115 protein-coding genes and 1 tRNA gene (2 of these 116 running past the window's edge) are annotated in these 108,851 nt (G+C 58.5%); 42 read left to right on the top strand and 74 right to left on the bottom strand.

Annotation, left to right across the window (positions count from 1 at the left end; genetic code table 11):
• The 5 genes from gcvT to ACYU7Z_RS11990 all read right to left on the bottom strand — a co-directional run.
• Positions 1–1,005, bottom strand: partial view of a glycine cleavage system aminomethyltransferase GcvT gene (gene gcvT, locus ACYU7Z_RS12010; protein ID WP_460570762.1) — the 5' portion only. The gene continues 99 nt to the left of window position 1, outside the view; only the first 1,005 of its 1,104 coding nucleotides appear in the window; its start codon is at positions 1,003–1,005; its stop codon lies off the left edge, out of view.
• A 177-nt stretch (positions 1,006–1,182) separates the two neighbouring features.
• Positions 1,183–2,226: a WD40 repeat domain-containing protein gene (locus ACYU7Z_RS12005; RefSeq protein WP_460570760.1), complete on the bottom strand. Its 1,044-nt coding sequence runs from the start codon at positions 2,224–2,226 to the stop codon at positions 1,183–1,185.
• 290 nt (positions 2,227–2,516) lie between these two features.
• A complete protein-coding gene (locus ACYU7Z_RS12000) occupies positions 2,517–4,679 on the bottom strand; it encodes a PspC domain-containing protein (protein WP_460570758.1) in 2,163 nt (720 codons plus the stop codon).
• A gap of 19 nt (positions 4,680–4,698) precedes the next feature.
• Entirely contained in the window at positions 4,699–5,037 is a 339-nt protein-coding gene (locus ACYU7Z_RS11995) for a PadR family transcriptional regulator (RefSeq protein WP_460570756.1), read from the bottom strand.
• Positions 5,038–5,173: 136 nt separating this feature from the next.
• Positions 5,174–5,341, bottom strand: coding sequence for a hypothetical protein (locus tag ACYU7Z_RS11990; protein WP_460570754.1), 168 nt, complete (start codon positions 5,339–5,341; stop codon positions 5,174–5,176).
• Here ACYU7Z_RS11990 and ACYU7Z_RS11985 point away from each other — a divergent pair.
• Complete coding sequence (locus tag ACYU7Z_RS11985) at positions 5,340–6,038, top strand: hypothetical protein (RefSeq protein WP_460570752.1); 699 nt, start codon at positions 5,340–5,342, stop codon at positions 6,036–6,038. The genes ACYU7Z_RS11990 and ACYU7Z_RS11985 overlap by 2 nt on opposite strands.
• 38 nt (positions 6,039–6,076) lie before the next feature.
• Here the strand turns inward: ACYU7Z_RS11985 and ACYU7Z_RS11980 are convergent, their stop codons facing one another.
• The 5 genes from ACYU7Z_RS11980 to ACYU7Z_RS11960 form a co-directional block, all read right to left on the bottom strand.
• Positions 6,077–7,489 carry a COG3014 family protein gene (locus ACYU7Z_RS11980; protein WP_460570750.1) on the bottom strand — a complete coding sequence of 471 codons (1,413 nt, stop codon included), beginning with the start codon at positions 7,487–7,489 and terminating at the stop codon, positions 6,077–6,079.
• A gap of 115 nt (positions 7,490–7,604) precedes the next feature.
• Complete coding sequence (locus ACYU7Z_RS11975; RefSeq protein WP_460570748.1) at positions 7,605–8,186, bottom strand: penicillin-binding protein activator LpoB; 582 nt, start codon at positions 8,184–8,186, stop codon at positions 7,605–7,607.
• A 108-nt stretch (positions 8,187–8,294) separates the two neighbouring features.
• Positions 8,295–8,645, bottom strand: coding sequence for a hypothetical protein (locus tag ACYU7Z_RS11970; RefSeq protein WP_460570746.1), 351 nt, complete (start codon positions 8,643–8,645; stop codon positions 8,295–8,297).
• A gap of 273 nt (positions 8,646–8,918) precedes the next feature.
• Complete coding sequence (locus ACYU7Z_RS11965) at positions 8,919–9,863, bottom strand: isopenicillin N synthase family dioxygenase (protein WP_460570744.1); 945 nt, start codon at positions 9,861–9,863, stop codon at positions 8,919–8,921.
• Positions 9,864–9,956: 93 nt separating this feature from the next.
• Positions 9,957–10,481, bottom strand: coding sequence for an ExbD/TolR family protein (locus ACYU7Z_RS11960; protein WP_460570742.1), 525 nt, complete (start codon positions 10,479–10,481; stop codon positions 9,957–9,959).
• Between the two features lie 105 nt (positions 10,482–10,586).
• Between ACYU7Z_RS11960 and ACYU7Z_RS11955 the strand changes: the two genes are divergently transcribed.
• Together ACYU7Z_RS11955 and ACYU7Z_RS11950 are read left to right on the top strand one after the other, a co-directional pair.
• Positions 10,587–11,378, top strand: coding sequence for a universal stress protein (locus ACYU7Z_RS11955; protein ID WP_460570741.1), 792 nt, complete (start codon positions 10,587–10,589; stop codon positions 11,376–11,378).
• A 54-nt stretch (positions 11,379–11,432) separates the two neighbouring features.
• The gene (locus tag ACYU7Z_RS11950) at positions 11,433–11,597 is read left to right on the top strand and encodes a hypothetical protein (RefSeq protein ID WP_460570740.1); all 165 of its coding nucleotides are present in this window, start codon (positions 11,433–11,435) and stop codon (positions 11,595–11,597) included.
• A 208-nt stretch (positions 11,598–11,805) separates the two neighbouring features.
• On the opposite strand, the gene asnS is transcribed toward ACYU7Z_RS11950, so the two are convergent.
• From asnS to ACYU7Z_RS11930, 4 genes are all read right to left on the bottom strand, one after another.
• Positions 11,806–13,242, bottom strand: a complete 1,437-nt coding sequence (gene asnS / locus ACYU7Z_RS11945) for an asparagine--tRNA ligase (protein WP_460570738.1) — start codon at positions 13,240–13,242, stop codon at positions 11,806–11,808.
• Between the two features lie 72 nt (positions 13,243–13,314).
• Entirely contained in the window at positions 13,315–13,677 is a 363-nt protein-coding gene (locus ACYU7Z_RS11940; RefSeq protein ID WP_460570736.1) for a four helix bundle protein, read from the bottom strand.
• Positions 13,678–13,790: 113 nt separating this feature from the next.
• Positions 13,791–14,942 carry a pyridoxal phosphate-dependent aspartate aminotransferase family protein gene (locus ACYU7Z_RS11935; protein WP_460570734.1) on the bottom strand — a complete coding sequence of 384 codons (1,152 nt, stop codon included), beginning with the start codon at positions 14,940–14,942 and terminating at the stop codon, positions 13,791–13,793.
• Positions 14,943–15,104: 162 nt separating this feature from the next.
• Positions 15,105–15,491 carry a RidA family protein gene (locus ACYU7Z_RS11930; RefSeq protein WP_460570732.1) on the bottom strand — a complete coding sequence of 129 codons (387 nt, stop codon included), beginning with the start codon at positions 15,489–15,491 and terminating at the stop codon, positions 15,105–15,107.
• A gap of 252 nt (positions 15,492–15,743) precedes the next feature.
• On the opposite strand from ACYU7Z_RS11930, the gene ACYU7Z_RS11925 reads away from it, so the two are divergent.
• Positions 15,744–16,454: a 3'-5' exonuclease gene (locus ACYU7Z_RS11925; protein WP_460570730.1), complete on the top strand. Its 711-nt coding sequence runs from the start codon at positions 15,744–15,746 to the stop codon at positions 16,452–16,454.
• 137 nt (positions 16,455–16,591) lie between these two features.
• Here the strand turns inward: ACYU7Z_RS11925 and ACYU7Z_RS11920 are convergent, their stop codons facing one another.
• Both ACYU7Z_RS11920 and ACYU7Z_RS11915 read right to left on the bottom strand, forming a co-directional pair.
• The gene (locus tag ACYU7Z_RS11920; RefSeq protein WP_460570727.1) at positions 16,592–17,698 is read right to left on the bottom strand and encodes a mannose-1-phosphate guanylyltransferase; all 1,107 of its coding nucleotides are present in this window, start codon (positions 17,696–17,698) and stop codon (positions 16,592–16,594) included.
• Between the two features lie 4 nt (positions 17,699–17,702).
• Positions 17,703–18,668 carry a KpsF/GutQ family sugar-phosphate isomerase gene (locus ACYU7Z_RS11915; RefSeq protein WP_460570725.1) on the bottom strand — a complete coding sequence of 322 codons (966 nt, stop codon included), beginning with the start codon at positions 18,666–18,668 and terminating at the stop codon, positions 17,703–17,705.
• 275 nt (positions 18,669–18,943) lie between these two features.
• On the opposite strand from ACYU7Z_RS11915, the gene recQ reads away from it, so the two are divergent.
• Entirely contained in the window at positions 18,944–21,223 is a 2,280-nt protein-coding gene (gene recQ / locus ACYU7Z_RS11910; protein ID WP_460570723.1) for a RecQ family ATP-dependent DNA helicase, read from the top strand.
• A gap of 289 nt (positions 21,224–21,512) precedes the next feature.
• Here recQ and ACYU7Z_RS11905 read toward each other — a convergent pair whose 3' ends face one another.
• Together ACYU7Z_RS11905 and ACYU7Z_RS11900 are read right to left on the bottom strand one after the other, a co-directional pair.
• Entirely contained in the window at positions 21,513–21,908 is a 396-nt protein-coding gene (locus ACYU7Z_RS11905; RefSeq protein WP_460570721.1) for a GxxExxY protein, read from the bottom strand.
• A 46-nt stretch (positions 21,909–21,954) separates the two neighbouring features.
• Entirely contained in the window at positions 21,955–22,188 is a 234-nt protein-coding gene (locus ACYU7Z_RS11900) for a hypothetical protein (protein ID WP_460570719.1), read from the bottom strand.
• Between the two features lie 46 nt (positions 22,189–22,234).
• Here ACYU7Z_RS11900 and ACYU7Z_RS11895 point away from each other — a divergent pair.
• The 4 genes from ACYU7Z_RS11895 (at position 22,235) to ACYU7Z_RS11880 (ending at position 25,860) form a co-directional block, all read left to right on the top strand.
• Positions 22,235–22,307 (top strand) — tRNA-Phe (locus ACYU7Z_RS11895).
• A 142-nt stretch (positions 22,308–22,449) separates the two neighbouring features.
• A complete protein-coding gene (locus ACYU7Z_RS11890) occupies positions 22,450–22,926 on the top strand; it encodes a hypothetical protein (protein ID WP_460570717.1) in 477 nt (158 codons plus the stop codon).
• Positions 22,927–23,206: 280 nt separating this feature from the next.
• Complete coding sequence (locus tag ACYU7Z_RS11885; protein WP_460570715.1) at positions 23,207–23,698, top strand: hypothetical protein; 492 nt, start codon at positions 23,207–23,209, stop codon at positions 23,696–23,698.
• An 8-nt stretch (positions 23,699–23,706) separates the two neighbouring features.
• On the top strand, positions 23,707–25,860 hold the full coding sequence (locus ACYU7Z_RS11880; RefSeq protein WP_460570713.1) for a TonB-dependent receptor: 2,154 nt from the start codon (positions 23,707–23,709) through the stop codon (positions 25,858–25,860).
• Between the two features lie 13 nt (positions 25,861–25,873).
• Here the strand turns inward: ACYU7Z_RS11880 and ACYU7Z_RS11875 are convergent, their stop codons facing one another.
• Positions 25,874–26,062, bottom strand: coding sequence for a hypothetical protein (locus ACYU7Z_RS11875; protein ID WP_460570711.1), 189 nt, complete (start codon positions 26,060–26,062; stop codon positions 25,874–25,876).
• Between the two features lie 140 nt (positions 26,063–26,202).
• On the opposite strand from ACYU7Z_RS11875, the gene ACYU7Z_RS11870 reads away from it, so the two are divergent.
• The 3 genes from ACYU7Z_RS11870 (at position 26,203) to ACYU7Z_RS11860 (ending at position 27,834) form a co-directional block, all read left to right on the top strand.
• Positions 26,203–26,418: a hypothetical protein gene (locus tag ACYU7Z_RS11870; protein ID WP_460570709.1), complete on the top strand. Its 216-nt coding sequence runs from the start codon at positions 26,203–26,205 to the stop codon at positions 26,416–26,418.
• Positions 26,419–26,530: 112 nt separating this feature from the next.
• On the top strand, positions 26,531–27,067 hold the full coding sequence (locus ACYU7Z_RS11865) for a hypothetical protein (protein ID WP_460570707.1): 537 nt from the start codon (positions 26,531–26,533) through the stop codon (positions 27,065–27,067).
• A gap of 59 nt (positions 27,068–27,126) precedes the next feature.
• Entirely contained in the window at positions 27,127–27,834 is a 708-nt protein-coding gene (locus ACYU7Z_RS11860) for a DNA alkylation repair protein (protein ID WP_460570705.1), read from the top strand.
• Between the two features lie 73 nt (positions 27,835–27,907).
• On the opposite strand, the gene ACYU7Z_RS11855 is transcribed toward ACYU7Z_RS11860, so the two are convergent.
• From ACYU7Z_RS11855 to ACYU7Z_RS11825, 7 genes are all read right to left on the bottom strand, one after another.
• Positions 27,908–28,480 carry a hypothetical protein gene (locus tag ACYU7Z_RS11855; RefSeq protein ID WP_460570703.1) on the bottom strand — a complete coding sequence of 191 codons (573 nt, stop codon included), beginning with the start codon at positions 28,478–28,480 and terminating at the stop codon, positions 27,908–27,910.
• Positions 28,455–29,018 carry an RNA polymerase sigma factor gene (locus ACYU7Z_RS11850; RefSeq protein ID WP_460570701.1) on the bottom strand — a complete coding sequence of 188 codons (564 nt, stop codon included), beginning with the start codon at positions 29,016–29,018 and terminating at the stop codon, positions 28,455–28,457. Before ACYU7Z_RS11850 ends, ACYU7Z_RS11855 begins: the two co-directional genes overlap by 26 nt.
• A gap of 85 nt (positions 29,019–29,103) precedes the next feature.
• Positions 29,104–29,874, bottom strand: coding sequence for a hypothetical protein (locus ACYU7Z_RS11845; protein WP_460570699.1), 771 nt, complete (start codon positions 29,872–29,874; stop codon positions 29,104–29,106).
• Positions 29,875–29,876: 2 nt separating this feature from the next.
• Entirely contained in the window at positions 29,877–30,389 is a 513-nt protein-coding gene (locus ACYU7Z_RS11840) for a hypothetical protein (RefSeq protein WP_460570697.1), read from the bottom strand.
• Positions 30,390–30,832: 443 nt separating this feature from the next.
• On the bottom strand, positions 30,833–31,093 hold the full coding sequence (locus tag ACYU7Z_RS11835; protein ID WP_460570695.1) for a hypothetical protein: 261 nt from the start codon (positions 31,091–31,093) through the stop codon (positions 30,833–30,835).
• A 167-nt stretch (positions 31,094–31,260) separates the two neighbouring features.
• The gene (locus ACYU7Z_RS11830) at positions 31,261–32,277 is read right to left on the bottom strand and encodes a fatty acid desaturase (RefSeq protein WP_460570693.1); all 1,017 of its coding nucleotides are present in this window, start codon (positions 32,275–32,277) and stop codon (positions 31,261–31,263) included.
• Between the two features lie 271 nt (positions 32,278–32,548).
• A complete protein-coding gene (locus tag ACYU7Z_RS11825) occupies positions 32,549–32,971 on the bottom strand; it encodes a GxxExxY protein (RefSeq protein ID WP_460570691.1) in 423 nt (140 codons plus the stop codon).
• Positions 32,972–33,169: 198 nt separating this feature from the next.
• On the opposite strand from ACYU7Z_RS11825, the gene ACYU7Z_RS11820 reads away from it, so the two are divergent.
• The gene (locus ACYU7Z_RS11820; protein ID WP_460570689.1) at positions 33,170–34,276 is read left to right on the top strand and encodes an MBL fold metallo-hydrolase; all 1,107 of its coding nucleotides are present in this window, start codon (positions 33,170–33,172) and stop codon (positions 34,274–34,276) included.
• Between the two features lie 23 nt (positions 34,277–34,299).
• On the opposite strand, the gene ACYU7Z_RS11815 is transcribed toward ACYU7Z_RS11820, so the two are convergent.
• Together ACYU7Z_RS11815 and ACYU7Z_RS11810 are read right to left on the bottom strand one after the other, a co-directional pair.
• The gene (locus ACYU7Z_RS11815; RefSeq protein ID WP_460570687.1) at positions 34,300–34,836 is read right to left on the bottom strand and encodes a CPBP family intramembrane glutamic endopeptidase; all 537 of its coding nucleotides are present in this window, start codon (positions 34,834–34,836) and stop codon (positions 34,300–34,302) included.
• A gap of 219 nt (positions 34,837–35,055) precedes the next feature.
• Entirely contained in the window at positions 35,056–35,955 is a 900-nt protein-coding gene (locus tag ACYU7Z_RS11810; RefSeq protein WP_460570685.1) for a hypothetical protein, read from the bottom strand.
• Between the two features lie 130 nt (positions 35,956–36,085).
• Between ACYU7Z_RS11810 and ACYU7Z_RS11805 the strand changes: the two genes are divergently transcribed.
• From ACYU7Z_RS11805 to ku, 6 genes are all read left to right on the top strand, one after another.
• Positions 36,086–37,237 (top strand): acyltransferase family protein, encoded by a 1,152-nt coding sequence (locus tag ACYU7Z_RS11805; RefSeq protein ID WP_460570683.1) that lies wholly within the window; start codon positions 36,086–36,088, stop codon positions 37,235–37,237.
• Between the two features lie 8 nt (positions 37,238–37,245).
• Positions 37,246–37,800, top strand: coding sequence for an RNA polymerase sigma factor (locus ACYU7Z_RS11800; RefSeq protein ID WP_460570681.1), 555 nt, complete (start codon positions 37,246–37,248; stop codon positions 37,798–37,800).
• Positions 37,778–38,464, top strand: a complete 687-nt coding sequence (locus tag ACYU7Z_RS11795) for a hypothetical protein (RefSeq protein ID WP_460570679.1) — start codon at positions 37,778–37,780, stop codon at positions 38,462–38,464. The genes ACYU7Z_RS11800 and ACYU7Z_RS11795 overlap by 23 nt, the downstream gene beginning before the upstream one ends.
• A gap of 3 nt (positions 38,465–38,467) precedes the next feature.
• Positions 38,468–39,658 carry a hypothetical protein gene (locus ACYU7Z_RS11790; RefSeq protein ID WP_460570677.1) on the top strand — a complete coding sequence of 397 codons (1,191 nt, stop codon included), beginning with the start codon at positions 38,468–38,470 and terminating at the stop codon, positions 39,656–39,658.
• A gap of 14 nt (positions 39,659–39,672) precedes the next feature.
• A complete protein-coding gene (locus ACYU7Z_RS11785) occupies positions 39,673–40,575 on the top strand; it encodes a hypothetical protein (protein WP_460570675.1) in 903 nt (300 codons plus the stop codon).
• 99 nt (positions 40,576–40,674) lie between these two features.
• A complete protein-coding gene (gene ku / locus ACYU7Z_RS11780) occupies positions 40,675–41,448 on the top strand; it encodes a Ku protein (protein ID WP_460570673.1) in 774 nt (257 codons plus the stop codon).
• Positions 41,449–41,537: 89 nt separating this feature from the next.
• Here ku and ACYU7Z_RS11775 read toward each other — a convergent pair whose 3' ends face one another.
• Positions 41,538–41,747 carry a hypothetical protein gene (locus ACYU7Z_RS11775; RefSeq protein ID WP_460570671.1) on the bottom strand — a complete coding sequence of 70 codons (210 nt, stop codon included), beginning with the start codon at positions 41,745–41,747 and terminating at the stop codon, positions 41,538–41,540.
• Positions 41,744–43,774 (bottom strand): DNA ligase-like domain-containing protein, encoded by a 2,031-nt coding sequence (gene ligD / locus ACYU7Z_RS11770; RefSeq protein WP_460570669.1) that lies wholly within the window; start codon positions 43,772–43,774, stop codon positions 41,744–41,746. The genes ACYU7Z_RS11775 and ligD overlap by 4 nt, the downstream gene beginning before the upstream one ends.
• A gap of 279 nt (positions 43,775–44,053) precedes the next feature.
• Between ligD and ACYU7Z_RS11765 the strand changes: the two genes are divergently transcribed.
• Complete coding sequence (locus ACYU7Z_RS11765; protein ID WP_460570667.1) at positions 44,054–44,254, top strand: hypothetical protein; 201 nt, start codon at positions 44,054–44,056, stop codon at positions 44,252–44,254.
• Positions 44,255–44,299: 45 nt separating this feature from the next.
• Here ACYU7Z_RS11765 and ACYU7Z_RS11760 read toward each other — a convergent pair whose 3' ends face one another.
• From ACYU7Z_RS11760 to ACYU7Z_RS11745, 4 genes are all read right to left on the bottom strand, one after another.
• On the bottom strand, positions 44,300–44,791 hold the full coding sequence (locus tag ACYU7Z_RS11760; protein ID WP_460570665.1) for a hypothetical protein: 492 nt from the start codon (positions 44,789–44,791) through the stop codon (positions 44,300–44,302).
• A gap of 115 nt (positions 44,792–44,906) precedes the next feature.
• Positions 44,907–45,464 (bottom strand): hypothetical protein, encoded by a 558-nt coding sequence (locus ACYU7Z_RS11755; protein ID WP_460570663.1) that lies wholly within the window; start codon positions 45,462–45,464, stop codon positions 44,907–44,909.
• An 83-nt stretch (positions 45,465–45,547) separates the two neighbouring features.
• A complete protein-coding gene (locus tag ACYU7Z_RS11750; protein ID WP_460570661.1) occupies positions 45,548–46,600 on the bottom strand; it encodes an LLM class oxidoreductase in 1,053 nt (350 codons plus the stop codon).
• 142 nt (positions 46,601–46,742) lie between these two features.
• Complete coding sequence (locus ACYU7Z_RS11745; protein WP_460570659.1) at positions 46,743–47,711, bottom strand: ATP-grasp domain-containing protein; 969 nt, start codon at positions 47,709–47,711, stop codon at positions 46,743–46,745.
• Positions 47,712–47,845: 134 nt separating this feature from the next.
• Here ACYU7Z_RS11745 and ACYU7Z_RS11740 point away from each other — a divergent pair, with 134 nt between their 5' ends.
• The 4 genes from ACYU7Z_RS11740 (at position 47,846) to ACYU7Z_RS11725 (ending at position 50,275) form a co-directional block, all read left to right on the top strand.
• On the top strand, positions 47,846–48,721 hold the full coding sequence (locus ACYU7Z_RS11740; protein ID WP_460570657.1) for an OmpA/MotB family protein: 876 nt from the start codon (positions 47,846–47,848) through the stop codon (positions 48,719–48,721).
• Positions 48,722–48,893: 172 nt separating this feature from the next.
• On the top strand, positions 48,894–49,109 hold the full coding sequence (locus ACYU7Z_RS11735) for a hypothetical protein (protein ID WP_460570655.1): 216 nt from the start codon (positions 48,894–48,896) through the stop codon (positions 49,107–49,109).
• A gap of 91 nt (positions 49,110–49,200) precedes the next feature.
• Positions 49,201–49,893 carry a phosphoribosylanthranilate isomerase gene (locus ACYU7Z_RS11730; RefSeq protein WP_460570653.1) on the top strand — a complete coding sequence of 231 codons (693 nt, stop codon included), beginning with the start codon at positions 49,201–49,203 and terminating at the stop codon, positions 49,891–49,893.
• Positions 49,894–49,912: 19 nt separating this feature from the next.
• Complete coding sequence (locus ACYU7Z_RS11725) at positions 49,913–50,275, top strand: lipocalin-like domain-containing protein (protein WP_460570651.1); 363 nt, start codon at positions 49,913–49,915, stop codon at positions 50,273–50,275.
• 68 nt (positions 50,276–50,343) lie between these two features.
• On the opposite strand, the gene ACYU7Z_RS11720 is transcribed toward ACYU7Z_RS11725, so the two are convergent.
• Entirely contained in the window at positions 50,344–50,727 is a 384-nt protein-coding gene (locus ACYU7Z_RS11720) for a hypothetical protein (protein ID WP_460570649.1), read from the bottom strand.
• Positions 50,728–50,913: 186 nt separating this feature from the next.
• Between ACYU7Z_RS11720 and ACYU7Z_RS11715 the strand changes: the two genes are divergently transcribed.
• Complete coding sequence (locus tag ACYU7Z_RS11715) at positions 50,914–51,261, top strand: single-stranded DNA-binding protein (RefSeq protein WP_460570647.1); 348 nt, start codon at positions 50,914–50,916, stop codon at positions 51,259–51,261.
• Positions 51,262–51,357: 96 nt separating this feature from the next.
• Positions 51,358–53,565, top strand: coding sequence for a helix-turn-helix domain-containing protein (locus ACYU7Z_RS11710; protein WP_460570645.1), 2,208 nt, complete (start codon positions 51,358–51,360; stop codon positions 53,563–53,565).
• Positions 53,566–53,598: 33 nt separating this feature from the next.
• On the opposite strand, the gene mnmG is transcribed toward ACYU7Z_RS11710, so the two are convergent.
• The gene (gene mnmG / locus ACYU7Z_RS11705; RefSeq protein WP_460570643.1) at positions 53,599–55,461 is read right to left on the bottom strand and encodes a tRNA uridine-5-carboxymethylaminomethyl modification enzyme MnmG/GidA; all 1,863 of its coding nucleotides are present in this window, start codon (positions 55,459–55,461) and stop codon (positions 53,599–53,601) included.
• Between the two features lie 87 nt (positions 55,462–55,548).
• Positions 55,549–55,992, bottom strand: coding sequence for an rRNA maturation RNAse YbeY (ybeY, locus tag ACYU7Z_RS11700; protein WP_460570641.1), 444 nt, complete (start codon positions 55,990–55,992; stop codon positions 55,549–55,551).
• A gap of 43 nt (positions 55,993–56,035) precedes the next feature.
• Between ybeY and ACYU7Z_RS11695 the strand changes: the two genes are divergently transcribed.
• Positions 56,036–56,260 carry a FeoA family protein gene (locus ACYU7Z_RS11695; RefSeq protein WP_460570639.1) on the top strand — a complete coding sequence of 75 codons (225 nt, stop codon included), beginning with the start codon at positions 56,036–56,038 and terminating at the stop codon, positions 56,258–56,260.
• A gap of 3 nt (positions 56,261–56,263) precedes the next feature.
• Entirely contained in the window at positions 56,264–56,836 is a 573-nt protein-coding gene (gene nadD, locus ACYU7Z_RS11690; protein WP_460570637.1) for a nicotinate-nicotinamide nucleotide adenylyltransferase, read from the top strand.
• Here the strand turns inward: nadD and chrA are convergent.
• Positions 56,824–58,068: a chromate efflux transporter gene (chrA, locus tag ACYU7Z_RS11685; protein WP_460570635.1), complete on the bottom strand. Its 1,245-nt coding sequence runs from the start codon at positions 58,066–58,068 to the stop codon at positions 56,824–56,826. The two genes, nadD and chrA, sit on opposite strands and share 13 nt — an antisense overlap.
• A 54-nt stretch (positions 58,069–58,122) precedes the next feature.
• Between chrA and ACYU7Z_RS11680 the strand changes: the two genes are divergently transcribed.
• A complete protein-coding gene (locus tag ACYU7Z_RS11680) occupies positions 58,123–59,430 on the top strand; it encodes an amidohydrolase (protein WP_460570633.1) in 1,308 nt (435 codons plus the stop codon).
• A 47-nt stretch (positions 59,431–59,477) separates the two neighbouring features.
• Here the strand turns inward: ACYU7Z_RS11680 and feoB are convergent, their stop codons facing one another.
• Complete coding sequence (gene feoB / locus ACYU7Z_RS11675; protein ID WP_460570631.1) at positions 59,478–61,595, bottom strand: ferrous iron transporter B; 2,118 nt, start codon at positions 61,593–61,595, stop codon at positions 59,478–59,480.
• A 261-nt stretch (positions 61,596–61,856) separates the two neighbouring features.
• Here feoB and ACYU7Z_RS11670 point away from each other — a divergent pair, with 261 nt between their 5' ends.
• The 4 genes from ACYU7Z_RS11670 (at position 61,857) to ctlX (ending at position 65,186) form a co-directional block, all read left to right on the top strand.
• Positions 61,857–63,509 (top strand): M20/M25/M40 family metallo-hydrolase, encoded by a 1,653-nt coding sequence (locus ACYU7Z_RS11670; protein ID WP_460570629.1) that lies wholly within the window; start codon positions 61,857–61,859, stop codon positions 63,507–63,509.
• 14 nt (positions 63,510–63,523) lie between these two features.
• Positions 63,524–63,967, top strand: a complete 444-nt coding sequence (locus ACYU7Z_RS11665; RefSeq protein WP_460570627.1) for an IPExxxVDY family protein — start codon at positions 63,524–63,526, stop codon at positions 63,965–63,967.
• Between the two features lie 68 nt (positions 63,968–64,035).
• Positions 64,036–64,266 carry a 4a-hydroxytetrahydrobiopterin dehydratase family protein gene (locus ACYU7Z_RS11660; RefSeq protein ID WP_460570625.1) on the top strand — a complete coding sequence of 77 codons (231 nt, stop codon included), beginning with the start codon at positions 64,036–64,038 and terminating at the stop codon, positions 64,264–64,266.
• Positions 64,263–65,186 (top strand): citrulline utilization hydrolase CtlX, encoded by a 924-nt coding sequence (ctlX, locus tag ACYU7Z_RS11655; RefSeq protein WP_460570623.1) that lies wholly within the window; start codon positions 64,263–64,265, stop codon positions 65,184–65,186. Before ACYU7Z_RS11660 ends, ctlX begins: the two co-directional genes overlap by 4 nt.
• Here ctlX and selD read toward each other — a convergent pair.
• From selD to nadA, 6 genes are all read right to left on the bottom strand, one after another.
• Complete coding sequence (selD, locus tag ACYU7Z_RS11650) at positions 65,176–66,225, bottom strand: selenide, water dikinase SelD (RefSeq protein ID WP_460570621.1); 1,050 nt, start codon at positions 66,223–66,225, stop codon at positions 65,176–65,178. The two genes, ctlX and selD, sit on opposite strands and share 11 nt — an antisense overlap.
• On the bottom strand, positions 66,225–67,088 hold the full coding sequence (locus ACYU7Z_RS11645; protein WP_460570619.1) for a hypothetical protein: 864 nt from the start codon (positions 67,086–67,088) through the stop codon (positions 66,225–66,227). The genes selD and ACYU7Z_RS11645 overlap by 1 nt, the downstream gene beginning before the upstream one ends.
• A complete protein-coding gene (gene mnmH / locus ACYU7Z_RS11640; protein ID WP_460570617.1) occupies positions 67,085–68,131 on the bottom strand; it encodes a tRNA 2-selenouridine(34) synthase MnmH in 1,047 nt (348 codons plus the stop codon). The genes ACYU7Z_RS11645 and mnmH overlap by 4 nt, the downstream gene beginning before the upstream one ends.
• Before the next feature lie 183 nt (positions 68,132–68,314).
• Positions 68,315–68,989, bottom strand: a complete 675-nt coding sequence (locus ACYU7Z_RS11635) for a hypothetical protein (RefSeq protein WP_460570615.1) — start codon at positions 68,987–68,989, stop codon at positions 68,315–68,317.
• A 167-nt stretch (positions 68,990–69,156) separates the two neighbouring features.
• Entirely contained in the window at positions 69,157–71,052 is a 1,896-nt protein-coding gene (rho, locus tag ACYU7Z_RS11630; RefSeq protein WP_460570613.1) for a transcription termination factor Rho, read from the bottom strand.
• Positions 71,053–71,466: 414 nt separating this feature from the next.
• Positions 71,467–72,480, bottom strand: a complete 1,014-nt coding sequence (nadA, locus tag ACYU7Z_RS11625) for a quinolinate synthase NadA (RefSeq protein WP_460570611.1) — start codon at positions 72,478–72,480, stop codon at positions 71,467–71,469.
• A 964-nt stretch (positions 72,481–73,444) separates the two neighbouring features.
• On the opposite strand from nadA, the gene ACYU7Z_RS11620 reads away from it, so the two are divergent.
• The 3 genes from ACYU7Z_RS11620 (at position 73,445) to ACYU7Z_RS11610 (ending at position 76,975) form a co-directional block, all read left to right on the top strand.
• Positions 73,445–75,595, top strand: a complete 2,151-nt coding sequence (locus ACYU7Z_RS11620; protein ID WP_460570609.1) for a SurA N-terminal domain-containing protein — start codon at positions 73,445–73,447, stop codon at positions 75,593–75,595.
• Between the two features lie 177 nt (positions 75,596–75,772).
• Positions 75,773–76,291, top strand: a complete 519-nt coding sequence (locus ACYU7Z_RS11615) for a DUF2480 family protein (RefSeq protein ID WP_460570607.1) — start codon at positions 75,773–75,775, stop codon at positions 76,289–76,291.
• A 42-nt stretch (positions 76,292–76,333) separates the two neighbouring features.
• On the top strand, positions 76,334–76,975 hold the full coding sequence (locus ACYU7Z_RS11610) for a hypothetical protein (protein WP_460570605.1): 642 nt from the start codon (positions 76,334–76,336) through the stop codon (positions 76,973–76,975).
• A 112-nt stretch (positions 76,976–77,087) separates the two neighbouring features.
• On the opposite strand, the gene corA is transcribed toward ACYU7Z_RS11610, so the two are convergent.
• The 5 genes from corA to ACYU7Z_RS11585 form a co-directional block, all read right to left on the bottom strand.
• On the bottom strand, positions 77,088–78,185 hold the full coding sequence (gene corA, locus ACYU7Z_RS11605) for a magnesium and cobalt transport protein CorA (RefSeq protein ID WP_460570603.1): 1,098 nt from the start codon (positions 78,183–78,185) through the stop codon (positions 77,088–77,090).
• A 94-nt stretch (positions 78,186–78,279) separates the two neighbouring features.
• Entirely contained in the window at positions 78,280–78,768 is a 489-nt protein-coding gene (locus tag ACYU7Z_RS11600; RefSeq protein WP_460570601.1) for a DUF4440 domain-containing protein, read from the bottom strand.
• 54 nt (positions 78,769–78,822) lie between these two features.
• On the bottom strand, positions 78,823–79,554 hold the full coding sequence (gene kdsB, locus ACYU7Z_RS11595; RefSeq protein ID WP_460570599.1) for a 3-deoxy-manno-octulosonate cytidylyltransferase: 732 nt from the start codon (positions 79,552–79,554) through the stop codon (positions 78,823–78,825).
• Between the two features lie 182 nt (positions 79,555–79,736).
• Positions 79,737–80,561 (bottom strand): sterol desaturase family protein, encoded by an 825-nt coding sequence (locus ACYU7Z_RS11590; RefSeq protein WP_460570597.1) that lies wholly within the window; start codon positions 80,559–80,561, stop codon positions 79,737–79,739.
• 274 nt (positions 80,562–80,835) lie between these two features.
• On the bottom strand, positions 80,836–81,039 hold the full coding sequence (locus ACYU7Z_RS11585; protein WP_460570595.1) for a hypothetical protein: 204 nt from the start codon (positions 81,037–81,039) through the stop codon (positions 80,836–80,838).
• Positions 81,040–81,161: 122 nt separating this feature from the next.
• Between ACYU7Z_RS11585 and ACYU7Z_RS11580 the strand changes: the two genes are divergently transcribed.
• The gene (locus ACYU7Z_RS11580; protein ID WP_460570593.1) at positions 81,162–82,802 is read left to right on the top strand and encodes an ABC-F family ATP-binding cassette domain-containing protein; all 1,641 of its coding nucleotides are present in this window, start codon (positions 81,162–81,164) and stop codon (positions 82,800–82,802) included.
• Positions 82,803–82,849: 47 nt separating this feature from the next.
• Here ACYU7Z_RS11580 and ACYU7Z_RS11575 read toward each other — a convergent pair whose 3' ends face one another.
• Positions 82,850–82,978, bottom strand: a complete 129-nt coding sequence (locus ACYU7Z_RS11575; protein WP_460570591.1) for a hypothetical protein — start codon at positions 82,976–82,978, stop codon at positions 82,850–82,852.
• A 162-nt stretch (positions 82,979–83,140) separates the two neighbouring features.
• Here ACYU7Z_RS11575 and ACYU7Z_RS11570 point away from each other — a divergent pair, with 162 nt between their 5' ends.
• The gene (locus tag ACYU7Z_RS11570) at positions 83,141–83,530 is read left to right on the top strand and encodes a GtrA family protein (RefSeq protein WP_460570589.1); all 390 of its coding nucleotides are present in this window, start codon (positions 83,141–83,143) and stop codon (positions 83,528–83,530) included.
• A gap of 111 nt (positions 83,531–83,641) precedes the next feature.
• Here the strand turns inward: ACYU7Z_RS11570 and ACYU7Z_RS11565 are convergent, their stop codons facing one another.
• From ACYU7Z_RS11565 to ACYU7Z_RS11555, 3 genes are all read right to left on the bottom strand, one after another.
• The gene (locus ACYU7Z_RS11565; RefSeq protein WP_460570587.1) at positions 83,642–85,186 is read right to left on the bottom strand and encodes a glycosyltransferase family 39 protein; all 1,545 of its coding nucleotides are present in this window, start codon (positions 85,184–85,186) and stop codon (positions 83,642–83,644) included.
• Between the two features lie 123 nt (positions 85,187–85,309).
• Positions 85,310–85,690: a hypothetical protein gene (locus ACYU7Z_RS11560; RefSeq protein WP_460570585.1), complete on the bottom strand. Its 381-nt coding sequence runs from the start codon at positions 85,688–85,690 to the stop codon at positions 85,310–85,312.
• Between the two features lie 254 nt (positions 85,691–85,944).
• Positions 85,945–86,424 (bottom strand): DUF4920 domain-containing protein, encoded by a 480-nt coding sequence (locus tag ACYU7Z_RS11555; protein WP_460570583.1) that lies wholly within the window; start codon positions 86,422–86,424, stop codon positions 85,945–85,947.
• 342 nt (positions 86,425–86,766) lie between these two features.
• Between ACYU7Z_RS11555 and recA the strand changes: the two genes are divergently transcribed.
• Positions 86,767–87,768 (top strand): recombinase RecA, encoded by a 1,002-nt coding sequence (recA, locus tag ACYU7Z_RS11550; protein ID WP_460570581.1) that lies wholly within the window; start codon positions 86,767–86,769, stop codon positions 87,766–87,768.
• 243 nt (positions 87,769–88,011) lie between these two features.
• Positions 88,012–90,054 carry an excinuclease ABC subunit UvrB gene (gene uvrB, locus ACYU7Z_RS11545; RefSeq protein ID WP_460570579.1) on the top strand — a complete coding sequence of 681 codons (2,043 nt, stop codon included), beginning with the start codon at positions 88,012–88,014 and terminating at the stop codon, positions 90,052–90,054.
• Between the two features lie 250 nt (positions 90,055–90,304).
• Here uvrB and ACYU7Z_RS11540 read toward each other — a convergent pair whose 3' ends face one another.
• The 20 genes from ACYU7Z_RS11540 to ACYU7Z_RS11445 all read right to left on the bottom strand — a co-directional run bounded on the left by ACYU7Z_RS11540 (position 90,305) and on the right by ACYU7Z_RS11445 (position 105,725).
• On the bottom strand, positions 90,305–90,490 hold the full coding sequence (locus ACYU7Z_RS11540; protein WP_460570577.1) for a Thivi_2564 family membrane protein: 186 nt from the start codon (positions 90,488–90,490) through the stop codon (positions 90,305–90,307).
• A 41-nt stretch (positions 90,491–90,531) separates the two neighbouring features.
• Entirely contained in the window at positions 90,532–91,299 is a 768-nt protein-coding gene (locus ACYU7Z_RS11535; RefSeq protein WP_460570575.1) for a carboxylesterase family protein, read from the bottom strand.
• Between the two features lie 259 nt (positions 91,300–91,558).
• Positions 91,559–92,353 carry a class I SAM-dependent methyltransferase gene (locus tag ACYU7Z_RS11530; RefSeq protein WP_460570573.1) on the bottom strand — a complete coding sequence of 265 codons (795 nt, stop codon included), beginning with the start codon at positions 92,351–92,353 and terminating at the stop codon, positions 91,559–91,561.
• Between the two features lie 250 nt (positions 92,354–92,603).
• Positions 92,604–92,981 carry a hypothetical protein gene (locus ACYU7Z_RS11525; protein ID WP_460570571.1) on the bottom strand — a complete coding sequence of 126 codons (378 nt, stop codon included), beginning with the start codon at positions 92,979–92,981 and terminating at the stop codon, positions 92,604–92,606.
• 80 nt (positions 92,982–93,061) lie between these two features.
• Positions 93,062–93,328: a hypothetical protein gene (locus ACYU7Z_RS11520; RefSeq protein ID WP_460570570.1), complete on the bottom strand. Its 267-nt coding sequence runs from the start codon at positions 93,326–93,328 to the stop codon at positions 93,062–93,064.
• A gap of 41 nt (positions 93,329–93,369) precedes the next feature.
• Positions 93,370–93,933, bottom strand: coding sequence for a type II secretion system protein GspG (locus ACYU7Z_RS11515; RefSeq protein WP_460570568.1), 564 nt, complete (start codon positions 93,931–93,933; stop codon positions 93,370–93,372).
• Positions 93,934–94,032: 99 nt separating this feature from the next.
• Positions 94,033–94,800 carry a hypothetical protein gene (locus tag ACYU7Z_RS11510; RefSeq protein ID WP_460570566.1) on the bottom strand — a complete coding sequence of 256 codons (768 nt, stop codon included), beginning with the start codon at positions 94,798–94,800 and terminating at the stop codon, positions 94,033–94,035.
• Positions 94,801–94,825: 25 nt separating this feature from the next.
• A complete protein-coding gene (locus ACYU7Z_RS11505; protein ID WP_460570564.1) occupies positions 94,826–95,800 on the bottom strand; it encodes a WD40/YVTN/BNR-like repeat-containing protein in 975 nt (324 codons plus the stop codon).
• A 33-nt stretch (positions 95,801–95,833) separates the two neighbouring features.
• Complete coding sequence (locus ACYU7Z_RS11500) at positions 95,834–96,826, bottom strand: WD40/YVTN/BNR-like repeat-containing protein (RefSeq protein WP_460570562.1); 993 nt, start codon at positions 96,824–96,826, stop codon at positions 95,834–95,836.
• Positions 96,827–96,936: 110 nt separating this feature from the next.
• On the bottom strand, positions 96,937–97,728 hold the full coding sequence (locus ACYU7Z_RS11495) for a hypothetical protein (RefSeq protein ID WP_460570560.1): 792 nt from the start codon (positions 97,726–97,728) through the stop codon (positions 96,937–96,939).
• A 30-nt stretch (positions 97,729–97,758) separates the two neighbouring features.
• Positions 97,759–98,118, bottom strand: coding sequence for a hypothetical protein (locus ACYU7Z_RS11490; protein ID WP_460570558.1), 360 nt, complete (start codon positions 98,116–98,118; stop codon positions 97,759–97,761).
• Positions 98,119–99,110: 992 nt separating this feature from the next.
• Entirely contained in the window at positions 99,111–99,575 is a 465-nt protein-coding gene (tnpA, locus tag ACYU7Z_RS11485; RefSeq protein ID WP_460570556.1) for an IS200/IS605 family transposase, read from the bottom strand.
• 380 nt (positions 99,576–99,955) lie between these two features.
• Positions 99,956–100,609 carry an alpha/beta fold hydrolase gene (locus ACYU7Z_RS11480; protein WP_460570554.1) on the bottom strand — a complete coding sequence of 218 codons (654 nt, stop codon included), beginning with the start codon at positions 100,607–100,609 and terminating at the stop codon, positions 99,956–99,958.
• Positions 100,610–100,663: 54 nt separating this feature from the next.
• The gene (locus tag ACYU7Z_RS11475; protein ID WP_460570552.1) at positions 100,664–101,374 is read right to left on the bottom strand and encodes a hypothetical protein; all 711 of its coding nucleotides are present in this window, start codon (positions 101,372–101,374) and stop codon (positions 100,664–100,666) included.
• Positions 101,375–101,458: 84 nt separating this feature from the next.
• The gene (locus ACYU7Z_RS11470) at positions 101,459–102,241 is read right to left on the bottom strand and encodes a fatty acid desaturase (protein WP_460570550.1); all 783 of its coding nucleotides are present in this window, start codon (positions 102,239–102,241) and stop codon (positions 101,459–101,461) included.
• A 251-nt stretch (positions 102,242–102,492) separates the two neighbouring features.
• Positions 102,493–102,732 (bottom strand): hypothetical protein, encoded by a 240-nt coding sequence (locus ACYU7Z_RS11465; protein WP_460570548.1) that lies wholly within the window; start codon positions 102,730–102,732, stop codon positions 102,493–102,495.
• Between the two features lie 23 nt (positions 102,733–102,755).
• On the bottom strand, positions 102,756–103,091 hold the full coding sequence (locus ACYU7Z_RS11460) for a DUF2085 domain-containing protein (RefSeq protein ID WP_460570546.1): 336 nt from the start codon (positions 103,089–103,091) through the stop codon (positions 102,756–102,758).
• 545 nt (positions 103,092–103,636) lie between these two features.
• Positions 103,637–104,233, bottom strand: a complete 597-nt coding sequence (locus ACYU7Z_RS11455; RefSeq protein ID WP_460570544.1) for a CDP-alcohol phosphatidyltransferase family protein — start codon at positions 104,231–104,233, stop codon at positions 103,637–103,639.
• A 44-nt stretch (positions 104,234–104,277) separates the two neighbouring features.
• The gene (locus tag ACYU7Z_RS11450; RefSeq protein ID WP_460570542.1) at positions 104,278–105,237 is read right to left on the bottom strand and encodes a hypothetical protein; all 960 of its coding nucleotides are present in this window, start codon (positions 105,235–105,237) and stop codon (positions 104,278–104,280) included.
• Between the two features lie 128 nt (positions 105,238–105,365).
• Entirely contained in the window at positions 105,366–105,725 is a 360-nt protein-coding gene (locus tag ACYU7Z_RS11445) for a four helix bundle protein (protein WP_460570540.1), read from the bottom strand.
• Between the two features lie 172 nt (positions 105,726–105,897).
• On the opposite strand from ACYU7Z_RS11445, the gene polA reads away from it, so the two are divergent.
• Together polA and ACYU7Z_RS11435 are read left to right on the top strand one after the other, a co-directional pair.
• On the top strand, positions 105,898–108,705 hold the full coding sequence (gene polA, locus ACYU7Z_RS11440) for a DNA polymerase I (protein WP_460570538.1): 2,808 nt from the start codon (positions 105,898–105,900) through the stop codon (positions 108,703–108,705).
• A gap of 79 nt (positions 108,706–108,784) precedes the next feature.
• A protein-coding gene (locus ACYU7Z_RS11435; protein ID WP_460570536.1) for a DsbA family protein crosses the window boundary here: on the top strand, positions 108,785–108,851 show its 5' end (the start). It continues 575 nt past the right edge of the window; 67 of the gene's 642 nt are visible here — the first part of the coding sequence; its start codon is at positions 108,785–108,787; its stop codon lies beyond the right edge, outside the window.

The following is a 108,851-nucleotide window of genomic DNA, read 5'->3' as shown; positions in this document are numbered from 1 at the left end:
GCCCATGCCGATGGCCTTGCCGAGGCTCGGGCTTTGCGTGCCGGAGGTTACGTAGCCGATGGCTTCGCCGCCTTCGTTCACGATCTCGTAGCCGTGGCGCGGAATGCCTTTGTCGATCATCTCGAAGCCAACGAGCTTGCGCGTAATGCCGGCTTCTTTCTGCTTTTGCAGGATCTCCCTGGCGGTGAAGTCTTTGCTGAATTTCGTGATCCAGCCCAGGCCCGCTTCAAGCGGCGACGTGGTATCGTCGATGTCGTTGCCGTACAGCGCAAAGCCCATTTCGAGGCGAAGCGTATCGCGGGCGCCGAGGCCGATCGGCTTCAGGCCCTGCGGCTCGCCGGCTTCGAAGATGGCATTCCAGATCTTTTCACCGGCGCCATCCTTGTCTTCGAAATAGATCTCCACACCACCGGCACCGGTGTAGCCCGTAGCGCTTACCAGTACGTTGTCGACACCGGCGAAGCGGCCCTTTACGAAGGTGTAATATTTCAGGTTGAGAATGTCCATGTCGGTCAGCGGCTGCAGGATCTTCGTGGCATTGGGCCCCTGCACGGCCAGCAGCCCGGTCTCTTCGGAAATGTTGTGCATCTCGACGGCCTGCCCTGAGCCTGCCGAAGCGGTATTGTGCTTCTGGATCCAGTTCCAATCCTTTTCGATGTTGGATGCGTTCACCACCAGCATGTACACTTTGTTCTCTTCGATGCAGTACACCAGCAGGTCGTCCACGATGCCGCCGACGTCGTTGGGCAGGCAGCTGTACTGCGCCTTCCCGGCCGTCAGCTTGGAAGCGTCATTGCTGGTGACGCGCTGGATCAGGTCGAGGGCGCCTTCACCCTTGAGGATGAACTCACCCATATGGCTCACGTCGAACACACCGGCGTTGCGGCGCACGGTTGCGTGCTCATCGTTGATGCCGGTATAGGAGATCGGCATATTATACCCGGCAAACTCGGCCATCTTGGCGCCACGTTCAAGGTGCTTCGCGGTAAAAGGCGTATTCTTCATGCAAGCGTTTTAAGGGAGCAAAGATAGGCGGCCGTATCCTTGAAACGTCATTGCGGGGAGGCGCAGCCGACGAAGCAATCTCCCGAGGCGTTGGCTGCGGCGGGATGATTGCGCGGCCTTATCTCCGCCGGATTGCTTCGCAGGCCATCGTCTTCAGGGCCGCGCTCCTCGCAATGGCTAATCTTTTGCCTTCCACAGGATTACTTTCTTATCCGCGCCGGCGCTCACGAACCACTTTCCGTCGGAGCTGAAATCGACATCGTTCGCATCGTTGGCATGCGCGCTGAACGTTTGGAGGATCTGGCCGCTTTCGATGTCCCAGAGCCGGGCCGACACACCTTTATTACTGGTCTCGTCGCCGAAGAAATTCTGGACCAGCTCGCCCATCATATTCTTATCGCGTCCGCAGGTGAGCAGGCGCCTTCCGTCGGGACTGAAGGACAGCCCCTGCTGGTGCTCGGGTGTGCGCAGCGTTTGCAGCACGCGCCCGCTGCCCGTTTCCTGCACCTGCACCGTCTTGTCGTCGCTGCAGGTGGCGAGCAGCCGTCCGTTGGGGCTGAAGGCCAGCGCAACGACAGCCTCGGAATGCCCGCTGAAGGTGCGCAGCAGCCTGCCGTCGGCTACATTCCAGAGGCACATATGGCTATCGAAAGAGCCGGAAGCAAGGGTGCGGCCATCGGGGCTGAAGGCGATATCCCATACGTTGAGGCGATGCCCGCGGAGGCTTCGTTGCACCGTACCGCTTTGCACCGAGCGAAGGACGATCGTCGCATCCTCGCCGGCCGACGCCACCAGCATGCCGTCGGGACTGAAGCGCAGCGTCCAGGCCGTGCCCGTATGGGTGGGAAAGCGCTGCAGCAGGCGAGCTTCGGGCCAGGACCAGAGGTACACGGCGCCGTCATAAGCCGTCGCTGCGAGCCGCGTGCCGTCGGGGCTCCAGGCAGCGCAGGTAAGACCCGCGAGTGTACGAAGCGTGCCGAGCAAACGACCATCGCGGTGCCACACGCGGAGGCTGCTGTCCACACAGGCGGCGGCGATCAGCGTATCGCCCGGCCCGAAGCGGGCTGTCCATATCTCCGCCCGAGAACCCGTATATATACGGTTGATGTTGTAAAGTCCGGACTCGATCTTTTTCGGTGCGCTGCATCCGTATCGGGCGCCTGCTACAAGGGCAATGAGCGCTGCCAGGAGGCCCAGCAGGCCCCAACGCTTTCTGTTCATAAGGAAGTTTTAGTGTGTTTGAATCCGCCCGCAGGGCAGAAGAATTTGAATATCGGATCGGGGCTGGCTGATTTGAGCATTGCGAAACGCCAACGAAACCTTCCCCCAACATCCGACATCCGACATCAGACATCAGACATCATAAAAAAAGGGCCCGCAAAGAATTGAAGGCCCTGGAGGTATCCTGTGTTGCAGGACAACTTCAACCGAGGTATAGGCGTGCGCGGTGAGCAGGTGAGCGGTGAGTTTTTCCTAATGTTGCTCACCCTTCACCCGCTCACTGCCTCACGTCAGGATGCTACGAGCGATAAGGTTGCCAGCATGGGCGTAGGCGTATAGTTAACACGCGCTTCGGGCTCCGGCTCTGTTCCGGGTGCTGCGGGCGCATTGTTGGCGGGGCTTTGCGGGGCAGCGGGCGTCGTTGAGCGCGGCTGCACGCTGTCGCCGCTGCGGCGGTGGTATTCATAGATGCCCGGCTTGCTGTTTTCAGGCGCTTCGGGCGTGCCCGTGGCATCTGTGTCTTTCGGAGCATTCGGGTCTACCAGCTCACCATCGGGGCTCATAACGTAGTCGATGTTTGACTTCCAGGAGTCTGTGTTGTTGCCGTAGTCATCATCCCAGTCGCTCTCCCAGTTGCGGCGCCAGCGGCGGTCGCCGTGTACATCGATGTGCACCTGGCGGCCATTGAGTCGCTCGCTCACACTTTCCTCGAAGCGGAGCTTCCTGCCCACCGGCACCTGGATGCGTACCACGATGTGCTGGTTGCGCCATTTCTGGGCGCGGCCGATGGCGTAGCCGTTGCCGAGGTTGAGGAAGGAATCCTGTACCTGCGTGAGGTACTCGAGGCGCTGGGCGCGCAGTTGTGCGATGCTGCGGCTGCCGCCGAGGCTGCGCTTCTCCACAACCACATGGTATTGCGAGTCGAGGCTTTTTTCCACCTGGATGCGCACGTTCGAAAGCTTCATGCTGTCGTTGTTGATGTCGAAGCCGTCGCCGTTATCGGGGTTGAGGAAGCTGTAATAGCCACTGTATTCGATCATCGGCTGCGTTACCCGAACGATCATGCGGTTGCGTACGGTTGCCGCTTCAACGTTCTCGGTCACCCGGCCGGCATACTGGAAGCTGCGGGCCATGGAGGCTGCGAAGGCTACCGACATCAGTATGCCGATGAGCCACAGGCCGCCAAACACCCAGCCGAGGTAGCGGTTGCTGCTGCGCACTTTCATCACGCGGCGGATCAGCCAGGTAACGAGTGCTACAAAGGGCACACCGAAGAGGAGAAGCAGTCCGCCCCAGCCAAGTACTTTCTGGGCGCGTCCTTCGAGGATGAAGTTGTTGAGGATATCACCAACGCCGGTGAAGATGAGCGCGGTAAGCGCTACAAAGAACATCAGCGCGAGGAAGCCGGCGAAGAGGAGAACGATCACCTTGAGGATGGTAACCAGCACATTGCCGGCGTGCGAGGCCACGGGCTGCGCATATTCGGAAGCGCGTGCCGCGAAGGCCTTGGTGGAAGCTTTCACTTCTTCGGCCAGCGTATCGGTCTCGGCGCGGAAGTTTTCCATTTCAGTTTTGACGTTCTCGCGGATGCGCTTTACGTCTACGTTCTCACCGCGCATCTCCATCTTTTCAAAAGGAGAGATGGCGAGGGGCAGGATGATCCAGAGCACCACGTAGGTGAGGAAGAAGGTGAAGGTGAAGGAGCCGAACAGGAATTCGGGGATGGTGCGGCCGCTGTGGAACGAGAAGATCGCGTTCAGGATACCCAGCAGCAGGTTGAGGAGGAAGGGCGCGAGGAACACGAGGCGCACGGTCCATACATCCCACTTGAAGTAGGCGGCGATGCCACCGGCTACACCACCGAGGATGCGCTCGTCGGGGTTGCGGAAGAAGCGCTTCGCCGGCGAGGGCATCAGCAGCTTCTTCGGAACGAAGATCCACAGCAGGATGTAGACGAATATGCTGGCGCCGCCGCCAAAGGCGAGTACCAGGAAGATGATGCGAACAATGGTGGGGTCGATGTCGAAATAATTAGCGAGGCCCGAGCAGACACCCGCCAGGAAGCGGTCGCTCGTATTGCGGTAAAGTCGGCCGCGGGGGCGGCGGCCCGTGATCCGGGTAAAGGCGCTTTCGTCGGGGGCGGCGGCAGAAGCACCGGCGCCGGCGTTGGCGGTATCGGCGGCAGCTTCCACTTCCTCGAAGTCCTCGACACGGCCCATCGTGTTGATGATGGTCTCCATGTCTTCTTCGGTAACGGCGGCAGCGCCTTTTTTCACCTTATCGCTCATCAGCTCGGCAATCCGGCTTTCGATGTCGTTGATGATCTCATCACGCCCCTCTTCGGCTGCGAAATAGCGGCGCAGGCTCTCGATGTAACGCTGCAGGCTTTCGTAGGCGGCGTCCTCGATGGGGATCACCCGGCCCGACAGGTTTATGTTGATAATCTTTTTCATGATGATGCGTGGTTGAAGTTTAGAGATTTTTTTGAGCAGCTGTCAGTGTGTTGACGGCGTTGGAGAGTTCCTGCCAGGTTTGCTCGAGCTCCTGGTAAAAGGTTTCCCCTTTGGCAGTGAGCGAGAAATACTTCCGCGGCGGACCGGAGGAGGATTCCACCCAGCGGTAGGTGAGCATTTCGGCGTTTTTGAGGCGGGTCAGTAGCGGGTAGAGCGTGCCTTCCAGGATGTGCAGCTGGGCTGCTTTCATCTCTTCCACAATGTCGCTTGGGTAGGCCTCCCCGCGGCGGATGATGGAAAGAATGCAAAACTCCAGGATCCCCTTGCGCATCTGGCTCTGCGTATTTTCTATGTTCATGGGGCTCTTTTTGAGTCCTCCGTGTTTCGGAGAACGGTGATTCAATTTCGTTGACACTACAAAGCTAAGAGATTATTTGGTACTATGTAACACATACTACTAGTTTTTTTAAGGTAATTGCTGGTGCCGGATAGTGTCACAATGTAAAACGCTGATTATCAGTGTGTGTTTGAAAGAGAGCCTTTTCAGGAGTTGGATGAATGCGCAAAAAGGCCGAATGAGCGGTAAGCATTGGCTGGCTCTTACCGCCTCGGAAAAGCACAAATGGCTTGCGGCGCTCAACAGAAGAGATAACTTGTGGCATGGCCAGCCGTTACCTTCTACCCCTACTTATTATGGTGCTTTTCAGCGCCTGCTCCTCCAGCGAGCGCCGGGTTCATATCATCAGCAACTATACGAAGCTGCAGGTGCAGCCCTCCGACTCGGGCACCCGGGTACTGCTTTCCGACCCGGGTCTGTACGAGGTATCCAAGGAAGTAACGGTGCCTGGCGGGTCCCTGCACCTATCCGAAGGCGGGCAAACCTGGAACTACGAGCTCCCCGAAGCGGGCCAATACGTGATCAATCTCCTCGACGACACCCTGATGAGCGTGCCCGCAACCTACCGCCGCGCCGGTTCCATCAGTGCTGTCGGCATGCGGCCCACGCATACGGGCAACCCCACGATCGACTCCATGACGGCGCGCAGTGCCCGCGCGCAGGAACGGCAGGACCAACGGAAATCGACCGAGCGATTGCAGAATGGCCGCAGCAACGCCCTGCCCTTAATGCCGGGCAAGCTCGCCTATATCAGCGCGCACAGCGACGCGCGTCTCTTTATCCTGTCCACCCCGCCTGCGCAGGTGAAGGGAGAAAGCCCGGAAGATTTTGAATACTACGAGATCAACCGATACCAGTTCTTCCTGGATCGGGCGATGCAGCAGCTCGAAGAGGAGAGCGACCCGGTACGGCGGTCCGAAAAAATGCGCCGTGAGTTCTACCAGCAAATGCACGAGGAATAACCGATAAACAAAAGACCCCGCGATCGCGGGGTCTTTCTTTATAAAGTACAAAGGTTGCGGAAGGTTAATCCCGCCCCCGCGTTGAGCGGGAGCTCGTACACTTTTTCGCCGCCGCTGCCTTTCACGGATACTTTGACCGTTTGTGCGCCCGGCTTGAGCGGAATGCGGGTGTAATAGATGTTACCGGGAAGGCTTTGCCAGTTGCGCGTGTCGGCTTTTTCCCTCGCGAAGTTGAAGATCTTGATACCGGCGGCAAGAAGCTCCTGGTTGCGGCGCTTCTTTTTTTCCTCTTCCGTTTCCTCTTTATCCTTCGGCTTGTCCTTCGGCGTAGCGGCCAGCTCGGCGAGCTTGCCAAGGGCGATGCGTGTAAGGGTCTTCGACAGGTCGCGGAGGCGGCGCTCGCGAAGGGTCAGCTGGGCCAGGTCGTTGATGTTCTGGGCGGGCTCGAAAGCGGCGCGGGTGCTGCTGTCGGTCTGCACTTCGGCCGAGCGCCAGGCACAGGCCTGCAGCTCGTAGCGCGGGAGCGCTGCACGGATCGCCGTCAGGTTGGCCAGGCGGTCTTCATCCACCGAACCCATCGAGCGATCGAAGGGCACGCGGAGGTTGCCGTTGCTGCTGGTGAAGAAGAAGTTGCCGCCATCCTTGCTCAGGAAGAACATGATGTCCTCTTCCTCTTTCACCGGTGCGCTCCCGGTTTCCCAGAAAAGAACGAGCTCGGGACCTTCCGCACGGTCTTCGGGCTGCAGGGTATAGCCCAGCTCGCGCTGGTAATAAAGGAGCTGGTCTTCGAAGCCCATGGCATCGGCGGTACGCAGCAGGTCTTTCTTCAACTGCAGCGGCATCGACACACCGTAGTAGGAGCCGCCGTTTTTCAGGTAGAGGTCAACGGCATTGCGGTAGGCAATAAAGGCGTTGTTGAGGTCCTTGTTCTTTTCGTAGATAAGCCCTTGCAGCATAAACGAAAAGGCATCCTGCGCATACTTGCCCTCCGCGCGCACGTCTTCCTGCGCGTAGGTGCGGAGGCTGATGCGGCGGGCTTCCACGAGCGCCTCGCCGGGCTGGTCGAGGAGGAGGTAGTTGAGCGCCTTATAATAGTGCACCATGTATTTCTCGAAGTCCTCGCCGCGATAGGTCTCCATCATGGGGTTGAGGAGCGTGGAGAGCGCCACGTCGCCGATGCTCGTACCGCCGTCTTCCATCAGGTTGTCTGCTTCGTTGAAGTAGCGGTTCGACGCATCGTAGTGATGAAGCAGGTGCTCCATCCTCCCTTTCTCGAGGAGGAAAAGCAGGTGGTTGCGCCGCTTCGAAAGCAGCTTGCTGTGGTCGAGCGCGGCCGAAGCCTTCTCGTACTCACCCTCGCGGTAATGCCCGTAGTAGCTGCTCACCTGCTGGTTGTAGCTGGCGCAGGAAGCCAGCCAAACGGCAAGCAATACCGGGGCAAACCGGATCATATGTGGAAGTCGTTGTTTCATGAAGCAGTGGGGTGTAGATCCAGGTATCTCGGATCTGGCGATCTCGGATCTATTCTAAGCAGATCCGAGATCCTTCGATCCGCGATAAAAAGATTTAATTTTTTACCATCTTGGCGATCTTCTTCTCGCCGATCCAGACGACCTCGTTGGTTTCGAGGTTGGTGAGCTCGAGGTTTACCTGGTAGTATACTTCTTTCTTCTTCTTGTGGGCGTCAACGATGGAGTTGATCGATCCCTGGAGAATGTAGTCGGCGCCGTTCTCAAGCCCGAATTTCTTCATCGTGCTTTGCGATGCGTTCGTTTGCTGGTCGGCGCGCTCGCCGCGGAGCTCTTCGCGCTTCTTGCCACCCTGAACGAGGCGCACTTTTTCGGTTTTGATGAACGACTGCTCCATGTCCTTGATGAAGGTCTCGGCGTCGATGTGCTCGTGGCTCTTGTTGTCCACAAAGCCCACGATCACCACGGGCTTCTGGCCTTTGGCCTGCAGGTGGTTGCCGAGCCACGACGAGGAGAGTACGTCGGCCGTGATCTGCTCCGATACAAGACGGGAGTCGGTGTTGTTCCAACGGCCGCTGATATCGATCTGCTCATCGGGCGACACGCGGGTTACCTGGCGGGCGCAGCTGAAAACGAAAGGCAGCGCAAGGAAGGATCCGTAGAGTAAAACTTTTTTCATAGTTAGTTCTGTTGAATGTTTTTTAAATGGATAAAGTCTTGTGAACCGGGAGTCATCCTGCAAGCAGGAGGGACATTTTTTCTGCCAGTGTGGGCGCAGCCGAACTCCCTACCACCAGCGTCGGCTGTAGCCACAGCGGTACGGGGTGCCGTAGTAATACGAGCTGTTGTAAGAGTCGTAATAGGGATTGTAATTCCAGCGGGAGCGTTGGGCGCGGACCAGTCGCACGGCCTGTCGGTTTTCGCGGCGGGCGCTGCGGCGCTCCTCGCGGGCCTCATACCAGTCGTATGCCTTGTAAGTGTTCTGCATCGTGGTACTGTGCCAGCGCGTTACCGAGTCGGCCACCTTGAGATACTTGTCGCGGCTTACCGCGAAGTTGGGATTCTGATCGGGCACCGACTGCGCCGAAGCAGCAAAGGCCGGGGCCGACGCAAGCAATACGAGTAAAAGTCTGTTCATGAGTTTTGGGTTTTATTTTCTTTTACTGACACTAAAGTAGATTCCCCAAGGGTTAAGTCTCCGTTAAAACGAACCAAACGCCGCAAGCGTTACACCAATCGCTGTTAAAGGAAGTACAAGAAGACGGCGAGAGAAGGTTTTGAAGGGTTCTGAGGGTTTTGGAGGTTTTGAAGGTTTTGAAGGTTGGGAGATCAAAGCCGGATCGGCGCTGTGCCCCGCTGCTTAGTTACAAAAAAAGCCTCCCGTTGGGAGGCTTTTCATTTTGCGGTTCGTTTATTTCTTGAGACCGATCTCGCGGAGACGCTCATCGAGGTATTCACCGGCGGTGATGTCTTCGTAGGCCTTCGGGTGCTGCTCATCGATACAGCTTTCCAGGCAGGCGAGGCTCATGGAGCTCTTCGGGTGCAGGAAGAAGGGGATCGAGAAGCGGCTCGTGCCCCACAACTCACGCGGCGGGTTCACTACGCGGTGCGTGGTGGAGCGGAGGCGGTTGTTGGAGAAGCGCTGGAGCATGTCGCCCACGTTCACCACGATCTGCTCGGGCAGCGAGGTAACGCCCACCCACTCGTTTTGCTTCGTGAGGATCTGCAGGCCGTCGGCCGAGGCGCCCACTAGCAGGGTAATGAGGTTGATGTCTTCGTGCTGCTCGGCGCGGATGGCGCTCTTGGGCTCCGAGTTGATCGGGGGGTAGTGAATGGCGCGCAGGATGGAGTTGCCGTTGTGCACGTATTGGTCGAAATAATGCTCGTCGAGGTCGAGGAAGATGGCGAGGGCCTGGAGCAGCGAGGTGCCACTCTTTTCAAAATGGCGGTAGGCATTCTCAAGCGTCGGTGTGAACTGAGGTACCTCGTCCACCGTTACGTTCCCGGGATAGTACTCACCTACGTCTTCGCCGTCGGAGATCGTCTGGCCGTACTGGAAGAACTCTTTCAGATCGGGGGCATCAAAGCCTTTGGCATGCTCGCGGCCAAACGACGTATAGCCGCGCTGGCCGGCCAGCTCGGGCTTCTCATACTGGAGCTTCGTTTCGGTAGGCAGCGCAAAAAATTGCTGCACATACTTGTACAGGTCGGCGATGAGCTCGTCGGGAACACCGTGGTTCTTGACGGCCACAAAGCCTACCTCTTCATAGGCCTTTCCGATTTCCTGAACGAACTTTTGCTTTTTCGCTTCATCGCCGCTCAGAAACTCGGCGAGATCAACAACGGGAATTGTCATATGGCTGAATTGTTTACTCGGCCAAAAGTACCATTCCGTGCGGATATCCACAAGCTGTGGATAACTTTTGTTGCACAGAGAACCGTTCACGGGCTATCGCCCATCCTGCGTTTCCAGGTAGGCGCGCTCCGCTGCCTCCGGCTCCACGACGGCATAGCGCCTCACGCGGTAGATGAGCACCTCATCGAGGGCATCGACCAATTGCCTATAACCCGCGCGGGCCGAGGGCTTGATGAGGAGCACCAGGTCGGAGTCGTGGCGGCCGTGAGCGCGGAGGTCCTGTTGCAGCGCGCGGATGGAAGCGCCGACGCCGGTGTAGGTGTTGAGACTCGTCGCCCGCACGCGGCCGCCCGCCTTCGCCTCCTCCCACAATCCGCGGTAGGCAAACACGCGGTTGCTGTCGAGCAGCACCGAGAGCGTGGCCGACTGCATCGTTTTCGCGCCGTCGCCGTCGGCGGGCATGATGAGCTGCATGGCCCGGTTGTCGGTCATGCTGGTCGTAAAGATGAAGAATGTGATGAGCAGGAAGCCGAGGTCGACCATCGGGGTCATGTCGATCCGGGGAGCGGCGTGCGCCGTGCGCTTGCTGCCGAGGGCAGCGCTGTCGATACTTGCCATGGTTCTGGTTTTACACTGAGATGAGCAGGATCAGGTTCTTCCATAACCGCCGCTCTCCTTTTCGGCGGGAAGCGACGCTACTTTAGTTGTACTAAACTGCGCCTCATGCAACCGATAATCGCCGCCACCGACTTTTCCGCAGCGTCGCAGAACGCACTTCGCTTCGCGGCCCGCCTTGCCATCTTCCGCAACTGCCCGCTCCGCGTCATCCACGCCTATACCTGGCCGCTTACCAGCGGCGAGCCGCTCGTGCTGCCGGCTGCCATCGAGTCGATCGAGCACGGCGCTTCGGAAAGCCTGGCGATGATGGAGCGCGAGCTGAAGCGCGAATACCCGCGCGTCGACGCCGAGTTCATCAAACGGCCCGCAGCCGATGTGGCTATCGAGCTGTCGCGTTACTGCAACGAGCTCGACCCCTTCCTGATGGTGCTGGGCACCCACGAGCGCCCGGGGGCCGACAGCTGGTTCAGCGAAGGACTTCGCATCGTGCGCAAATCGGAGGTGCCGCTGCTGATGGTGCCCGCCGGCTTTTCGGGTACGGGCTGGATGCGGGCCGTGTTGGCCTTCGACGGCGCCCCGATCGGTCCCGGGCAGCAAACCCGCATCACGACACTTATGAGCGAGCTCCACGCCCTCCTCGACGTGGTGCATGTGCGCCCGGCGCAGGCCGAGCAGCCGCCCTTCCCCGACCTTGGACCCGTGGGCGGTGAGCAGTGTACCGTGCTGGCCGAGAATGTAACCTCGGGCCTCCTCGCCTACCTGCAGCAACATCCCACCGACCTGATGGTGGTGCTGCCGCATCACCATTCGCTGTGGAACCGCCTGTTCAGCCACCGCCACACGCCATCGCTCGTGTCGGAAATGCCGCTGCCCGTGCTGGTGATGCCGGGCGAGTAGTGCCGCACGGACGTTTGTGCCTTTTTCCCGTTCTTGCAGGAGTAAAAAGCCTGCATGAGAACGATCCTCTTAGCCGCTGCCGGCGCCTTCCTCGTTCGGCTCGATACGCTCCCCGAGCCCTGGGGTATTTATTTCTTTGAGCCCGGCAAGTCGCCCCGCCGCATCGACCTGACAATGGCGAAGGAGGAGTACTCAGCGTATTTCAAGGCAGAGAAGTAAAAAAGGTTTTTTCACCGCGAAGAGAATAAGAAAAGAAGTTGGTACGCTAAGGATGATGCAATAAAAAACGTCCCACCTGATGCGGGACGTTTTCATATCTCTTCGCGAAAACCTTATTCTCTTCTTTCTTCGCGGTTCCGACCCTTCTTTCACTTTTCCTCCTTAGAATTCTGCGTTCTTCGGCGTGCGGCACGCCTTCGACAAGGACTCAGAATTCTGCATTCTTCGGCGTGCGGGGGAAGGCGATGACGTCGCGGATGTTACCCATGCCGGTAACGAACTGCACCATACGCTCGAAGCCGAGGCCGAAGCCGGCATGCGGCACGGTGCCGTATCGGCGCGTGTCGAGGAACCACCAGAGGTCTTCGGCGGGCACGCCCATTTCTTTCATCCGTGCTTCGAGCACGTCAAGGCGCTCCTCGCGCTGCGAGCCGCCTACGATCTCGCCGATGCCCGGTGCCAGGATATCCATGGCGGCAACGGTCTTGCCGTCATCGTTGAGGCGCATGTAGAACGACTTGATGTCTTTCGGGTAGTTGGTCACCACCACGGGCTTCTTGAAATGCTTCTCCACGAGGTAGCGCTCGTGCTCGCTCTGCATGTCGATGCCCCACTTCACGTCGTACTGGAATTTCTTCTTCTTGTAGTGCGGCGACTGCAGCAGGATGTCGATGGCCTCGGTGTAGGTGACGCGCTCGAACTTATTGTCGACCACGAACTGCAGTTTCTGCAGCAGGTCGAGCTCGGAGCGCTCCGCCTGGGGCTTTGCCTTCTCTTCTTCGAGCAGGCGCTGGCGCAGGAACTCGAGGTCCTCGGCATTGTGCTCCATCACGTAGCGAATGAGGTACTGGATGAACTCCTCGGCGAGGTCGGCATTGTCCTCGATATCGTAGAAGGCCATCTCCGGCTCGATCATCCAGAACTCCGCGAGGTGACGCGCCGTGTTGGAATTCTCGGCGCGGAACGTCGGCCCGAAGGTATAGATCTCACCAAAGGCGGTAGCACCCAGCTCTCCTTCGAGCTGTCCGCTCACAGTGAGGTTGGTGGAGCGCCCGAAGAAATCCTGGCTGTAGTCGATCTTGCCGTCGTCGGTGGTCGGCGCGCCGTCCATCGGCAGTGTCGTTACCCGGAACATCTCGCCCGCGCCTTCGGCATCGGAGGCGGTGATGATGGGCGTATGGAGGTAGAGAAATCCTTTTTCGTTGAAGAATTTATGCACGGCAAAGGCAAGCGCGTGGCGGATGCGGAATACGGAGCCGAAGGTGTTGGTGCGAAAGCGCAGGTGCGCGATCTCGCGGAGAAACTCGAGGGAGTGCTTCTTCGGCTGCAGCGGGTATTTCTCCGGGTCGGAGTCGCCCAGTATTTCTACAGTCGCCGCCTTGAGCTCCACCTTCTGGCCCTTTCCCAGCGAAGGGATGAGCGTGCCGGTTACTTTCAGCGATGCCGATGTGGTGATGCGCTTCAGCAGGGCCTCGTCGAACTCGCCGAGGGTCAGCACCACCTGCAGGTTATTATTCGTTGATCCGTCGTTGAGGGCTACAAACTGGTTGTTGCGAAAGGTGCGTACCCACCCCATAACCGTTATTTCCTGCTGCTGCGGCTCGGTGCCCAGCACTTCCTTGATGCGGATCCGTTTGTTGAACATAGCCGCAAAGATAATGGGGTAATGTTGTGATGTGGTAATGTGGTAATCCCGTTCGAGATACACGATCTCCACTCATTTTCGCCGGTTTTGGGTAGCTGTATCGATGCTTGAGGTCAGAAGCTTTTGAATGGGCACGAGATCTTCCAAAAGTTGGTTCGGAGGCGGGAAACCAGGCGCATAGAGGCACATAAACAGCCAGCCCTCGGTTTCACTGGCTTCCTTTTGTCCAATTTTTAATTTGTGTACGAAGTCGGCCCGGCTTTCGGGCCGTTGGGCCTCGCGCACCTGCGCGTGGATCGATGTGCCGCTTTTAAAAAGTTGTGTCGACATCTCGAACTCACGGATGTCGCGAAGCTCCCGGCAGTAGCGAATGATAGATACTGCGAAATCGAAGGAAAGATTCAGCAATGGGTTTCCTGGCTGGTAAGGTGACAAGTCACGCATTTTCGGGCAAAACTCGAAATGGCCTGCGGCTTATCCATGTTATTTTACCCGGCTTTTCCAGGTATTTTTCCCATCGCTTATTACCACATCACCACATTACCATATCACCACATTCTTAGCCTTTCCACCGCGGCTTCCAGCGTTTCTTCTTTTTTGGAAAAACAAAAGCGCAGGACGCCGTTGTCGACGGGGTTGCGGTAGAAGGAAGAGACGGGGATCGTGGCGACGCCGGCCTCTTTGGTTAGCCGCACCGCGAAGTCCTTTTCGCTTTCGGAGCTGATGGCGTCGTAGGCGTAGATCTGGAAGTAGGACCCGTGGCTGGGCAGGGCGCGGAAACGGGTCGCCGCCATAAGCTCCTGGAAGCGGTCGCGCTTTTTTTGCAGCTCCGCGCCGAGCCCGAGGTAGTGGCTGCGGTCTTTCAGAAAGGCAGCGAGTGCCACCTGCTTCGGCGTATCGCAGGTGAAGGCGCTGAACTGGTGGATCTTCCGGAACTCGGCCATCAGTGGCGCCGGGGCGATACAGTAGCCGATCTTCCAGCCGGTGCAGTTGTATACTTTTCCAAAGGAGTAGATGGCAAAGCTGCGCTCGCGGAGACCCGGATATTTGAGTACGCTTTCGTGGGGCAGCCCGTCGAAGATCAGGTGCTCGTACACCTCGTCGGCGATGACGACGATCTGCGAGTCGCGCACGATGGCCTCGAGCTCGCCCATATCTTCTTTGGTAAGCACGGCGCCTGTGGGATTGTGCGGCGTGTTGACTACGATGGCACGCGTGCGGCTCGTGATCTTCGCGCGAACAGCATTCCAGTCGATGCGGTAGTCGGGGAACACGAGGTTCACCGTAACGGCCTTCGCGCCCATCAGTTCTATTTGCGGTATATAGCAGTCGTAGGCCGGCTCGAACAGAATCACCTCGTCGCCCGGCTGCAGCACCGTGGCCAGCGCCGTGAAGAGCGCATAGCTCGCACCGGGCGTCACGGTTATCTCGCTATCGGGGTTCAGGTCCGCACCGTATAAATACCGGATCTTCTCGGCAAGCGCCTCCCGCAGCGGGCCATAGCCGCTCATGTGCACGTACTGGTTGTGGCCGGCGCGCATCGCTTCGTCGACAAGGCGCACGAGCTCGGCGCTCATGGGATAGTCGGGAAAGCCCTGGCCCAGGTTGATGGCCTTGTGCTCCGCGGCCAGCGCGCTCATAACGGTGAAGATCGTGGTGCCGACGTTGGGGAGCTTGGAGGTTATGTGTACGGAAGACATGTTGCCAAATGTACAATTGGAACCGTCATTGCGAGCGCAACGAAGTGAAGCGAAGCAATCTCTTCGAACTGGCTCTGATGCTAAACAAGGCCCCGGTGTCAACCCCGGGTGAGATTGCTTCGCTTCGCTCGCAATGACGTTAGCCACACAAAGCGATATTCGTTATTCAACGACCGCCGTCGCCTCGATCTCGATCAGCTGCCCTTCGCCGATAAGGCGGCTCACTTCCACCATCGTGGTGCAGGGGCGGATTTCGGCAAACACCTCACCATGGGCCCGCGCGGCTTCTTCCCAGCGGGCAATGTCGGTTACGAACATCCGCGTGCGAACAACGTGCTGCAGCGTGGCGCCGGCCTGCAGCAGCACCGCCTCGATCTTTTTCAGGATGTAGCTCGTTTGCAGGTACAGGTCGCCCTCGCCGATAAGCACGCCCTGCTCGTCGGCAGCGACGGTACCCGATACTTCAACAACGTTGCCCACGCGCACCGCGCGGCTGTAGCCTACAACCCGCTCCCAGGGAGCGCCGGAAGAAAAAAGCGTTCTGGTCATAGGTTAAAAGTAAGAAGGAAGAGGGGTGAGGGCGAAGGGAGATTACTTGATTACTTGAGTACATGATTACTTGAGGGCAGAGGAACGTTGTTAGGAGCATTCCCCGCTTCATTCATGTACTCATGTAATCATTTGCTCAAGTAATCCTCCTCTCCCTCCGTTGTTTTTCCCCTCACAAAATCCCGGGGAAATTCCCTTGGCGACTTCTGCCACCCGCGCGACCTTTAGGTGCGCCTTTTGAAGCGCCTCCGCATGAACTTCTCCAATATACTTTTCCTCGATATCGAAACAGTGCCGCAGTACGCCGACTACAACGGGCTGCCCGAGACCTGGCGCGCGCTGTGGGATGCGAAAGCTGCTGTTATCGGGCGCAGCAACAGCGCCGCCACGCCCGAATCGCTATATGAGCGCGCCGGCATTTACGCCGAGTTCGGGAAGATCGTTTGTATTGCGTTCGGCAGCCTCGAGGGCCCGGCAGGCAGCCGCCGCCTGCGCATCGACGCGCTCGCGGGCGATGACGAAACCGACCTGCTCCGGCGCTTCGGCGACCTGCTGCGGCGGCAATGGTCGGCCGCCGACCGCTACCTCTGCGCTCACAACGGCAAGGAGTTCGACTATCCCTATCTCTGCCGCCGCTTTATCATCAATGGGATTCCGATTCCCGAGCCGCTGCTCATCGCCGGCCGCAAGCCCTGGGAAGTACGCCACCTCGATACGATGGAGCTCTGGAAGTTCGGTGATTATAAAAGCTATACGTCGCTGGCACTGATGGCCGCGGCACTTGGCGTACCCTCACCCAAAGACGATATCGACGGCAGCATGGTGGGACCCGTATACTGGAAGGAAGGCGACATCGCGCGCATCCGACAATATTGCCAGAAAGATGTGGCCACGGTCGCGCAGGTGTTGCTGCGGTATCATTGTGAGGAGCTGCTTGCAGAAGATAGGATCATTCTCGGGTAGAGAAAGAACGCAGATGTCTTATGATTTTTATGATTGACGCGGATGTAGCTAAGCGCCTCAGCAAATCATAACTAATCGTAGTAGATCCGCGTGTTCGCCGCAGGCGAACCTGCTCTTTCTCTCCGCCGCTTGCGGCGCTACAGGTACTGATCCCCGTGGTTTCTTTTCACCTCGGCCACATACTCCTTGATCTCCTGCTCCTTGTCCTTCTGGCAAATGAGCAGCACGTCTTTCGTATCCACCACGATGAAATTGTCGAGGCCCTGGAGCAGTACCAGCTTGTTGTCGGGGGCGTGCACCACGCAGCGCTGCGCGTCGATCACCATCACCTGGTTGCCCACGACGGCGTTCTCCAGGTAATCCTTTTCCATGTTCTCCCAGGCGGAGTTCCAGGTGCCAAGGTCGCTCCAGCCGAAGGAGGCGGGGATGACATACACGTTATCGGCTTTTTCCATCACGCCGAAGTCGATGGAGATATTGGTGCACTGCGGGTAGATCGTTTCGATCACCGCTTTTTCGTTCTCGGTCTGGAAGGCTGCCTGCTCGGCGGCGAAGAGCTCGTACATCTCGGGAAGCCAGCGGCGGAAGGCATCGATGATGCGGTCGACACGCCACACGAAAATGCCGGCGTTCCAGAGAAACTCGCCGCTGCTCACGAAGGCCTGCGCAAGCTCCAGGTTGGGCTTCTCCGTAAACGTCTTCACCTTGTTGATCTGCGGCGCCACTTCGGCCATCTCGTACTGGATATACCCGTAGCCGGTGTTGGGATAGGTCGGCTTGATACCGATCGTCACCAGCGAGTTGAAATGATTGGCGAAGGAAAGTCCCTTGGCGCACACGTCGAGGAAGTTCTCCTGGTCGAGAATGAGGTGGTCGGCCGGTGCTACGATGAGCGACGCATTCGGGTCGATCTGCTGCAGCTTGAAGGAGATATAGGCGATGCAGGGCGCCGTGTTCTTTCGGTACGGCTCACCGATGATATTGGCCTTCGGAAGCTCGGGGAGCTGCTCGGCCACGAGATCCATATAATCGTTGGAAGTGACCACGAAGATGTTCTCGGTGGGCACGATGTCGCGGAAGCGGTCGAGCGTTTGCTGGATCAGCGTGCGTCCTGTTCCGAGGATGTCGAGAAACTGCTTCGGGTAGTCGGTGCGGCTGACGGGCCAGAAGCGCGAGCCAATGCCGCCGGCCATTATCGCTACGTAGGTATGATCGTTGATCTGGGAGCGGATAAATGCGTTCATAATCTCAAAGCAGACCCTCGCGGATCAGGTCGTGCAGGTGAATGACGCCGGCATATTTGCCTTCGTCGAGCACCAACAGGGTGGTAATGTTGTTTTGGCGCATAAGGTCGAGCGCGTTGACGGCAAGCTCGCCGGCCTCGATGGTCTTGGGGTGTTCGCTCATGATGTGGCCGGCCTGGATATGCTCCAGTGTCGACGCTTTTTCGAGCATGCGGCGCAGGTCGCCGTCGGTGATCACACCGGCCAGCCCGCCGGCGTTATTGAGCACGGCTGTCATCCCGAGGCGCTTCGCGCTGATCTCGATGATCACTTCCTTGATCGATTGGGTGGTGGTTACCTGCGGCTTTTCATGAAGCCCGCTGAGGTCGCCCACACGGAGGTACAGCTTTTTGCCGAGGGCCCCGCCGGGGTGGAATTTTGCGAAGTCGGCCACCTGGAACCCGCGCTGCTCCATCAGGCAGATCGCCAGCACATCGCCCATTACGAGCTGCGCCGTCGTCGACGTGGTGGGAGCCAGGTTGTTGGGACACGCCTCCTGCGCCACCGTGGTATTGAGCACGTAGTCGCAATTCTTGGCGAGGAATGACTCGGTATGACCCACCATGCCGACAACGCAGTTGCCGAAGTTGCGGATCAGCGGCACGAGCACCCGGATCTCGGGGCTTTCACCGCTTTTGGAAATGATGATCACGATATCGTCCTGCTGCACCATGCCAAGGTCGCCGTGGATGGCGTCGGCAGCATGGAGAAAGAGCGAAGGCGTGCCGGTGGAGTTGAGCGTGGCCACGATCTTCTGGGCGATGATGGCGCTTTTGCCGATGCCCGAAACGACGATGCGGCCCGTGCAGGCGGCCAGCTTCGTGATAACGGCATCGATACCGTCGAGTTGTTGGCCAAGCTGCTGCACCGATTCGGCCTCGAGGGCAATGGTGCGGCGCGCGGCTTCCAATATGGAGCTGGAGTGGTTCAAGGCCGCAAAGATAATCGCTTTAAACCTTCCGGACACGTTACCGATTGTCGCCGGTTAACGGCATTTTAACCTTTTTGATTGGTTGTTTATGCAACTGCATTGTAAATTCGCATACCTTATAGAAACAGCCTGCGACGGCGACCTTGGTCCTGGTTTTTTGGCTACCTTCCTTATAGCACAGATCCGTCCCTGAAAGCCGCTCCTGCCGTTGCCCGATCAACGTATTTATCGAATTACCCCGCTCCCCTAAAGCGAACAACAATAGTGTGGAACCCATGAGTACCGTAAAGAAAAAAGTGAACAAGCCCGCGAGAACCCTCGCTGCAGAAGCTACCGAAAGACCCCACTCCTCCCCGTTTACCTCTGCCCAACTTCATACAGCCCTTTCGGAGCAATTTGGTCTCGACGGCTTTCGCGGCAACCAGGAAGCCATCATCCAGAGCCTCCTGAGCGGCCACGATACCTTCGTGATCATGCCCACCGGCGGCGGCAAGAGCCTCTGCTACCAGCTGCCCGCCTCCATCCTCCCCGGCGTGTGCATCATCGTCAGCCCGCTCATCGCGCTGATGAAAAACCAGGTGGACCTCGTCCGCTCCTATGCCTCGAAAGACGAGGTGGCCCATTTCCTCAACTCCACGCTGACCAAAAAAGAGATCAAGGTGGTTCAGGCCGACCTGAAGGCTGGCCGCACCAAGATGCTCTACGTGGCGCCCGAAACGCTCACCAAGCAGGACAACCTCGACTTCTTCCGCGACCTCACCATATCCTTCTTCGCCGTCGACGAAGCCCACTGTATCTCGGAGTGGGGCCACGACTTCCGCCCCGAATACCGCCGCCTGCGCGAGATGATGGACGAGATCAAGCCCGAGGCGCCCGTCATCGCCCTCACCGCAACGGCTACCCCCAAGGTGCAGAGCGACATCATCAAGAACCTCGGCCTCCGCAACCCGCAGATCTTCCTTTCCTCCTTCAACCGCGCCAACCTCTATTACGAGGTACAGCCCAAGGTGAAGAAGGAAGACACGCTCAAAAGCATCGTCCGCTTTATCAGCCAGAACAAAGGCAAGAGCGGCATCATTTATACCACCAACCGCAAGACCACCGAGGAGCTCGCGGCCCTGCTGGCACAAAACAGCATCAAGGCTGTGGCGTACCACGCCGGTATCGACTCGAAGATCCGCGCCGACCGCCAGGACCAGTTCCTGAACGAGGAAGTGCAGGTGATCGTGGCGACCATCGCCTTCGGCATGGGCATCGACAAGCCCGATATCCGCTTTGTGATCCACTACAACATCCCGAAGTCGATCGAAAATTATTACCAGGAAACCGGCCGCGCCGGCCGTGACGGCCTCGAGGGAAAGTGTATCCTGTACTACTCGCACAAAGACGTGAGCAAGCTCGAGCACCTCATGCGCGACAAGCCGCTGAGCGAGCGCGAAGTGGGCTCACAGCTTATTGCCGAAACGGTGGCCTTTGCCGAGAGCGGTGTATGCCGCCGCAAGGTGCTGCTCTCCTACTTCGGCGAGGAATACGGCAACAAGGGCTGCGGCCAGTGCGACAACTGCAAGCATCCCAAGGAGCCGATCGAGGCGAAAGAAGCCGTCGTACGCCTCCTCAAAACGCTCACAACGCTCGACGAGCGCTTCGCCACCGAATACGTGGTCAAGATCATCCGCGGCGAGCTGACGCAGCAGATCAAGCTGTTCCGCCACGAGAACCTCGACGTGTTCGGCCTCGGCAAAGACCAGCCCGAGCATTTCTGGAACTCGCTTGTGCGCCAGCTGCTGCTCGAAGGCATCCTGCAGAAGGACATCGAGGAGTACGGCGTGCTGAAGATCACCAAGCGCGGTCAGGACTTCATCAAGAAGCCGAAGTCGTTCACGATCGTTCTCAATAACCAGTTTGAAGATGCCCTCGCCGACGACGACGAAGGCGGAAGCGACAGCACACCGGCACTCGTGGTCGATGAAGCCCTGTTCGGCATGCTCAAGGAGCTGCGCCAGCAGGAGTCGAAGCGCAAGAACCTCCCGCCCTTCGTGATCTTCCTCGAAACCTCGCTGCAGGATATGGCCACCTTCTTCCCAACCACGACCCAGGACCTGGAGCGTTGCCAGGGCGTGAGCAAGGGCAAGGCCATCCGCTACGGCAAGCCTTTCCTCGAAATGATCGCCCAGTACGTGGAGGAGAACAACATCGAGAAGCCCGACGACTTCGTGATGAAGAGCGTGGTGAACAAGAGCTCCAACAAGGTGCACATCATCCAGCAGGTGGATAAGAAGATCCCGCTCGACAACATCGCCAAGAACCGCGGCCTGCGTCTCGACGCGCTGCTGGAGGAGATGGAGACGATCGCCGCCTCGGGCACGAAGCTCAACCTCGACTACGCCATCACCGATATGCTCGACGACTACGACCAGGAAGACATCCTGGAGTACTTCAAGGGCTGCGAAACGAGCTCGCTCGACGTGGCGCTGCAGGAGCTCTCCGAGGGCAACTACACCTGGGAGCAGCTGAAAATCATGCGGATCAAGTTCCTGAGCGTGTACGGCAACTAGATGAGTAATTAGTAATCAATAATGAGTTGGAAAGCCGCCCGAGGGGCGGCTTTTTTGCGCCTGTGGCGCTTCGCGACGGCAGGAAGGCGCAACGATATTATTCATCGCCCAATGGGTTATCATTAGAGTAAACGTCGTGCCGTCGTGCCTTTGCGTCGTCGTGCACCAGGCCGCCAGGGCGGCCCCGTTGCGCCGGTGGCGCTTCGCGACGGCAGGACGGCACGAAGGCACGACGTTGGCGACATTGGGAAGGTCTTAGCCGCCGGTCCCGGTTGCTCATTATCGCGGGTTATAGAGGTATGCGGTGGTCGTTGACGACGCGGCGAATACCGTCGCGCAGATAAGGCATACCGAAATTGAGCAAGAGACCCAGCTCAAGCCGTGAAAGACGCAGGTAGGTGATCACCGTTTTGTAAAAGTCTTTGTTGAGATCGATCTGTGATTTTAATTCTATCAGAACGCAGTGTTCTACGATCAGGTCAGCCCGAAAGGCGCGTTCCCGTCTCAGGCTTTCGTGGACCAACGGTATGGGCTTTTGTCGCGCAACGTGGTAGCCACGCTTTTTCAACTCGTATTCCATCAGGTCCTCCCAGACACTTTCGAGCAGCCCAGGGCCGTACATTTTATGCAGGTAAAAGGCAACATCCAGTATAGCCTCGGCAACAGCTTCCATTTGGGAATTCATGGCTGTAAAGCTCCTTTGAACGAAAGTCGTTTGTATGGGTAAATAATCAGGAATCGCCGCTTTTTTTCGGACCGCCGCGTGTGGTTTTTCCTGACAAAAAAGAGATGGATTGTGTGCCGTGCGCGTTGCTACGGTTGCGTTGCGTCGCCGTGCCGTCCTTCCGTTGCGCTTGTTGCCCGCCCGCGGGCTTGCGAACCTGCGCCGTCAATTTTTTTCGAAATTTCTTTGGGGAATTCCTGTGGATATCCCTATTTTTGCGCTCCGCTTCTGCGGAAATCATAGCCCACGCTTCGGAAGGTCCGCCTTCGCTGAAGCTGCGGCGGACAGGTGCGGTAGCTCAGTTGGTAGAGCAATGGACTGAAAATCCATGTGTCGCCGGTTCGATCCCGGCCCACACCACAAACACAGACGCCCCGGACAGCAATGTTCGGGGCGTTTTGCATGTAAAGGCCACCGATTCGCCCGGCTGATTCGGCCATTCTCGAAACCGGGTTCTTTTTGCCGGTTGCAATAGTTCTCCCCCTTGCTGCGTTCAAGACTTATGAGCGCAGCGAGCCAACCGGACGAACTGGAATCACTAAAGCGTTATGTGCTTGAAGGCTATAAGAGCTTCGCCAGCGCGCAGCAGTTCGAAGAGTTAAGAGCCCGCTACCCGATCCAGTTTGCGCGTCTTGTTGTCTTTGGTCTCTTCAATGCCGTCGACCTGAAAAGGCGGGAGTACATCTCGGCGTGGATCGCAGAGGCGCTGGCGGGTATCAACAACAGCGCAAGACTGCAACACGATTTTTCGATAGAGACAACTACAGCGATCGACCCGGATTTAGACGGGCTGAGCGATACGCTGGAGGCACTGCTTACCGAATGGAAGTCGGCGTACATGCCCCTGACCGGGGCTATCAGATACAGTAACACGATGCGCGGCTGGGTGCCCGAGCGTCCGATCTCGAAAGAACGACAGGAAGAGTTGAAGAAGATGGCCTTGGAAGCTGCGACGCGATCGATGACCAGGAAACGATGAGCGTGTTCATTTCGATACAGGCCGGGGAGCTGCGTTACTTTCTTTCCCGGTTGAAAGAAAACCGGAACGGCATACACCGGGTTCTCCGGAAAGCCAACCTCCGGGGCGACGAAGCGCGCCCCTTCAGCGACGAGGAAATTGCCGCTGTGCTGGCTGGCTATTCCTGTTTCGAAAACTCCTTTCGCGCGCAAGGCCTTTGGCACGAATAGGCATCACAGAGAAGCATACACAATTTCCCCGCGCCCCGCGCCGTTATGCTTCACCGTATAAATACAACTGTATGGTCCCCTACTCGCCCCTCTGCCTCATCCTCGCCAGCCTTTTCGGTACGGCACCGCAGCCGCAGGACTTTACCGCTGAACGATTGATCGCGCTCGCGCAAACGAGCCTGGACGATTCCGTTGCAGTGCGGCGCTGCTTCGTAGCCTGCGGCTTCAAGGCGGTTCACCCGGAGAAGCCGCAGCCCGGCATGTACTTCGCGCGCGGCGACGAGCGGCTTGGCTGGATTCTCCGCGAGGTCGACGTCTTCAGCAACAGGAAGCATCGCTGTATCTCGTACAGCGACTCGGGTTCGCGTGCGACAGAAGCCTTCTGGAAAGCGCTTACGCAGGATGGATACCAGGTGGCCCCCGGCAGCTGCAGCCGCTATGCCACTTATTACCGGCAAGGCTTCCGCGCCGGCGTAAAAGGATGGGGCGATGCCGCCGTGACGCTATACGAAGAAGACCCGTCGGCCGAGCCGGTTTGCTATACGGCGCCGAGGCACCCGTAATTTCGCGCATGCCGCGATCGCTTCTCCTTCTGTTCCTGCTCCTGCTCTCGCTTGCATCGGGGGCGCAAACGACCTTCCGCGCCACGGTGAAAAACGACGAAGGCGAGACGCTTGCCGGCGCCACCGTTCAATGGAGCGGCCGCAGCAGTGCCGCCGACAGCAGCGGGTCCGTTGTGCTCTACAACATCCCCGCCGGCACGCATCGGTTCACGCTGTCGTTCGTGGGCTACACACCGCAAACACTTGTCGCAACCTTCCCGCTGCCTGCCGACAGCATGTTCACCATCGTTCTCGTCGAAGATGAAGCCGCCGAGGAAGAAGCCGTTGTGGTGCAGGCAATGCGTACAAGCCGCAGCATCGCCAACACGCCGACACGCATCGAGGTGATCTCAGGCGAGGAGCTTGCCGAAAAAGGCAACATGAAGCCCGGCGACATCCGCATGCTCCTCAACGAAAGCACCGGCATCCAGACGCAGCAAACCTCCGCCACCTCCTACGGGGCCGGCATCCGCATCCAGGGCCTCGACGGCCGCTATACGCAATTGCTTCGCGATGGCTACCCGCTCTATTCGGGCTTTGCCGGCGGCCTCAGCATCCTCCAGGTAGCGCCCCTCGACCTGCAGCAGGTGGAAGTAATCAAGGGATCGGCGTCAACGCTCTACGGCGGCGGCGCCATCGCGGGGCTCGTCAACCTCGTGTCGAAAACACCGGGCCCGAAGCGCGTGCTCGACATCCTCGCCAACGGCACGAGCGCCGGCGGCCTCGACCTGAGTGCCTTCTACAGCGAGCGCTACAAACGCAGCGGCCTTACTCTTTATGCTGCCCGTAATTCTACGGCACCCTACGATCCGGCGGGGAATGGCTTTACCGCCCTTCCGAAGTCGGAACGATACACGGTTAGTCCGCGGCTGTTTCTCTACGGCACGCGCACGACGGCCGACATCGGGCTTTCGTACAGCACAGAAGACCGCAGCGGCGGGCACCTCGCTACGATCCGCCACGGCGGCAACGGCTTCGTGGAGCGCAACCAGAGTAGCCGCGGGACCGTGCAGGCCGGCATCACGCAGCACATCAGCGACCATAGTAGCCTGCAGCTCAAAAACAGCTACAGCCTTTTCGACCGCCGCATCACGATCCCGGGTTATGCCTTCGATGCCCGCCAGCGATCCTCCTTCTCGGAGCTTACCTGGATGCAGCGTAGCAAGAAGCTGCAATGGGTGCTGGGCGCCAACCTGCTTACCGACAATCTCCGCGAGCGCCCCTCAGGACAGCAGGCACTGCGCGACTACCACTACACAACACTGGGAATCTTCGTGCAAAACACCTGGTCGCCGGTAGCGAAGCTGACACTCGAGAGTGGCCTTCGCGCCGACCATATTTCGCAGGGCTACGGCCTGGAGCTCCTGCCCCGCCTCTCGGCACTATACCGTATTTCTACAAATACTACGATGCGCCTTGGCGGCGGTCTCGGATACAAAACGCCGACAATCTTTACCGAAGAAGCCGAGCGCCTGCAGTTCCGCAACGTGCTGCCGATCGGTGCAGCGGCGGGGCGCAACGAGCGCTCAGCCGGTATCAGCTGGGACGTCAACTACCGCAAGCGCTTCGGCAACCTGGGTTTCAGCGCCAATACCCTCCTTTTTTACACGCGCCTCAACCGGCCCCTTGTGCTGCTGCCAACTGGCAGCGGGTCGCTCGAGTTCCGCAACGCCAACGGCCGCCTCGACAGCCGCGGCGCCGAGGTAAACCTGCGCTTTCTCTATGGAGCGTTCAAGCTGTTTGTTGGCTATACCTATACCAATGCGCAAGTAGATACCGGCACCGGCCGCACGGCGCTGCCGCTGACGGCAAAGCACCGGCTCAACAATGTGCTGGTATATGAGCTGCACGAAAAATGGAAGATCGGGCTGGAAGGATATTACTACAGCCGGCAGCAACTCACGGACGGTAGCACGGGTCGGGCGTACTGGATCGCCGGGCTGATGGCGGAGCGGAGCTGGAAGAGCTGGGCGTTGTTCGTCAACTTCGAGAATATCGGCGACACACGGCAAACCCGTTCCGGGCCGGTCGTTACAGGAACGGCGGTCGCGCCGGTGTTCGGCGACATCTACGCCCCCCTCGACGGCTTCGTCGTCAACTGCGGCATCAAGATCCGGTTTTGAAAAGTACCCGCGGTTACTCTTCGAGCGTGAGTATCACCTTCTCGGCTTCCTTCATGCTGATCGCGTATTGAAGGGCTTTGAGCTCGCGGTAAATGACCCGTTCGGCAAGCGGATCAAGCTGTGTGGTTTGAAGCTGGAGGCGTTTTTCCTGGAACTGCTGCTTGAGGGCTGCCAGGTCGCTGGAATCAAACGTGTTTGTCATAGTCGGCAGGTTGTCGGGGTTATGGAGCAATAGCGGGGGTATACGATCAAAGTGGATGCCAAGGCCGGGCGGCCCATTTTGGCACAAAACTCGCCTCCTACCCCTCACGTAGTATTACGGAACCCTCATCTTACTTTGCTTTGAAACACGTTCAGCAACTGAAGCAAATGGACCTTGAAGCCCTGCAGCGGTCCTATGAAGGCGCCATGGCCGATCTGAGAATTTCTTTACTCAACGACGCCCCATGGAGTGAGGTTGAGGAATTGCGCCAACGCGCCACCACCCTCAGCATAACGCTTCACGACCGGCTCCGCGGCTGCAACCGGCACCCGGCCGCTGCTCCCGGCCAGGGCTGAGCTTCCCGGGCCGCCCCAGGCCTCTTTCCGGCCGCTTATCGAATATCACCGGCAATCCATCCGTGCCTGCCGTAGCTTTTTATCGGGCAATGCGCCCGCAAAAAGCCAGCGTATGAAACTGCTTCTTCTCGGCACGACAATGATGCTCCTCAGCGCCCTCGCCGGTAACGCCCAAACCACCCCTCCTGCCCCGGCTGCAGCGGCACTTCCCTGTCTCAACGGGCCGCACCGCGGCGACTTCGACTTCTGGATCGGCGAATGGGATGTTTATGCTACCGGAACAACCGTCCTCGTCGGGCACAGCCACGTCAGCAAGGCCGAAGGCGGCTGCGCCGTACTCGAGCAATGGAAGGCCGCCAACGGTACGAACTTCGGCAACAGCATCAACTTTTTCGACGCCGTGGCCGGCTGCTGGGTGCAGGTGTATGCCGGCTCGGGCGGCGGCAACACGACCTATGCACAGGGTGTATACCGCGACAGCGCCATGCGCTTCACATTTACCTCGACGATCCCCGGCAGGAAAGGAAGCGGTCACCTGACGTTTTACAACGTCGGCCCCGATGAGGTGCGCCAGCTGCAGGATTTCACGGCCGAAGGCGCCGCCACGGCGCAGGTGAATTACGACTTCACCTACAAGCGGAGGAAATAGCCCGGACGGGGCGGCAGCTCAAGCCTCCGGCGTTTCTGCGCGACCGCTATCTTCACCCGATGAACCAACTCCTGAGCAACCTACGAGCAGAGCTTGCGGCGGCGGCTGATCCGCGCAACCGCGAAGGCGCGCAGCGCTTTTTTAAAGAGTCCATTGATGCCTATGGCCTTAAGATGGCCGACACGCGATCACTCGCGGCCCATTTCGGCAAAGAGCTGAAAGGATCCAGCAAGGATTCCGTGTTTGCCCACTGCGATTCGCTGTGGCGATCGGGCAAGATGGAAGAAGCACATATCGCAGCGGCCTGGGTCTATGCACGACGAAAGGAATTTACCGAAAGCGATCTTCCGCGCTTCGAGTCCTGGATCGACAACTACGTGCGCAACTGGGCGGCCTGCGATGACTTCTGTAACAAAACGATGGGCGCCTTCTTCGAAAAATTTCCGCGTCAATGGCCGGTGCTGCAACGCTGGGCCGCGGCACCCAATCGCTGGCTCCGCCGCGCATCAGCCGTTTCACTCATCGACCCGGCGCGGCGCGGCAGGTTTCTTACCGAAAGCCTCGATATCGCGCGCCGCCTGCTCCACGATGACGACGACCTCGTGCAAAAAGGCTACGGCTGGCTGCTGAAGGAGCATTGCAAAAAGAACGAGGCGACTGTTTATGACTTCGTACGCGCGCACAAGAGCGTCATGCCCCGCACGGCGCTTCGCTATGCGATCGAAAAGATGCCGCTGGCAGCAAAGCGCGAGCTGATGGAGAAGTAGGCTTCGCGCGTACTCCGGCAAATAGCAAGCGCGCTTTGCCTGGCCAATGCCCCCGTCAACGTGTGCTGCGCCCTTACCAGATGATGCTTAAGGTATCCTGCTTCTGCTCCTTTTTGCGGGAAGCGCTATCGCGCATCGGTTTTGGAATTTGTGTGGCGGCCACGGGTGCGACCATCGCCGTATCGGCAAATGTGACAGCAGCAGTAACCGGTGCTTGCGCTAAGCCGGATGGGTTGGTTGCTACGGCCCCTTTCTTCGAAGGCGGCAACGACGCTGACGGAGCTGCTTGCCTGGTCGCTGCCGCAATACCCGGTGTTTCCCGCATCGCAGGTTCTGCTACGGGTGTACCCGAATGAACAACGATCTTTCCCGGCTCCTGCATCACCGGCGCCGAAGCGGCGGGCTTGTCCCCATGCGAAGAAACAGACAGCCAGCCGGCACCCGCCAGCAGCAGGAGCGCCACGGGCAGCATCCACCAGAACAGGATGCGGCGACGCTTCTTCTTTTCCGCTTCGGCCTGCAGCGATTGAAACGCGGCGAAGTCGCGCGCGGCAGCCGCCTCGTCGGCCGGGAGGGCCCCGAGCGCCGCCCGCAGCGCGTCGTCGAAAGGCGGTATGTCTTTATTTCTGGAGAAGATGAGTTTCATGTGCGTGTCGTTGCAGGAGTTGTTCTTTCAATCGGGTGCGTGCTTCGTGCAGGTGCCACTTGGATGTGCCCTTCGGGATGCGGAGCGTGCTGGCCACTTGCTCGTGGGTATATCCTTCGAGCACATAAAGGTTGAAGACGGTGCGCGTGGTATCGGGAAGTGCCTGCACGAGCGCCAGCAGCCCGCGCGACTCAATGATACCGTATACCTCGGGCGGCACGCTGAAGTGTTCTTCGGCGCCATCGGCAAGTTCGGCGGCGCGGAAGCGCAGGCCATCGCGCAGCGCGTTGAGGCAGCTGTTCACAACGATGCGCCGCACCCAGCCAAGCACGGGCCCCTCGCGGCGGTATTCCTTCACCCGCGCAAATACCTGGAGCATCGCCTTGTTGAACGAGGCCGCCGCATCATCCGCGCACGAATGATAGCGCAGCGCCACCTTCATCAGCTCGCTATGGCAATAGCGGTAGAAGACTCCCTGGCAGCGCGCATCGCCCTTTTCAAGGCCCTGGAGGATGATATCGAGTTGTTGTTGATCCAAGTTGCGAGGATAAGCGGCATTGCCTTGTTGACTTTTCACTTTTGACTTCCCGGATCCGGGATCCCAAGATCCGAGATCCGCGATCTTAACTCCATTTCCACCCCAGCTTGATCCCGATGCTGGGCACAAAATTCAGGTGCGTGCCGAGGTCGGGGATGGTAAAGCTTTTGCCGACAAGCGGGTTCAGTGTAAAGCCATATACAAAGCCCCGCTTCAGCGGCACATGGCGAAAGCCGATCATGAAAGAGCCGAGCACGGAGGGAATGCGCGCACCCACCTCCTGGATCGTATACTGGTCTTTCGGGCCTTCGTATGGATGCTCCGGCTTGCAGAGAAAGTAAGTGACCCCGAGACCCAGCTCGAGAAAATTTGTTCGCCGGCCCACGAGGTAATTGACCATCAGCGGCAGGCTGATCAACCCCTGCCGAAGCGTATCGGCGTAGTACGAGATCGTCGGAACTTTCCAGTAGCCGATGCCGGCGCGTACTCCCCAGCCGTTTCGGCCACCTGTAGAAATACGGGTGTCGTAGTTGATCGAGTTTACGCCGCCGGCGCCGAGCACTTCAACGTACGCCACCTGCGTACGGCGCCCGGGCTGCGCCTTTGGCTTTGGCGCTGTTGTATCGGGAGCGGGATAGTCCTTGGTAAGTTTCCAGATCTGGTTGAGCGGAACGGTCACGGTGTCTTTCTGCGCGCGCCGCAGGATCTTGACGTATTTCGACGGCGCCTGCTCGATGATGAGGCCTTCGTACACGGTGACGCTGTCGGTAAGGTACACGCGCTCGGTAAAGGCCTGCGCCCGGGCATTCCGGGCGAGGCTCAGTGTGAGAAGAAGAAAGCAAAATGTGCGGCGCATGCTCAACGTTTGATGTAGGTGTCGTAAAGCGTGTATGACTTGTTGTACTCCTGCACGTTGCGGCGCAGGACCATCTTGCGTTGCGAGAGCCAGGAGACGTCCCACAGAACCACATCGCCGGCATCGTGGCCGCCGGGCATCTGGCGGGTGTAGCTGACACGCAGGCTATTGCCATCGTTGAACAGCGCCCAGCTTGCATAGGAGCCCGAGGGAATGGGCCAGCCAAAGCAGTCGTTGGGGCCCCACTGCACCGCGGCATCGCCGTTGAGGTCGAAGCGGTACTGGTCATCTTCCTTGCAGGCATCGCCACCGCCATGGTCCACATCGTCGGGACCGTACACGACGGCCTCGTGCGCAAAGTACCAGGCGCCGGTCGTCACGGCTGCCTTGGAGTCGTCGAGACCGATAATGCGCGGGCCGTAATCTTCTTCGGTCGCCGCTGTTTTCTTACAGGCCGTCAGCAGGCCTCCGGCGCACAGCGCCAGCAACAGCAGCAGGGAGGTGTTTCGTTTCATGTTGTCGGGGGTTATTTGCTCCTATGACACGGGCTCCGGCGGAAGGGTTGGTGAAAATCGAAAAAAAATCCCGAAGCCCGAAAAATCCCGCGGGGCCGTCGCGCATAGCCGGCACCGGGGCAGCATCGGGAAAGCAGTGCGGCTTCGTGTCGATGCCCCCGCGGGTCACCCTCCATACAGCCAGCTCTGTTCCCGGGGACCCTGAACCCCGCGTTGCGGGGCCTCCGAAAAATACCGCCTTTTAAGTATAGGGATCCGCCGACCGTTGTCGTTGCTTTGTTCCATCACTGCCAACCAACGCTTGATACAGGTCGCAACCAAAACGCTTTCTCTAAACAGTCTCCAAAAAGTCGAAGGCCTCGTTCGGGGCCTTCCTGTTTCTGGATTAAAAAAGCCCCGGCCTATCGGTCAGGGCTCACTGTTTTTGTGTGTGCGTGGCGGCCTTACTCCACCGATTTCACCTCTCCCATCTCGAAGCGCTTGCGGGCATAGGACAGCGCCGCAACGGGGCTCTCGAAGAGCTTGGGTTGCCCTTCGCCATCGAGGATAACAATCCCCGCCGCCCCATCTTCCGCGGGCTCCTCGGTAAAGAAGGACGCCGAGAAGTACTCGGTGGGGATCGTGTTGGGGTTGCTACGGTTGGCGGGCACGACGTCCACCTTGAGCCACACGTCGCGGCCATTGATGTGCTGCTTCTCGATCATGGTAAGAGAGAGTTTGGGCATTCCCTGCAAACGCGGGGCCACGGGGGGCTCACATAAAAAAGCGCGGAAGGCACGGAAAATTCATTTGCTAAAAGAAAGAGCCCCGTCGCATTGCGACGGGGCTCCTGTTGTAGTTCCGTGATTTCCGTGGTTTCCGTGTGCGGTGCTTACACAGTTTCAGCCATGGGACGTTTCACCAGTTCGATGTCGGGTTTCGACTCGTCGGTCAGCTTTACGGCACCGCGGTCTTTCCGCACCACGCGCGAAAACAGCGACAGCTCGCGGCTGAAGAGGAAGCGCAGCCACAGCTTCGTCCAGGAGCGATGCGCATGCAGCGAGTCGTAAAACGGCAGGGCCGTCTGCTTCAGCTGCGGGAGCTTGTTCCAGGGAATGGAGGGGAAATCGTGGTGCTCGTTGTGGTAGCCCACGTTGAAGGCCACCGTGTTGAGCGGTCCATAATAGCTGAAGGTTTCCTGCTCCTCGTTATGGGTGAGGTAGTGCTCCTGGATCCAGCGGCCGCCCAGCGGGTGCAGACCCACGGAGAAGAAGAAGCTCAGGGTGAGGAAGGCAACCGCCTTCGGTCCGAGGAAGTACCAAACCGCCGCGGTGAACAGGATCTGCGCGCCCCAGTTGGCGGCCGTCCAGGCATCGAAGGGCTTGATCTCCTTGAGGCGTGCCACGCGGAAAGCCTGGAAGATCGGGTACAGCAGGAACCAGATGGCCTTGCCGATAAAGTAGTTGTTGATCAGCTTCGCTTCCCATTTGTTGGGCAGGTCGGCGTCGAGGTCGTGGTTGCCCTGGAAGGAATGGTGCTTGATGTGGTATTTCTCAAACGACACCGAGCTCGGGAAGATCTGGGGCAGGTTGGCCAGCATACCGGCAACGCGGTTGGCAGCGGGGCTTTTAAAGAGCAGGCGGTGCGCGCACTCGTGGATCATCACAAAGAGGGCATGGTCGGCAAAGGCGCCCACGCAGTAAGCGGCGGCGAGGATCCACCACCAGGAGGCGTCGGCCAGCAGAACGGCGCCGGCAACCTGCAGGCCCACGAGGCCGAGAATGGCTACGATGGAAAGCGGGTTCTTCCCGATCAGCTGGCGGATCTCCGGATGGGCTTTCAGGATGGCGCGGGTGCGGGCGCGGTGCGGCTCGGGGCCGGTGGCATAAACAAAATCGGTACGCTTCATCTTCAGGTGTCTATTAAGGTTTATGAAGGTACGAGATAAGGGGGAGAGCACACGCAGAAAGCGGGGAACGGCCTCTTCTTATCGTTGGGTACGGACCCCATCGCGGTCGCCGGAAGCAGGCTAGAAAACTGGCCACAAGAAGGGCAAAAAGGGAAAGAAGGTTCGGAACCGCGAAGAAAGAAGTGAAAAAAGGTATACGCGAAGGGCTTCTTTGACTATCTGCCTACCGTACCGTCTTCTTTTCTTGTCCTTCGCGGTTCCGAACCCTATTCTACTTATTCATTCTTTCCCTGGCTGGCTGATTTTGATAATGCCAATTGTTTACGACCCGCCTGATCCCATCTTTCATCAGGATGACGTTGAAGTTGAGCATAAAGCCAAGGCGGCGGTCATAGAGCTTTAAATACGTCAGCGTTTGCGCCAGGTGGATGGGAGCGATGTCTTCCGTCGCCTTAATTTCCACGGGGACAAGGTCATTGATCAACACATCCATAGAATAGCTTTTACCAAGATCAACACCTTTATAATGATAATGTACCGGGACTTCCAGTTGGACTTTGTAGCCGCGCAACTCCATCTCGCGGGCGAAGGCCAGCTTGTACGCCGACTCCAACAATCCGGGGCCCAGGGCCCGGTGAACGGCAATGGCCGCATCCACAATATCGGCCGCGATTTTCTCGATATCCTGTTCCATGTTTTTGTTCAAAACTATCATCGCCCTATGCTTATGGCCATGTGATTTTGACTCCCGATGGAAGCGGTTTTTCCCATCAAAATCCGTGGTTAATAACGGCCTTTGCGTATACCTTCTTTTCTTCTTTCTTCGCGGTTCCGAACCTTCTTTGCCTTCCGGCCCTTGTACCGAAGCTACCTTCGGAGGGAACTGAATGCTATGCTGATCACACTCCTTATCCTGGCAGGCCTTGTCTTGTTTATTGTTTTAATAGCCTTTTTTGTGCTCCGCAGCACCCCCTTCGGAGCCCCATCCACCGGTGCCCGCAAGGAGCGGATCGAGGCATCGCCGCACTTCCGCGATGGGCAGTTCCAGAACCCCGAGCCGACGCCGCAGCTCGCCGAGGGCGTTACGATGGTCACCGCCATGCGCGCCTTTCTCTTCACCCGCAACCCCAAGCGCCGGCCACCCGCACCGCTGCCCTCCGTACGCAGCGACCTCAGGAACCTCTATCGCAGCGAGAATGTACTCGCGTGGTTCGGGCACTCCTCCTACTTTCTTCTTGCCGAAGGCACAACCTTCCTGGTCGACCCCGTGCTGAGCGGGCACGCGTCGCCCTTTTCGTTCAGCACCAGGGCCTTCCCCGGCAGCGATACCTACAAGCCCGAGGACATCCCGCGCATCGACTACCTCGTGCTCACCCACGACCACTGGGATCACCTCGACTACAAGGCCCTGCTGGCGCTCAAGCCGAAGGTCGACCGTATTATTACGGGTCTCGGCACCGGCGCCCATCTCGAGCGCTGGGGCTTTGCCAAAAAGCAACTCATCGAGCTCGACTGGTGGGAAGAAAAAGAGCTGCCCGACGGCTTCCACATCGCAGCCACACCAGCGCGGCATTTCTCAGGCCGCGGCTTCAAGCGCAACGGCGCCATCTGGAATTCCTTCGTACTGCAAACACCGCAGCGGCGCCTCTTCCTCGGCGGCGACTCGGGCTACGGCGCGCACTTCAAAAGTATCGGTGAAAAATATGGCCCCTTCGATCTCGCGCTCCTCGAATGCGGGCAATACAACGACTACTGGCCCTACATCCACATGATGCCCGAGCAGATCGTACAGGCCGCGCTCGACCTTGGCGCCCGCCGCCTCATGCCCGTGCACTGGGGCAAGTTCGCGCTCTCGCTCCACGATTGGGACGAGCCCATCCGCCGCGCCTTCGCCGAAGCCGGGAAGAAGGGTATGCCGCTGCTTCACCCGATGATCGGCGAGCTGGTAAACCTCGATGCGCCCGCGCCGCAACAGAAGTGGTGGGAAAGCGTCCACTGATACGAGGAGCAACGCTTGCTTCCTCAAAGCGGAATGGAGTAATAGATCAGCAGCAGGGCGCCGGTGTCGAATACAGCGTGCGAGAAGATGGGGTACCAGATGTTTTCCGAAAAGCGCCGCATCAACAGGCGCCAGTAAAGTCCGCCCATCGCCGAACCGGCAATTCCGAATATCCCCTGCTGAAAATGATACAGCCCGAAAAGCAGGCTTCCTGCTATTGCCGCGATCCAAAAGCCCCCGTTGCTGTTGCCCGTAAACGACTCCAGCACCCTGCGGGCGAAGCCACGGAAAACAAGCTCCTCGTAGAGCCCCCCGACCAGCCAGGCCGCCGCAATAGAAATGAACAGGTTCAACGGATGATGGCGGATGAAATCGTAGTCTGTGTACAGAGGCGCCCCGAGGTAATGAATGATAAAGGGATGGTACACCCACTTGTTGAATGCGAGCCACAGCAAGCCCGATACAATGCCGACGATAAGTGGCTTAATCGGAACACCGCGCCCGACCAATCCAAGGTCCGACCAGCCAACGCGATTTTTCTTCAGGAAGAAATAAAGCAAACCGGCGCCCGGTAAGGCATACGAAAAAAAGGGCAGCGGTACCAGGTGAGGAAATCCAAAAAGAAAGATCAGCAGCCCTATCGCCCGGCTGCTCCTGTATACCCCCGACAGTTCCATTTGCTTTTTGTTTGAAGTTAAGCCTGTTGCTTACGCGCTGGCTAAAGAAAAGCCCCGCTGACGCGGGGCCTCTTACCTATCCGACTCACTGTTTGTTTGCAGTTACTTTAATTCGTTCAGCCAGTCCTGCGCGAACTTGCGGGCGCCGCCAACTGCTTCGGGGCCGCAGCGGAAGTAGAACTTCCACTCCGTCGGCATCGCTTCGTAGGGCGCATCCACAAACACGGTCTTGTCGCCCTTCTTCATCGTGGCTGCCTTGAAGTTGATATGGGCCGTAGCCTCGAGGAATTGCTCGAGCTGCGCGCGGATGATCTTCTTATAGTCTTTGCGATCGGCGATGTCCTTTGCTTCTTCCGTCGCATCGTGCTGCTGCGAGGCGCGCTGCGAGCGGATCTCCAGGTCGACCTTGAACACGGCATATTGCTTCCTGAACGCTTCCTTGTCGGTATCGAAGAGCGCGCGGAGACGCTTTGTTTCCTTTTCGATGTTCTCGTAGTCGGCCTTGCTCATCGGAAGCGGCAGGTCGGGATTTTCTTTTATGAGGTCGAGCATCGTACGTGCTGCCGTTGCATTGGAGCTGCAAAACATGGCTGCCCCGTCGAGCGACAGCGGATCATTGAGTTGCTTCAGCTCATACTCCTCGCGGCGCTTGCGCTCGGCCGCCATCTTTTCATCTTCCGGCGCCGGGCCGTTGTAGTGCTTGTTGGCGGCTACATAGGCAAAGTAATCTTTTTCAAATTCGGGCGAGTTCACGTAGTCGCGTACCACTTTGCCAAGCGCGAGCATCGCGGCCTCGCGGGCCCCGGCCGGGAGGGCCTTGCAGGCACTGCGTACCCGGTTGTTGACCCAGGGCATACTGTATTGCCGCGCATACACCTGCTTTACGGTGAGCTCCTTTACTTCGGCTACCGTGCTGCCCAACTCGGCCAGCACGTCGTGCGTGCTAAAGGCCAGCAGCGCGCCGACGCATACCAGCAGGCTTTGAACGATTTTCTTTCGCATGGTTTCGTTGTTAGGAAAGCGAATGTAGACGCCCCGGTCCGGCAGCGAGATGCCGGTCTGCATGAACCGTTTCTTCGGGCGCATGGGTTGTCGATGGGCTCCGAAACCAATCCACTACTTTTAAGCACCCATGCCACCCGCTTCTTCGTCCCGTCACCTTCCCGCACTCGATCACCTGAGAGCGCTCGCCATCCTGCTGGTGTTCTTCTATCATTACGGTCACCTGTTTCCGCACCCGGCCTGGACCTTCGAAGGCGGACGCTTTGGCTGGACGGGCGTGGACCTATTCTTTGTGTTAAGCGGCTATCTCATTGCGGGCGGGTTGTTTTCCGAGCTGAAGAAAACCGGGCAACTGTCGCTGCGCCGGTTCTATATACGCCGCTTCTGGCGCATCATTCCGCCATACGTTTTAGTGCTGATGCTTTATTGGCTCGTGCCTGTGCTCCGGGAGCGCGGCACGCCCGCGCCGCTCTGGAAGTACCTCACGTTCACGCAGAACATCGGCCTCGACTTGGGCCGCCATTCGAGCTTTTCGCACGCCTGGTCGCTTTGCATCGAGGAGCAATTTTATGCGCTGTTCCCGCTGCTCCTGCTGCTCACCGGTGGCCGCCGGTTTTTCCGGGGCCATTGGCGGTGGACCGTAGTTCTACCGGCCGGCATTCTCACACGCTACCTGACCTGGAACTATCGCCTGGCGCCGCTTGCCGACGATGACCGCTTTGCCCTCGAATGGCTCCAATGGATCTACTACCCCACCTGGTGCCGCCTCGATGGCTTGCTGACGGGCATAGGCATTGCCGCCCTGCAGGCCTACCGCCCTGCACTGTTTCAGCAGTTGCTGGTCCACTCAAGGTATTGGCTGCTGGTGGGCTGTGCGCTGCTCGCCGGTGCCAGTTTCCTTTGCTTCGATCAATTGACGGAGCCCGCATCCGTGTTCGGCTACCCCATAATTGCGATCGGGTATGGCTTCCTCTTGCTGGCGGCGCTCGCTCCCAGCGGTTTTCTCCGGCAACGGCTGCGGCTTTCCGAACAGCTTGCCGCCTACTCGTATAGCTTGTACCTGCTGCACAAGATCAGCATCCATACCACGCAGCGCCTGCTGGGCACCTGGCTGGACCCGGAGGGCAACGCGATGCTTCTTGCCTGCCTGGCTACGACGCTGCTCGCGGCCTGGCTCCTGCATGTGGGGGTAGAAAAGCCGGCACTGCGGCTGCGCGAAAAAATTTTACGAAAAAAATCCGGCGCCGGGCAACCGGCCGGGCAACCGGCGCATTTACCTTAGACAACGCCATGGAACTGCAACTGCTGGTAAAGGAATGTCAAAAGGGACGCGCTGCGGCGCAGAAAGCGCTGTACGAGCGCTTCGCGCGGCCGCTGTTTCTGCTTTGCCGGCGCTACGTGCGCAGCGACGAGGCTGCGGAGGAAGTGCTGCACAACGGCTTCCTCAAATGCTTCGACAACATCGGCCGCCTTTCTTATGTCAACGAAGGGGCGACCGTTGGCTGGCTCCGCAAGATCATGGTCAACGAATGCCTCATGCACCTTCGGCGGCACAACAGCTTCCTGCAGGTGGCCGTCGAAGACGCCCCCGAGCTTCCCGACGAAGAGCGCGTACTCGAAGGCCTCGAGGCGGGCGAGATTTTCTCGCTCATCATGAAGCTGCCCACGGGCTACCGCACCGTCTTCAACCTCTACGTGCTCGAGCAATACGGGCACAAGGAAATCGCGGCACTCCTGGGCATCAGCGAAGGCACTTCGAAATCGCAACTGAGCAAGGCCCGTCAGCTGCTCCGGCAATTACTCATCCAGTCAAACCCCGAATATGCGCTCCGACAATCCCGATAAGCCGCTGTTTGCCGAAACCGACCTGCTTTCGGAAATGCCCGAAGGCGTACGCTTTCGCGAGGCCGAAGTGTGGGCCGGGCTCGAGAGCAGCCTCGCCCGTCGCCGTCGCCGGGTTTTCGTAATGCGCCTTTCGGTGGCAGCCACGCTCCTCCTGGCACTTGCGCTGGGCTGGTGGCTTCGCCCGCAACCACAACGGCCGCAACCGGAAACGGCGCGCGTACAACCGCACAAAGAAAGCATCGGGGCGTCGCGGGAAGCTGTCAGCACGCCGGATGTTGCCATCCCGCAAACCGCTACCGTAGAAATACGGAAGCACGCGACGCGGCAGCCGGCAACTGGAGCGCCGCAGCCGGAGCCGTCACAGCAAACGTTAGCGTATTCAACGCCAGGGGCCACGCTAGATACGCAACGAACCAATGCCGTAGCCACCAGCGTTGCCGCCTCCGGGCCGGTCCAGCCGGAACGACGCCGGTTCCGCATCGGCCATATCAACGAGAACGCCCCCGTGCTTATCGCTTCCAACGAGCCGCCGGTTGAGGAGCGGAGCAACTACAGCATTTTCCACTCCGCCAGCGTCAATGCCGGCCCCAATCCCGATCTCTCCGACGGTAGCGGCGAGCGAAAGCCCCGCACCCTGCTCTCTGTTTTCAAACCCCATCAATAGTATATGAAACACCTGTATGTGTTCCTGCTGCTGGCGCTCGCCGGCAGCACAACGGCCTCTTTTGCCCAAACCGACGTGCCCAGGCCTTACCAAAGCCCCTATGCCGGGGCGCCGCAAAGCCGCAGCGAGCTCCTGTTCAACAACCCGGTCTCGGGCAGCCTGCAACACCAGTTCACCTTTGGTCTTGTCGGGGGCAACACAATGCGCATCGAGGTTTCTTATGTAGGACAACTGCAGCAGCTCAACGACCTCGACTCCTTGTTCCGCGCCGTCTGGACCGGGCTGCAACCATTCTACGACTCCCTCAATAAGCCGCTCGTAAGCCGCCGCATCGACTACCGCATCGGCGGCCCCGATGATGTGCAGGTGCGCATCCTCGAAACGCCGCAGCAGGGCGAGGTGTACCGCATCCGCAGCAACGACACCAGCCAGGTGAAGGTGGAGCAGGACTCACTGCGCATTATTCTTTATACTACCGATTCCTCGCGCGACAGCGGGCAGCCGCAGATCGTGAACGGTCGGTATACGGCGAACCCTTCCCGTCTTCCGTATGTGATCACGCTGGTGCTGAACAACATCACCGACCTTCCGCGCCTGTCGGCCGCCGACCTGCACTGGGCACTTACGCATGTAAAGGATGAACTCGGGCGCAACCTGTACAAAGACCCGTCCAAGCAATACCTGGCGCACTTCTCGGCAGCCTACGACGTGAGCACGCGCAAAAAAGTTTCGCCTGATCGTGTTGCCCCGCATGCGCCGCTTTCCATCTCTCCCTACGTGCAGGTAGGATTCCAGTTTGCCCGCGGCAGCTGGCTGCCCTCAGCCGGTACCGGTATCGAGCTGACGAGCCACAGCAGCGCAACCACCACGCGGCACTACCGCATTATCTGGGAACCCTATTTCACGTTCGGCCGCAATGCCGATGGCAAAGTCAGCATGGACCGCAACGACTTCGCGACATTTCAATACAGCATCGATCACCGCGCGCCCGGCGCAAAGGCCCCGATGTTCGCCCAAAACTTTTCGTTCGGCTATCTGCGTCACCAGCGCGGCAACACGTTCGAATCCGGGACCTTCAAGTTCTCGCTGCCCGGACTGCAAACGAAGAACCTGCTTATCGAGCCCGAGTTCTTCTTCAATGGCTTCTTCAGGAACTTCAGCCCCAGCCTCAAGCTGACACTCAACATCGAGTAAACGAATCTTTTAATTTGTACCTTTTAAACCGGCAAACATCCATTGCCGGTTTTTTTATGTTCTCGCGCCCCTCCATTTTTTTGCCGGTACTTTTCTGCGTTCTTGAAAGCTGCTCGGGACGCGAAGTCCGGCCTGCCCAAACAATGGTTCCCCTCGACTCCATCCAAATCGGCGCCGATGAGCAAGGCCACTTCGATAGCGACATCGAAGACAGCCTTCGCCTGGTTCCCGTCTTCGATAGCGCTTTGGCATTCGCGCAGCGCCATCCTCCGACCCGATTCAGGCACCGATACAGCGCAATTACGGCCGACAGCTTATGGAACGTCACAGTATCCCTGCACCAGAGTCACCTGTTCGTTGCGGGCAAAACGCATCTCCAGGTAACAGTCAGCATTCCCGGCAGCGTGCGCGTGCGATTTTATGAGCGGGAGGGCGAACACCTGCGCCTGCTCCTCGCCACCGGGACCGACGACCCGGTTTCCGACACGCTGCGCGATGTGAATGGCGATGCTGTCAATGACTTCCTGTTATCCGATTACAGCAGTGCCGGATGTTGCCCGCGCGAGCGTTACCATGTTTGGTGCTATGGGCCGTCGACGCATCGTTTGGGGCCGGAACAAGAATTCTTTAACGCCACTTTTCTCCCGGCACAACATACGATCCTCGGTTTCGGCTATGGCCATCCCGGCGATGTGGAGGTCTACACGCTGCGGTGGCACGGGACGGCTACAGATACCGCCGAATACGGTGAACCAATCGGGGACCGGCCCGGGTATTTTCGCATGATGACCAGGCAGGCAAATGGAAGCTTCGCGGAACATCAGCGGAAAGGCCTGCCGTTGGCTTACCGCAGCATGAAAGGGTATGATTGGGTGATCGATAGTCCCGATGACGGGGCGGGAAAGACACGACGTTGATAATCAACACCCGTGGCAAGTTGTCCACGCCGCAGCCCTGCGGCCCCCCGTTTGCACCTGTTGCTTTGCTTTTAGTGTCGAACGAAAAAACGTGCGTCTATGCAAACCCTCTGGTCGGGATCGATCGCCTTCGGGCTCGTGAATATCCCCGTAAAACTTCACAGCGCGGTCAACAGCGAAGAGATCAAATTCCACTCGCTGTCGAAGGAAGACCATAGTCCCATCCGCTACAAGCGCGTTGCCGAAAGCAGCGGCAAGGAAGTACCGTATAAGGACATAGTTAAAGGCTACGAGTACGATAAAGGCCGCTTCGTGATCATCGACGATGAGGACTTTGAAAAGGTGCGGCCCGCAAAATCGGGAAGCATCGAGATCGTGCAATTCAGCAAACTCGAGGAGGTCGACCCGCTGCTTTTCGAGAAGCCCTATTACCTGGCGCCCGCGAAAGGCGGCGGCAAAACGTATGCGCTCCTGCAGCAGGCGCTGGAGAAGAGCGGCCTTATCGGCATTGCTTCGTTTCCCTTGCGCCAACGCACGCATGTGTGCATCCTCCGCGCGTACAAAGGCCGCCTCGTGCTCGCCCAGCTGCGCTACGCGGAGGAGCTTCGCGCGCTTCCGTCCATCGAGGAAGAAGTAAAGCTCTCCGACAAGGAGCTGCAACTGGCGCTGCAGCTGGTGAAGCAGCTCAGTGCCCCCTTCGATGCGGCGAAGTTTCACGATCCTTATGTGCAGGAGCTGCGGAGCATCATCGAGGCAAAGGCCCGTGGCCGCAAGCTCAAAGCCGCGCCCGCCGCTCCCCCGAAAGACGCCGGCGTGAAAGACCTGATGGAGGTGCTCAAGGCCAGCATCGGCCAGAAGAAAAAGCGAGCTTAAAATAATTTGTAGTTGGCTGCGCGCGACCCATCACCAATAAACGAAACCCCGCTGATGCGGGGCTTCTGCTATGAACGAACAGAACACCATTAATTGGGGTCCGTGCGTTTGTGCGGGAAACGCATGGGCACGGGAGCGGGGGCCGCTCTTGAATAGGTAATGCGCGGCACCGGCGCCTCCTGGTGCTGGTGCTGGAGCACGGCCAGGAGGTCGCGCATATCGAACAGCTCACCGCACTCGGGGCAGCGTAACTGGTGCCGCCGGTTTTCCGGTATTTGATTTTTGTTGTCCGTCTTCATTGGGTCCATTTTTCCAACTCGTGCAAGGCATGATTGAGGTCGATACCCCGGCCGAGGACGCCTTCGAAAAGGTCGCCCTCGACACGGAGGCGCTCCTGTATCGTTTTCATCGTAAACAACTCCGGTGTTAGTCCCTCTTCCACCTCGCTCCAGTGCAGCGGCGTCGACACCGTCGCGCCGGGCCGCGGCCGCACGGAGTAAGGCGCGCAGATCGTCTGGATAGGCCGGTTCTGGAGGTAGTCGAGGTAGATCTTGTCCTGCCGCTTCTGCGGGTCGCGCTCGATGCTGGTCGTCTCCGGCAGCTCGGCATGCGCCAGCCGCGCAATCACTTCGGCGAGGTGCCGCGACTGATCGTACGAATAGCGCTGGCCAAGGGGTATGTAAATGTGCAGGCCCGTGGCGCCACTCGTTTTCGGGTACGATTCTAGTCCCAGCGCGTCGAGGATCCGGTGCACAACCTGCGCTGCCTCGATCACTTTGTCGAAGCCGATGCGATCACCCGGGTCGAGGTCAATGACGCACCAGCTCGGGTGCTGCGGCATCTGCACCGTGCTGTGCCAGGGATTGAGCTCGATACAACCCAGGTTGACCATGTACAGCAGGTGCGCTTCGTCGTGGCATACCAGGAAATATTTCGGCAGCAGCGACGAGGCGCTCACGCGGCGGAAGGTCTGCAGCCACTTCTCGAGGCGCCCGGCCATGTTCTTCTGGTAAAAGCTTTTTCCTTCCGCGCCATTCGGGTGCCGGTGCAGCGATTGCGGCCGGTCTTTGAGATACCGCATCAGGTAAGGGCTTACCGAGCCGTAGTAATTGAGCAGGTCGCCCTTCGTAATATGTTCTTTCGGCCAGAATTCTTTCTGCAGGTTGGTAAGCTTGAGCGGATGCCCGTTGCGCTTCAGGGTTACGGTCTCTTCGCCTGGCGCAACCAGCAAAGCATTCTGCGGTGTTTCGGGATTGAAGTCGAGTATTGTCTTGTCGGGACGCAGGCCTTTGTACGAAGGATGGCGCAGTACGCCGTCGCGTGTTTCTTCCGTGAAGGTGACCTCACATACCAGGAAAGGCCGCAGCCAGTCTACGGGGCCGTTGAGTTTCGGCGCTTCCTCGAAGGGGCATTGCCTCGTGTGCAGCGGCTGCATTTTTTTCAGCAGGAGTTCCTGCTCCGCGCGGTCAAAGCCCGTTCCCACCTGCCCGATGTACCGGATCCCCGGACCATCCGGCACGCCGATCACGAGCGACGAAAAGAGCCGGTCGCTGTCCTGCTTTTTGGTGTAGCCGCAGATGATCACCTCCCGGCGCTCGATGGCCTTGATCTTCAGCCAGCTGTCGCTGCGGCGGCCGTCGAGGTAGGTGGCATCGCGCCGCTTCGCGATCATTCCTTCAAGACCATTCTTGCGCACCATCTCGAAGAAGTCTTTACCGTATTCCTCGATGGCTTCACTGTAGCGAAGAAGCGTGCCTTCTGGCAACAGTCCCTTGAGCAACGCGCGACGCTCGGAAAGCGGCTTCCCGCGCAGGTCGATGCCATCGATCCACAGCAGGTCGAATACGTAGAAATACAGGTGACCTTTCTTCGTGCGCTTCCATTGTTGCAATGCCGAAAAGTCGGCGCGGCCTTCCTCGTCGAGCACCACGATCTCGCCATCGAGCACTGCGGGTACATTCCACGACTTGAGTGCGTTGACGACGGGGGCATAGGCTTCGTTGAACGAAAGGTTGTTGCGCGAGCGGAGCGACACTTTTCCTTTGTCCACGTAGGCAAGGGCGCGGTAGCCGTCCCACTTGATCTCGAATTGCCAGCCGGCGTCCGAGAAGGCATCGGCCGCCAGTGTGGCCAGCATAGGCTTCAGGTCCTGCGGCATCGGCGTGCGCTTCTCGGAAGCGTAGGGCCGCAGCAGGCGGGTCACCAACCCTTTGTAGTCTTTCTTCGGAGAAGCCGGCAGCAACACCAGGGGCTTCTGGGCCCGCGGCGGGGCGGCAGCGGCACGGCCCCGGAGGGGCAGTTTCTTCGTGGTCTTGCGGTGGCTCATACGCTGCCATTGCTGAAAAGCGCAGGCCACTTTCCCCCTTTTCGTGGGGACAACCCGAGCATCTTATTGATTTTGAAGCACTAGACGACTTTTGCACGCTTATGCACAGCCGCAATTGTGGAAATGTGGATTACGTGTTAATTTGTTGAGGTTGAGCACCTTCATTGCCGAAACCGGCTGGAGGCGCATTTCCCGCTTTGTGGAAAGGATGGACCGCTAACGGCGTCAATTTTCGACAGCGCTGGCACCATTTTTACGCCTCCTCACCCAAACAAACACATGGAACAGCCCGAAGGCGGCGGCAACGCCAGCAACCCCAGCCCCCGACAGCCCAACGAAGCGCCCGAACAAACCGAGAGCCTCCTCGGCAAAAAAGCGGAAACCTACCTCCGCGAGGCCGGCAACATTGAAGACGAGCCCGACGCCCGCGAGCAACAGGAAGCCGAAGAACGTATGGGCGACGGCGGCAGCGGCCAATAAAAAACCCCGGCACGTGGCCGGGGCTCTTGAAAAGATCGGTATCAATTAGTGAAAGGCGTAGCCAAGCGAAAACACGGCGGCACTTGTGCGGCTCTTGTCGCCCGGAACAAACGTCAGCGGGAAGTCGGAGTACTGCGCATTTACGTAGATGTTGAACGGAAGATCCACCTTGACGCCACCACCGAAGTAGAAGCCACCCTGCTGCTGCACGGAGGAACCGTTCTTGGTGAAGGTGCGCGACACAGGCATGTAGCCCGGGTCGGCGTGGATGAAGAAGCGGCCGGCTTGTCCGCCCACCGTTCCGAAGAAGGGTGCGACGAAACCAAGGTCCTTCATATTATAGCCCTGAACGCCGATGCCGGCGCGGAAAAACTGGCCGAAACCCTGCGTGGCTACGATCTCGCCGCCATAGGCGGTCTTGGGAAAACCATTGTTGGTCTGGTTCAACGCGAGCACGGCGCCTACGCGCACTTCCGCTTTTTGCGCCTGGGCCGATACTGCAGCTACGATCAGAACAAGGGTTAGTATGCGTTTCATTGACGGTAATTTATGGCGCTAAAGTAATGTGTTTTGTGATATTGTGCTTCGCAAGCTGGGAGAGGATCGCATCGGTTCCCGCCGGGGCCTTGTGACCGCGGTGCACTCCGGCATTTTATAGCTTAGCCCCACGGAGCCACACGCTGATGATCCATTTTGTTTTCTTGTTCACCGACTCGATCAGGAAATTGTAATCGCGTACATAGAAGGCTTCGCTTACCTCGCCATCTTCGGTCAGGATCGGCGTGCCGGTGAAGCGCCGGTCGGCGCGCAGGGCACGGCGCGTGGCCTCGTAGTTTTCGGGATGGCGCGTGCACCACTGCAGCAACTGTATCTCGGAAGAATCGGATTGAAGAAGCACCAGCTCGGTGTATTTCGTTACACCCGCCGCCGTATCGCCCATAAACACTACCTGGTTGCGGTCGCCCTTGCCGTGGCGGTTGAAGCCGGCCTTCACCAGCAGCGAACGCACGTAGCTCGAATCGTCGCGGCGATCCATGATGTCGAGGAGGTCGTCGATCGTGAGTTGCTGGTTGCCGTAGCTGGACTCCTCGCTTTTTGCCTGCTGTACGGCCGCGGGAACGGCCGGCTGCTTTTTCTTCTTTTTAAAGAACTGCGCTTCGGCCGGCGCAGCGGCCAGCAGGAGCAGCAGGGCAAGGAGCCAGTTTTTCATGCAGGTAGTTTTGGACAGGGGAAGTTCCGCTTTTTTCCGCACCTGGCCAAAAGCCCGGCGCCTTCACGCTCCTCCCAAAACCTTCAGAACCTTTCAAAACCTTCAGAAGACTTTCCGCCCGGCTCATAGGCCATGATGGCCTCGGCGAATCGCTCCATCTCCTCCAGCTGCGGCGAGCACTGGAGCAGGAAGAAATCGACACCGACGCGGGCAAAGCGGTCTACCTGCTCAGCCACCTGCTCGGGCGTGCCCGTAAGGCCGCTGCGGAGGCCGCGGTTCGAGACCGAGTAATCTTCGAGCGACACCCGCTTCTCGAGCTGCGTGCCGCTGATCCATTGCTGGTAATTGGCGTTGCCCCGCGCCGAGGCCTGCACATCGGTGATGCGCGCAAGCTCCTTCTTCACTTCGGCTTCGTTGTTGCGCACAATGGAATAGGCGGCCATGCCGAAACGCATCTGCGGCAGCCCCAGCTTGTCGCGGCGCTCCTGCACATCGCGGATCCGACGGCCGATGGTTTCCGGATCGTCGCCGTGCATCACGTAGCCGTCGCACATCCGCGCGATGAGATTTTTACCGGCCTCCGACTCGCCCCCGGCAAAGAACTGCGGTGCCACCTCCGGCTTCGGGCTCAGTACCGTATCGCTTACGTTGTAATATTTTCCGTCATATGAAAAGCCGTCTTCGCGCCACATTCCCTGCACAATGGATATCCATTCCTCCATCCGCGCATAGCGGTCATCGTGCTCCTCGTACTCGATGCCGTACTTCTGCGCTTCGTCGCGCCACCAGCTCGACACCACGTTGAGCGAGAGGCGCCCACCGCTGATAGCGTGGATGTTGGCCGCCTGCTTGGCAAAGAGGGCCGGCTTGTGAAAGGTGGGCCGCACGGCCAGCATCAGTTCCAGCTTGCTGGTCACCGCCGCCAGCGCCGCCGTTGTGGTCAATGCGTCGAGCGAAGGCGCCTCGATGCCCTTGATATCGTTGAGAAAAAGTTCGGCGATGAGCGTAAGGTCGTAGCCGATCTCCTCGCTCCGCTGCACAAGACGCTGCACATAGGGCCAGGAAGTTTCCATCCCCTCGTTGTCAACGTTGCGGAGCCAGCCGCCAAATACCGGTAACCAGTAACCGAATTGCATATGAAGTATTCTTGTGTTTTGAATAGCTCTAGTTCAACGTCATTGCGAGGGCTGCAGCGAAGCGAAAGCCCGAAGCAATCTCTTGCTATGAAAAAGATTGCTTCGCTGTGCTCGTAATAACGGTGCTGGCATTCGATGCCTCTTACACTGCTGTCGCCTCGCGGCTCACGATCCCGGCTTCCTGCACCAGGAACTGCACCAGGTTCTCAAACGGATCAAAGCCGATAACGTTCGGTGCATCGGCAATGAAATTCGAGAGCGCGTTCACATCATAATATAAGATGTCGCCGTTGCGATCATCGATCAGGTATTCAATGCCGCCCACATCGATGCCCGCTTCTTTCACAATGCGTTCCACGTCGGCGATCACGGCTGCGGGCGGATCGAAGGGCTCCACGCGGATTCCTTTTTTCGCGGCGTTGGTCAGGCAGGCGTCGCCCGCGGCCGGCTGCGGCACCTGGCAGATCTCTGCCGGGCACAGGTTAAACGAGTCCTGCGGCGGGTACACCTTGATGGCGTACAGGAATTTTCCGTTGAGCGTTTCGACGCGGTGAATATGCCCCCCACGTGCCGGGATGTATTCCTGCAGCAGCGCCGTGTAGTCGATGCCGAGGTCGATACGACCCGCCGCTACGGCCGCCTGGAGCTCCCCGCGCGAATCGAAGCGGCTGATGCCGGCGCCGCTTCCCCCGATATTGGGCTTCAGCACAACCGGGAAGCTCAGGTCTTCCGAAGCATCCAGCAACTGCGATGCATGGTTGACCACTACTGCTTTCGGGAAGCCGAGACCAAGACGACGGAATAGCAAGAGCTGCAACGCCTTCGAGGTTTCGATCTCCGTGGCCCGCGTGCCGTTGATGACGCGTACACCTGTTTGCTCAAGGTAGCCGAGGTAATCGTTGGCAACGAAGATGGCCTGCGTGTGCCCGCGCAGGTACGAGGAAGAGCTCACCCGGTTGATCACCAGGCTATACGGTGCGTTATCGAGCGGGTTATAGCGGTGAAAGCCCGCGTGTATTTTTTCGTAGGGAATACGATGCGCATCAAGGCTGCGGAAGAGGGGAGCAAACCATTCGGGATGCTCGTAGAAGATGCCGATCGGCTTCGTCATGCAATACGTATTTGAGAAAAGCAAAGTACGCTGGGGGCCGGCGAGTTCATACAGGCGATGAAAGTTTTTTAACGTTTCCCGGTTCGCGTCGGGTCACCCTGCCGCTATCTTTGGCTCGTATCAAAACCCGCACTATGAACGGACGTATTATCCTGGCCTCGGCCCTGCTTCTTATCGGCAGCGCCTCCTGTGTCAGCAAGAAGAAGCTTGCCGCCGAGCAGGCAAAGTATGCAGAGCTCAACACCTTCTATACCCAGGTGCAGACCGACCTGAAAACCTGCCGCGACGCGCAGGATGAGGCAGCCCGCCGACGCGCGCAACTTGAGACCGACCTCGAGTCGGCACGGCAGCAACTCAATGCCGCCAAGGAAAGCAACACGCTGATGGTAAACCAGCTCCAAAGCCTGTCGGTGATCACCGCATCGCAGGCCGAAAGCATCCGCAAATCGCTTGAGAACATCAACGGCAAAGACGCGCTCATCCAAGACCTTAACCGTGCTATCCAGCGCAAAGACTCGCTCAACATGGCCCTCGTGATGAACCTCAAGAGCGCCCTCAAAGACGTGAACGACCAGGATATCGAGATCAAGGTGGAGAAGAGCGCCATCTTTATTTCCATCTCCGACAAGCTGCTCTTCAAGAGTGGCTCCTACGAAGTATCGCCCGCTGCGATGACCGTGCTCGGAAAGGTGGCCCAGGTGCTCAACTCGAAGCCCGATATCGACTTCCTGGTGGAAGGCCATACCGATAACGTTCCTGTATCGCTGCCCGGTATCCAGGACAACTGGGACCTCAGCACCAAGCGCGCCACCTCGGTAGTACGCATCCTGCAGAAGCAATACAATATCGATCCCAAGCGCATGACGGCAGGTGGCCGCGGCGAATACCTCCCGCTGCAGCCCAACGATTCGCCTTCGGGTAAAGCGGCTAACCGCCGCACCCGCATCGTGATCCTGCCGCAGCTCGACCAGTTCTTCAAGCTGCTCGAAACACCGCAGCCTACGAAATAACCGGCAACGGTTTTACTCATTCAAAAGCCCGGCTTGTTCTTTTCAGAGCAGCCGGGCTTTTCGTTGGAGTCGATCAACAAAAACTTAAAATAATGGCCGGTAGCCGCTACGCGCACCGCATTTGCCTCCTCGGGCACAGTTTGTGGGCCGATTCCCCAAACCAACGGTTATGATGTATAATCATAGAGGCAGTGAGCTCCAGAACGTGAGCGAAACGTGGCAAGAGAATGAGCGGAATCCCGACAGGGGTGTACAACCCCATCCGGTTCGGTTTGATGTGGCAGACGACCTGCAGGACACGATCCGCGAGGAAGCTGATGAGTACGATCACGGGAGCAAGGAAGAGCAGCTGCTCGGTGGCGACCGCGCCTCAATCAATGACGAGTAGAAACAAAGCCCGGGATTACCCCGGGCTTTTTTATTCCTATCTTTAAAGAGATTCAGCGATTGCTTCTACCAACCATTCTAAAGCAATCGCTATGGACGTCAAAGTTTGCGGCATCACTACCTACGAAGAATTACAGGCCCTTCCCGCCCTGGGCGTCCGCTACGCCGGCTTTATCTTTTACCCTCCGAGTCCACGCTACGCCCTTCGCTTTGGAATGCGTGCTGAAGACGTGCGGCGCTTCCGGGAGCCGCTGTATAAAGTGGGCGTGTTTGTCGATGCCCATTACGACGACATCATGCAGGCTGTGGAAGAATGGGGCCTCGACATGGTGCAGCTGCACGGGCACGAAACGCCCTACGAGTGCGAGCGGCTCCTCCCCCATATCGATGTCATCAAGGCCTTTCGCTTTATCGAAAATGATCATGTGTTGTGGAGCATCAAGGACTACTTTTCCTGTACCGATCTGCTCCTGCTCGATACGGGGATCCCGCTTACGGGCGAGGCGCGCACGCGGCGCCTGCAGGAAGGCGGCACCACGCGGCGCTTCAGCTGGAACCGGCTCCGTGGCCTCAGCCTACCGAAGCCCTTTATCCTCAGCGGCGGCGTGGAGCCGGGCGATGCGGCTTATGTGCGCGAATTCCTGTCCGACCCCGCGGCCGCACAGCTTGCCGCGATCGATCTCTGCAGCCGCTTTGAGCGCGTTCCGGGGCTAAAAGACCTGGGTCTTGTGCGCAGTTTCATCACGGAGCTCCAAAACAATACATCCGCACCCGCTATCGTTTAGGGCTAAACGAAAACCCTGCATGAAAAAGCTTTTACCCACATTGGCAGCCCTGCTCCTGCTGGGCTCCTGCACAACCACCGAGAATGCAAAGAAGATCGCCGGCCACTGGCGCGGGGCTTCCTGGCTGAGCAACGGGCAGCCCACAAGCCAGGATCCGGCCGCCATCGAATTCACCTTTGCAGAAGATGGAAACTACAGCTATGTCAACGGCTCCGTGCGCGAGCATGGCTTGTACCGGGTGGATGGCGACAACCTCTACACGCGTCCCGAAGGCGGCCAGGATATCATGGTCCGGATAGCGCGGGCAGTTCCCGATACGCTGGTGCTCGACATGAACCGTGCGGGTACTTCCGAAACGCTGACGCTGGTACGCATCAAATAGACGCAGGCCGCTTATTGTAGAAATACGGTTGATAAGTCCGCTCGTTTTTTGTTGACAGTCCCTGCTCGTCACAAGGCCGGCAACAGCCCGTTGCGCCGCACCAGCAGGAAGCGCTCGGGGTTGAGCTCGAGCCAGCCAAGCTCGTAGCAAAAATGATAGGTGGCGCCCCGCCCGTTAACGAAGTGGTGCGTGGCATAGCGAAACTGGAAGCCACGGAGCAGGAGCAGCTCCTTTGATACCTGCACCGTTTCATTTTCGGCGAGTAGCTCACCCAGGATCCGGCGGTTCCGCAGCAGCAGCGCATTGACGCGGCGCACAATGGCATAGCGCGCTGAGTTCTGCTCATTGTTGAATGCGTTGCGGCAATGATCGTCGCAGAATTTTTTGTCGCTGCGGCCGCGCAGCGGGTGTCCGCACAGCTGGCAGGCCCGGTCAGATGGTGTTGGAAGCATAGGTGGGTTTTAGTTTATCAAACTTGCAACGCGCGCTTTTCCTGTCCAAGGGATTTTACCCGCTTACATCCGGGAAAAAACGGTTAATAGACGGTTTTCCCATCAGGGCGCGTGCATTTTTACATCGTTGGCCGGAGGCGCCCCGGCTGGCTGTAACCGATTCTTTTATTCAAAACCATTTGACCTATGTATGCACTACGTAACCGGGTCCAGTTGATCGGCAACCTGGGCCAGGACCCCGAGATCCGCACCTTTGACGGCGGAAAGAAGAAAGCGTCCTTCAGCATGGCCACCAGCGAAAGCTACCGCAATGCGCAGGGCGAGAAGATCACCGAAACCCAGTGGCACAACATCGTGGCCTGGGGCAAGCTCGCCGAGACCGCCGAGAAGGTACTCGTGAAAGGCAAGGAAATCGTGATCGAAGGAAAGTTGATCAACAGGTCCTATACCGACAAAGAGGGGCAGAAGAAATACGTCACCGAAGTGGTGGCGAGCGAGCTGCTGCTCCTCGGAAAGAAGGGTGCAGAGCAGTAAGCCTTGATGACAATGAAAAGCGCGCTGCGGCCCGGGCTGCAGCGCCTTTTTAACGTTATCCCCCCGGCGCATTTTCGTAATTTTAGGGGTACGTACATGCAGGCCAAAGACACTTCCAACACCTTATTCCAGCTCGCTTTAGACCTGGTCAATCACACGACGCAGCACCTCTTCCTGACCGGTAAGGCCGGTACGGGGAAGACCACTTTTTTGCGCCACGTGGTGCAGCATACCCGCAAGCATACCGTAGTGGTAGCCCCCACGGGCGTCGCTGCCATCAATGCCGGCGGCGTAACGATGCACTCGTTTTTTCAGTTGCCCTTCGGCGTTTTTGTTCCCGGCTCTTTTCACCGCGACGGTGGCTCGAGCAGCGTGGAAGTGACCGACCGCCACAGCCTGTTCAAGAATATCCGCTTCGGAAAGGACAAGCGCGAGATCCTGGAGCAGCTCGAGCTGCTCGTGATCGACGAGGTAAGTATGATGCGTTGCGACATGCTCGATGCCATCGACGCCATCCTCCGGCACTTCCGGCGCAACAACCTCCCCTTCGGTGGCGTACAGGTTCTGTACATCGGCGACCTGTTTCAGCTGCCGCCGGTGGTGCAGGGCGAGGAATGGTCGATACTGCAGCAGCATTATGAAACGCCCTTCTTTTTCAGCGCGCACGCCGTTCGCGACGCGCAGCCCCTGTACGTCGAGCTGAAAAAGATTTACCGCCAGAATGAGCAGGCCTTCATCGACGTCCTGAACCGCATCCGCAACAACCAGGCGACTTCGCAAGACCTCCAGGTGCTCAACGACCGCTACGATCCGCAGTTTGAGCCGAAAGACGATGCGCATTATATTACGATTACGACGCATAACAGGAAAGCCGACGCGATCAATTCAGCGGCGCTTCAAAAGCTGACCGGGAAGCTCCATGTGTTTTCAGCGGAAGTGAAAGGCGACTTCAACGAGAAGTCCCTGCCCACCGACAGGGAACTGCAGCTTAAAGAAGGTGCGCAGATCATGTTTGTGCGCAACGACGCCGAGCGCCGCTACTTCAACGGAAAGCTGGCCACCATCAAGTGGATCCTCAACGACGAGATCATGGTCACCTTCGACGACGGGTCGGGCGACCTGAAGCTGGAGCGCGAAACCTGGAAGAACATCAAGTACACCTACAATAAGGAAGAGGACGACATCGACGAAGAAGAGCTTGGATCGTTCAAGCAGTACCCGGTTCGGCTTGCCTGGGCCATCACCATTCACAAAAGCCAGGGACTCACCTTCGACCGCGCCGTTATCGACGCCGGTGCTTCCTTTGCGCCCGGCCAGGTATACGTGGCGCTCAGCCGCTGCACCTCGATTGATGGGATGATTTTGCGCTCACGGATCTTTCCGAACGCCATCGCAACAGATGCCCGTGTGTTGGCCTATGCCCAGAACGAGCCCGATGAGGGCAGCTTGCATATACGGCTCGAGCAGGAAAAGTACCAGTGTTGGGCTGCCGACCTCCTCAACCTGTTCGATTGGTATAAGCTGGTGTTCCATATTCACGAGTGGGTGGAATTCATTCCGGAAAAGAAGCTCCCCGATGTACCCGCGACGCTGCAATTAGGGCAGCAAATGCTGCTGAAAGCCAAGGAGGGCGCGGAAACTGCCCGCAAATACCAACAGCAGCTCGGGCGGATTTGCGATGAGATGTTGCGTGGCGGTGACACGTCGCAGCTAAGGGAGCGCATGGAAAAGGCGGTGGGCTATTTCGCGGAATTTATTGCCGGGAACCTGCTTTGGCCGCTCCAACAACATATTAAAGAATTAAATTATAATACACGCGTCAAGAAGTATAAGGAAGATGTGCGTGCGCTGGAAGGATTTATCTGGCAGCAACTGCAACGGCTCCTGACGGCATCCTATGGCGAGCTGACCTTTTTCTCCGACTTCGCACGTTACCAGCGGCTCAGCCCCGCCGAATCCGTTGTTGCAAAAAAAGAAGCGAAGGGCAAGACGGAAAAGGGAGCAAGCCTTGAAATCACGTTTGACCTGTTTCGTTCCGGTAAAAGCATTGACGAGATTGCCACTGTTCGCAGCCTGGCGATCAGTACGGTTGAAAGCCACTTGGCGCAGTTTGTCCGGGAAGGCCGCCTTCAGATCAGCGAGGTCGTGGAAGCCGAAAAAGTACAGCACATCCTGAAGGTAATGGACGAAGTGGGTACCGAGAGTCTTGCTGCTGTCAAGAGCCGGCTTGGAGACGAGTATACCTTTGGTGAGATCCGGGCTGTATTGAATCACCGGATGTACACACAAAAAATAAGCGCCTGAAAAGGCGCTTTCTTATTGAGTTTCAGTGCTGTATTATCTGCCCATGAAAACCATGAGTATTTGGATATCGCTGGGGTTGATCCCGGAGATCCGGCTTGCCTGACCGAGTGTTTGCGGGCGCACTTTACTAAGCTTCTCCCGGGCTTCCACCCCCAGCGACTGGATACGCTGGTAATCGAACTGGTCGGGTATCGCCAGTGTTTCCATTTGGCTCATGCGCTCTACAAGCTCGCGCTCCTTGTCGATATACACCTGGTATTTTACCTGTATCTCCGCCTGCTCGCGGCTCTCAGACGTATAGGATTCGAGATCCGCGCCGATCCGCGGAACAGCCTGCCGGATCGCTTCAAGCTGGATGTTCGGGCGAAGGATGATCTTTTCGAGCTTCTGCTTTTCGCTGATCGGGGCACTGTTGTGCTCGTCGAAAAACGGGTTGATCTCGTCGGGCTCCAGTTGTGTTGCGGCCATGTAGCTCTTGATGGAATCTACCTCGGCGCGCTTTTGAAGCACTTTCCGCATACGGTCTTCACCGGCCAGGCCCAACCGGTAGCTCAGCTCAGTGAGGCGTAGGTCTGCATTATCCTGGCGCAACAAGGTCCGGAACTCGGCCCGGGACGTGAACATACGGTAGGGTTCCTGCGTGCCTTTCGATATCAGGTCATCAATGAGCACTCCGATATAGGCTTCACTTCGCTTTAGAATCAGCGGAGCCTCTCCTTTCACCTTCAGGTGCGCATTGATGCCGGCCATCAGGCCCTGGCAGGCAGCTTCCTCGTACCCGGTTGTCCCGTTGATCTGCCCGGCAAAGAACAGGTTCTGCAGACCCTTCGTCTCAAGGCTATACTGGAGTTGTGTAGGCGGGAAATAGTCGTATTCGATGGCATAGCCGGGGCGGTAAAAGCGCACATTCTCGAAACCGGGCACCATCCGGAGCGCCTCATACTGCACCTCTTCCGGCAGCGAGGTAGAAAAGCCGTTCACATAGATCTCTGCCGTTGTCCACCCCTCCGGCTCAACGAAGAGCTGGTGCCTGTCGCGCTCGGCAAAGCGGTTGATCTTGTCTTCAATGCTGGGGCAATACCGCGGGCCCGTTCCTTCGATGCGCCCGGTGTACATCGGGCTCCGGTCAAAGCCCGTCTTCAGGATCTCATGTACCGTGCTGCTGGTGTAGGTCACCCAGCAGCTCCGCTGCTCCTTGGGCTTGAGGGTATCCAGGTAGGAGAAGCCGACGATCTCGTCGTCGCCCTTCTGCTCTTCCATCTTGCTATAGTCCAGCGATCGCCCATCAACACGCGGTGGGGTGCCGGTTTTCAGCCGGTCGCTCTCAAAGCCGAGCGAAACAAGCTGTTCTGTAATGCCTTCAGCGGCGCGCTCAGCTACCCGGCCACCGCCAAGGCGCTTCTCCCCTATGTGAATGACCCCGTTCAGAAAGGTTCCATTGGTGAGCACTACGGCCTTGGAGCGGATCTCATGGCCCATCCCGGTGACTACACCGCGCACGGTTTCACCGTCTACAATCAGGCCCTTCACCATATCCTGGTAGAAATCCACGTTGGGCGTAGCCTCGAGCATATCGCGCCACTTAAGCGCAAACAGCATCCGGTCGTTCTGCGTACGCGGGCTCCACATGGCAGGCCCCTTCGAACGGTTGAGCATGCGAAACTGGATCATGGAAGCGTCCGATACAATGCCCGAGTACCCGCCCAGGGCGTCTACTTCGCGCACAATCTGGCCCTTGGCGATGCCACCCATAGCCGGGTTGCAGCTCATCTGGGCTATAGTCTGCATGTTCATGGTCACCAGGAGCACCTTGGAACCCAGGTTGGCTGCGGCGGCAGCAGCCTCACAGCCTGCATGACCAGCACCAACCACTATGACGTCGTATTCAGGAAACATAAGGCTGCAAAATTACCGAAAGGGTTGGGCGAGCCTTGTTAAAAGCAGGGTTTCACGTGGAACAGGTCGGGTAATGGCATCAATGGATCAGCTCCCGTTCCACGTGGAACCCGTGTAACGGCTGAGCCAGAAATCCTCCCGCGCGCGCATCTCGGCAACCTGGGCTTTCGTCTTATCCTTATAGCCGCAGAGGTGGAGCAACCCATGAAACATCACACGGTAGAGTTCAGGAAGGAAGGAGCCGGAGTAGGACGCGGCGTTCTCCCTGATCCGTTCGATGCTAACGTAGATGTCCGATTCGATAGCTGTGCCGGGGGCATTGTAGGGGAAGGTGATAATATCCGTATAGGTGTCGTGGTTCAGATGGGTTTGATTGATCTCAAGGAGGTACGCGTCGGAGCAAAAGATGTAATTGATGGACTCCACGGAGTGCCCCTCAGCCTTCGCCAGCTTCAACAGGAAAGATTTCAGTTCGGTACGCTTAGGGAAATGGAAGCGCTGGTCGGTGTAGTGAAACTGGATCGGGTTCATCCGTCAAAATTCGGAAAGCGCACTGACTTAGCTTTGGGCTCTCATGACGAAAAGACTATCGGAATTGAAGCAGGGCGAGCGAGGACGAATCCAAAGCTTCAGCAGCTCAGAGCTGGAACTGAAACTCATGGAGATGGGCTGCATCCCTGGGGAAGAAGTGGTGGTGGAGCAGATCGCCCCGCTGGGAGACCCGATCTCGATCAAAATCGCCGGCTATTCGCTGAGTCTCCGGCGGAATGAAGCCCAGGAAATCATTGTAGAACGCTAGACCATGACCATCGGCCTTTACTTCGGATCCTTCAATCCAATCCACACCGGTCACCTCATTATCGCATCACACGTGCTAAACGAAGGCAGCGTTGATAAAGTCTGGTTTATGGTGTCCCCGCAAAACCCGTTCAAGCCATCCGGAACACTCCTCAACGAATACGATCGCCTGCACCTGGTGCAGAAAGCCATTGAAGGCGACGACCGCCTTCGGGCATCCGAAGTGGAGTTCGCACTTCCCCGCCCCTCGTACACGGCCCACACCCTGGCCCACCTCGCCGACAAATACCCGACTCACCGCTTCCGCATCATCATGGGCAGCGATTCCTTCCAGAACATTACGAAGTGGAAGAATGCCGAGGCAATTATCCGCCACTACCCCATCCTGGTTTATGAGCGCCCCGGCTTTCCCGTAACGGAAACACACGGCGCCGATGTACAGGTACTGCAGGCGCCGCTTCTCGAAATATCGGCTACGCATATCCGTAAGTTGGTACAGGAAGGAAAGTCGATCCGCTACCTCGTTCCCGAAACGGTGGCAGAGGAAATCGCGGCGAGCCGCTTCTACGCGAAGTAGCCAAGCAGCAGGCAACCGGCAACCAGCACCGGCGATACCACGCGGGTAAACTGCAGCAATAAAAAGGTAGCGACGATCACCGCCACATTGAGCAGGCTTCGACTATGCATGTCGAACAGCGAAACGTCGCGGGCAATGAAGAAGGTCGCGGCGATCATGATACCGACCACCGCAGCATTGATGCCTTCGAGCGACCGGTAAATGGCCGCGTATTTTTTGAGGTTGTTCCAGATCGGGAAAAAGAAAAGCACCATCAGTGCACTCGGCAGAAAAATAGCCACCGTGCCGATCACGCAGCCCAGCACCTGGTGACCCGGTCCCTCGTCGCGCAAAGCCATCCCACCCGTAAACGAACCAATCGAAAATACCGGCCCCGGCATGGCGCGCACCAACCCGATACCCGTCATCATCTCCTCTTTGTCGATACGGATCGCATGAGGATTTTTTGCCAATACCGCCGAATCGTTGGGACGCACCGAAAACTGCTCGTACATCAGCGGCATCAGCACGTGTCCGCCTCCGAAGACGAAAGAACCCATGCGATACATATTCTCGAAAAGATTAATGGGTTTCCGGTCCGGCCAATCGTTCTTGCGCGCCGCCTCACTGAGAACCCCCGCGAAAATAAATATGATGGCAAACAACCATATGTTCCACCACTTGATCTTTCGAGGCTTGACCTCCCGTTGCGGGATACGCTTCCGACTGAGGTTGGTGGCCGCACCGCTCAACAGAATCAGCGACGGGAAGATCCACGGGTACTGGAAAAAATAATACGTAAGCGCGGTACACAGCAACATGATGATCCACGTGATCGTATTGCGCACCGACTTATTGAACACCGCAACCGACGCATAGGCCAGGAAGCCAATGGCCATCGCGGGTATGAACTTGAAAATGTCGGTGTGCATCGAGCTCCGGTCGACGTAGGGAAGCAGGAAAGAAAGCGCGCCCATCAGCACACAGGCCGGAAGGATCCAGACCAGCAAGGTAAGGACCGCCAGCACCACTCCTCCCCGCTTGTAGCCGATCAGCGTAAGCGTTTGCGTAGAGGAAGCACCCGGGAGAAGACTGCAAAAGGCATTGTACTCGAGCAGCTCCTCCTCCGTTACGTACGGAGTTTGCCGCACGAATGTTTTCAGCATCATGGCCATATGTGCCTGCGGACCTCCTACTGCCGTTAAGGCGTGCAGGAATACCGCTTTCAGAAAAGGAATATGGCGCAGCAACATGAGGGGCTAAATTAACGAAAAGGCCTAAGTATCTTTCCCATACAAAACATGCACATGAGCCGTACCCGCCTTCTTGCCCTTTCGTTGTTGCTGTGCGTAACCGCCGGAGCCCAGGATCGATTCAGTGCAGCGATCGAGAGCGGCGTTCAGAAAATCGAAAGCCAGTGCATTCAATGGCGCCGCGACCTGCACGCCAACCCCGAACTGGGCAGCCGCGAAACACGTACCGCGAAGATCATCGCAGCACATCTTCGCGCCCTCGGACTCGAGGTACAGGAAGGCGTGGCGCATACCGGCGTGGTCGGCATCCTGCGCGGAGGCAAACAAGGTGCGGTCGTGGGCTTGCGCGCCGACATGGACGCACTCCCGGTGACCGAGCGTACATCGGTTCCGTTTGCATCGAAAGTAACGACACAATACAACGGGCAGGAAGTTGGTGTGATGCATGCCTGCGGCCACGACAGTCATGTGGCGATGTTGCTGGCTGTAGCCGATGTACTTGCGCCGCTGAAAAAAGATCTTCCCGGAACAGTGAAGTTTATTTTCCAGCCCGCCGAAGAAGGAGCCCCCGCCGGTGAAGAAGGGGGCGCAGCACTCATGATAAAAGAAGGCGTGCTGGACAACCCGAAAGTGGATGCCGTATTCGGATTGCACATCAACGCACAAACGCCCGTAGGCCAGATCCGGTATCGCCCCGAAGGAATGATGGCCGCGGCCGATTGGTTTCATATTACCATCAACGGGAAGCAATCGCATGGCGCGCAACCCTGGCTTGGAATCGATCCCGTCGTTATCGGCGCACAGATCATCAACGGGTTACAGACGATCGTAAGCCGGCAGTCGGAGCTGACGAAAAACGCGGTCGTGATTTCAACGACGATGTTTCAGGCTGGTGTCCGCGAAAATATCATCCCCGAAAAAGTAGTGCTTGGCGGAACGATCCGTACGCTCGACAAAGACATGCAGCAGGATGTATTCCAACGCGTGACCCGCACCGCCGAACATATCGCCGAAGCATCCGGCGCCACGGCTACCGTAACCTTTGAACACAAAACATTGGTGACCTACAACGATCCGAAGCTCACGGAGCAATCACTGCCTTCGTTGCGCAAAGCCGCCAATGGCAACGTGCACCTGATGGAAGCCGTCACCGGCGCAGAAGATTTCTCGTTCTTCGGCGACAAGGTCCCCTCCTTCTTTTTCTACCTCGGTGGCATGGCCCCGGGCACCGATCCAAAGAACACGGCAGCGCACCACACACCGGATTTCTATATCGATGAAGGCGGCTTCAAAACGGGCATCAAGGCATTCTGCTACCTCGTGACCGACTACCTTATGGAAGCCCAGAAAAAATCAAAGTAGTGTTAGATGAACTGTGAGCCTTCGCTACCTGATATTCGTTGCAGGAATTACTTGAACACCTGGTAGGCGATGAAGCTCATGACGTAGGCTATGGCCGTCATGTAGGTGAACTGGATGATGGGCCACTTCCAGGTTTTCGTTTCGCGGCGCACCACAGCGAGCGTACTCATACACTGCATCGCAAACACGTAGAAGATCATCAGCGATACGCCGGTGGCCAGCGTAAAGAGCGGCGTACCATCTTCCTTCTTTGCATCGCGCAGCTTTTGACTCAGGCGAACCCCCTGGTCGTCTTCACCCACACTATACAAAGTGGCCATGGTACCCACGAACACTTCACGTGCGGCGAACGAGGTAATGAGTGAAATGCCGATGCGCCAGTCGTAGCCCAGCGGCTTGATGGCCGGCTCGATGGCCTGGCCGAGTATGCCCGCATAGGAGGCCTCGAGCTTTGCGGCTTTATAGTTCGTCCTGATCTCGTCGGCAGATAGCTTGTGCTCGGTAAGCGCCCGCTGGTGCTGCGCTTCCACGGCATCCATACGTCGGGCCGGACCGAAGGTGCTCAGCGCCCAGAGTGCAAGGCTGATGACCATGATCACGCGACCGGCATCTGTAACGAAGATCCGCGCCTTCTGCACCATGGTGGTACCTACGTTCTTCCAACGCGGCGCGCGGTAGATGGGTAACTCGAGAATAAAGAAGCTCTTTTCGTTGATACGGATAAATTGCTTCGCCACCCACGATACGAAGAGAGCCATCGATAATCCAAGCAGGTAAAGGCTCATCATCACCAAACCCTGGAGGCTGATGAAGCCTAAATAATAGGTGTTGGGAATTACCAATCCGATAAGGATCACATATACGGGAAGACGCGCCGAGCAGGAGATCAGCGGCGTAACCAGGATGGTGAGCAAACGTTCCTTCCGGTTTTCGATCGCACGTGCACTCATGATCGCAGGCACGGCGCAGGCAAAGCCGGAGATGAGCGGCATCACGCTTTTACCATTGAGACCAACCGTGCGCATCAGGCGATCGGTTAAAAAAGATATGCGCGCCATGTAACCCGTGTCTTCAAGCAGTGTGATGAGACCGAAGAGGATCATGATCTGCGGAACGAACACCATGATACCGCCAAGACCGGCGAGCACACCATTCACCAGCATGTCGCTGAACCAGCCGTCGGGAAGTGCTTTGGAGAGACTGCCGCTGGCCCAGGCAAAGGCGCCATCGATCCAGTCCATCGGAAACTGCGCCAGCAGGAACACCGACTGGAACAACAGGAAGAGTACAGCCAGGAGAATAAGGTAGCCCCACTTGCGGTGCAATAATATATTATCGAGCCTGTCGGTGAAAAGCGATTGCTGCCGCGGATCGGGCTCGGTAACCGAAGCCGCCATCACGTGCTTGATGCGCGTATAGCGCTGCATAATCTCGCTCGCCTGTGTGCGCGTGTGGTTGAACTGGTGCTTCTCCTCGATCTGCTCGATTCCATCCTGCAGGCTTTGCGGGAGGTCGAACTGCTCGTGGTTGATCAGGTAATGGATCGCCGAATAATCGCTCACCTCGGGAAGGAGCGCCTGAACGTCGCTGATAGCGGCACCGGCCAGTTCGCGGTGATCGATGAAATCGCGGGCGGGCACTTTGTAGGCCTGTGTTGCCGTCAGCTCCATGGCCTTGAGCAGTTGCGGGATGCCTTTGCTTTTGCGCGGGTTGACGGCGATGACCGGTACACCGAGCTCCCGCTCCATTTCGGCCAGGTCGATCTCGATGCCTTTGCGGCGGGCAAGATCCACCATGGTAAGGGCGAGCACCACCGGCTTCTTGAGGTCGATGATCTGGGTACAGAAAAGCAGGTTGCGTTTCAGGTTCGAGGCGTCCACTACTACGACAAATACATCGGGCTGCACTTCGGGGTCCTGCCCGATCAGCACGCGGTAGCTGACCCACTCGTCAAGACGCTTCGGGTACAGGCTATAGGTTCCGGGAAGATCGATAATGTTGGCGTTGTACTGGCCGGAGAGGCGGAGGGATCCGGTCTTCTTCTCCATGGTGACGCCCGGGAAGTTGCCTACCTTCTGGTTGAGGCCGGTAAGGCAGTTGAATAGCGAGCTCTTTCCACTATTAGGATTCCCGACGAGGGCAATATGTACGGTCCGTTGCGCCAAAGTGGCGCAAAGTTAACCCCAACGGTACGGCCTATTGTTACGATATAGGGAGTTTTGCAAAAGCTTAGGGCGAAATAAAGTTTGAAGTTTGTGTTTTGGCGTTCGTTCCGTGCAACCGAAAGGCGTCAAAAAGCTGTCCCATAGATATTGGGGCCAGAGCCAGCCGGCACCCTTCGAACAAACCTTTCAGAACCCCAAGAACCTTAAGAACCCGAAGATCGTTACCCCTTACTTTTGTCCTGTCCCCCTAAACTTTTACTGATGCGCTTGTACCTGCTGCCCTTACTGGTCCTTTTGTCGGCCCCCGCCTTTGCCCAAAAGACGCGTAAAGAGGACGCCGAGATCGCCGCCAACCTCCGTCGCCACGTAACCTTTCTCAGCTCCGACGAACTCGATGGACGTCGCACCGGTACGGAGGGCGAACGCCTGGCCGCCGAATACATCATGCTGCAGTTCGGCAAGACAGGGCTCCAGCAAAAAGGCAGCGACGGGTTTCTCCAAGCTTTCGACGTCCCCGCAGGACTGAAGGTGCAGGGCACGCAGCTGCGGGTGAACGGCAAGGACCTCGTGCTGAACGACGAATATTTCCCCCTGGCGTGGAGCGGCAACGCGCAGGCGAAAGGCTCGCCGGCCATTGCACTACAGGAGCAGGGCTCGCCCTGGTTCCGCGATATCAAAGAGCTGCTGGAAGAAAATGCGGGCAACCCGCACTTCGACCTTCAGGATACACTTCACAAGCTGGCCGCAGCCGTGAAGAAGCGCGGCGCCACCGCCCTCCTGTTATATAACAGCTCCTCCATCGACGACAAGCTGGCCTTCGACCCGGCCGACCGAAGCCCGCGCGCCGAGATCCCCGTACTGTACATCCGCAAGTCGGCTTTTTCCAAACACCTTGCCGATGAAAGCGCTTCACACGAAGTGACACTGGTGACGCAGGTAACGGCGCAAAGCCGCGAAGGGCATAACGTGATCGGGTATATCGACAATGGCGCTCCGAACACGATCGTGCTGGGCGCGCATTTCGATCACCTTGGCCATGGTGAAGACGGCAACTCGCTGTACCGCGGCGACTCGGTACGCATTCACCGTGGCGCCGACGATAACGCGAGTGGCACGGCCGCGCTTATTGAGCTGGCACGCCTCCTGAAAGCATCGAAATACAAGAACAACAATTACCTGTTCATCGCGTTTTCGGGTGAGGAGCTCGGTCTCTTCGGATCGAAGTATTTCGTGGAGCATCCGACCGTAGACCTGAAGTCTGTGAACTACATGATCAACCTCGACATGGTAGGACGCCTCAACGATTCGTCGCACCTGCTGCAGGTGGGCGGCTACGGCACCTCTCCTACCTGGGGCGAGTTGTACAGCCTCACGGGAAAGAAAGCGTTAACCGGCAGTGGTCTTGCGTATCGCTTCGACAGCAGCGGTACCGGGCCAAGCGACCACACCTCCTTCTACCGAAAAGACATACCCGTGCTGTTCTTCTTCACCGGCATGCACAGCGATTACCACCGCCCGACCGATGAAGCCGACAAGATCAATTACAGCGGCGAAGTGCAGGTGCTCCGTCATGTGCTCAGTCTCGTGCAGCATACCGATCCTGCCGGGAAACTGGCCTTCAGCAAAACGCGCGAAACGCAGATGGGCACCTCGACACGCTTCAGCGTTACACTTGGCGTCATGCCGGACTATACCTTCAGTGGAAGCGGCATGCGCATCGATGGTGTAAGCGACGGACGTCCGGCTCAGAAGGCCGGGCTGATGGCCGGCGACATCATTACAGCCCTCGGGCCACACAAGGTGACTTCGCTCGAAAGCTATATGCAGGCGCTCGCTACTTTCAAAAAAGGAGAAAGCAGCACCGTTACGTACCTGCGGCAGGGAAAAGAAGCAACGACCACCGTACAATTCTAAACCGACAGCGACTGATGGCACAGATGAAACTCGTGTTGGACCATAGGGAAATGACCGATAGCTTTTTCGAAGACACCAGGCTTCTCGGCATCATGGCGCCCATCAAGGACTACAGCTTCTGCTGGAACATCAACCAGGCAATGGGCATCGACTTCCGTATCAACAACGAGATCGAGATCCAGCTGAAGCGCAAGAACCGCGACTACTTCTTCACCGTATTCGAATACGTGCAGCCCAACACAAGCCTCGTGCACTACCTGTACAACAACCAGTACGACGGTGAGTACCTGCTGCCCGAGTTCCGCCACCTCGACTTCCTCTGGCTGTTCAAGGGCGACCCCGTTAGTGACAACGAGATGGATACGGTGATGCAAACGATCCGCGGCATCAAGGGTGTGCAGCTGGTGGTGGAGATGACCAACGAACAGATCAAGAACAAGGAACACCTGGTGTTTTGATGTAGGATCGCTGATCTCAGATCCCGGATGTAGAATTTCAGATTTGCTATACCAATAAACCATTTTTTATGTGGGAAGAATCGGGAAATGCACTGTACCGCAAATACACCTTTAAAGACTTCAGCGAAGCCTTTGCCTTTATGACACGCGTGGCGCTGCTGGCGGAATCGCAGAACCATCACCCGAAGTGGACCAACGTTTGGAACACGGTTGAAATGTGGCTTTCGACGCACGACGCCGGCGACGTGGTGACCGACAAAGACCGTAAGCTCGCAAAAGCGATCGACGCCTTGCTATGAGCGCAGCCGCCGACACCGTGCTGATGATTCGCCCGGCTTCCTTCCGGTTTAATGAGCAAACCGCGGTGAACAATCACTTCCAGCAACGAACCCGTATTTCTACGGAAGAAACACAGGCGCGTGCGCTTGCCGAATTCGATGCGGTAGTAAAACAGCTGCAGCAAGCCGGCGTGCAGGTGCTCGTGGTGGAAGACACGGCGGAACCGGCAAAACCGGATGCTGTTTTTCCCAACAACTGGCTGAGCACGACCACCGACGGGCGCATACACCTTTACCCACTCTTCGCGCCAAACCGGCGCCCGGAGCGACGCAGCGGCATCATCGCCCTGCTGCAGCGCCTCTTCGACGTACAGCGGATCAACGACTGGACCTTCCTCGAAGCGCAGGATGTTTTTCTTGAAGGAACCGGCTCGATCGTATTTGACCACGCGGGACGGACGGCCTATGCAGCACTATCGCCCCGCACAAGCCGCGAGGCGCTTCTGCTGGTCGCGAATGCACATGGTTACGAAGCCGTTGCCTTTGATGCTGCCGATGCGAAGGGAAGACCACTGTATCATACCAACGTGCTTCTTGGTATCGGCGACCGCTTTGCCGCCGGCTGCAGCGCAGCCTTCACCGATCAACAGGAACTCGACCGGGTACGCGAGGCCTTAGCGCAAAGCGGGCATGAATGGATCGACCTCACGTTTGCTGAAATGGAAGCTTTCGGCGCCAACCTCCTGCAGCTGCAGAACCGCAGTGGGAGCCGGCTGATCGTGGTAAGCGAAACGGCGCTGGCCGCCTTTCGTCCGCAGACACGCGCAAGGCTGGAGCAATACGGAACGTTGCTACCCGTGAGCGTGCCCACAATCGAACAGGTAAATGGTGGCAGCGTGCGCTGTATGCTTTGCGAGATCTTCCTGCAGCCTAAGCCCTGACGAAGAGCCGCTTCTCCCCTGCCGCCGTAAAGCGACCGATGGGTGTTGCGTACGCGCCTTCTTTTTCCAGGATAGCCCTGATGGTATCGGCGGCGTCGGGTGCCACGGCTAAGAGCAAGCCGCCATTCGTTTGCGGATCGGGCAACAGGTTGAAGGCTTCCATCACATTGACACCTTTCTCAAACTGCACCTCCTTGTTGTAGTTGTTCCAGTTGCGGAACGTTGCATCGGGTATCGTGCGCTGCTGCAGGTAACTGTCAAGACCTTCGATTTTCGGGAGCGCGCTGTAGTGCAGCTCCGCGCCGAGGCCGGAGCCTTCGGCCATCTCGAGCAGGTGACCCAGCAACCCGAAGCCCGTCACGTCGGTGAGCGCATGCACGCCGGGCTGCTGTCCGAGCACTCGTCCCACCTTGTTGAGAAGAGTCATCTGCGCGAGCAGTGGCGTATAATGCGCCTCATCGAGCAAGCCCCGCTTGAGTGCCGTGGAAAGCACGCCGACGCCCAGTGGCTTTGTGAGAAAAAGGATATCGCCTTCCTGCGCGCTGTTGTTGCGCTTGAGCTCCGATTGTTTTACGCGACCTGTAACCGCCAGGCCGAATATCGGCTCGGACGAGTCGATGGTATGGCCACCTGCGAGCGGTATTCCGGCTTCCTTACAAACGGCCCGCGCGCCGGCCAGCACCTGCTGCGCCGCACTGACGGGTAGCTTCTCCACGGGCCATCCCAGGATGGCAATGGCGAGCAGCGGGCTTCCGCCCATCGCATACACATCGCTGATGGCGTTGGCGGAGGCAATACGTCCGAAGTCGAACGGGTCGTCGACGATGGGCACAAAAAAGTCGGTGGTGGAGATGATGACTTCTTCGCCGTCGAGAAGCCAGGCGGCAGCGTCATCGTTGCTTCCGTGGCCCACGAGGAGCGAAGGAAACGACTCCTGTGCCGGTCCTTGCAGGATCTCCTGGAGCACCGAGGGCGCGATCTTGCAACCGCAGCCGCCGCCTTTAGAAAACTGAGTAAGCTTGAGTGGAGTAGCTTCCATCATTCATTTTTTTGGATCAGGATGCGCGCATTCGTTTGCAGGTCGGCGCTGAAATAAACCGGGTAACGGGCTTCGCTGGTTTGCACAATGAGAAGGCCGGTGTTCGGCGGAAGCGTACCGAGATTCTCCGCTAGCAGCGACAACTCGTTGATACCCGGCTTCAGCGGTACGGTATATCGAAATGCATTTTCACTGAGCTTGATGTGCTCTACCAGCGCCACCCCGTTGAGGTATACACTGACGCTGTCGCCATCCACGAGTCCATTATCGTAAAGCGTGATCTGTACAGTGTCGGCAGTAGCACGGAGTGTTTGAACCGTTTGGGTTTTCCGCTCGGTAAATGTGAGCGGCCTGATCAGCTGCGGCGCGGCGGGCGCGGCGGCGGGCGGGAAGCGCTCGCGCAGCTTGGCCACGAGTGCCGATGAGGAGCTGTCGCGCTTCTTGCGTAGCGCCAGCGTGCCCGTTGCGGGTGCCCAGTTGCGCGTGCGGTTGGTGCTCCAGCGACCAACGAGCGAATCGACAGGACCGCCGTAGGGTATCGAGAACAGCGATGTGCGGCGGATGCCTTTCGGTGGTGGCGTCGGGAAATTATTCTCGAGCATATCGCTCTCCTCGATGACGAGCTTGCCCGCCTTTACGAGTCCCTTCACCTTGCGAAAACCGAAGTGCATGCGGTTATCGAGCACGAAGGTGGTGTGTGCGTAGCCGCTCACCTTGCCGCCTTCCTCGGTGATGGAAAGCTCGTATTGCTGCACGAGGCCGGTGGAATCATTGCGAAGCGTGCCGCTGTAAAGCCCGGTGACTTCCTGGCCAAAAGCCGGGGCAGCACAAAGGAGCAGCAACAGGTAGAAGAGGTGTTTCATAGTGCGGAAAGAATTAGGGCTGCATTGTCGCGCGTGACACCGGGCGCTGCGATCGTGGTCAGCGAATGCCCGGACTCAGCGCGGCTGTGCAGTCCCTTAAGGTACAATTTATCGTAATAACGAAGCAGGATGGAGAAGCAGGCGTGAAGGTCTCCTTCCCCGATATGCTGCAGCGCAAGTTTCGTATCGAGGCCGCCGAGCCGCTTGCTGATGCGGCTGATGGAATCGGCAAGACCTTCTTTATCGTGCACGCCGTATTCTTCAACAATGCGGTTGAGCCGGCTTTCGAAGGGAATATCGAGGAAGGACAACGGGGCCTTGCGGATCGTTTCCCAAAGTGTGTGCGGGATATGGCGCTGACCGATTCGCTGGCTTTCGTCTTCGATCCAGATCCGCGCAGGTGAAGCCGCTTCGGCTGCATCGAGTGCAAGAGCCAGCTCATTTTCGAAAGCTTCCTGCGTGGGTTGCGCCGGCATGCCGAAGCTGCCGAAGGCGGAACCTTTGTGGCGGGCCAGGCCTTCCAGATCAATCACCGTTTCGCCAAGCTCGCCGAGGCGACGAAGCAATTCGGTCTTGCCGCTGCCGGTATATCCACCGAGCACGCGGAACGGATACGCGTGCGTAAAGCGATCGAGCACCCAGTTGCGAAAGGCCTTGTAGCCACCGTCGAGCACGTGTACCTCGAAGCCATAAAGATCGAGGAGCCAGGATACGGCGCCGCTGCGCATACCGCCGCGCCAGCAGTAGAGATAGACAGGTGCGTTGCTTCCGAGGCCACGCGCACGGGCGGCGCGCTCCACGATTTCGACCATCGCGCGCATCTTCGGGCCGAAGGCATCGAGACCGATCTTGATGGCGTGCTCGCGGCTCACCTGCTTGTAGGCTGTGCCCACCTGCGCCCGCTCGGCATCGCTGAAGAGCGGCAGGCTCAGTGCGCCGGGAAGAAAGGCATGCGCGTACTCGCCCGGCGAGCGGACGTCGAAGAGCAATGCGTCTTTCGAAAGGCGGAGAAATTCCTGGATAGGGTGGCGGGATACAGGCACGGCAGCAAATATCGTGAATCGTCAATCGTCAATCGTGAAAGCCTGACACCCGATTACGGACGAAGAGTTGGCTAAGCCAGTCTTTCAATGTAGCAGCGCACCGCGCATTGCCGATTCACGATTGACGATTCACGAAAAAGCCCCGACATCACTGCCGGGGCCTCGTGGTTAAGGGTGAAGCGATTAATGGCCGGTTTTCACCTTGCCGTTATCGGCATTGTACTTTACTTTATCCCCTGTCTGCTTGTCCTTGAGCTTGATGTCGCCATCTTTGCTGGTCTTGACTTTCACGTCCTTGTCTTTGACTTTATTGCCGTTATCCTTCACCTTCGTTTCGCCATTGGAGCTCATGTCTTCCGAACCGGTGCTTCCGGTTCCTGTTGTGTCGTTCATCGAGCTCATATAACGCTGGTCGTCCTGGGCCCAGCGCTGGTCATAATTGACCCAGTTGTCATCGGTAGCGCTCTTGTACTGGAGCGTATTGTTTTCCATGCGGGCTTCGCCTACCCGGTTCCAGGTGTCGCTGTCGGCACTGTATACCCACCAGTTGCGGCGGTCTACATAGCGCCACACGGGCTGGTTGGTCTCTTCGTTAACGGCGCGGCGTGTCGTAGCGTCGTAGCGGATCTTGATGGGCTTACCGGATTTGGGATCGAGGTAGTTACCGGCCTGGCTGTTTACCCGGAATGAGTCGGCCATTGCGGCATAATTGCCCGAGCTGGATGCGTTTTCCGTGGTAGTAGTGGTGGTTGTGGTTGTTGCGGTGGTATCGGTGTTGGTGCCGTTAGTACCATTGCCATTGCAGGCGGAGAGCGTCGCCACGAAGGCTACCATGCTCAGCCATTTAACTTGTTTCATCTTTCGTTTGAGTTTGATTCACCTCAACACTGCAAAAATGGTTCCTGTCCGGCTTCATGGGGCGAAGAAACCACAGCGCTACACATGAGGTAGACGCCACAAAAAAGCCCCTCACGGGGCTTTCCTTATCTTCTTTTCGCTTTCGGAGCGTTCGAGGCACCAGACCTTCAGCCGTTCATCGAAGCCAGGAACTCTTCGTTCGACTTCGTGCCGCGCATCCGGCGGAGGAGCTCGTTCATCGCTTCTTCCGCGTTCATATCTGTGAGGTACACACGGAGCAGGTTCATCCGCTGCAGCACATCGCGATCAAGGAGGAGATCGTCGCGGCGGGTGGACGACGCAACGAGGTCGATGGCCGGGAACACGCGCTTGTTGGCGAGGCGGCGGTCGAGTTGCAGTTCCATGTTGCCGGTACCCTTGAATTCCTCGAAGATCACTTCATCCATCTTGGAACCGGTGTCGATCAGCGCGGTGGCCAGGATGGTGAGCGAGCCGCCATTCTCGATCTTACGGGCAGCACCGAAGAACTGCTTGGGCTTCTGCATGGCGTTGGCTTCAACACCACCGGAGAGCACTTTACCGGAAGCTGGTGCTACGGTGTTGTGCGCACGGGCGAGGCGGGTGATGGAATCGAGCAGGATCACCACATCGTGGCCGCACTCAACGAGGCGCTTGGCCTTGTGCAGGGCAACGGTCGAAACCTTCACGTGTTTTTCGGCGGGCTCATCGAATGTCGAGGCAATTACCTCGGCACGCACGGAGCGCTCCATATCGGTTACTTCCTCGGGGCGCTCGTCGATGAGCACTACCATGAGGTATACTTCGGGGTGGTTGGCGGCGATGGCGTTGGCCACTTCTTTCAGCAGCACCGTTTTACCCACTTTGGGTTGCGCCACGATAAGTCCGCGCTGGCCTTTACCGATGGGGGTAAAGAGATCCATGATGCGCGTGCTGTACTGGTTCGGCGCCATGAAGAGATTGAGCTTCTCGTGCGGGAACAGCGGCGTGAGGTACTCGAACGGAACGCGGTCGCGTACTTCCTCGGGACTCTTTCCGTTAATGGTTTCCACCTTCAGCAGCGCGAAATATTTCTCGCCTTCTTTCGGAGGACGCACGGTGCCATACACGGTATCACCCGGCTTGATGCCGAACAGCTTGATCTGCGACGGCGATACGTACACATCATCCGGCGACGACAGGTAGTTGTAATCGGAAGAGCGCAGGAAGCCGTAGCCATCGGGCATCATCTCGAGCACGCCTTCACCGATCACCTGGCCGTCGAACTCGACGTTGAACGGATTGTTGCGCTCCGTCTTCTGGAAAAATTTATTGATGTTGGGCGCGGAGATCATTCGCTCGGGAATCTGCGGCTCCGGCTGTCCCTGCTGTTGTTGCTGTCCTTGTCCCTGCTGTTGCTGCTGTTGTTGTTGTTGTTGCTGGTGCTGCTGTTGTTGCTGTTGCTGGGAAGGTGCTTGTGTGCTGTTGCCGTTGGGTGCCTGTGCCTCCGCGATGGCGGCATCGGTTTCCATGGGCAGCTCACCCTGCGGTGTGTTCGGCTCGTTCTTGCGGGGGCGGCCACGCTTGGGACGCTCGGCGTTGGCGCTGCGATCGGCGGCGGGACGCTGTTGTTGCTGTTCTTCCTTGGGGCGCTGCTCTTCTTTCTTGGGAGCGGCGCTGGCCTGCGCATTGGCGGGGCGCTCGGCCTGGGGAGCTGCGGCACGTGCGGCATTGCCTGCTTCGTTGCGGCTGTTGGCCGGGCGGCGGCCGCGGCGCGGTTCTTCGGCAACCGGCTCTTCGGCGGCTGCGGAGGTATCTTCTACAATTGCTTCTTCGTTCGTGTTGGCAGTTGTTGCTTTTACGATGCGGGTACGGGCGCGGCGCGGCGACTTGCTGTCATCTTCGACGCCTTTCTGGGCCGGGCTGGCGGTAAGCGCCTGCTTGTCGAGGATTTTATAAATGAGGTCCTGCTTGCCTAATTTCCGGGCGTTGTCGATCTTGAGACTTTCGGCAACGTCGAGCAATTCAGGAACGAGCATGTCGTTCAACTGCAAAATGTCGTACATAGGGATGCTTGAGTTTTAGTCACACGGCTAAAGGGAACCGATGGCGTGAATGATTTCTTTTGATAGGTTTTGAATCGAATCCTTGGGGGAAAAAACCAGGTGTCGGGAGGGTTGCAGGAAGGACTCCTAACTGGATTCTGCTGCAATTTTACAGCGAAAACAGGGAAACCAAAAATTTTCTTCGTGCGATACTGTTGGGGTACTCACAAAAATTGCCGGCCTTCGGACGGCTTACTGTGCCCCGGCACTGCGGCTTTTTGACCCGATTCGCCGCTGTATTCGTGAATCGTCAATCGTGAATCGTGAATGGCTGACGCCACAAACGGAAGAACGGATGCCAAAGGCATCCGTTCTCCTTACCGCGCATCGCGAATTGACGATTCACGATTGACGATTCACGAGTCCAAATGCTCATCAAATCAGCCCGGCCTTCGCCGAGATCTCCAGCATCCGGTCGAGGGGACGCTTTGCGGCAAGGCGCATTTCCTCGTCCATGAGGATCTCCGGTTGCTCGTATTTCATGCAGAGATAAATCTTCTCCAGGGTGTTGCGCTTCATGTGCGGGCAGTCGTTGCAGGCGCAGTTGTTGTCGGGTGGCGCGGGGATGAGCGTTTTGGAAGGGGCCTGTTTGGCCATCTGGTGCAGAATGCCGGCCTCCGTGGCCACAATGAAGCTCTGGTGCCCGCTGCTCTTCACATAGGCCAGCAATTGCGTCGTAGAGCCGATAAAGTCGGCAACGCGGAGGATGGGCTCCTCGCATTCGGGGTGGGCGATCACTTTAGCCTCGGGGTGACGCACCTTGAGGCGCGTGATCTTTTCGAGCGAGAAAATCTCGTGCACCATGCAGGCGCCGTTCCAGAGCAGCATGTCGCGGCCCGTCGTGCGGTTGATCCAGCCACCGAGGTTCTTGTCGGGGGCGAAGATGATCTTCTGGTCTTTCGGGAACGACTCCACGATGGCCTTGGCATTGCTGGACGTGCAGATCACATCCGTCAGCGCCTTGATGCCGGCCGAGCAGTTGATGTAGGAGATCACGATATGGTCGGGGTGCTGGTCGCGAAACTTTTTGAACAGCGGCGGCGGGCAGCCTTCGCTGAGCGAGCAGCCGGCCTTGAGGTCGGGGATCACGACCTTGCGCGACGGGTTGAGGATCTTGGCGGTCTCGGCCATGAAGTGCACACCGGCGAAGACGATCATGTCGGCATCGGTCTTCACTGCCGCCTGGGCAAGGCCGAGGGAGTCGCCGATAAAATCCGCGATGTCCTGGATATCGGGCTCCTGGTACAGGTGCGCCAGGATCACGGCATTTTTTTCCTTCTTGAGTTTTTCGATCTCGGCAAAGAGGTCGAGCGACGGGTCGATCGGCGCGTCGATAAATCCTTTTTCGAGAAGCTCGTTTTCCTGCGCTATCAACATTTCTTCCGGCATATAATAACTTATATTATTCCTTATTTATTTAAAAAGAGCCTACTACTATTACGGCTGTGGATTTGGGGATAACCGTAACGCCGTTTTCGGGGACTGCAAAAATGCTGCGGTTATACAGCGCTATCCACCATTTATCCCCAGCAAAGTTATCGAGGGACGCTTCACGCAGGCGCTTTTTCACCATCCTGTGGATAGGGGCTATGTGAAATCCGGCAACGACACATGCATTTTTTTCGGGTTGTGAATGAGTGCGGGATAAGTTGCGGAAAACCCACAGCGTTCCCGGGGCCGGCTCCGGCTGTCCCGGTTGTTCGACCCGCGTACACGTTTCACCAACGCGTTCCACGGGGGTTATGCCCGGGTTTTCCACGGTTATCCACAGCGAAAAAGTGAGCGGTGAATGGGTGAGCGGTGAGCGGGGGAAAGTGGTTCTGGAGGTTCTGATGGTTTTGGAGGTTTTAGGAGGTTTTGGAGGTTTTAGGAGGTTTTGGGGGTTTTGAGAGGTTTGGATGGTTTGCTTAACCGGGCTTGCGTACGCCATTGTGGATATTGGGCAAAAAAGATCTTTTTAGTTCTTCTTCCAGCCCGGTAGCTGGTCAAAAAAAAAATACCAGGCCTTCCCCTGCCCCGGTATTTTGAAAAAAAGATCTTTTCAGGCGTTCCCCTACCCTGTCGGAAGGCCAAAAAAGATCTTTTTGGAGGTTCCTCCGTCATGGGGCTACCGGAAGACGATGTTTATTGTCTGTCTCCTACCAGCTACTCGCTCACTGCTCACTGCTCACTGCTCACCGCTCACCGCTCACCCCTTTTTCACCGATGCGGGCTCAGGCCTCGGGCCCCAGGGCCCGCGACTCGTCGAAAAGCCCGAAAAAACGGCCCGTATAGCGGTTTTCCACAATTTGTTGATAACCCCCTAAACCCCTATTTTTGCCCACCTATATAAATAAATACCGAAACTCCACCTATGTCAGTCATTCAGAACATCAGGGACAAGTATGCACGTGTGATGGTCATTCTCATTGCGGTGTCCCTTATCGGCTTCATTTTAATGGATGCCTTCTCGAGCCGCAGCAGCCTTTTCAGCGGCAACTCCACCACGGTTGGTAAGATCAACGGGAAGAAGGTCGATTACGTCGACTTCGAGAAGAAGGTCAAGATCCAGGAAGAGCAGTACAAGGCCCAGGGCTACGACATGGGCGAAGCCGGCCGCCAGAACCTCATTGAAGGTGTGTGGAATTCGGAGATCTCCGAAGCCCTCCTCGCCGACCAGTACCAGCGTCTGGGCATCACGGTGAGCAACAAGGAAATGAACGACTTCCTCTTCGGTTCCAACCCGCCGCAGGATCTTCGCCAGCGCTTCACCGACTCCACCGGCCAGTACAACGGCGCCGCCGCGCAGCAGGCCGTTAACCAGATCAAGAAGTCGGGCAAGCCCGAAGACAAGGAGCAGCTCGCCAACTACTTCGACGGCATGCGCAACCAGCGCGCCATGGAAAAGTACATGTCGCTCCTCAACAACAGCATTTACCTGCCCAAGTGGCTCGTGGAAAAGCAAAGCGCCGACGACGCCCTGGTGGCCCGCACCTCTTATGTAGCGGTTCCCTATACGTCGGTGTCCGATTCCGCCGTCAGCGTAAGCGACGCCGAGATCAGCCAGTATATCAAGAAGCACAGCAACGAGTTTGAGCAGACCGAAGAAGTCCGCAACATTTCCTTCGTACTGTTCCCCACGGTTCCCTCCTCCGCCGACAGCGCCGACGCCCGCACGGCGCTCGCCCAGCTGAAGCCTGCTTTCGACACGGCGAAAGACGTGGAGCACTTCCTCACGGTCAACGGCAGCCCGCTGCCTTACTACGATGGTCTTATTAATAAGACGGCCATCCAGCAGCCCAATAAGGATTCGATCCTCGCTGCCGGTGTTGGCGTTACCTACGGACCTTATATCGATCCGACGCAGCGCGGTGCCTACATGGTACTGTCGCGTATCATCGAAGCCCGCCCCATCCCCGATACGGTTAGCGTGCGTCACATCCTGATCGGCACCGTTCGCCAGGACCCGCAGAGCGGCCAGCAGATGCCGATCCGCGACGACAGCACCGCCCGTCACCTCGCCGACTCCGTTCGCAGCCTCCTCGCTGCCGGCCAGTCGTTCGACTCACTGGTAGCCCGCTACTCCGACGACGCCGGCAGCAAGGCCAAGGGCGGTCTCTACGAGAAGATCGTTGCCAACGGCCAGATGGTGGGCCCCTTCAACGACTACGCCTTCACGCACCCCGTGGGTGAGGTTGGTATCGTGAAAACACAATTCGGTTACCACATCATGGAAGTTCGCTCCGCAAAGGGCTCTTCCACCGGTTACAAGATCGCGTACCTCGCCCGCCCGGTTGAGATCAGCTCCGAAACCGAGAACGCCGCCAACACGGCCGCCTCGCAGTTCGCCGCCGACAGCCGCAGCATCGAGAGCTTCAACCAGAACTTCGACAAGAACCTCCGCAGCAAAGGCCTCAACAAGCAAACCGCCGACCTGAAGGCCCTCGATTTCAACATCGCCGGCGCCGGCACTTCGCGTGAGCTCGTTCGCGATGCCTTCAAGGCAAGCAAAGGCGACGTGCTGCAGGTGCAGCGTGTGAGCAACGGCTACATCGTAGCTGCTGTAAACAGCATCAGCCCCGCTGGTCTGCAAAGCGTGGCCCAGGCCCGCGGCGCACTCGAGCCCGTGCTTCGCAACAAGAAGAAGGCCGAGCTGATCAAGAAAAACATCGGTGCCGTATCGACCCTCGAAGCGGTTGCCTCCAAAGTAAATGTACCCGTGGCCACGGCCGACAGCGTACACTTCAACGGCAACAACAACGTGCTCGGCTTCGAGTACAAAGTGATCGGTGCTTCCTTCAACCCCGCCAACCGCGGTAAGGTAGCCGGCCCCATCGAAGGCCAGGCTGCGGTATACGTGATCCGCGTCGACAACGTGAGCGCCACCGCCACGGCTGCCGCCGGTCTCGACCAGCAGCGCGCCCTGCTGATGCAGAGCGCCCGCCAGCGCGCTTCGCAGGCCAATCCCATCGAGGCCCTCAAGAAGGCCGCGAGCATCAAGGATTACCGCGCCAAGTTCTTCTAAGCGTTAAAGTACGACATAGGAAAAAGGCCCTCCAGTAACTTTGGGGGGCCTTTTTGTTGAATAACGAATATCGAACCGAGGAATATCGAATATCGAATTGGTTTCGACCGCCTCGCTCCTTCCTCGTTCCCTTCGTTATTCGTTATTCAATATTCGTTATTCGATATTCAATTGGCTATGCCTGATAATACTCCCGAGACATTCGTCAATAAAGTTGCCGCTTCCGGCATCCTTACGCTCGACCTCGAGCAATACCTGCCCGCGGCGCCAATCGCCTCCTTCGACCTGAAGGACCACCTCTTCATGGGGCTTATCCTGAAGGAAAAGGATTTCCGCGAGGCGCTGAAGCAAAAGGACTGGAGCGAATACGCCGGCAAGTATGTAGCCATCGTTTGCAGCGTCGACGCCATCATCCCGGTGTGGGCATACATGCTGGTAACGACGTACCTGCAGCCCGTGGCACGCACCGTGTTCGTGGGCAGCGAGGCCGAGCTGTACAAGCACGTGGTGCTGCAGAATATCGACGCCATCAACGCCGCCGATTACGACGGGCAGCGCGTGGTGATCAAAGGCTGCGGCGACGTGGCCATCGAGCCCTACGCGTATACGGCCATCACGCAGAAGCTGCTTCCCGTGGTCAAAAGCGTGATGTACGGCGAACCCTGCAGCACGGTGCCGGTGTATAAAAAGAAATAGTCTGCTAATCTGCGAATCCGAATGCTGCGAAAATTTTCCCCCTTGCTGTTTATGCTGGCCGTTGCCTGTAATTCGTCTGATAAGCAGGACACGCCGCCGGCGCCCGATACACTTGTAGCGAAAGCCCACGACCCGGTGCCCGTGCCGGAGCAGGCCACGCAACTGACCGCGCTGTTTTCGGTGATGAAGGGTGTCGATGCCTCCTTTGATCCGAAAAATTTTCCCGCTTTCGCGGAGGATGGGCAGCTGCAACCCGATACACTGCGCTTCGACCCGACGGAGTTTGCACAGTGGAAGCCCTGGCTGCTTTTCAACGCCGACAGCAGCCGCGCCATCGACCTTGTATCGTATAATTACAGTATCGCTCAAAAGAACAGCCGCCCAGTGCTCGAGGGCGCCGGCCCGGATATGGAGATCGCCGTGCTCGACAACCGCAGGGGCACACGCCGGCAACTGCTCTTCGGAGGCCCGGGAACGCTTAGCCTCGATGCCGCATGGTCGGATCCGAATACCGTGTTGCTGGCGCTCGCCGAAGTTGAGGGAAAAGACAGCAGCGGCAACTACCGGTACCACGTTGTGCTGCATAAGTACGACCTGCAGGCCGATCGCAAATGGACGAGCCGCTACCCGCGCCTCCTCAGCGGCAACCCCGCCGACCTGGTGCAACGGAATTTCGAAAAGTAGCCCGATTCACCCTTCGATTGCGCTCACCCTTCGACTTCGCTCAGGGTGACAGTGGGGTAGTTTACCACCAGCTACTAGTAGCAGACCAGCAGACTAATCCATTAGCAGATTATTAAAACCAGCCCCTTCTCCGGAACACGCGGATCATCCATAGCGGGATGAAAAGCATAAGGCCTACGGAGATAAAGAAGCCCCACTTGTTGTGGAGCAGCGGTATGCGCTCGAAGTTCATCCCGAAGATGCCGCCGATGACAGTGGCCGGCGCCAGCAGGCAGGTTACGATGGCCATTACCTTCATCACCTCGTTCATTTTGAGGTTCACGTTGTTGATGTAGAGATCCTGCATGCTCGTCATCACATCGCGGTAGTTTTCGGAGAGGTCGGCGGCCTGTACGATATGGTCGTGGACATCCTTGAAATACTTCTCGGTGCTTTCGTCGAGCAGGCTGCTTTCGGAGCGGATGATGGCGGCAAGCAGGTCGCGCACGGGGAGGATGTTGCGCTTTAGCACAATGAGCTCCTTGCGGAGACGCGTGATGTGGGCCATCGATACCGGCGTGGCGTTGCGGATCACTTCTTCCTCGAGCTCCTCGATCTTTTCGCCCAGCTGCTCCATCACCAGGAAATAGTTGTCGACGATCAGGTCGAGCAGCGAGTAGCACAGGTAATCGGCGGGCCGCTGGCGCAGCTTGCTGTTGGCCATGTGCAGGCGGTCGCGCACGGGGTTGAACACGTCGCGGGCCGGGTCTTCCTGGAAGGTGAGCACGAAGTTGGGCCCCAGCACCACCGACACCTGCTCGGGCTCCACGGCTGATTCTTCCTTGTTGAAGTAAAGCATGTTGAGGAGGCAGTAGAGCACGCCGTCGACCTCGTCCATCTTGGGCCGCTGGTTGCAGCTCAAAATGTCTTCGGCAAGAAGCGGGTGAATGCCGAAGTGGCCGCAGATGCTTTCCACATCGGCCTTGCGGATACCGTCGATATTGATCCAGGAAATAAGGTCGTCTTCCTTGCAGTAAAAAACGTCTTCGACGTTTTCAAACTGCTGCACGTCGAGCGTTCGCTCGTTGTAATTGTACACGGAGATGTGCACGCGCTCCACGGGCTTGCGCTTATATTCCACGGTGGGATTCACCTGGAGGATCTCCTTGGTGCGCTCGGTGCCGAAAAGGGCGTCGGGTAGAATAAAACGGAGGTAGTCGCGCGGGGCCATAGGGAGAAAATAACGAATATCGAATAATGAATAACGAATATCGAACAACGCCGCGGCAATGGATAAAAAAAACCTCCTTGCGGAGGTTTGTCTATTAGTGCGCGGGGGCTTGCGGGTTTTCGCTGTTCCAGATGTCGCGCCAGAGTCTCCAGTGTCCGCCTTCCTTTTTCCAGGCCGCCATGTAGTTGCCTTTATCGAGCTCCTTGCCGGTGACGCCGATGGACCAGGTGCCGGTTTCAAGAATCAGGTCGCCGGAAGGCGTCAGCTCGCCGGTCTTTACGTCGAACTTCGCCAGCTGCATACCGGCCACAGAGCGCGACATCGACCCCATGCCTTTGCCGTCTGTGGGGGCGGCGTTGGGCGGGAACACCTTCGCCTCGCTGTGGTACAGGGCTGCCACGGCCGTCGAGTCGCCGGTGATCATGGATTTACCGAAAGTGGCATTGGCGTTGTTGATTTCGGTACGGGCCGCATCCAGGTTAATGGCGGTGTCGGATGCCGTCACCAGGCCCTTTCGGTCATTTCCGCCGTTGCACGAAGCCAGTGCGGCCGCAGCGCCGATCAGGAACAGTACTTTTCTCATAGCAAATCGTTTTTGATTGCAATCAAGATAATCAAACCCACCAAGAATAGCGATCTATTTGTCGGGAGCCCCGAGGCTGCGGACGGCCCGCTCGAGGTCTTCGGGTGTGTTGATGTCGACGCCGATGGGTTCGGTCAGCGCCATGCGCAGCGGGATGCCGTGCTCGAGGAAGCGGAGGCATTCGATCTTCTCGGCGGCCTCGAGCGGTGTGACGGGCCATTGCGTGAACTGCAGCAGCGCCGTTTTGCGGAAGGCATAAACGCCGATGTGGCGGTAGTGCGGGATGTCGATATCAGCTGCGCGCGGAAAAGGCAGCAGGCTTCGGCTGAAGAGCAGCGAGTTGCCGCGCAGGTCGGTAACCACCTTCACCACGTTGGGATTATGCAGGTCGGATTCGTCGTGGATGCGATCCATCAGCGAGGCGACCTGTACCGAAGCGTCGTCGAAAAGCGCGAGCAGCTGCTGCAATGCTTTTTTGTTGATGAAGGGCGTGTCGCCCTGCACGTTTACCACGATGTCCACATTGCGGGCGGCAACGGCCTCGGCGATGCGGTCGGTGCCGCTTTCGTGGTCGGCGCGGGTCATCGCCACGGCGCCGCCGAAGCTTTCCACTTCCGCGCGGATGACGTCGGAGTCGGTGGCCACGAGCACCTCGTCGAAGAGGCCCGAATCCAGCGCCGCCTCGTAGGTGCGGCGGATAACGGTCTTGTTGCCCAGCAGCTGCATCAGCTTGCCGGGAAAGCGGCTGGCGTTATAGCGGGCGGGGAGAACGGCGATGACCTTCATGGCGCGAAGGTAAGATCCCGATCGCAGGCGATCGGGATGACGGGGCGGGCAGCGGGGTAAAATGAAGTGCGGCCGCGGCAATTACCGGATCAACGGGTATGCACCTGGCCGCACCTTGATCATACTCCTTTAGCGACCGTCATCCCGGCGTATGCGCCGGGATCTCGCAGCAGACCAGCAGACTATTCCAGCCGTCCAAACGGCCGCTTCATCAGCATCCCGAAATTCTCGTCCTCTTCATTCGGGTAATAGCGGTCGAGGCCGTAGCGGATGTCTTTGGGATCGAGCCGGCGGTAGGTGCCGAGGAGGCGGTCCCAGATGGAGAGCACGGCGCCGTAGTTGGAATCGGTATAGGGTTGCTGCCAGTGGTGGTGCACCTTGTGCATGTTGGGCGACACAAAAACGTAGCTGAGGGCCTTGTCGAGCCAGCGGGGCAGCGAGATGTTTGCGTGGGTGAAGGCGGTGGAGAGCACGAGAAGCGTCTGGAAGACCATCACGGCCCACATCGGCGCGCCGGATACGAGGATGCCCGCGAAGAAGAAAAGGCCGCGGAGTACGCTTTCGATCGGGTGGTGCCGCAGGCCCGTGGTCACGTCGACGTTGTTGTCGGCATGGTGCACGATGTGAAAGCGCCACAGCAGCGCCAGTTTATGCTCGGTGATGTGCACGAGCCAGCCGCCGAAAAAATCGAGCACGAGAAAGGAAAGAACCAACGTAGCCAGCACCCCGGCGCCGGTCCAGTATACAAGGCCAAAGCCGCTGCGCCTGCACCAGTCGCTGAGCAGCACGATGACCACGGCGAGACCCGTGTGAATAACGAGGTGAATCAGCGTGAAGCCGAAGTTGACACCGGCATGCCGCAGCTTTCCGCGCTTGTACTGCGGCTGCAGCAGCGGGATCGCCCCTTCGATGATCCAGAAGAGGAGCAGCCCGCCAACCAGCAGGGCGAGGCGCTCGAGCGGTCGCTTTTCGAGGTCGCTGAAGTGATCCAGTATCGCTTGCCACATAGCCCTAAGGTACGAAATCGTGAAGCGTCATGGTTCGACTGCGCTCACCATGACAGTGAGCTTCCCTGTCACCCTGAGCAAAGTCGAAGGGGACTGCGCTCACTATGATAGTGAGCTTCCCTGTCACCCTGAGTAAAGTCGAAGGGGGACTGCGCTCAGCATGACAGCGGCAGACTCTTACCGGAGCCACTTTAGGGGAATAGCCCAACTGTCAGCCTGACGCCGTCGCCCAAAGCTTTGGCGTCGGGCGAGCGCAGCCGAAGGCGACAGTCACCTAGTTCGTGCCCGGGTGATGCAGCGAATCGAGCTCGAGGGTATCGGCGGGCATCGGTGCCGGCGGTGGCTCCAGGTTGCTGGTTGCGCTGACGCGGGCGCGGGCGCCGAGGCCTTCGCTGCTGCGGTCGCTGAAGGCGCCGGATTTGCTGCAGGCCGTTAAGAGGAGACAGCCCAGGAGGAGCTTGGGGAGGGTACGTTTCATGGTTAGTCGCATTTGTGTTCCGGCTATAGTGCAACTACTTTGCCATTCGGGCGAAAAAAGGGGATTCCTTAACGAAAGGAGGCCCCCGGGCAGGGCTTAAAAAACGTACCTTTGCGGCCCTTATGATCAGTGTTAATAACGTCTCCCTCTCCTTTGGCAAGCGCGTGCTGTTCGACGAAGTGAACATCACCTTCACCAAGGGCAATTGCTACGGCGTCATCGGTGCCAACGGTGCCGGTAAGTCAACTTTCCTGAAGATCCTTTCCGGCGAAATCGAGCCCAACAAGGGTAAGATCGACATCACTCCCGGCGAGCGCATGGCCGTGCTGAAGCAGAACCAGTTTGCCTTCGACGAGGTTACGGTGCTCAATACCGTGCTGATGGGCCACGAGAAAATGTGGAAGGTTATGCACGAGAAGGACGCCATCTACGCCGATCCCGAAGCCACCGAGGACGATTACATGAAAGCGTCCGAGCTTGAGGCTGAGTTTGGCGAGATGGGCGGCTATACTGCCGAAAGCGACGCTGCTACCTTCCTCAACGAGCTGGGCGTGAAGGAAAACTTCCACCAGAGCCTCATGAAGGATATTCCTTCCAACATGAAGGTGCGCGTGCTGCTGGCGCAGGCCCTCTTCGGCAACCCCGACATCCTGCTGCTCGACGAACCGACCAACGGTCTCGACATCGAAACGATCGGCTGGCTGGAAAACTTCCTGGCCGACTACGAGAACGTGGTGCTTGTCGTTTCCCACGACCGTCACTTCCTCGACGCCGTGTGTACGCACGTGGCCGATGTCGACCGCTCCAAGATCAAAGTATTTACCGGTAACTATACCTTCTGGTACGAGAGCTCGCAGCTGATGGCCCGCCAGCTTTCCGACAAGAACAAGAAGACCGAAGACAAGCGCCAGGCGCTCATCGAGTTCATCGCCCGCTTCTCGGCCAACGCATCTAAGTCGAAGCAGGCCACTTCGCGGAAGAAGGCCCTCGAGAAGCTCAACATTGAGGAGATCGAGCCGTCGAACCGCCGCTACCCGGGCATTATCTTCCAGCCGCTGCGCGAGGTGGGCAACCAGATCCTCAACGTCGAAGGCCTGAGGGCCTCGATGGACGGACGTAAGCTCTTCGACAAGGTGACCTTCTCCGTCAACAAGGGCGAGAAGATCGCCATCCTCAGCCGCGACCCTTCAGCCGTTACCGTCTTCTACGAAATCATCAATGGCCTCCGCGCCGCCGAGGGCGGAAAGTACGAGTGGGGCACCACCATCACCAAGGCATACCTGCCGGTGGAGAACAACGAGTTCTTTACCGAAGGACTGACCCTGCTGGAGTGGCTCCGCCAGTACGTGCCGCCGCACGTGACCGACGCCGACGAGCCCTTCCTGCGCGGCTTCCTGGGTAAGATGCTGTTCAACGGCGACGACATCCAGAAGAAGACCAACGTGCTGTCGGGTGGTGAGAAGGTACGCTGCATGATCTCGCGGATGATGCTGCAGAACCCCAACCTGATCATGCTCGACCAGCCCACCAACCACCTGGACCTGGAAAGCATCCAGAGCTTCAACGAAGGCTGCCAGACCTACCCCGGCATCGTGCTGCTCACCTCGCATGACCACACATTCCTGCAGACCGTGGCCAACCGCGTAATCGAGCTGACGCCCAACGGCATCATCGACCGCCTCATGACCTTCGACGAATACATGGAAGACAAGCGCGTGAAAGAGCTCCGTGCCGAAATGTACGGCAGCGCCGTGCCGGCCTGAGCCACTTCCGAACGATAAAAAAAATCCCCTCAACCGAGGGGATTTTTTTATGCATTGGCGCCGTTGCCGATGGGTGGTGCTTCGTGCACCAGCTCGATCAGCAGCAGCAACGAAAGATTTAGCACGAACAGGAGCACCATCGCGGACTCCAGGCCGTTCATCGCAAGCAACGTCATAGTAGGTAAGTTTGGCTCCGCTAAAGTTAAGGGACCGGGCCGGCTCTCCCGCACGACTTTCGCAGAATCGGGCTTTTGCCATAGCGCCACTAAGTACTTACTATGATCCGGCGCTTGCAACAGCGGTTCTTGCAGTGGTACAGGGCTTACTTTTGTGCCCTCATGATCTTCCAGCACCTGCTCCGTCTCTTCAAGTTCGGCCTCGTTGGTCTGCTGGGCATGGTCGTCGATTTCGGCGTTACGTATTTCTTCAAGGAAAAGGCGCGTATCAACCGCTACGTGGCCAACGCCCTTGGCTTCAGCTGCGCCGTGGTACTCAATTTCCTCCTCAACCGGGTGTGGACCTTCGGCTCGCATGCCCCCGATGTGCAGGGACAGTTGGTACGCTTTATCGGCGTGTCGCTGATCGGCCTGCTGCTCAATACCGGTATCGTGTATGCGCTGAATCACCGCAAGCTTAATTTCTACCTCAGCAAGGCCATCGCGATCGTCCTGGTGTTCTTTTGGAATTATGCGGCGAACGCGTACTTCACGTTCCGGCCTCACCCCTAACCCCTCTCCGGTACGGAGAGGGGAACGAAAAATCCCGATGTTGAAAACATCGGGATTTTGTTGATGGCAGGTCCACTCCCTTCTCCGGACGGAGAAGGGCCGGGGATGAGGTCAGTTCCGCTGCACCGGGATCACCGCTCCCTTTTTCCAGCCACTCAGCTTCCACACCGAGAAATACCGGGCGGGCTTTCCTCCGCGCTCCTGCACGATCGTGGTAACGGAGTCGGCGCGGGTATACCAGGCGGCGAACTGGGCACGCGGATCGAAAGGATCGTTGGACGGCACGATACACCAGGCTTTCGTAGGGTCGATATCGTGGAGGCGCCAGCGGTTGAGCCAGGCATAGTGATGCAGGTCGTAGAGGTCGCCGAGGGCGAGCACGGGAATCTCGTTGGGTGCGGCGAAGTAGTAGTCTTCGTGGGCGCCCGGGAACCACTTGTGCACCACAACCGGCGCGCCGTAGGGCATCGTGCTTCCTTTTTCGCGGTAATAGAGCTGCGCAAAGGCGGGGCCTGCCTCGCGCCAGCCGGAGAGGTCGAGGGTAAAGTCGCCCCAGCCATAGTAGCCGCGGTCCTGCGAGCCCATGGTGCCCGGGTACGCAAACGTCAGCGCCGACGCGGCCGCAACCAGCAGCAGCACAAAGGCGCCCGCGCCGCGGAGCCACCTGCGGCTTATTGCCAGCGGCTTCCCGGCCAGCCAGATCGCAGCGAGCGGCAGCAGCGTAACATAGCCAGGGCCGCTCCAATGGGGCAGCGTGTCGCGGAGCAGTGAGATGGCGACCAGTACGGCGATCATCGGCAACCCGATCCAGGCCAGGAGGCGGGCGGCGGGCGGCAGCGTCCAGCGGCGGCGCGCGAGGGCTACAAGGGCAATGGCCAGGAGCACAACGATCACGGGGTTGTTGTACAGCAGCTGCCCGCCGAGCTCGCGGAGCAGTCCAGGGCCGTTAAAGGCCCATTGCTTTAACTCCACCCGCTCGCTGTGAAAGCGCCAGGTGATGAAGTCGTTGCGCTTGTTCCAGAAGAAGATCGGGCTGGCCAGGGCGGCCGTAAGCAGCGCGGCCACATAGAGCTGCGGGCGGCGCAGCCAGGCGCGCTGGCGAAAAAGAATGTAGAGACCGGTTCCGAACCAAAGGAACACGCCGTGCACCTTGCCGAGAATGCTCAGGCCGGCCATGATGCCGAAGCCGATCCAGGGCCCCCAGCGGCGCGGGTTGTCGTGGATGCGGACGCCAAACCAAAGGGCGGCGCACCAGAAGAGCATCTGCGGCGAGTCGGGGAGGATGAACAGCCCCGCGATGATACCCGCGTAGATCGATGCCTGGTACAGCACCGCGGCGATCCAGCCTGCGCGCTCGGAGTAGAGGCGGCGTACGGTATGAAACAGCAGCGCGCTTGCAATGACGCAACTCACGATGGAGCCGAGGCGCACAAACAGCTCGTTGAATTCCAGGAGCCCGTTCGCGGTAAATAGGCGGATCCAGAGGGCCACGAGCGGCGGGTGATCGAAATAGTTCCACTGCAGGTGCTGTGCGTAGGTCCAGTAGTATACTTCGTCGTTGCCCAGGCCGAAAGAGGCGGCCAGCAGCAGCCGGAGCAGGGAAGTGGCCAGGAGCAGCAGAACCAGGCGGCGGCGGTAATTCGGGGTGGAGGCCATGCGGCGAAGGTAGGATTCGGGAATCGGCAATCGTGAATCGGCAATGCAACCGGATAGTTAACGACAATAGTGGTCGCACTCCCCTTCCCTTAGGGAAGGGGCCGGGGGATGGGTCGTCGCGGCTCACTCCAACGGGAAGTTCGGATACTCCAGATGATACACATCGCTGCGGTTGCGCGAGATGGCGGGGAAATGAAAGGGATAGGGCTCCTCGATGTCTTCCACGAGGTCGAAGTGGCGGCAGGAGGGCGACAGGCCTTCAAACACAAGGGTGAAGCAATGGTCGGGGCTGACGAAGTCCCAGGCGGGGGCCTGTACGATGCCGTAGGCGGCTACGAGCGAGCGGTGGAGTCCATCGTCCTGAACCAGCCAGGTGTGCCGCGAAATACGGAGCAGGCAGGGAATGGTGAGGCGGCAGTGCACCACGGCGGTGCGCTCTTCGAGCAGGTCGGTGTCGACCTCGAAGTCGACCGCGGGGCGTGTTATGGTCCGGGTGAGGGACATAACAACAAGGTACAAAAAGGTTTTGAGAGGTTTTGAGGGTTCTGGAAGGTTTTGAGAAGAAGGTTTTGAAAGGTTTTGGAAGGGTTTGGAAGGTTGGTGGGTTTTTGAACCGCGAAGAGAATAAGAAAAGAAGGCTGTACGCAAAGCTGTACCGATATACAAAGAAAATGTCCCGCTGATGCGGGACATTGTATTCTTAGCGGAACGCCTATTCTCTTCTTTCTTCGCGGTGGAAACCTTTTTCCTTACGAATCTTAATCCATGACGGTTACACCGGTAGCCTGGATCTGGATCTCTTTGGCAGCGCCCTTGATCTTGGCGATCTCGGTTTTGCTCTTGCCGGCGTCTTCGGCGTAGTGCTTGCGCTTGGCTTCGGTTTCTTCCTTCACTTCGGCGGTGCCGGAAACCTGTACGGTGTGGCCAACGATATTCTTGGGGAGGAAGAAGGCGTGGTCTTTCATCTTCACCATGGTGGTGCTGCCGTCGGCGCGCTCGAGCTTCATCCAGCAACCCATCGTCTGGCATACTTCCTTCACCTTGCCCTGGATAACGCCGGTATAGGCCTGGCCATCGGGCATGCTGGCGTCGAGCTTGTCGATCGATACCGCGGGCGCATCGGTGGCGCCGGGTTGTCCGTAGCTAACACCCTTGGCGGCAGCGGCGGGCTCGTTGGATTCCTGGGCGGCGCCGGCAAGACCGGAAAGCAGGAAGAGGGCAAAGAGGATCTTTTTCATATTGCAGTTATTTCGAAAGTAAAGATAAGGAAGCGATCTCAGATCTCGGATCGCGCGATCCCGGATCTGCGCTGACCCGAGGCCGTAACCGAAGTTGGGATCCTAATTACCACATTACCACATCACCACATTACTACATGATCGGGCGCTGTTTTTCCCGGCAAAATCAGGTGTTTTTCACACCGGTTTCTTTCACCTTTTTTTGGGTAAAAAAGGAGGAAAAAAACAGCGTTTATTTTGCTAAAATCATTAGCTTTACATGCAATTAATCAATCCCGGAACCGGCCGCGATGGGTGCTCATTCAAAGGCCTGTTTCACTAACACTACAAATACGTACGACAATGTCAAATGCTGAAAAATTAAAGGCGCTGAAACTTACCATGGACAAAATCGACAAGGATTTTGGTAAGGGCAGCGTAATGATGATGAATGAGCGTGGTGAGCAGACCCAGGAAGTCATTTCCACCGGTTCCATCGGCCTCGACGCGGCCCTGGGTATCGGCGGCCTCCCGAAGGGCCGGGTGATCGAAATCTACGGACCGGAATCGTCGGGTAAGACGACCGTCGCCACCCACGTCATTGCCGAGGCCCAGAAGAAAGGCGGCATGTGCGCCATTATCGACGCCGAGCACGCCTTCGACTCGGCTTATGCACAAAAGCTGGGTGTGGACATCGACAACCTCCTTATCTCCCAGCCCGACTACGGCGAGCAGGCCCTCGAGATCGCCGACCGTCTCATCCTCTCCGGCGCCCTCGACGTGGTCGTGATCGACTCCGTGGCCGCCCTCGTACCGAAAGGCGAGCTGGAAGGCGAAATGGGCGACTCCAAGATGGGTCTGCAGGCCCGACTGATGTCGCAGGCCCTGCGTAAGCTCACCGCCACCATCTCCAAAACGAACACCATCTGCATCTTCATCAACCAGCTTCGTGAGAAGATCGGCGTGATGTTCGGCAACCCCGAAACCACCACCGGCGGTAACGCCCTCAAGTTCTACGCTTCCGTACGCCTCGACATCCGCCGCATGACCCAGATCAAGGACGGCGAAGAGGCTATCGGTAACCGCGTGAAGGTGAAAGTGGTGAAGAACAAGGTAGCGCCCCCGTTCCGCGTAGCCGAATTCGACCTCGTGTTTGGTGAGGGTATCTCCAAGATCGGCGAGATCCTCGATATGGGTGTGGAAATGGGTATCGTGCAGAAAAGCGGCAGCTGGTTCTCCTACAACAACGACAAGCTCGGTCAGGGCCGCGAGGGCGTCAAAGGCCTCCTCAAGGACAACCCGGCACTTGCCGACGAGATCGAAGGCAAGATCCGCGAGAAGATCAAGGAAATGCAGAATGCCTAAGCATTGCTCCTGATAAATCTGGTCCCGCCTCTGGCGGGACTTTTTTTAGAGAAAGAACGCAGATTTATTATGATTCTTAAGATTGGCGCAGACATACCTTCCAGTACATCTTATCAAATCATAGAGATCTTATAGAATCTGCGTTCTTTCTCTTCCCAGGGAAATGCCCTTTCGGAACTTTACTTCCGACTTCATCATGTCAGCCTGAGCTTGTCGACGGCCGACTTCATAACTTGTTTCGATATGCCCTTTCAACTCCAATCTCCCTACCAGCCCGCCGGCGACCAGCCCACCGCTATCCGCCAGCTAACCGAAGGCATCCAGCAAGGCGAGCGCCACCAGGTGCTGCTTGGCGTTACCGGATCCGGCAAGACCTTCACGATGGCCAACGTGATCCAGAACGTGCAGCGGCCGACGCTGGTGCTGACCCACAACAAGACCCTTGTGGCCCAGCTCTATGGCGAGTTCAAGCAGTTCTTCCCCGACAACGCCGTGGAGTACTTCGTGAGCTACTATGATTACTACCAGCCCGAGGCCTACCTCCCGACGACGGATACCTATATCGAGAAAGACCTCAACATCAACGAGGAGCTCGACAAGCTGCGCCTGCGCGCCACCACCTCGCTGCTGTCGGGGCGCCGCGACATCATTGTGGTCGCTTCCGTAAGCTGCATCTACGGTATGGGTAACCCCACCGACTACGAAAGCGGCATCATCCGCATAGCCAAGGGCGAGCGCAAGAGCCGCCAGAGCTTCCTCCACGACCTCGTTTCCTCGCTCTATAGCCGCACCACCGTCGACTTTACCCGCGGCACCTTCCGCGTGAAGGGCGATACCGTCGATATCAACCTGCCCTACCTCGACGTCGGCTACCGCATCACCTTCTTCGGCGACGAGATCGAGACCATCGAATCGATCGACGTGCAAAGCTCCAAGCGCATCGGATCCTTCGACAACTGCGCCATCTTCCCCGCCAACCTGTACGTGGCGCCGAAGGACATCATGCGCGACGTCATTTACGAAATCCAGGACGAGCTCGCCGCGCAGACCGAGTACTTCAAGAGCGTGGGCAAGTTCATCGAGGCACAGCGCATCAAGGAGCGCGTGGAATACGACCTCGAGATGATCCGCGAGCTGGGCTTCTGTAACGGCATCGAAAACTACTCGCGCTTCTTCGACCGCCGCCGCCCCGGCACAAGGCCGTTCTGCCTGCTCGACTACTTCCCGAAAGACTTCGTGTGCATGATCGACGAAAGCCACCAGACAATCCCGCAGGTGAGCGGCATGTACGGCGGCGACCGCAGCCGCAAGCTGACGCTCGTCGACTTCGGCTTCCGCCTGCCCTCGGCGCTCGACAACCGCCCGCTCAACTTCCACGAATTCGAAAACCTGATCAACCAGGTGGTGTACGTGAGCGCCACCCCCGGCGACTACGAGCTCGAGCAAACCGGTGGCGTGGTGGTGGAGCAGGTGGTGCGTCCCACGGGGCTGCTGGAGCCTCCCATCGAGATACGCCCCAGCGTGAACCAGATCGATGACCTCCTGGAGGAGATCGACCTGCGCGTGAAGAAGGGCGACCGCGTGCTCGTAACAACGCTGACGAAACGCATGGCCGAGGAGATGGATAAGTACCTCGCCAAGATCGATATCAAGAGCCGCTACATTCACTCCGATGTGGATACGCTCGAGCGCATCGAGATCCTGCGGCAGCTGCGCCTCGGCACCATCGACGTGCTGGTGGGTGTGAACCTGCTCCGCGAAGGCCTCGACCTGCCCGAGGTATCACTCGTAGCGATCCTAGACGCCGACAAGGAAGGCTTTCTCCGCAACGAGCGCTCGCTCACCCAGACGGCAGGCCGCGCCGCGCGGAACTCCGAGGGCCTCGTGATCTTCTATGCCGACTCCATCACCGAATCGATGCAGCGCACGATCGACGAAACAAACCGCCGCCGCGAGAAGCAGGTCGCCTACAACACGGCGCATGGCATCACGCCCACCACGGTGCGCAAGTCGATCGAGCAGGTGATGGCGCAGACCTCCGTGCTCGACATCAAGGGCTACGACGAGAACTCACCGCTGGCGATGCCCGAGATCTCCACGCGCCCCGCATCCGCTGCCGAGGACGCCGAAGAATACGCCACCATCCCGCTCATGGAAAAGGCCATCAACAAAACGAAAAAGGAAATGGAAAAGGCCGCCCGCGAAATGGACTTCATGGAAGCCGCCCGCCTCCGCGACGAAATGTTCGCGCTGCAGAAGAAGCTCGATGGGATGAAGGTGAAGTAACGCTTCGACTGCGCTCGGCGTGACAGGGAGGAAGTGGGAAGAGTTTGTAATTTGTGGTTTGGGGTTTGTAGTTGCGCGATGCGCGGCGGCGCACCTGGCGCCAGGGCAGGCACGCTTTCGTGCACCCGGATAAAGGGAGGGTCGCTGGCATAACGGCGATAGGGCCCGTTGCCGGGCAGGTGCCGGCTCGACAGCAGCTGGCGTTGTTTTCCCGGATGGGCCAAAGCTCGCTACTACTGCAGCCTATGGCTTACAGGTTTACATGGCCGCCGCCCCAGATGCCGAAGACCTTCAGGAGCCACAGGATAATGACGATGACCACTACGAGGTTGAGAAGCATCTTGATCATGGACTGCATCGGGATGAACCGGTTGATGAGCCAGAGAAGTAGACCCGCGACAACCAGAACGATAACGACATGAATAAGCGATGACATGATTGGCTTTTGCCTGGGCTGATGCAAAGAGCGCGCCCGGGTCATTTGTGCTGCCGGAAAAGCCACTGCAGCAACATCCGGTCGTTGTAGGCGGCGATCCAGGAGAAGTGACCCACTTCGGGGAGCAGCGTAAAGCCCGGGTGTGCGCCGGCTTTTACGAGGGCCTGCACCATTTGCAGGGAGTAGTCGGGCAGCACCGCGGGGTCTTCGGCGCCGTGGTAGATCCAGATCGGAACACGGGCGAAGCCAGGCGCGCCCGAGAGGTCGCCGCCGCCGCAAACGGGGACCGCGGCTGCGAATAGTTTCGGGTAGCGCTGCAGCGCGTCGAAGGTGCCGATGCCGCCCATCGAAATGCCGGTGATGTAGATGCGCGTTGTATCGATGATACCCTGCGCGCTCAGCTTGCGCACGAGTGCCAGCACGAGCTCCATCGGCCGCGTGGGCGTGGGCGCAAGGCGGGATGCCTGCACATCGCCGAAGTTGCTGAAGTTGCCCCATTGCTGGCCCGCCGGGCACTGCGGCGCGATGACGTAGGCGGGATACTGGCTCATGTTCTCGTCGGAAGCAAACGCGCTAACGCCCCATTTGAGCTGGGCGTCGTTGTCGCTGCCCCGCTCGCCGGAGCCGTGGAGAAACACGACCAGCGGGAAGCGGCGCCCCTTGTTGTAATCGGGCTCGAGCATGCGGTAGCGGAGCGTGTCGCCCTTATCGGAAACAAAGAGCTGCCGGCTGAAGCGCGGCGGCTGGGCCTCAGCGCCGAGGAACGCACTACAGAAAAGCAGCAGGAGCAAAAGCCGATTCCAAATCATGGGAAAACATTTTGCCTTCAAGTTCCGTAGAAACCCGGCACCGGAGAAGGCTTTTCTTTCCAACCCCACGACAACTTTTCGCGTTGATGCGGATACGTAAAAGAAAAGCCGCGCAGGCGCGGCTACGGGCTGGCGCCCCTTCACGATGGCGCGACGGCACGAAGACACGACGAATGAGAGGCATCAAACATCCTGTATTTCTTCGTGCCGTCGTGCCGTTGTATCGTAGCGCGACGTGGCCGCTTGCGGCCACCTTCAATTACCGAATGCGCCCCCAGGCCCTGAATATGCGGGGCATACTGATGATCGAGCGGGGGTCTTCGGTGAAGGCTTTCAGTTCGGCGAGCGTTGCCTGCAATTCGTCTTCGCTGATCAGCCGCTGTTGCTGCAACGTGGCGCCGATCTTTTCGAGTGTATACAGGGCCATCCATTTGCCGGGGCCTTCGTGGAAGACCGGTTGCACGACGTCGAAATCCACATCGCTGAGGCCGGAACCGGAAAGCAATTCAAAAAGCCGCAGGCCGATACGCGGATCCTGCCCGTTGTGCCGCGCGGCGAGCTCGTACCATTCCACGTAGCGCGCGAAGGCCGTGTTGGCGGGGTGGCAATAGTGGCCGGAGAAATCGACGTCTTCCACGAGCACAAGGCCACCCGGTTTGACGGCCCTTACGAGGTTGTGGAGAACGGGCGCCGCGTCACTCATGTGCGAGAGTAGGAAACGCGCATAGCCCACATCGTATGTATCCGTGCTGGTGAACGCCGTTGCATCGCCCTGGGCAAAGGTTACGTTTTGCAGGCCCGCATCCAGCGCATCTTTCCGCGCAAGCGCGAGTACGCTTTCATCGAAATCGACAGCCATCACGTCCCGCGCATAGCCGCTTGCCGCCACCGCGATGGAAACCGATCCGCCGCCGCAGCCCAGGTCGAGGAAGCGGGCTACCGGCCCGGGCTGCAGGCGCTGCAATAACGCCAGTGTTCCCTCGTTGAGGATGCGGCCCAGGAGGGCGAGCCGCTCCTTGCCGGAGGCGCCGCCGGCGATGATGTATTGGGACATACCAGTAAGGTACAGCGATCGGGGGAGTCTGCTAATATGGAAGTCTGCTAATGTGGTAGTCTGCTAATGAGGGAAAGCTTGCAAGCGCCTGCGTTAAGCCGCCGGCCGGAAAAGGGGGCGATGCAAGGGAATTGTTGGACGCAGTATGCGTACCACCCCTGCGGGACGGCCTGCCTGTAGCAGCGGGTGCAACCCGGGGCACCGGAAAAAATTGACAAAAAAAAGCCGGGCTCTCACCCGGCCTTGACCCTTACCCGTTAACCGTTTTCTTCTTCGCCTTCGGCGTATGATCCACGGTGAAGCCGAAGTCGCCGAGTTTCTTGAGATTTTTTGCGTACACGCCTTTCAGCAGGTTGCGGCTGCTGGTGACGGCCCCCTTGATGGCCGGCAGGTAGCGGTTGCGCTCGCCGTAGAGGGTTTCGAGCTTGCGCTCCAGCTCGGCGATCTCGTCCTGGAGGCTGCTGGCCCGTTGCAGGTCGGGGAGCACCGTGCTCCAGTTGAAATCTTCCATCGCGTGTAAGGGAGAAGCGGCGCCCAGCTGCGTGTGTTGGGCGTTCACGCTGCCGGCCAGTGCCAGCAGCCCTTTCGGATCCTGCGGAATAGGAATACGAGGGTTTGTGTTTGCCATAAACATGATTTTAGACGGCTAATCTAAGAAGCCCGGCCATTGCGCACAACGTAGAAATACGGTAGGTAAATACGGTAATTTCAAAAATCAACATTGGGCCTGCCCTCCTGAACATTCAGGGCGCCACCCGCAACGTTCATTTTAGCACTCTTAAGACGCAAAGGGGCGGCATGAATATTCACGACGGCCACAGCAACATTCACGTTGCCAAAATGAATGTTGGAGAAGCCACCTGCAACATTCATTTTGACAAAATCAACATTGCAGACCCCTCCCGCAATGTTGAAGATGGCCTCCTTAACATTAAGGCCCCCTGTTTTACTATTCATGGTGGGATTGCGCGTCATGGAAGCCGCCTGCCACCTGCGCACGACAGGGCCGCGGACAATTACTCCGATGAGCCGAACCGGACAGCCCGGTAGCCCGCCGGCCGCAGCAACCCGATCCGCGAGCTGTCCCGGATGGGCAGCGATGGATAGATATCGTCGGTCGTACCGTCCACGCCGTCGTCGCCGGCCGAAAAGACTTTGTACTTATCACCGATCCGCTCGTAGCGGAACTCGGCAAGGCGGGTAAAGTGCACCGGGTCGTTGGCCGTAACGAGCGAATCGTCTTCTTTCAGCGCGGCAAGACTCTCGGGGTATTCGCCGTGCTCCAGCTTGTAAAACTCCACATCCTTCAGCAGCCGGTTCAGCTCCATCTGCGACAGTTGCGCGAAGCCCTGTTTGAACACCTTCGCGTGGGTGCCCGCCCAGAAGAGGCCGCCGTAGATCAGCACGCTGAACAGGATGCCGCCGATGCCGATCAGCGCAAGCCATTTGTCTTTGTAGGTGATGATGCTCACGAGAATCAGCCCGGCACCAACGAATGCGCCGACGAGCGGGATCAGGCACAGGAGCCCCAGCAGGTAGGGTGGCCTGGGGGCAGGACGGGGGTAATAGTACGGGTTCATATCGGAAGGCGATGCTACGAAATGCGGCCGAGAGGCCGGGGGTGAAAATCGGGTGAGCGGCTTGCTGCGGCGGCCTGCATCGTTGCTCTCACGCGTAGATCAGTGTTCGCCCGCCTTGCCGGAAGCGGGTGGCAGCGCCAGCAATGAGAACAGGCGCGCCAGGAACGTGGGCGACAGCGCCTGGTTACCTAATCGGTACCGGCGTCCACCGATGCTTAGCAGCAGGTTTGCCGATGGATTGCACAGGTCTTCGGGGTTGCGCGGCGCTTCGAAAAGCGGCTCGTTGGCCAGCAGGTTGCGCAGTGCAACCACCGTGGCCGGACCCAATTGGCGTGTACTGGTATGCGCGTTGCCGTTGCTGGATTCGAAGCGGTAACGCAGCTCGCCGGAGGCACTGATCCAAATATGGCGGTACCCCGCGACGCTGTCGCACCAGGGCCAATAATTCAACTCGAGCGAATCGATCCGGCGCCAGTCGATGCGCTGCCAGGTGAGTGTATCGACGAGCCCGCCGGCGATAAACGGCTGGGCGGCGGTACCGCGGAGGCCGCCACCGCGGAGCGGGCGCAATGCCTGGTGAAAGGGAGCCGCGTAGCGGTATTGGTACGAGCTGTCGTGCTCCGAGTCGAAGCGCAGCACGCCTCCTTCGGCATGGTAGCGGCCCGCGGCGAGGCCCTCGGTGGTATAGTCGCCCTGGTTGTTAAGCTGGTAGTAGCGGAAGCTGCTGTCGCGGTACAGCTGCAGCACCTGGGTGAGTGTACAACAGTTGTCGTGGCCAATATCGTCGCGCAACCTGCTGATGTAGGTAAGCGGCGGCTGCGCGTGCGCGAAGAGGGGAAGCAGCAGGAGGAAGACCGGCAGGCGCATGGTTTTCTCGTTTTGCCGTTTTCGGTTACAGCCGCACCCGAACGAGGCGTCGGTCGGATATCAGTACCCATCCGTTGTGGGCATCTGTAAAAGACATATCCTCCATAAAATGATGATAGCCGCCAAGGGCGATCACGTTTTGCCAGGTATGGCCGCCGTCGGTGGTCCGGCGCAGCCGGCTGGCATCGAGCCACAGTCCGTTCTGGGCATCGAAGAAGTGGAGGGCACGCACGCCGAGGTTACTGTAACTAAGCAGCTCCGCGGTCGCCCCGCCATCGGTAGTGCGGTAAAGCGTGCCGAAGCGATCGGCCATGAAGCCCAGGTTGTCGTTGAGGAATTGTATCGGCCCGGCCTCGTTGTCGAACTGAACCCGGGGCGACCAGCTGGCGCCGCCGTCGGTGCTGCGGTATAGTTGCCCGTCGCGGTTGATCCAGCCGTGATAACCGTCCTGGAAATAAAGCGATACGCCCCCAGGCGCAGAGGCGATAAAGTTGTACACGGTATCGACGGTAGCACCGCCGTCAGTGGAGCGCCATACGTAGCGCCCGCTGGCGAGAAATACGGTGTCGGCGGAGGCGTAGCACAGGTCGCGGAAGCCGGGAAGCCCGTGGGCCGTGTTGTGATCCGTTTTTTGCAGCTGTGCGCCGTTCCAGAACTGGTGATCGGGGCCGTAGTCGATGAAGGTTGCCTTGCTGCCACGGGCGCCGAGGGCGGCGTAGCTGCCGGTGTCGCTGTTGTTATAGAGCATCGTCCAGCTGCGGCAGCCGTCGCTGGTTTTGTAGATGCGCGTAGACGTGAGGTAGCCGTGGAGCGAGTCGGTGAAGACCAGGTGGGTCAGCTCGTCGCTGCCTGCGGGCGTGTCGAGGATGCTGCAGGCGGCGGAAAGTGTATCGGGCGGATCGGGAAGCTCGGAGTTGTTGCCGGAGCCGTTATGCGAGCAGGCGGACAGTGCAATGGTAGCTGCGGCAAGGAGCGCCGGCTGGAAGATTCTGCGGTTCATGCTGTACGAAGTTGTATCCGGGATGGAGGTTGGTTAGAGGCGAACGCGGAGCAGGGTGCTGTCGCCGCCGACCCATCCGTTGTGTTCATCGGTGAAATAAAGTCGATTGAGGTAGCCGCTGGCCATATGCGCCGCGAGCGTCCAGGTCTGGCAGCCGTTGCCGGTATACCAAAGGTTGCCGCCCACGAGTACGAAGCCCCTGAGCTCGTCGAAGAAATGCAGGTCGCTGGGGTAGGTGGCCGAGCCGAAATTTTCGAGGAGCGTGGCGGTTTGTGCGCCGTCGTTGCTGCGGTACAGGTGGGTGCCGCTGGCGAAGTAGCCTGTGTTGGCATTGAGGAACTGCAGCCCGCCGCAGAGGTCGCCCCAGGAGAAGCGGGGCGCCCAGGTTTGGCCGCCGTCGTCGGTGCGGTACAGGTAGCCGAAGCGCATGCACCAGCCCGTGCGGCTGTTGACGAACGAAAGCAGCTCCGTGGTGCTGCGGGTTCCGGCATTATAGAGCAGGCTGGCCGTGACGCCGCCGTCGGTGGAGCGCCAGATATGGTAATCGGAAGCGATGAGGGCCGTGTCGGCGCTTACGAAGGCGATATCGGAAAAGAACAGTCCGAGCTGGTTGGGCAGCGGCGCGTAGCTGCTGGTATGCACAGCGCTGCCGTTGCGCGTGGAGTACAGGTTGCTGCCGGTGGCGATGCCGTCGAGGGTGAAGGTCACGCGGTCGCCCCATCCCTTGATGTGATTGAGGCGCGAGCCGCCGGGCATGGCGAAGATGGAGGTCCAGCTCTGGCCTCCGTTGGTTGTGCGGAAAACACCGGTTTGCCCGCCGCAGTAGCCGGTGAGGGTATCGGCGAAATAAATACCGTAGATGCTGGCGTCGGGGCAATTCAGTTTGCGGATGCCGGCGATAAGGCTGTCTCGGTCGGGCGGCGACTGCGGCATCTGCGGATTACTTGGTTCGGGCGCAGGTGGGTGGGAGCAGGCGGCGAGCAAAAGCGGCACCAGGAGCGCCGAAGCGAGGGTACGCAGGGACATGGTCATGTTTTGGAACACCGATGTTACGAAGTTTCTTCCACGGCGCATGGGGTATAATCGGGTGAGTTCGCGGCCAGCCAGTCGTCTTTCCGGGTTGCCGCGCAGCAGGCCTATTTCATCGCCGTTACCCGGTAACCATCGGCCACGAGCTGTTGCCCGTTCCATTTCAGGCCGGCAGAAACGTGGTGGCCATTCGGGTTTTCCATTTCGGCCCAGTCGTCGATGGAGGCGTGAAAGCGGCCATTACACAGGTACCGGGTTTCCAGCCGGGTGGCGCCATGCCGGTTACCCAGGTGGGCTGCACATTCGAAGCCATCGCGGTAGTGGTCCTTTTTGTCGAAGAAGAGCAGGTAGGGCCCCCGCTCGCTCCCTCCGCCATAGAGTACGGTAAAGAAGAACGCATAGGAGCTGTCCGCAAAGCGCAGGAGCCCGCAGTTGCCTAATTTCTGTACGGCCGCGGCGCCCGGCACGGGGAAGTCGTCGTTCTTGGAAAGATATAATTCGTGGTTCATTCCTAGCCACGAGAGCCGTTCCTCGCGGGGCTTAAGGAAGCTGCGCAGCTTTGCCTTTGCCAGCACGCTGTCGATAAAGGGACGCACGACGAAGTATCCATGTGTCGTGTCGCGCGGCACATTGAGAAGCCCCGCGCTATCAAGGTGCAGGGGTGGAACCCGGGCGCGGATGTCGGCGGTGGAGCTGAGGATTATGTCGGGAGCGGGGCCGTCGCGTCCGGGGCATGGCTCTCCGGGCCTTGCTGTATGCGTGCTGTCGGGAGCTTGGGTGCCCTTTGAATCAAGCTGTATACGGCGCTCAGCGCTGTTGTTCGCGGACGGGGCCACCGGCTTCGGCTGCGGGCCACAGGCAGCCAGAATAATAAGGGTGGCGAAAAGGGGCTGGCGCATGTCGTCAAGGTACAGAGGTTTCCGTTCGTATCAGTGCGGGAAGACGGCCAGGTTGAACCGGAACAACCCGAGGAGCAGCAGCAGCCATAGCGCCATCGCCAGCAGGCTGCGGACCGTTGTCCAGCGCATCACGGGGTGGCGGGCGGCGAAGGTTTGCTGCCAGCGGAACTGTGCCAGTCCGAAGTACACGGCGAGCGGGATGGCGCTGAAGGGCGCGAGCTGGAAGAAGCCCCGGAGCGTATCGGGACGGAGCGCGCCGGGGAGCGCGATCCAGCAAAAACATTTGAGCAGCGCCGTCAGCAGCAGCATGATCGTCAGGGCCAGCAGCGCCCAGCCGGCAAAGGGGTTGCGAAACACGCGGTACGACAGGGCGAGGAGAAAGGAGCTCATTGCGTTTCGAAGTAACAACCGGGCCGCCAAAGATGTTTTGCTTTTTACCATGCGGGCATCCCGTCCCGATGAGATAATTTGATGGCCCGGGGCAGTTGCCAAGCGGGCATCCCTTTGGGATGCTAATTGGCGTTAATGTAGCGGTATCCCTTGATTGCATCATCCGGCGTAAATCGACGTTGGTCGGCGGGCAACCCAAACGTGCATCCCTTCGGGATGCGTTGGGCTTTTTGTTCGGCATCCGGGGGCTACCAAGCGTGCATCCCTGTGGGATGCGTATTGTTATCAGGACATTGGCCGGCCAAGGCGGGCATAGCAGGTGATGCGACAGGGCTGTAATCCAAGTGCCAAGCGGGCATCCCTGTGGGATGCGTATTGTTATCAGGACATTGGCCGGCCAAGGCGGGCATAGCAGGTGATGCGACAAGGCTGTAATCCAAGTGCCAAGCGGGCATCCCTGTGGGATGCGTATTGTCATTTGGGCTTTAGCCGGCTAAGCCGGGCATCCTCGGGATGGAACAAGGCCGTAATCCGTGGTGTCAAGCGGGCATCCCTGTGGGATGCGTATTGGTATCAGGGGTGTAGCTGGCCAAGCCGGGCATCGCAGGTGATGGGAGAAGGCCGTAATCCGTACGGCCACGCGGCATCCCGGCAGAATGCCACGGCTTCGGGGTGTAGTCGTCGATGTGGTCTTGATCGCCGCCCGTCATTCGCCCACTGAAAGCATCAATATCCTTCCATGCATCCCAAAGGGATGCCCGTTTGGTAGGCGGGGCAACGACGATGGCGCATCCCGAAGGGATGCCGTTTCGGAGAATAGGGGCATGACGACGTTGCGTCATATTAGTCGTCCCGGTGCAACGTTCCGCCCAACGTGGCGTCAATAAGAAACCGCGCATCCCAAGGGGATGCCCGCTTGGTAGCCCGTTTGGGCGATGAAATTTTTCGCATCCCGAAGGGATGCAACCGACCACTGTACCGGGCTACGACCATTATTCCAAGGGCAGGTGAAAGATCCGTTCGGGCAGGTAGTCCAGGCCTTCCGCATCGAGGATCGTTCCGTATTCGTCCACAAGGTTTTTGCCCAGGTGATGCTGCTCCTGGTTGGCGATGTAGCGGATCACCACGTCGAGGTGACGCTTACAGACCGCAAAGGCTCCGTAGCCTTCCTGCCAGGCAAAGCGCTGCCCTAGGAATCCCTGCTGGTTGATCCAAAGGGAACTGTCGCGTTTTACCTGTTGCATCAGCGTGGGTAACGGTTCCTTGGGGTCGTAGCCAAACAGGATATGTATATGGTCGGGCATGCTGTTGATCGCCAGCACGCGGTGCCCGTGGTTGTGGAAGATGCCGATCAGGTATTGGTGCAGCCTGTCTTTGTACGACGGAAGGATCAACGATGCGCGGTATTTCACCGCCATCACGATGTGCACATGGATTTGCAGGAAGGTGTTCGCCATGGGTGCAAGTTGGAAAAGCCGGCGCCCGCGGCCATGGGAAATCCAACAGGATTTTGCGGGATTTTTCACGGGATCGGCTGCTGTTTTTAACAAGGCGTCGTTGTATCCCGTGGCGCCCACCAAACGTGCATCCCTTCGGGATGCGAAAACCAATGATGCCCAAATAGGCTACCAAGCGGGCATCCCTATGGGATGCGTATTGTCATTGATGTTGCGCTTTCCCTCACTTGAAGCAATGGGAGTAAAATCGACATAGGGTGGGCAGGGAACCAGGCGGGCATCCCTTCGGGATGCGTCCGTTTTGTGTTGGGCATTCCGGGCAACCCAACCGGATTATTCGTAAGGAAGGGTTGCTGTTCGGGCACGAATAGAACCGGTGCCTAATGATCTTCTTCCAAACACTGCACCAGGGCAGCGCTGACGGCCGCGGCCTGCGTAAACACCGCGAGGTGGCCGCCGCCGCGGATCCAATAGGCATCTTCGAGGCGCCGCGGCGGAAGCACGCGGTCGGCGGTGCCATGGATGCGGCGGACGGAGGGCGGCACCGTGCTGTTGTGCCAGGAAAGAAGCGCCGCGAGTGCCCATTTGTTGAAGCGGGCGTCGCAGTCGTTGATGAGGGCGTGGAGGAGTTCGCGGGTGTCGGGATCGCCGGCACCGAAGAGCCAGTCGAGGGCTGCGTGCTGCACCTTGAAAAGCGCCAGCGGCGCCAGGCGGGCGAGGCCGATGCGGCCGGCTGCCCGGAAGAGCGCCGGCAGCTCGCGGCGCGTGGCGGCGCTCGAGATCAGCACCGTGCGCCATGGCTCGAAGGTCTTGGCGATCTCCGTGGCAAGCATCCCGCCGAAGGAAAGGCCCACAAGGCCGTAGGGCTCGGAGCGGTCGATCCGCTCGGCCATGCGAAGGGCATAGCGCGGCAGGGTCTCATCCGGCTCGTTGGCGATCCACGGGAGGTGTACGACCCGGTATGCCGGCGGCAGCACGAGGCGGCTGAAGACGCGCTCGTCGGCGCCGAGGCCGGAAAGGAAGTACAGGGTCATGGCACAAAGAAAGCGCAGGGGCGAACGCGGCGCCCGCTCATTTGCAGCGCAGCGTCAATAAAGAGCGAAGTTGGCGAAATACGCCTTGCGGGGATGCGCGGAGGGCGCCACGGCTACGGCGAAGGCAGCGGGTTGGCCGCCGTCGGTCAGCAGCAGGCCCGAAACAACGAGCATATAGGCGCCGTTGGGATGGGTGAGAAAACGGTATCCCGTCGGCTGAAACTCGTCGAAGCGCCGTGCTTCGGTATACCGGCGCAGCTCCGCCAGCATCGAGTCGCGGGAGACGCCGAGAACAACGCTGTCCTGGAGGAAATAGGTGCCAAGGCCGTCGTACTTCTTTTCGCGGAGGCGGCCAGCCACTTCCTGCACGAAGGGCAGCACCGAATCTACCTGGGCGAGCTCGGTTACCGGGAAGCTGAATTGCTCTGCCTCCTTGCCCGCGGGGTGAACCTCCACGTCAACACGGTCGTAGCTGCTGCGCTCGTTCGTGAGCTTGCTGTAAAAAAGGTAAGCCGCCCCCGAAGCCATGTAGCGGTTGGACGGAAAGTAGCCGTGGTCGAGCGCGGCACAATCGCTGATCTTCATCCAGAAGGCGTGGCTCTTGCCGCTCGTGCCGGCGCTCGTGCGGAACCCATATTCGCAGCGGCCGCCGAAGGTGCCGGTCACTTCCTTGATGCCACGGTCTTCGTTCGACGACAATTTTCCCTTGGGCAGGGAGCAGGAGGCGGCCAGCAGCAGGAGGGCCAGCAGGAATCGGTTGGGCATGTAGTTGATTGAGGGCGCAGTTTAGGCAATTTCCCGGAAAAAGAAAATGCCTGCCGCCCTGGCCTCACACAGCATGCAGGTCTTTCAAAACGTGCTTCTCTTTTCGATCTCCGGCAGCGCCTCGTCGATGCGGCGCGCAAGCTCCGGAAGCTTGATGGTGGGCACGGCAGGAAACAGGTGGTGCTCCAGGTGATAGAACATGCTGAAGGTCACCTTGTTCTTCCAGCCCGTGCGCTGCGTCCGCGCGATCTCCGGTGTGTCGTGGGTATCGTGGTGCACGGTCCACACGGCGAAGAAGGCCATGAGAAACTCGCCGACGATCATCACAGTCATATGGTAGATAAGGAAGTGAACCCGGAAGTAGAGTGCCAGCCCCGCAAACAGCGCGATGGACGCAAGCTCGAAAAGCAGGTTGCGCCGGTAGCGGGCGTTGCCCAGTTGGAGCGTCACCTTGTGAATGAGAAAGATGTGGATGGGGCCGTAAAGGATGGCGCCCCACCAACTCATGCGGGCCGACTTACCCTCGTAGTCTTCCTCGGCAAGGCAGTACTTGTGGTGCCGCAGGTGGTTGAACTTCACGGCGTGGATCGACACCATCATGAGGATGCTGTTGCTGTACAGCGTAAACCAGGTGAGGAAGCGCGCCGTGCCGAGTGAATTGTGAAAGCCGTTGTGCACCTGCCGCAGCGCGGTGAGAAAGAAGAAAGCGGAGAAGGGCAGCGCGAAGAGGTAGTAGTGATAATAAGCCAGGGCCATGGAGGCCAGGAACCAGGGAATGGTGAGGTTGTTCTCGATGAGCAGCTCGCGCAGCGAGAGGCGGCGAAGGTCTTTCCATTCTACCCGGCGCAGGAGGTCGGCGTGGGTCATAAGGGGTTAGGTTTGTGCGGTGTAAAGGTAGGCCAGTGCCTGCTGCGAAAGCCCATGTGCTTCCCCGTACAATACAACCCCGGCCTGGCGAACATGCGCGCCGGTGCGGCGGAGCCGGCGCTGAAAATGCGCACCACAAGCCCCAATCTTTCCCTATTGCTTCCGGGAAAAGCGCGCATCGCCAACCGCACTCTGCTAACGAAAAAACCGCTGCACGGGGCAGCGGTTTTTTTATCGGTTACGAACGGCGCTTAGTAGCCGCGCGTGCCCATCGTGGACATGGTGATGAGGCGTACGATGATGCCGAACACGGCACCTGCGATGGCGGCATAGCATGCGGTATTGGCCTTCTGGCGGTTTTTGTCCTTGTTGACGAAGAACAGGATGATCCCCACCAGCGGGATACAGAACGATACGATGGTCAGGGGAATACCGAGCTTCTCCTGCGGCGGTTCGGGAAACAGGTCGTTCGGGTTGTTCGAATTTTCCATTTGGGTTGGTTTTAGCGGTTTGGTTATGTAAGAATGAGATTGCCGATGAAGGTGCCGATGTTCACCACGATGGCCATAAGCCCGGTACCGGCGGCGAGGCCGGTGCTGAAGCGGAGCCAGTTGGTGCTTTCGCGGCGCAGGTAGGCCTGCGTCAGCCCGTCGATGATCGTGGGAGCCATAAGCAGCAGCGCCCAGCCACTGGCGAGGTACCAGAACTCAAAATTGAAAAACGGGAAGGTCAGGTACCCGAGGTAAATGCCCGTGCAGCGCGCGCACACCGGGAACTGCCGGCCCTTCCAGAAAAAGGAGCGCTCGGGTTTGCGGTGACAGGAAACGAGCTGGATCTTATAGGCAGGCATCGGGGCGAAGGACTTTTATTGACGTTTTAAAGATAGGGGATTGTGTTCAACGGGCTGCATCCCAACGTCCTACGTGCATATGTCCCCCGGCGTCAGCCGGGCGTCTGCGAAAACTTACGACGCGCCCCTCGTAGATCTACGAACGGGCTCTACGAACAACTGCCCGATTTTTCAAATTAGCATGCTGCGGATTTGCGCAGCCGTGACGGGCGCATTAGGTTTGTGTCATCCAATATCCCAATCCAATCTTATGAGAACCGAAACTTCCAACCGCTGGTTGAACGCTGTACTGTTACTGGCCCTGGCTGCCGCTCTTTACCTGAACTTCTCTTACCAGGATGATGAGCTCCGGGAGTCCTACAACACACAGTCGCTTCACCTGCCCCCGGTTGACAGCCAAGGTTCAATTTCTGCCCGTTAAGGGTTCATGTTTTTATTCGTTTTTAGGTAGTCAGGACCCCGCTTTTGCGGGGTTTTGATTTTTGGGTATTTGCTCTTCGGGAAAATGGTCGGCAGCACCCTGCGGCTTTGAAACCGACACCGGATCAACCGTTGAACAGTTTGTGCCGGCGAAGCGGTTTTCCCTGCCGGAGCCGCAGCGCGTGCAACAGGCTTGGAACGTCGGCGGTCCACTGCCGCAGCAGCAGGATGATGCCGATGATCTCGACACGCGTGGCGATGCCGGCCCAGAAGCAGATCGGATATAGAACCGGCGCCTCGCCCGTTAGCAGTAGCTGGAGCAGCGTGGCAAAAAGCAGCAGGGTCCACAGCTTGGAAGCAATGGCGTGTGTGGCCACCTCTTTCCGGAAACGGAGAAAACTCAGTGTATATACGAGGGCCTCGCTTCCCAGCAGCAACAGCAGCGACAGTGCGTGCGTTGCAAAGAAACCCGGGAAGCGGAGGAAAGCGGTGAGTGCCGCGAGCAGCCAGAACAGGTTGTCGGCGGCCGAATCCAGACGGCGGAGCGACGTTGTGGAGACGCCCATGCGGCGGGCGACGATGCCGTCGAAAATGTCGGAAAGCAACCCGGCGCTGAGCAACAGCAAGGCGATGCTGCCGAAATGGGGCTGTGTGCGGAGCAGCAGTAGGGTGAGGCCCAGCAGCGGGCGAAGTAATACGAGCAGCAGCGGGATTCGTTTCATGACGGCAAGCTAGCGCGGCCGCCGCGCCTCCCTGTTGACAAAGATCAAGAAAGCGGCCCGGTACCGAGGGCGGCTGCGAGTGCTTCCGGGTCGTCGATAGCGAAGGCGATGACGCTGCTTTCTGCAGAGCGTCCAAAGGATCTTCGAATAGTAGCAGGCTCAGCGAGATAAAGGATCATGTTGGCCGCCTCGAGCCGCGGCACGAGCCCGAGCGATAGCGCTTCGGCCGGAAGCTCCAGGCGCTTGCCGGTTTGCACACGCGCGATGTTGGAGCGAAGGATATCGGCTTCGCCGCCAAGCAGCCCGTTGCGCAACCGCAGCTCGGTGCCGGTTACGATCGTAGGCCGTACACGCAACGCGCGCAGGTGGGCGGTCAGCTGCAGGCAGGAGTAGAGCCCCGCGGCCGTAAGTACCCAAGCCAGCAGCGGCTTCCAGAGCGCCAGCAGGAAATGCAGCGCCACCGTTTCCACCAGGAAAAGCCCGACAAAGCAGCCCAGCACAAGCACCGCGCCGCTGCGGCGGCCCGTGGAGAAGCCGGCGGGCGCCCTCCGGAACAGGTAAAGAGGCAGTGTCAGCTCGGTGGCCAGCAGGGCAGCGGCGCGCGCGCTTCCCGTGAGCTCCAGTAGCAGCGCCCGGCAGCGGTCGAGCGGGTCGGTAACAGGCGCCGCCTTGCGCCGCGCCGCCCGTAGCTGCAGCAACAGGTAACCGACCAGGATTGCTTCGGCCGCCGGCGCCACGAAACGCCGCAGCAACGCCAGGAACGGCACCGCATCAGCGGGCAGCAGTAAGCCCGCGAGCGTGGCCCCTAGCAGGAATACGCGGAGCGCCACCCGAAGCCGCGCGCCCGGGTGCGCAAGAAGCGAAGCCAGCACCGGGGCCGTCAGCAGCAGGTCGCCGGCCAGCGCGGTCGGAAGCAGCGGCCGCTGCAAGCCCGATAAGGCGATGAGCGCGCAGAAGGCGAAGATGGAAAGCGGAAGAAGCCAGGTGAGTCGGCGGGTAATCACCGTGTGAAGTTCGGCATGCCTGCCTTTCCGAACAGGGGAGGATGGATCAATTGAGGGTAGAATGGGAGTACTTGATTAATTGAGTACATGATTACCTGAATTCAGAGGCTGGGGTAAGTTGCGAGCCACTATTTGCCGGAGGCAGTCTTTACGGAGCTGACAAATATGCAGATCAGCTCGTCGTTTTCCTGTTCCACCGGTGCTATCTCTTGTTCATCGACCCATTGCATGAGCCGCAGCAGTTGAAGGCTAACTGATGTTTCCCGCAACTCTTTCAAACCAACCTTCATTTTGTGAACAAAATCCGCCCTGCTTTCAGCAGCCTGCGCCTCGGCATAAATCAAGGCCGGCGCTGTGCCGCTGCGGATCACTTGTCCTTCGATATGCCTGGCTGCCCGTGTCGGGGGCAATAATTCGGTCAGTTTCATGATGCGCACTCCGAACGCTACAAGTCTTTTTTCAAGCACCTGCACTTTTGCTTTGTCCATACGTTTCTTTTTTCGCAAACGTCGACTCGGCAAAGAGTGCGGCCAAGTGAATTATCCCATCATAGCCTGTTTTTTTTCCGCTCTTTTCCTGTTGTTTCTCCCGCCTCTTCACTCAAGTATTCATGTATTCGAGTAATCAAGTATTCTTCCTCCACCCTCCTAACTTCGCGCAATGGAATCCTCCGAAAAAAAGCTGTTCCTTCTCGACGCAATGGCGCTCATCTTCCGCGCCTACTACGCGCTGCTGCGCAACCCGCGCATCACCTCCAAAGGAAAAAATACCAATGCCCAGTTTGGCTTCACCAATACACTGATCGACCTCATTAACAACCAGAAGCCGACGCATATGGCCGTGTGCTTCGAAGGCGGCGCGCCGGCAGGACGCATGGCCGATTTCGCCGACTATAAAGCCAACCGCCAGGAAGCGCCCGAAGACATCTCGGCTTCCATCCCCGACATCAAGCGGATGCTCCAGGCCTTCAACATCCCCATCCTCGAAAGCGAAGGCTTCGAGGCCGACGACGTTATCGGCACCCTCGCCAAGCAGGCCGAAAAGCTGGGCTACACGGTATATATGGTAACGCCCGACAAAGACTACGGCCAGCTCGTGTCGGAGCACGTGAAGATCTACAAGCCCGGCTACCAGGGCGGCGAAGTGGAGATCATGGGGCCGCAGGAAGTGTGCAACAAGTGGTGCATTCAAAGCGTCGACCAGGTGATCGACATGCTCGGCCTCATGGGCGATGCGGTCGATAATATTCCCGGCATCGCGGGCGTTGGCGAGAAGACCGCCTGCAAGCTCCTCACCGAATACGGCACCCTCGAAAACGTGCTCGCCAATGCCGATAACATCAAGGGCGCCATCGGCGAAAAGGTGCGCAAGGGCCGCGAGCAGGCCCTCATGAGCAAGCGCCTCGCCACCATCATCACCGAGGTGCCGGTTGACTTCCACGAAGAGGACTTCCGTCTCAAGGAATGGAACAAGGACGCGCTCCGCGACGTATTTATGGAGCTGGAGTTCCGCACCTTTATCAACCGCCTCCTGGGCGAAGGCGCCCCCGCAGCCCCCAACGCACCGGCACGCAAAGCCGGTGGCCAGCAGCCCGGTCTGTTCGATGCCGTACCCGGCGAGGAGCCCGTGAACAACGTGGTGACGCCCGGAAAAAACATCAACAATACGCCGCACGATTATACGCTCGTGGAAAGCGACGGGGAATGGCGCGAGCTGCTCGACGCGCTCGACAGCGCGCCCGAGATCTCCTTCGATACCGAAACCACCGGGATCGACGCCAATACCGCCGACCTCGTGGGCATGAGCTTTTCGGTAGAGCCCGGCAAAGGCTGGTATGTGCCGCTGCCCGTGCGCAAGGAAGAAGTCATCGGGGTACTCGAGCGCTTCGCACCCGTATTTGCGCGGCCCGACAAGCTGTGGGTCGGCCACAACACCAAGTACGACCTGCTGATGCTGAAGTGGTATGGCGTCGACATCGAAGGGCAACTGTTCGACACGATGCTGGCGCATTACCTGATCGAGCCCGATGGCAAGCGCAACATGGATTGGCTGGCGGCCAAGTACCTCGGCTACGAGCCCATTCACATCGAGGAGCTCATTGGCAAGAAAGGCAAGAACCAGGGCACCATGCGCGACGTGGAGCCGGAAAAGGTGAAGGAGTACGCCGTCGAGGACGCCGACATCACGCTGCAGTTCAAGCCCGTGTTTGAGCCGCAGCTCGCGAAGTCGGACGTGCGCCGCGTGTTCGACGACGTGGAGATCCCGCTGGTGAAAGTGCTGCGCGACATCGAATACGAAGGCGTGCGTGTCGACGTGGACTTTCTCCGCGCCTATTCGCGGCAGCTCGAGGAAGAAGCCCGCAACCACGAAGAGAAAGTATACGAGCTCGCCGGCCAGCGCTTCAACCTGGGCTCGCCGAAACAGCTGGGTGATATTTTGTTTGAAGTGCTGAAGCTCGATCCGAAAGCGAAGAAGACCAAGACCGGCCAGTATGCCACCGGCGAAGACGTGCTGAGCAAGCTTGCCAAGGAGTTTCCCATCTGCGATCATATCCTCGCGTACCGCGAGTTCACCAAGCTGCGCTCCACCTACGTCGATGCGCTGCCCGAGCTGATCAACCCGCGCACAGGCCGCGTGCACACCACCTTCGCGCAGGCCGTTGCCGTCACAGGGCGCCTGTCGAGCAACAACCCGAACCTGCAGAACATCCCCATCCGCACCGAGCGCGGCAAGGAGATCCGCAAAGCTTTCATCCCGCGCGACGAGCACCATGTTCTCGTGTCGGCCGACTACTCGCAGATCGAGCTGCGCATCGTGGCGGCCCTCTCCGGCGACCCGGCGATGTGCGCCGCTTTCCGTGAAAACAAAGACGTGCATACCGCCACCGCCGCCAAAGTGTACGGCGTGCCCGAGCAGGAGGTCACGAAGGAGCAGCGCTCGAAAGCCAAGAGCGTCAACTTCGGGATCATCTACGGGCAGGGCGCCTTCGGCCTCGCCGAGAACCTGCGCATCCCGCGTGCCGAAGCCAAGGAGATCATCGACAACTACCGCCAGGAGTTTGCCGGCATCACCGCCTACATGGACGGCACCATCAACTACTGCCGCGAGCATGGCTACGTGCAAACGGTGCTGGGCCGCAAGCGCTGGCTGCGCGACATCAACTCGGCCAACTTTACCGTTCGCGCCCTCGCCGAGCGCAACGCCATCAACTCGCCCATCCAGGGCACCGCGGCCGATATGATCAAGCTGGCGATGGCCAACGTGCAGCGCGCCTTCAGGGAGCGGCAGTTCAAAAGCCGGATGATCCTGCAGGTGCACGACGAACTTGTGTTCGACGTCGTGAAAGAGGAGCTCGAGCTCGTGAAGCCCGTTATCCTCGAGGCAATGCAAAGCGCGATGGTTCTGCCCAACGACATCCCTGTGATCGCGGAGGTGGGACATGGCGCGAATTGGCTGGAAGCACATTAGCAAATCGCGGATCTCAGATGTCTGATCTCGGATCTAAATCCGACATCCGACATCCGACATCCGACATCAGAGATTTTTTATGACGGTCTATTATTGTTATGATGCTTACTGCGGCTGGTGCTACGGCTTTTCGCCGGTTATCACGC

It is taken from the genome of Flaviaestuariibacter terrae (genome assembly GCF_054777635.1).
Note: the sequence above shows the minus strand (reverse complement) of the source record. Positions and strands in the feature narration are given on the sequence as shown.

What these genes read in the sequence shown, in the direction of transcription:
- ACYU7Z_RS12005 (WP_460570760.1), bottom strand. Translation starts at nt 2,226, where the DNA reads ATGAACAGAAAGCGTTGGGGCCTGCTGGGCCTCCTGGCAGCGCTCATT.
- ACYU7Z_RS12000 (WP_460570758.1), bottom strand. Translation starts at nt 4,679, where the DNA reads ATGAAAAAGATTATCAACATAAACCTGTCGGGCCGGGTGATCCCCATC.
- ACYU7Z_RS11995 (WP_460570756.1), bottom strand. Translation starts at nt 5,037, where the DNA reads ATGAACATAGAAAATACGCAGAGCCAGATGCGCAAGGGGATCCTGGAG.
- ACYU7Z_RS11985 (WP_460570752.1), top strand. Translation starts at nt 5,340, where the DNA reads ATGGCCAGCCGTTACCTTCTACCCCTACTTATTATGGTGCTTTTCAGC.
- ACYU7Z_RS11990 (WP_460570754.1), bottom strand. Translation starts at nt 5,341, where the DNA reads ATGCCACAAGTTATCTCTTCTGTTGAGCGCCGCAAGCCATTTGTGCTT.
- ACYU7Z_RS11980 (WP_460570750.1), bottom strand. Translation starts at nt 7,489, where the DNA reads ATGATCCGGTTTGCCCCGGTATTGCTTGCCGTTTGGCTGGCTTCCTGC.
- ACYU7Z_RS11975 (WP_460570748.1), bottom strand. Translation starts at nt 8,186, where the DNA reads ATGAAAAAAGTTTTACTCTACGGATCCTTCCTTGCGCTGCCTTTCGTT.
- ACYU7Z_RS11970 (WP_460570746.1), bottom strand. Translation starts at nt 8,645, where the DNA reads ATGAACAGACTTTTACTCGTATTGCTTGCGTCGGCCCCGGCCTTTGCT.
- ACYU7Z_RS11965 (WP_460570744.1), bottom strand. Translation starts at nt 9,863, where the DNA reads ATGACAATTCCCGTTGTTGATCTCGCCGAGTTTCTGAGCGGCGATGAA.
- ACYU7Z_RS11960 (WP_460570742.1), bottom strand. Translation starts at nt 10,481, where the DNA reads ATGGCAAGTATCGACAGCGCTGCCCTCGGCAGCAAGCGCACGGCGCAC.
- ACYU7Z_RS11955 (WP_460570741.1), top strand. Translation starts at nt 10,587, where the DNA reads ATGCAACCGATAATCGCCGCCACCGACTTTTCCGCAGCGTCGCAGAAC.
- ACYU7Z_RS11950 (WP_460570740.1), top strand. Translation starts at nt 11,433, where the DNA reads ATGAGAACGATCCTCTTAGCCGCTGCCGGCGCCTTCCTCGTTCGGCTC.
- asnS (WP_460570738.1), bottom strand. Translation starts at nt 13,242, where the DNA reads ATGTTCAACAAACGGATCCGCATCAAGGAAGTGCTGGGCACCGAGCCG.
- ACYU7Z_RS11935 (WP_460570734.1), bottom strand. Translation starts at nt 14,942, where the DNA reads ATGTCTTCCGTACACATAACCTCCAAGCTCCCCAACGTCGGCACCACG.
- ACYU7Z_RS11930 (WP_460570732.1), bottom strand. Translation starts at nt 15,491, where the DNA reads ATGACCAGAACGCTTTTTTCTTCCGGCGCTCCCTGGGAGCGGGTTGTA.
- ACYU7Z_RS11925 (WP_460570730.1), top strand. Translation starts at nt 15,744, where the DNA reads ATGAACTTCTCCAATATACTTTTCCTCGATATCGAAACAGTGCCGCAG.
- ACYU7Z_RS11920 (WP_460570727.1), bottom strand. Translation starts at nt 17,698, where the DNA reads ATGAACGCATTTATCCGCTCCCAGATCAACGATCATACCTACGTAGCG.
- recQ (WP_460570723.1), top strand. Translation starts at nt 18,944, where the DNA reads ATGAGTACCGTAAAGAAAAAAGTGAACAAGCCCGCGAGAACCCTCGCT.
- ACYU7Z_RS11905 (WP_460570721.1), bottom strand. Translation starts at nt 21,908, where the DNA reads ATGAATTCCCAAATGGAAGCTGTTGCCGAGGCTATACTGGATGTTGCC.
- ACYU7Z_RS11900 (WP_460570719.1), bottom strand. Translation starts at nt 22,188, where the DNA reads ATGATTTCCGCAGAAGCGGAGCGCAAAAATAGGGATATCCACAGGAAT.
- ACYU7Z_RS11890 (WP_460570717.1), top strand. Translation starts at nt 22,450, where the DNA reads ATGAGCGCAGCGAGCCAACCGGACGAACTGGAATCACTAAAGCGTTAT.
- ACYU7Z_RS11885 (WP_460570715.1), top strand. Translation starts at nt 23,207, where the DNA reads ATGGTCCCCTACTCGCCCCTCTGCCTCATCCTCGCCAGCCTTTTCGGT.
- ACYU7Z_RS11880 (WP_460570713.1), top strand. Translation starts at nt 23,707, where the DNA reads ATGCCGCGATCGCTTCTCCTTCTGTTCCTGCTCCTGCTCTCGCTTGCA.
- ACYU7Z_RS11875 (WP_460570711.1), bottom strand. Translation starts at nt 26,062, where the DNA reads ATGACAAACACGTTTGATTCCAGCGACCTGGCAGCCCTCAAGCAGCAG.
- ACYU7Z_RS11865 (WP_460570707.1), top strand. Translation starts at nt 26,531, where the DNA reads ATGAAACTGCTTCTTCTCGGCACGACAATGATGCTCCTCAGCGCCCTC.
- ACYU7Z_RS11860 (WP_460570705.1), top strand. Translation starts at nt 27,127, where the DNA reads ATGAACCAACTCCTGAGCAACCTACGAGCAGAGCTTGCGGCGGCGGCT.
- ACYU7Z_RS11855 (WP_460570703.1), bottom strand. Translation starts at nt 28,480, where the DNA reads ATGAAACTCATCTTCTCCAGAAATAAAGACATACCGCCTTTCGACGAC.
- ACYU7Z_RS11845 (WP_460570699.1), bottom strand. Translation starts at nt 29,874, where the DNA reads ATGCGCCGCACATTTTGCTTTCTTCTTCTCACACTGAGCCTCGCCCGG.
- ACYU7Z_RS11840 (WP_460570697.1), bottom strand. Translation starts at nt 30,389, where the DNA reads ATGAAACGAAACACCTCCCTGCTGCTGTTGCTGGCGCTGTGCGCCGGA.
- ACYU7Z_RS11835 (WP_460570695.1), bottom strand. Translation starts at nt 31,093, where the DNA reads ATGATCGAGAAGCAGCACATCAATGGCCGCGACGTGTGGCTCAAGGTG.
- ACYU7Z_RS11830 (WP_460570693.1), bottom strand. Translation starts at nt 32,277, where the DNA reads ATGAAGCGTACCGATTTTGTTTATGCCACCGGCCCCGAGCCGCACCGC.
- ACYU7Z_RS11825 (WP_460570691.1), bottom strand. Translation starts at nt 32,971, where the DNA reads ATGGAACAGGATATCGAGAAAATCGCGGCCGATATTGTGGATGCGGCC.
- ACYU7Z_RS11820 (WP_460570689.1), top strand. Translation starts at nt 33,170, where the DNA reads ATGCTGATCACACTCCTTATCCTGGCAGGCCTTGTCTTGTTTATTGTT.
- ACYU7Z_RS11810 (WP_460570685.1), bottom strand. Translation starts at nt 35,955, where the DNA reads ATGCGAAAGAAAATCGTTCAAAGCCTGCTGGTATGCGTCGGCGCGCTG.
- ACYU7Z_RS11805 (WP_460570683.1), top strand. Translation starts at nt 36,086, where the DNA reads ATGCCACCCGCTTCTTCGTCCCGTCACCTTCCCGCACTCGATCACCTG.
- ACYU7Z_RS11800 (WP_460570681.1), top strand. Translation starts at nt 37,246, where the DNA reads ATGGAACTGCAACTGCTGGTAAAGGAATGTCAAAAGGGACGCGCTGCG.
- ACYU7Z_RS11795 (WP_460570679.1), top strand. Translation starts at nt 37,778, where the DNA reads ATGCGCTCCGACAATCCCGATAAGCCGCTGTTTGCCGAAACCGACCTG.
- ACYU7Z_RS11790 (WP_460570677.1), top strand. Translation starts at nt 38,468, where the DNA reads ATGAAACACCTGTATGTGTTCCTGCTGCTGGCGCTCGCCGGCAGCACA.
- ku (WP_460570673.1), top strand. Translation starts at nt 40,675, where the DNA reads ATGCAAACCCTCTGGTCGGGATCGATCGCCTTCGGGCTCGTGAATATC.
- ACYU7Z_RS11775 (WP_460570671.1), bottom strand. Translation starts at nt 41,747, where the DNA reads ATGAAGACGGACAACAAAAATCAAATACCGGAAAACCGGCGGCACCAG.
- ligD (WP_460570669.1), bottom strand. Translation starts at nt 43,774, where the DNA reads ATGAGCCACCGCAAGACCACGAAGAAACTGCCCCTCCGGGGCCGTGCC.
- ACYU7Z_RS11765 (WP_460570667.1), top strand. Translation starts at nt 44,054, where the DNA reads ATGGAACAGCCCGAAGGCGGCGGCAACGCCAGCAACCCCAGCCCCCGA.
- ACYU7Z_RS11760 (WP_460570665.1), bottom strand. Translation starts at nt 44,791, where the DNA reads ATGAAACGCATACTAACCCTTGTTCTGATCGTAGCTGCAGTATCGGCC.
- ACYU7Z_RS11755 (WP_460570663.1), bottom strand. Translation starts at nt 45,464, where the DNA reads ATGAAAAACTGGCTCCTTGCCCTGCTGCTCCTGCTGGCCGCTGCGCCG.
- ACYU7Z_RS11750 (WP_460570661.1), bottom strand. Translation starts at nt 46,600, where the DNA reads ATGCAATTCGGTTACTGGTTACCGGTATTTGGCGGCTGGCTCCGCAAC.
- ACYU7Z_RS11745 (WP_460570659.1), bottom strand. Translation starts at nt 47,711, where the DNA reads ATGACGAAGCCGATCGGCATCTTCTACGAGCATCCCGAATGGTTTGCT.
- ACYU7Z_RS11740 (WP_460570657.1), top strand. Translation starts at nt 47,846, where the DNA reads ATGAACGGACGTATTATCCTGGCCTCGGCCCTGCTTCTTATCGGCAGC.
- ACYU7Z_RS11735 (WP_460570655.1), top strand. Translation starts at nt 48,894, where the DNA reads ATGTATAATCATAGAGGCAGTGAGCTCCAGAACGTGAGCGAAACGTGG.
- ACYU7Z_RS11730 (WP_460570653.1), top strand. Translation starts at nt 49,201, where the DNA reads ATGGACGTCAAAGTTTGCGGCATCACTACCTACGAAGAATTACAGGCC.
- ACYU7Z_RS11725 (WP_460570651.1), top strand. Translation starts at nt 49,913, where the DNA reads ATGAAAAAGCTTTTACCCACATTGGCAGCCCTGCTCCTGCTGGGCTCC.
- ACYU7Z_RS11720 (WP_460570649.1), bottom strand. Translation starts at nt 50,727, where the DNA reads ATGCTTCCAACACCATCTGACCGGGCCTGCCAGCTGTGCGGACACCCG.
- ACYU7Z_RS11715 (WP_460570647.1), top strand. Translation starts at nt 50,914, where the DNA reads ATGTATGCACTACGTAACCGGGTCCAGTTGATCGGCAACCTGGGCCAG.
- ACYU7Z_RS11710 (WP_460570645.1), top strand. Translation starts at nt 51,358, where the DNA reads ATGCAGGCCAAAGACACTTCCAACACCTTATTCCAGCTCGCTTTAGAC.
- mnmG (WP_460570643.1), bottom strand. Translation starts at nt 55,461, where the DNA reads ATGTTTCCTGAATACGACGTCATAGTGGTTGGTGCTGGTCATGCAGGC.
- ybeY (WP_460570641.1), bottom strand. Translation starts at nt 55,992, where the DNA reads ATGAACCCGATCCAGTTTCACTACACCGACCAGCGCTTCCATTTCCCT.
- ACYU7Z_RS11695 (WP_460570639.1), top strand. Translation starts at nt 56,036, where the DNA reads ATGACGAAAAGACTATCGGAATTGAAGCAGGGCGAGCGAGGACGAATC.
- nadD (WP_460570637.1), top strand. Translation starts at nt 56,264, where the DNA reads ATGACCATCGGCCTTTACTTCGGATCCTTCAATCCAATCCACACCGGT.
- chrA (WP_460570635.1), bottom strand. Translation starts at nt 58,068, where the DNA reads ATGTTGCTGCGCCATATTCCTTTTCTGAAAGCGGTATTCCTGCACGCC.
- ACYU7Z_RS11680 (WP_460570633.1), top strand. Translation starts at nt 58,123, where the DNA reads ATGAGCCGTACCCGCCTTCTTGCCCTTTCGTTGTTGCTGTGCGTAACC.
- ACYU7Z_RS11670 (WP_460570629.1), top strand. Translation starts at nt 61,857, where the DNA reads ATGCGCTTGTACCTGCTGCCCTTACTGGTCCTTTTGTCGGCCCCCGCC.
- ACYU7Z_RS11665 (WP_460570627.1), top strand. Translation starts at nt 63,524, where the DNA reads ATGGCACAGATGAAACTCGTGTTGGACCATAGGGAAATGACCGATAGC.
- ACYU7Z_RS11660 (WP_460570625.1), top strand. Translation starts at nt 64,036, where the DNA reads ATGTGGGAAGAATCGGGAAATGCACTGTACCGCAAATACACCTTTAAA.
- ctlX (WP_460570623.1), top strand. Translation starts at nt 64,263, where the DNA reads ATGAGCGCAGCCGCCGACACCGTGCTGATGATTCGCCCGGCTTCCTTC.
- selD (WP_460570621.1), bottom strand. Translation starts at nt 66,225, where the DNA reads ATGGAAGCTACTCCACTCAAGCTTACTCAGTTTTCTAAAGGCGGCGGC.
- ACYU7Z_RS11645 (WP_460570619.1), bottom strand. Translation starts at nt 67,088, where the DNA reads ATGAAACACCTCTTCTACCTGTTGCTGCTCCTTTGTGCTGCCCCGGCT.
- ACYU7Z_RS11635 (WP_460570615.1), bottom strand. Translation starts at nt 68,989, where the DNA reads ATGAAACAAGTTAAATGGCTGAGCATGGTAGCCTTCGTGGCGACGCTC.
- rho (WP_460570613.1), bottom strand. Translation starts at nt 71,052, where the DNA reads ATGTACGACATTTTGCAGTTGAACGACATGCTCGTTCCTGAATTGCTC.
- nadA (WP_460570611.1), bottom strand. Translation starts at nt 72,480, where the DNA reads ATGCCGGAAGAAATGTTGATAGCGCAGGAAAACGAGCTTCTCGAAAAA.
- ACYU7Z_RS11620 (WP_460570609.1), top strand. Translation starts at nt 73,445, where the DNA reads ATGTCAGTCATTCAGAACATCAGGGACAAGTATGCACGTGTGATGGTC.
- ACYU7Z_RS11615 (WP_460570607.1), top strand. Translation starts at nt 75,773, where the DNA reads ATGCCTGATAATACTCCCGAGACATTCGTCAATAAAGTTGCCGCTTCC.
- corA (WP_460570603.1), bottom strand. Translation starts at nt 78,185, where the DNA reads ATGGCCCCGCGCGACTACCTCCGTTTTATTCTACCCGACGCCCTTTTC.
- ACYU7Z_RS11600 (WP_460570601.1), bottom strand. Translation starts at nt 78,768, where the DNA reads ATGAGAAAAGTACTGTTCCTGATCGGCGCTGCGGCCGCACTGGCTTCG.
- kdsB (WP_460570599.1), bottom strand. Translation starts at nt 79,554, where the DNA reads ATGAAGGTCATCGCCGTTCTCCCCGCCCGCTATAACGCCAGCCGCTTT.
- ACYU7Z_RS11590 (WP_460570597.1), bottom strand. Translation starts at nt 80,561, where the DNA reads ATGTGGCAAGCGATACTGGATCACTTCAGCGACCTCGAAAAGCGACCG.
- ACYU7Z_RS11585 (WP_460570595.1), bottom strand. Translation starts at nt 81,039, where the DNA reads ATGAAACGTACCCTCCCCAAGCTCCTCCTGGGCTGTCTCCTCTTAACG.
- ACYU7Z_RS11580 (WP_460570593.1), top strand. Translation starts at nt 81,162, where the DNA reads ATGATCAGTGTTAATAACGTCTCCCTCTCCTTTGGCAAGCGCGTGCTG.
- ACYU7Z_RS11575 (WP_460570591.1), bottom strand. Translation starts at nt 82,978, where the DNA reads ATGACGTTGCTTGCGATGAACGGCCTGGAGTCCGCGATGGTGCTCCTG.
- ACYU7Z_RS11570 (WP_460570589.1), top strand. Translation starts at nt 83,141, where the DNA reads ATGATCTTCCAGCACCTGCTCCGTCTCTTCAAGTTCGGCCTCGTTGGT.
- ACYU7Z_RS11565 (WP_460570587.1), bottom strand. Translation starts at nt 85,186, where the DNA reads ATGGCCTCCACCCCGAATTACCGCCGCCGCCTGGTTCTGCTGCTCCTG.
- ACYU7Z_RS11560 (WP_460570585.1), bottom strand. Translation starts at nt 85,690, where the DNA reads ATGTCCCTCACCCGGACCATAACACGCCCCGCGGTCGACTTCGAGGTC.
- ACYU7Z_RS11555 (WP_460570583.1), bottom strand. Translation starts at nt 86,424, where the DNA reads ATGAAAAAGATCCTCTTTGCCCTCTTCCTGCTTTCCGGTCTTGCCGGC.
- recA (WP_460570581.1), top strand. Translation starts at nt 86,767, where the DNA reads ATGTCAAATGCTGAAAAATTAAAGGCGCTGAAACTTACCATGGACAAA.
- uvrB (WP_460570579.1), top strand. Translation starts at nt 88,012, where the DNA reads ATGCCCTTTCAACTCCAATCTCCCTACCAGCCCGCCGGCGACCAGCCC.
- ACYU7Z_RS11540 (WP_460570577.1), bottom strand. Translation starts at nt 90,490, where the DNA reads ATGTCATCGCTTATTCATGTCGTTATCGTTCTGGTTGTCGCGGGTCTA.
- ACYU7Z_RS11535 (WP_460570575.1), bottom strand. Translation starts at nt 91,299, where the DNA reads ATGATTTGGAATCGGCTTTTGCTCCTGCTGCTTTTCTGTAGTGCGTTC.
- ACYU7Z_RS11530 (WP_460570573.1), bottom strand. Translation starts at nt 92,353, where the DNA reads ATGTCCCAATACATCATCGCCGGCGGCGCCTCCGGCAAGGAGCGGCTC.
- ACYU7Z_RS11525 (WP_460570571.1), bottom strand. Translation starts at nt 92,981, where the DNA reads ATGGCAAACACAAACCCTCGTATTCCTATTCCGCAGGATCCGAAAGGG.
- ACYU7Z_RS11520 (WP_460570570.1), bottom strand. Translation starts at nt 93,328, where the DNA reads ATGACGCGCAATCCCACCATGAATAGTAAAACAGGGGGCCTTAATGTT.
- ACYU7Z_RS11515 (WP_460570568.1), bottom strand. Translation starts at nt 93,933, where the DNA reads ATGAACCCGTACTATTACCCCCGTCCTGCCCCCAGGCCACCCTACCTG.
- ACYU7Z_RS11510 (WP_460570566.1), bottom strand. Translation starts at nt 94,800, where the DNA reads ATGCGCCTGCCGGTCTTCCTCCTGCTGCTTCCCCTCTTCGCGCACGCG.
- ACYU7Z_RS11505 (WP_460570564.1), bottom strand. Translation starts at nt 95,800, where the DNA reads ATGAACCGCAGAATCTTCCAGCCGGCGCTCCTTGCCGCAGCTACCATT.
- ACYU7Z_RS11500 (WP_460570562.1), bottom strand. Translation starts at nt 96,826, where the DNA reads ATGTCCCTGCGTACCCTCGCTTCGGCGCTCCTGGTGCCGCTTTTGCTC.
- ACYU7Z_RS11495 (WP_460570560.1), bottom strand. Translation starts at nt 97,728, where the DNA reads ATGCGCCAGCCCCTTTTCGCCACCCTTATTATTCTGGCTGCCTGTGGC.
- ACYU7Z_RS11490 (WP_460570558.1), bottom strand. Translation starts at nt 98,118, where the DNA reads ATGAGCTCCTTTCTCCTCGCCCTGTCGTACCGCGTGTTTCGCAACCCC.
- tnpA (WP_460570556.1), bottom strand. Translation starts at nt 99,575, where the DNA reads ATGGCGAACACCTTCCTGCAAATCCATGTGCACATCGTGATGGCGGTG.
- ACYU7Z_RS11480 (WP_460570554.1), bottom strand. Translation starts at nt 100,609, where the DNA reads ATGACCCTGTACTTCCTTTCCGGCCTCGGCGCCGACGAGCGCGTCTTC.
- ACYU7Z_RS11475 (WP_460570552.1), bottom strand. Translation starts at nt 101,374, where the DNA reads ATGCCCAACCGATTCCTGCTGGCCCTCCTGCTGCTGGCCGCCTCCTGC.
- ACYU7Z_RS11470 (WP_460570550.1), bottom strand. Translation starts at nt 102,241, where the DNA reads ATGACCCACGCCGACCTCCTGCGCCGGGTAGAATGGAAAGACCTTCGC.
- ACYU7Z_RS11465 (WP_460570548.1), bottom strand. Translation starts at nt 102,732, where the DNA reads ATGGAAAATTCGAACAACCCGAACGACCTGTTTCCCGAACCGCCGCAG.
- ACYU7Z_RS11460 (WP_460570546.1), bottom strand. Translation starts at nt 103,091, where the DNA reads ATGCCTGCCTATAAGATCCAGCTCGTTTCCTGTCACCGCAAACCCGAG.
- ACYU7Z_RS11455 (WP_460570544.1), bottom strand. Translation starts at nt 104,233, where the DNA reads ATGAAACGAATCCCGCTGCTGCTCGTATTACTTCGCCCGCTGCTGGGC.
- ACYU7Z_RS11445 (WP_460570540.1), bottom strand. Translation starts at nt 105,725, where the DNA reads ATGGACAAAGCAAAAGTGCAGGTGCTTGAAAAAAGACTTGTAGCGTTC.
- polA (WP_460570538.1), top strand. Translation starts at nt 105,898, where the DNA reads ATGGAATCCTCCGAAAAAAAGCTGTTCCTTCTCGACGCAATGGCGCTC.